At 54.4% G+C, this 115,343-nt stretch carries 96 protein-coding genes, 1 tRNA gene, 1 pseudogene and 1 riboswitch (1 of these 99 running past the window's edge); of the genes and pseudogenes, 58 read left to right on the top strand and 40 right to left on the bottom strand.

Translation table 11 applies throughout. From position 1 onward, the window contains the following. Together SQ11_RS04865 and SQ11_RS04860 are read left to right on the top strand one after the other, a co-directional pair. Positions 1 to 247: the 3' portion of a class I SAM-dependent methyltransferase gene (locus SQ11_RS04865; RefSeq protein ID WP_041513031.1), read on the top strand. It extends 962 nt beyond the left edge of the window; 247 of the gene's 1,209 nt are visible here — the last part of the coding sequence; its start codon lies beyond the left edge, outside the window; it ends in the stop codon at positions 245 to 247. A gap of 148 nt (positions 248 to 395) precedes the next feature. Then, on the top strand, positions 396 to 839 hold the full coding sequence (locus tag SQ11_RS04860) for a CBS domain-containing protein (RefSeq protein ID WP_041513030.1): 444 nt from the start codon (positions 396 to 398) through the stop codon (positions 837 to 839). Between the two features lie 49 nt (positions 840 to 888). On the opposite strand, the gene SQ11_RS04855 is transcribed toward SQ11_RS04860, so the two are convergent. Continuing rightward, entirely contained in the window at positions 889 to 1,455 is a 567-nt protein-coding gene (locus SQ11_RS04855; protein ID WP_232297902.1) for a TMEM165/GDT1 family protein, read from the bottom strand. Between the two features lie 273 nt (positions 1,456 to 1,728). Between SQ11_RS04855 and SQ11_RS04850 the strand changes: the two genes are divergently transcribed. Both SQ11_RS04850 and coq7 read left to right on the top strand, forming a co-directional pair. Beyond that, positions 1,729 to 3,102 carry a (Fe-S)-binding protein gene (locus tag SQ11_RS04850; protein WP_041513029.1) on the top strand — a complete coding sequence of 458 codons (1,374 nt, stop codon included), beginning with the start codon at positions 1,729 to 1,731 and terminating at the stop codon, positions 3,100 to 3,102. A gap of 20 nt (positions 3,103 to 3,122) precedes the next feature. After that, positions 3,123 to 3,749, top strand: a complete 627-nt coding sequence (gene coq7, locus SQ11_RS04845; RefSeq protein ID WP_041513028.1) for a 2-polyprenyl-3-methyl-6-methoxy-1,4-benzoquinone monooxygenase — start codon at positions 3,123 to 3,125, stop codon at positions 3,747 to 3,749. A gap of 8 nt (positions 3,750 to 3,757) precedes the next feature. Here the strand turns inward: coq7 and SQ11_RS04840 are convergent, their stop codons facing one another. From SQ11_RS04840 to ilvD, 5 genes are all read right to left on the bottom strand, one after another. After that, positions 3,758 to 4,174: an OsmC family protein gene (locus SQ11_RS04840; RefSeq protein WP_041513027.1), complete on the bottom strand. Its 417-nt coding sequence runs from the start codon at positions 4,172 to 4,174 to the stop codon at positions 3,758 to 3,760. A 122-nt stretch (positions 4,175 to 4,296) separates the two neighbouring features. After that, positions 4,297 to 4,932: a YdcF family protein gene (locus tag SQ11_RS04835; RefSeq protein WP_232297900.1), complete on the bottom strand. Its 636-nt coding sequence runs from the start codon at positions 4,930 to 4,932 to the stop codon at positions 4,297 to 4,299. A 279-nt stretch (positions 4,933 to 5,211) separates the two neighbouring features. Continuing rightward, on the bottom strand, positions 5,212 to 5,523 hold the full coding sequence (locus tag SQ11_RS04830; protein WP_041513025.1) for a c-type cytochrome: 312 nt from the start codon (positions 5,521 to 5,523) through the stop codon (positions 5,212 to 5,214). 21 nt (positions 5,524 to 5,544) lie between these two features. Beyond that, the gene (locus tag SQ11_RS04825; protein ID WP_041513024.1) at positions 5,545 to 7,635 is read right to left on the bottom strand and encodes a thioredoxin domain-containing protein; all 2,091 of its coding nucleotides are present in this window, start codon (positions 7,633 to 7,635) and stop codon (positions 5,545 to 5,547) included. A 48-nt stretch (positions 7,636 to 7,683) separates the two neighbouring features. Then, positions 7,684 to 9,357: a dihydroxy-acid dehydratase gene (gene ilvD, locus SQ11_RS04820; RefSeq protein ID WP_041513023.1), complete on the bottom strand. Its 1,674-nt coding sequence runs from the start codon at positions 9,355 to 9,357 to the stop codon at positions 7,684 to 7,686. 252 nt (positions 9,358 to 9,609) lie between these two features. Between ilvD and lgt the strand changes: the two genes are divergently transcribed. From lgt to SQ11_RS04785, 7 genes are all read left to right on the top strand, one after another. After that, positions 9,610 to 10,479, top strand: a complete 870-nt coding sequence (gene lgt, locus SQ11_RS04815; protein ID WP_084226732.1) for a prolipoprotein diacylglyceryl transferase — start codon at positions 9,610 to 9,612, stop codon at positions 10,477 to 10,479. A 9-nt stretch (positions 10,480 to 10,488) separates the two neighbouring features. Further along, the gene (locus tag SQ11_RS04810; RefSeq protein ID WP_041513022.1) at positions 10,489 to 11,085 is read left to right on the top strand and encodes a class I SAM-dependent methyltransferase; all 597 of its coding nucleotides are present in this window, start codon (positions 10,489 to 10,491) and stop codon (positions 11,083 to 11,085) included. Positions 11,086 to 11,167: 82 nt separating this feature from the next. After that, positions 11,168 to 11,809 carry an SRPBCC family protein gene (locus tag SQ11_RS04805; RefSeq protein WP_041513021.1) on the top strand — a complete coding sequence of 214 codons (642 nt, stop codon included), beginning with the start codon at positions 11,168 to 11,170 and terminating at the stop codon, positions 11,807 to 11,809. 68 nt (positions 11,810 to 11,877) lie between these two features. Beyond that, positions 11,878 to 12,189, top strand: a complete 312-nt coding sequence (locus SQ11_RS04800; RefSeq protein WP_041513020.1) for a putative quinol monooxygenase — start codon at positions 11,878 to 11,880, stop codon at positions 12,187 to 12,189. A gap of 8 nt (positions 12,190 to 12,197) precedes the next feature. Next, entirely contained in the window at positions 12,198 to 12,530 is a 333-nt protein-coding gene (locus tag SQ11_RS04795) for a YnfA family protein (protein WP_084226731.1), read from the top strand. 202 nt (positions 12,531 to 12,732) lie between these two features. Then, positions 12,733 to 13,074 (top strand): DUF4156 domain-containing protein, encoded by a 342-nt coding sequence (locus SQ11_RS04790; RefSeq protein ID WP_041513019.1) that lies wholly within the window; start codon positions 12,733 to 12,735, stop codon positions 13,072 to 13,074. Between the two features lie 69 nt (positions 13,075 to 13,143). Continuing rightward, a complete protein-coding gene (locus SQ11_RS04785) occupies positions 13,144 to 13,512 on the top strand; it encodes a DUF393 domain-containing protein (RefSeq protein WP_041513018.1) in 369 nt (122 codons plus the stop codon). Positions 13,513 to 13,611: 99 nt separating this feature from the next. Here the strand turns inward: SQ11_RS04785 and recQ are convergent, their stop codons facing one another. The 3 genes from recQ to SQ11_RS04770 all read right to left on the bottom strand — a co-directional run bounded on the left by recQ (position 13,612) and on the right by SQ11_RS04770 (position 17,852). Next, the gene (gene recQ / locus SQ11_RS04780; protein ID WP_041513017.1) at positions 13,612 to 15,417 is read right to left on the bottom strand and encodes a DNA helicase RecQ; all 1,806 of its coding nucleotides are present in this window, start codon (positions 15,415 to 15,417) and stop codon (positions 13,612 to 13,614) included. A 63-nt stretch (positions 15,418 to 15,480) separates the two neighbouring features. After that, complete coding sequence (gene pyrC / locus SQ11_RS04775; RefSeq protein ID WP_198140799.1) at positions 15,481 to 16,536, bottom strand: dihydroorotase; 1,056 nt, start codon at positions 16,534 to 16,536, stop codon at positions 15,481 to 15,483. A 137-nt stretch (positions 16,537 to 16,673) separates the two neighbouring features. Beyond that, positions 16,674 to 17,852: an NAD(P)/FAD-dependent oxidoreductase gene (locus SQ11_RS04770; protein WP_041513015.1), complete on the bottom strand. Its 1,179-nt coding sequence runs from the start codon at positions 17,850 to 17,852 to the stop codon at positions 16,674 to 16,676. 340 nt (positions 17,853 to 18,192) lie between these two features. Between SQ11_RS04770 and SQ11_RS04765 the strand changes: the two genes are divergently transcribed. The 9 genes from SQ11_RS04765 to rng all read left to right on the top strand — a co-directional run bounded on the left by SQ11_RS04765 (position 18,193) and on the right by rng (position 28,061). Then, on the top strand, positions 18,193 to 18,846 hold the full coding sequence (locus tag SQ11_RS04765; RefSeq protein ID WP_041513014.1) for a hypothetical protein: 654 nt from the start codon (positions 18,193 to 18,195) through the stop codon (positions 18,844 to 18,846). A 188-nt stretch (positions 18,847 to 19,034) separates the two neighbouring features. Beyond that, positions 19,035 to 19,901: a bifunctional methylenetetrahydrofolate dehydrogenase/methenyltetrahydrofolate cyclohydrolase FolD gene (folD, locus tag SQ11_RS04760; protein ID WP_041513013.1), complete on the top strand. Its 867-nt coding sequence runs from the start codon at positions 19,035 to 19,037 to the stop codon at positions 19,899 to 19,901. Positions 19,902 to 19,946: 45 nt separating this feature from the next. Beyond that, positions 19,947 to 22,616: a pyruvate dehydrogenase (acetyl-transferring), homodimeric type gene (aceE, locus tag SQ11_RS04755; RefSeq protein WP_041513012.1), complete on the top strand. Its 2,670-nt coding sequence runs from the start codon at positions 19,947 to 19,949 to the stop codon at positions 22,614 to 22,616. A 121-nt stretch (positions 22,617 to 22,737) separates the two neighbouring features. Further along, a complete protein-coding gene (aceF, locus tag SQ11_RS04750) occupies positions 22,738 to 24,123 on the top strand; it encodes a dihydrolipoyllysine-residue acetyltransferase (RefSeq protein ID WP_041513048.1) in 1,386 nt (461 codons plus the stop codon). Positions 24,124 to 24,156: 33 nt separating this feature from the next. After that, positions 24,157 to 24,828 (top strand): nicotinate-nucleotide adenylyltransferase, encoded by a 672-nt coding sequence (gene nadD / locus SQ11_RS04745; RefSeq protein WP_041513011.1) that lies wholly within the window; start codon positions 24,157 to 24,159, stop codon positions 24,826 to 24,828. Further along, complete coding sequence (gene rsfS, locus SQ11_RS04740) at positions 24,825 to 25,313, top strand: ribosome silencing factor (protein WP_041513010.1); 489 nt, start codon at positions 24,825 to 24,827, stop codon at positions 25,311 to 25,313. Before nadD ends, rsfS begins: the two co-directional genes overlap by 4 nt. A 6-nt stretch (positions 25,314 to 25,319) precedes the next feature. After that, positions 25,320 to 25,787 (top strand): 23S rRNA (pseudouridine(1915)-N(3))-methyltransferase RlmH, encoded by a 468-nt coding sequence (gene rlmH, locus SQ11_RS04735; protein WP_041513009.1) that lies wholly within the window; start codon positions 25,320 to 25,322, stop codon positions 25,785 to 25,787. 52 nt (positions 25,788 to 25,839) lie between these two features. Then, positions 25,840 to 26,469: a nucleoside triphosphate pyrophosphatase gene (locus SQ11_RS04730; RefSeq protein WP_041513008.1), complete on the top strand. Its 630-nt coding sequence runs from the start codon at positions 25,840 to 25,842 to the stop codon at positions 26,467 to 26,469. A 140-nt stretch (positions 26,470 to 26,609) separates the two neighbouring features. After that, entirely contained in the window at positions 26,610 to 28,061 is a 1,452-nt protein-coding gene (gene rng, locus SQ11_RS04725) for a ribonuclease G (protein WP_041513007.1), read from the top strand. Between the two features lie 88 nt (positions 28,062 to 28,149). Here the strand turns inward: rng and SQ11_RS04720 are convergent, their stop codons facing one another. Further along, on the bottom strand, positions 28,150 to 29,352 hold the full coding sequence (locus tag SQ11_RS04720) for an ammonium transporter (protein WP_041513006.1): 1,203 nt from the start codon (positions 29,350 to 29,352) through the stop codon (positions 28,150 to 28,152). A 272-nt stretch (positions 29,353 to 29,624) separates the two neighbouring features. Next, entirely contained in the window at positions 29,625 to 30,362 is a 738-nt protein-coding gene (locus SQ11_RS04715; RefSeq protein WP_041513005.1) for a PEP-CTERM/exosortase system-associated acyltransferase, read from the bottom strand. A gap of 400 nt (positions 30,363 to 30,762) precedes the next feature. On the opposite strand from SQ11_RS04715, the gene SQ11_RS04710 reads away from it, so the two are divergent. The 4 genes from SQ11_RS04710 (at position 30,763) to SQ11_RS04700 (ending at position 44,068) form a co-directional block, all read left to right on the top strand. Then, positions 30,763 to 32,181 carry a cytochrome P450 gene (locus SQ11_RS04710; protein ID WP_041513004.1) on the top strand — a complete coding sequence of 473 codons (1,419 nt, stop codon included), beginning with the start codon at positions 30,763 to 30,765 and terminating at the stop codon, positions 32,179 to 32,181. Positions 32,182 to 32,469: 288 nt separating this feature from the next. Continuing rightward, positions 32,470 to 33,615, top strand: a complete 1,146-nt coding sequence (locus SQ11_RS04705; RefSeq protein ID WP_232297899.1) for a ShlB/FhaC/HecB family hemolysin secretion/activation protein — start codon at positions 32,470 to 32,472, stop codon at positions 33,613 to 33,615. Positions 33,616 to 33,828: 213 nt separating this feature from the next. Next, positions 33,829 to 35,646, top strand: coding sequence for a filamentous hemagglutinin N-terminal domain-containing protein (locus SQ11_RS18145; protein WP_306463962.1), 1,818 nt, complete (start codon positions 33,829 to 33,831; stop codon positions 35,644 to 35,646). Then, the gene (locus SQ11_RS04700; protein WP_306463963.1) at positions 35,591 to 44,068 is read left to right on the top strand and encodes a filamentous haemagglutinin family protein; all 8,478 of its coding nucleotides are present in this window, start codon (positions 35,591 to 35,593) and stop codon (positions 44,066 to 44,068) included. Before SQ11_RS18145 ends, SQ11_RS04700 begins: the two co-directional genes overlap by 56 nt. Positions 44,069 to 44,240: 172 nt before the next feature. Here SQ11_RS04700 and SQ11_RS04695 read toward each other — a convergent pair whose 3' ends face one another. From SQ11_RS04695 to SQ11_RS17815, 4 genes are all read right to left on the bottom strand, one after another. Then, positions 44,241 to 44,876, bottom strand: coding sequence for a PEP-CTERM sorting domain-containing protein (locus SQ11_RS04695; RefSeq protein WP_052493991.1), 636 nt, complete (start codon positions 44,874 to 44,876; stop codon positions 44,241 to 44,243). A gap of 64 nt (positions 44,877 to 44,940) precedes the next feature. Continuing rightward, positions 44,941 to 47,034 (bottom strand): PhoX family phosphatase, encoded by a 2,094-nt coding sequence (locus tag SQ11_RS04690; protein ID WP_041513003.1) that lies wholly within the window; start codon positions 47,032 to 47,034, stop codon positions 44,941 to 44,943. A gap of 381 nt (positions 47,035 to 47,415) precedes the next feature. Then, entirely contained in the window at positions 47,416 to 48,015 is a 600-nt protein-coding gene (locus tag SQ11_RS17820) for a hypothetical protein (RefSeq protein ID WP_232297897.1), read from the bottom strand. After that, positions 47,972 to 48,733, bottom strand: a complete 762-nt coding sequence (locus SQ11_RS17815; protein ID WP_232297896.1) for a glycerophosphodiester phosphodiesterase family protein — start codon at positions 48,731 to 48,733, stop codon at positions 47,972 to 47,974. Before SQ11_RS17815 ends, SQ11_RS17820 begins: the two co-directional genes overlap by 44 nt. Positions 48,734 to 49,448: 715 nt before the next feature. On the opposite strand from SQ11_RS17815, the gene SQ11_RS04680 reads away from it, so the two are divergent. The 5 genes from SQ11_RS04680 to SQ11_RS04660 all read left to right on the top strand — a co-directional run bounded on the left by SQ11_RS04680 (position 49,449) and on the right by SQ11_RS04660 (position 54,740). Beyond that, positions 49,449 to 51,107, top strand: a complete 1,659-nt coding sequence (locus SQ11_RS04680) for a DUF2341 domain-containing protein (protein WP_041513002.1) — start codon at positions 49,449 to 49,451, stop codon at positions 51,105 to 51,107. An 11-nt stretch (positions 51,108 to 51,118) separates the two neighbouring features. After that, positions 51,119 to 51,523 carry a biopolymer transporter ExbD gene (locus SQ11_RS04675; RefSeq protein WP_041513001.1) on the top strand — a complete coding sequence of 135 codons (405 nt, stop codon included), beginning with the start codon at positions 51,119 to 51,121 and terminating at the stop codon, positions 51,521 to 51,523. Between the two features lie 4 nt (positions 51,524 to 51,527). Beyond that, a complete protein-coding gene (locus SQ11_RS04670) occupies positions 51,528 to 52,199 on the top strand; it encodes a TonB C-terminal domain-containing protein (RefSeq protein ID WP_052493990.1) in 672 nt (223 codons plus the stop codon). Positions 52,200 to 52,221: 22 nt separating this feature from the next. Next, positions 52,222 to 53,928, top strand: coding sequence for a putative porin (locus SQ11_RS04665; RefSeq protein WP_041513000.1), 1,707 nt, complete (start codon positions 52,222 to 52,224; stop codon positions 53,926 to 53,928). Between the two features lie 158 nt (positions 53,929 to 54,086). Beyond that, positions 54,087 to 54,740 (top strand): hypothetical protein, encoded by a 654-nt coding sequence (locus tag SQ11_RS04660; protein WP_041512999.1) that lies wholly within the window; start codon positions 54,087 to 54,089, stop codon positions 54,738 to 54,740. Positions 54,741 to 54,968: 228 nt separating this feature from the next. On the opposite strand, the gene SQ11_RS17170 is transcribed toward SQ11_RS04660, so the two are convergent. Continuing rightward, positions 54,969 to 55,232, bottom strand: a complete 264-nt coding sequence (locus SQ11_RS17170) for a hypothetical protein (RefSeq protein ID WP_156972410.1) — start codon at positions 55,230 to 55,232, stop codon at positions 54,969 to 54,971. A gap of 729 nt (positions 55,233 to 55,961) precedes the next feature. Between SQ11_RS17170 and SQ11_RS04655 the strand changes: the two genes are divergently transcribed. The 12 genes from SQ11_RS04655 to pnp all read left to right on the top strand — a co-directional run bounded on the left by SQ11_RS04655 (position 55,962) and on the right by pnp (position 71,758). Next, positions 55,962 to 56,525 carry an aminodeoxychorismate/anthranilate synthase component II gene (locus tag SQ11_RS04655; RefSeq protein WP_041512998.1) on the top strand — a complete coding sequence of 188 codons (564 nt, stop codon included), beginning with the start codon at positions 55,962 to 55,964 and terminating at the stop codon, positions 56,523 to 56,525. Positions 56,526 to 56,602: 77 nt separating this feature from the next. Beyond that, positions 56,603 to 57,634, top strand: a complete 1,032-nt coding sequence (trpD, locus tag SQ11_RS04650) for an anthranilate phosphoribosyltransferase (RefSeq protein WP_041512997.1) — start codon at positions 56,603 to 56,605, stop codon at positions 57,632 to 57,634. Between the two features lie 2 nt (positions 57,635 to 57,636). Continuing rightward, positions 57,637 to 58,470: an indole-3-glycerol phosphate synthase TrpC gene (gene trpC / locus SQ11_RS04645; protein ID WP_041512996.1), complete on the top strand. Its 834-nt coding sequence runs from the start codon at positions 57,637 to 57,639 to the stop codon at positions 58,468 to 58,470. A 253-nt stretch (positions 58,471 to 58,723) separates the two neighbouring features. Next, positions 58,724 to 59,974, top strand: a complete 1,251-nt coding sequence (locus SQ11_RS04640) for a porin (protein ID WP_041512995.1) — start codon at positions 58,724 to 58,726, stop codon at positions 59,972 to 59,974. Positions 59,975 to 60,306: 332 nt separating this feature from the next. Beyond that, positions 60,307 to 61,416: an adenosyl-hopene transferase HpnH gene (gene hpnH / locus SQ11_RS04635; protein ID WP_041512994.1), complete on the top strand. Its 1,110-nt coding sequence runs from the start codon at positions 60,307 to 60,309 to the stop codon at positions 61,414 to 61,416. Positions 61,417 to 61,458: 42 nt separating this feature from the next. Then, the gene (locus tag SQ11_RS04630) at positions 61,459 to 62,280 is read left to right on the top strand and encodes an HpnM family protein (protein ID WP_232297895.1); all 822 of its coding nucleotides are present in this window, start codon (positions 61,459 to 61,461) and stop codon (positions 62,278 to 62,280) included. Between the two features lie 48 nt (positions 62,281 to 62,328). After that, positions 62,329 to 64,986: an MMPL family transporter gene (locus SQ11_RS04625; RefSeq protein ID WP_041512993.1), complete on the top strand. Its 2,658-nt coding sequence runs from the start codon at positions 62,329 to 62,331 to the stop codon at positions 64,984 to 64,986. Positions 64,987 to 65,360: 374 nt separating this feature from the next. Further along, entirely contained in the window at positions 65,361 to 66,140 is a 780-nt protein-coding gene (locus tag SQ11_RS04620) for a VacJ family lipoprotein (protein WP_041512992.1), read from the top strand. Positions 66,141 to 66,361: 221 nt separating this feature from the next. Further along, a complete protein-coding gene (shc, locus tag SQ11_RS04615) occupies positions 66,362 to 68,299 on the top strand; it encodes a squalene--hopene cyclase (RefSeq protein ID WP_052493989.1) in 1,938 nt (645 codons plus the stop codon). 5 nt (positions 68,300 to 68,304) lie between these two features. Beyond that, positions 68,305 to 69,027 (top strand): phosphorylase, encoded by a 723-nt coding sequence (locus SQ11_RS04610; protein ID WP_232297894.1) that lies wholly within the window; start codon positions 68,305 to 68,307, stop codon positions 69,025 to 69,027. Positions 69,028 to 69,245: 218 nt separating this feature from the next. After that, positions 69,246 to 69,515, top strand: a complete 270-nt coding sequence (rpsO, locus tag SQ11_RS04605) for a 30S ribosomal protein S15 (protein ID WP_041512990.1) — start codon at positions 69,246 to 69,248, stop codon at positions 69,513 to 69,515. Between the two features lie 134 nt (positions 69,516 to 69,649). Further along, positions 69,650 to 71,758 (top strand): polyribonucleotide nucleotidyltransferase, encoded by a 2,109-nt coding sequence (gene pnp, locus SQ11_RS04600; protein ID WP_041512989.1) that lies wholly within the window; start codon positions 69,650 to 69,652, stop codon positions 71,756 to 71,758. A 160-nt stretch (positions 71,759 to 71,918) separates the two neighbouring features. Here pnp and dksA read toward each other — a convergent pair whose 3' ends face one another. Continuing rightward, positions 71,919 to 72,341, bottom strand: coding sequence for an RNA polymerase-binding protein DksA (gene dksA, locus SQ11_RS04595; RefSeq protein ID WP_041512988.1), 423 nt, complete (start codon positions 72,339 to 72,341; stop codon positions 71,919 to 71,921). 561 nt (positions 72,342 to 72,902) lie between these two features. Between dksA and SQ11_RS04590 the strand changes: the two genes are divergently transcribed. The 6 genes from SQ11_RS04590 (at position 72,903) to SQ11_RS04565 (ending at position 77,501) form a co-directional block, all read left to right on the top strand. After that, entirely contained in the window at positions 72,903 to 73,283 is a 381-nt protein-coding gene (locus SQ11_RS04590; protein WP_041512987.1) for a hypothetical protein, read from the top strand. 147 nt (positions 73,284 to 73,430) lie between these two features. Further along, entirely contained in the window at positions 73,431 to 73,847 is a 417-nt protein-coding gene (locus SQ11_RS04585) for an EF-hand domain-containing protein (RefSeq protein ID WP_041512986.1), read from the top strand. A gap of 10 nt (positions 73,848 to 73,857) precedes the next feature. After that, the gene (locus SQ11_RS04580) at positions 73,858 to 74,709 is read left to right on the top strand and encodes a DUF692 domain-containing protein (protein WP_041512985.1); all 852 of its coding nucleotides are present in this window, start codon (positions 73,858 to 73,860) and stop codon (positions 74,707 to 74,709) included. Further along, positions 74,690 to 75,445 carry a DUF2063 domain-containing protein gene (locus tag SQ11_RS04575; RefSeq protein WP_052493988.1) on the top strand — a complete coding sequence of 252 codons (756 nt, stop codon included), beginning with the start codon at positions 74,690 to 74,692 and terminating at the stop codon, positions 75,443 to 75,445. Before SQ11_RS04580 ends, SQ11_RS04575 begins: the two co-directional genes overlap by 20 nt. A 182-nt stretch (positions 75,446 to 75,627) precedes the next feature. Beyond that, complete coding sequence (locus SQ11_RS04570; RefSeq protein ID WP_052493987.1) at positions 75,628 to 76,293, top strand: class I SAM-dependent methyltransferase; 666 nt, start codon at positions 75,628 to 75,630, stop codon at positions 76,291 to 76,293. Between the two features lie 2 nt (positions 76,294 to 76,295). After that, positions 76,296 to 77,501, top strand: coding sequence for an NAD(P)/FAD-dependent oxidoreductase (locus SQ11_RS04565; RefSeq protein WP_198140798.1), 1,206 nt, complete (start codon positions 76,296 to 76,298; stop codon positions 77,499 to 77,501). Positions 77,502 to 77,601: 100 nt separating this feature from the next. On the opposite strand, the gene hslU is transcribed toward SQ11_RS04565, so the two are convergent. From hslU to dapF, 5 genes are all read right to left on the bottom strand, one after another. Continuing rightward, positions 77,602 to 78,933 carry an ATP-dependent protease ATPase subunit HslU gene (gene hslU / locus SQ11_RS04560; RefSeq protein WP_041512982.1) on the bottom strand — a complete coding sequence of 444 codons (1,332 nt, stop codon included), beginning with the start codon at positions 78,931 to 78,933 and terminating at the stop codon, positions 77,602 to 77,604. Positions 78,934 to 79,101: 168 nt separating this feature from the next. Further along, positions 79,102 to 79,638, bottom strand: a complete 537-nt coding sequence (hslV, locus tag SQ11_RS04555) for an ATP-dependent protease subunit HslV (RefSeq protein WP_041512981.1) — start codon at positions 79,636 to 79,638, stop codon at positions 79,102 to 79,104. A 119-nt stretch (positions 79,639 to 79,757) separates the two neighbouring features. Beyond that, entirely contained in the window at positions 79,758 to 80,666 is a 909-nt protein-coding gene (gene xerC / locus SQ11_RS04550) for a tyrosine recombinase XerC (protein WP_041512980.1), read from the bottom strand. Between the two features lie 138 nt (positions 80,667 to 80,804). Beyond that, entirely contained in the window at positions 80,805 to 81,467 is a 663-nt protein-coding gene (locus SQ11_RS04545) for a DUF484 family protein (protein ID WP_041512979.1), read from the bottom strand. A gap of 211 nt (positions 81,468 to 81,678) precedes the next feature. Then, a complete protein-coding gene (gene dapF / locus SQ11_RS04540) occupies positions 81,679 to 82,530 on the bottom strand; it encodes a diaminopimelate epimerase (protein ID WP_041512978.1) in 852 nt (283 codons plus the stop codon). Between the two features lie 347 nt (positions 82,531 to 82,877). On the opposite strand from dapF, the gene metK reads away from it, so the two are divergent. The 3 genes from metK to metF all read left to right on the top strand — a co-directional run bounded on the left by metK (position 82,878) and on the right by metF (position 86,648). Beyond that, positions 82,878 to 84,059, top strand: coding sequence for a methionine adenosyltransferase (gene metK, locus SQ11_RS04535; RefSeq protein ID WP_041512977.1), 1,182 nt, complete (start codon positions 82,878 to 82,880; stop codon positions 84,057 to 84,059). Between the two features lie 32 nt (positions 84,060 to 84,091). Beyond that, positions 84,092 to 84,169: riboswitch (S-adenosyl-L-homocysteine riboswitch) on the top strand. An 18-nt stretch (positions 84,170 to 84,187) separates the two neighbouring features. Then, positions 84,188 to 85,651, top strand: coding sequence for an adenosylhomocysteinase (gene ahcY / locus SQ11_RS04530; RefSeq protein ID WP_041512976.1), 1,464 nt, complete (start codon positions 84,188 to 84,190; stop codon positions 85,649 to 85,651). A 151-nt stretch (positions 85,652 to 85,802) separates the two neighbouring features. Further along, positions 85,803 to 86,648: a methylenetetrahydrofolate reductase [NAD(P)H] gene (gene metF, locus SQ11_RS04525; RefSeq protein ID WP_041512975.1), complete on the top strand. Its 846-nt coding sequence runs from the start codon at positions 85,803 to 85,805 to the stop codon at positions 86,646 to 86,648. Between the two features lie 75 nt (positions 86,649 to 86,723). Here the strand turns inward: metF and SQ11_RS04520 are convergent, their stop codons facing one another. Further along, a complete protein-coding gene (locus SQ11_RS04520) occupies positions 86,724 to 87,968 on the bottom strand; it encodes an alanine--glyoxylate aminotransferase family protein (RefSeq protein WP_041512974.1) in 1,245 nt (414 codons plus the stop codon). A gap of 352 nt (positions 87,969 to 88,320) precedes the next feature. On the opposite strand from SQ11_RS04520, the gene ydiK reads away from it, so the two are divergent. After that, on the top strand, positions 88,321 to 89,400 hold the full coding sequence (gene ydiK, locus SQ11_RS04515) for an AI-2E family transporter YdiK (RefSeq protein WP_041512973.1): 1,080 nt from the start codon (positions 88,321 to 88,323) through the stop codon (positions 89,398 to 89,400). 129 nt (positions 89,401 to 89,529) lie between these two features. Here ydiK and SQ11_RS04510 read toward each other — a convergent pair whose 3' ends face one another. The 7 genes from SQ11_RS04510 to SQ11_RS04480 all read right to left on the bottom strand — a co-directional run bounded on the left by SQ11_RS04510 (position 89,530) and on the right by SQ11_RS04480 (position 97,120). Then, positions 89,530 to 89,940 (bottom strand): hypothetical protein, encoded by a 411-nt coding sequence (locus SQ11_RS04510; RefSeq protein ID WP_052493986.1) that lies wholly within the window; start codon positions 89,938 to 89,940, stop codon positions 89,530 to 89,532. Between the two features lie 146 nt (positions 89,941 to 90,086). Then, on the bottom strand, positions 90,087 to 91,154 hold the full coding sequence (locus SQ11_RS04505) for a septal ring lytic transglycosylase RlpA family protein (protein ID WP_232297893.1): 1,068 nt from the start codon (positions 91,152 to 91,154) through the stop codon (positions 90,087 to 90,089). Further along, a complete protein-coding gene (rodA, locus tag SQ11_RS04500) occupies positions 91,151 to 92,251 on the bottom strand; it encodes a rod shape-determining protein RodA (protein ID WP_041512972.1) in 1,101 nt (366 codons plus the stop codon). Before rodA ends, SQ11_RS04505 begins: the two co-directional genes overlap by 4 nt. Beyond that, complete coding sequence (mrdA, locus tag SQ11_RS04495; protein ID WP_041512971.1) at positions 92,244 to 94,151, bottom strand: penicillin-binding protein 2; 1,908 nt, start codon at positions 94,149 to 94,151, stop codon at positions 92,244 to 92,246. Before mrdA ends, rodA begins: the two co-directional genes overlap by 8 nt. A gap of 355 nt (positions 94,152 to 94,506) precedes the next feature. Beyond that, on the bottom strand, positions 94,507 to 95,031 hold the full coding sequence (gene mreD / locus SQ11_RS04490; protein ID WP_041512970.1) for a rod shape-determining protein MreD: 525 nt from the start codon (positions 95,029 to 95,031) through the stop codon (positions 94,507 to 94,509). Next, positions 95,018 to 95,923, bottom strand: a complete 906-nt coding sequence (gene mreC / locus SQ11_RS04485) for a rod shape-determining protein MreC (protein ID WP_041512969.1) — start codon at positions 95,921 to 95,923, stop codon at positions 95,018 to 95,020. The genes mreD and mreC overlap by 14 nt, the downstream gene beginning before the upstream one ends. 138 nt (positions 95,924 to 96,061) lie before the next feature. Further along, the gene (locus SQ11_RS04480; protein ID WP_004176601.1) at positions 96,062 to 97,120 is read right to left on the bottom strand and encodes a rod shape-determining protein; all 1,059 of its coding nucleotides are present in this window, start codon (positions 97,118 to 97,120) and stop codon (positions 96,062 to 96,064) included. A gap of 111 nt (positions 97,121 to 97,231) precedes the next feature. Here SQ11_RS04480 and gatC point away from each other — a divergent pair, with 111 nt between their 5' ends. The 3 genes from gatC (at position 97,232) to gatB (ending at position 100,677) form a co-directional block, all read left to right on the top strand. Then, entirely contained in the window at positions 97,232 to 97,519 is a 288-nt protein-coding gene (gatC, locus tag SQ11_RS04475) for an Asp-tRNA(Asn)/Glu-tRNA(Gln) amidotransferase subunit GatC (protein ID WP_041512968.1), read from the top strand. A gap of 120 nt (positions 97,520 to 97,639) precedes the next feature. Beyond that, positions 97,640 to 99,100, top strand: coding sequence for an Asp-tRNA(Asn)/Glu-tRNA(Gln) amidotransferase subunit GatA (gatA, locus tag SQ11_RS04470; RefSeq protein ID WP_041512967.1), 1,461 nt, complete (start codon positions 97,640 to 97,642; stop codon positions 99,098 to 99,100). 95 nt (positions 99,101 to 99,195) lie between these two features. After that, positions 99,196 to 100,677, top strand: a complete 1,482-nt coding sequence (gene gatB, locus SQ11_RS04465; protein WP_041512966.1) for an Asp-tRNA(Asn)/Glu-tRNA(Gln) amidotransferase subunit GatB — start codon at positions 99,196 to 99,198, stop codon at positions 100,675 to 100,677. 61 nt (positions 100,678 to 100,738) lie between these two features. Here the strand turns inward: gatB and SQ11_RS04460 are convergent, their stop codons facing one another. The 5 genes from SQ11_RS04460 to SQ11_RS04445 all read right to left on the bottom strand — a co-directional run bounded on the left by SQ11_RS04460 (position 100,739) and on the right by SQ11_RS04445 (position 105,669). Next, positions 100,739 to 102,619 carry a serine hydrolase gene (locus tag SQ11_RS04460; protein ID WP_041512965.1) on the bottom strand — a complete coding sequence of 627 codons (1,881 nt, stop codon included), beginning with the start codon at positions 102,617 to 102,619 and terminating at the stop codon, positions 100,739 to 100,741. A 594-nt stretch (positions 102,620 to 103,213) separates the two neighbouring features. Next, complete coding sequence (locus tag SQ11_RS04455) at positions 103,214 to 104,098, bottom strand: MFS transporter (RefSeq protein WP_232297901.1); 885 nt, start codon at positions 104,096 to 104,098, stop codon at positions 103,214 to 103,216. Beyond that, positions 104,092 to 104,415: a hypothetical protein gene (locus tag SQ11_RS17485; RefSeq protein WP_198140795.1), complete on the bottom strand. Its 324-nt coding sequence runs from the start codon at positions 104,413 to 104,415 to the stop codon at positions 104,092 to 104,094. The genes SQ11_RS04455 and SQ11_RS17485 overlap by 7 nt, the downstream gene beginning before the upstream one ends. 181 nt (positions 104,416 to 104,596) lie before the next feature. Continuing rightward, positions 104,597 to 104,833, bottom strand: coding sequence for an aldehyde dehydrogenase family protein (locus SQ11_RS04450; RefSeq protein ID WP_041512964.1), 237 nt, complete (start codon positions 104,831 to 104,833; stop codon positions 104,597 to 104,599). A gap of 101 nt (positions 104,834 to 104,934) precedes the next feature. Continuing rightward, positions 104,935 to 105,669, bottom strand: coding sequence for an SDR family oxidoreductase (locus SQ11_RS04445; RefSeq protein WP_041512963.1), 735 nt, complete (start codon positions 105,667 to 105,669; stop codon positions 104,935 to 104,937). Positions 105,670 to 105,770: 101 nt separating this feature from the next. Here SQ11_RS04445 and SQ11_RS04440 point away from each other — a divergent pair, with 101 nt between their 5' ends. Next, positions 105,771 to 106,667, top strand: a complete 897-nt coding sequence (locus SQ11_RS04440) for an AraC family transcriptional regulator (protein WP_041512962.1) — start codon at positions 105,771 to 105,773, stop codon at positions 106,665 to 106,667. A gap of 1 nt (position 106,668) precedes the next feature. Here the strand turns inward: SQ11_RS04440 and SQ11_RS16690 are convergent. After that, positions 106,669 to 106,854 (bottom strand): annotated as a pseudogene (locus SQ11_RS16690) (DUF3363 domain-containing protein); the annotation flags it as partial. Positions 106,855 to 106,948: 94 nt separating this feature from the next. Continuing rightward, positions 106,949 to 107,024, bottom strand: a tRNA-Phe gene (locus SQ11_RS04435). A 501-nt stretch (positions 107,025 to 107,525) separates the two neighbouring features. Here SQ11_RS04435 and SQ11_RS04430 point away from each other — a divergent pair. The 3 genes from SQ11_RS04430 to lspA all read left to right on the top strand — a co-directional run bounded on the left by SQ11_RS04430 (position 107,526) and on the right by lspA (position 111,844). Then, positions 107,526 to 108,470: a bifunctional riboflavin kinase/FAD synthetase gene (locus SQ11_RS04430; protein ID WP_041512961.1), complete on the top strand. Its 945-nt coding sequence runs from the start codon at positions 107,526 to 107,528 to the stop codon at positions 108,468 to 108,470. 69 nt (positions 108,471 to 108,539) lie between these two features. Further along, complete coding sequence (gene ileS / locus SQ11_RS04425; RefSeq protein ID WP_041512960.1) at positions 108,540 to 111,365, top strand: isoleucine--tRNA ligase; 2,826 nt, start codon at positions 108,540 to 108,542, stop codon at positions 111,363 to 111,365. Between the two features lie 17 nt (positions 111,366 to 111,382). Continuing rightward, positions 111,383 to 111,844, top strand: a complete 462-nt coding sequence (gene lspA / locus SQ11_RS04420) for a signal peptidase II (protein ID WP_041512959.1) — start codon at positions 111,383 to 111,385, stop codon at positions 111,842 to 111,844. Positions 111,845 to 111,903: 59 nt separating this feature from the next. Here the strand turns inward: lspA and SQ11_RS04415 are convergent, their stop codons facing one another. From SQ11_RS04415 to SQ11_RS04405, 3 genes are all read right to left on the bottom strand, one after another. Then, positions 111,904 to 112,464: a cob(I)yrinic acid a,c-diamide adenosyltransferase gene (locus tag SQ11_RS04415; RefSeq protein WP_041512958.1), complete on the bottom strand. Its 561-nt coding sequence runs from the start codon at positions 112,462 to 112,464 to the stop codon at positions 111,904 to 111,906. A gap of 64 nt (positions 112,465 to 112,528) precedes the next feature. Then, a complete protein-coding gene (locus tag SQ11_RS04410) occupies positions 112,529 to 114,040 on the bottom strand; it encodes a DEAD/DEAH box helicase (protein WP_041512957.1) in 1,512 nt (503 codons plus the stop codon). 182 nt (positions 114,041 to 114,222) lie between these two features. After that, positions 114,223 to 115,008, bottom strand: coding sequence for a hypothetical protein (locus tag SQ11_RS04405; RefSeq protein ID WP_041512956.1), 786 nt, complete (start codon positions 115,006 to 115,008; stop codon positions 114,223 to 114,225). Between the last annotated feature and the right edge of the window lie 335 nt (positions 115,009 to 115,343).

Here is a 115,343-nt window from a genome sequence, read left to right as displayed (position 1 = left end):
AAACGCCGGATTGGAGTTGCTGGGTTACACCACCCAGGCGTATTTCCTTATCAACTGCGGGATCACCGAAAGTTTGGCGCGAACACCAGCGGAGAATGTAAAAGAGTATTTGCCGTTGGCAAATCAGCTGCAAAAGCTAGTGAGCCCCGCGGAAATGGGCGAGTTGTTCAAGGCCATCGCTTTCGGCAAGAATATTTCTCAACCACTTATCGGATTCACCGGTGGTGATAAAAGCCGCCTGCTGTAAAATGCAGCAAGTTTCGTGACGACACGAAGAATGCTTCTACAGGATCCAGCAGACAAGCTGCCCAAGTCCTATCTTTACCGTGTTATGATTGAATGAGCTTGATCAGCAAGTTTTAGGGTATGTTAAACCGAAGCGTGGGGAATGGCGCATGGCGACTGTAAGGCAATTACTGCAGGGCAAGGGATACGAGGTTGCGAGCGTCGAGCCGGATAAATCGGTGTACGACGCGATGCAATTGATGGCCGCCAAGAACATCGGCGCATTGCTGGTGCTGGAAAATCGAAAATTGGCCGGTATTTTCACGGAAAGAGATTATTCGCGTAAAGCATATCTGCTGGATAAATCCGCGAAAGACATTCGCGTAAAAGAACTGATGACCGCACAGGTGGCGTACGTAAATCCAGACTATACGGCCGAGGATTGCATGGCATTGGTCACGGAGATGCGGGTACGCCATTTGCCGGTGCTTGAAAACAACGAAGTAGTCGGCATTATTTCCATCGGCGATCTGGTCAAGGACGCGATTTCCGGGCAGGAATTCATCATCGACCAGCTCGAACGTTATATCCATGGCATCCGGGGACCGGAATAAGCAAGGGCATGGGCATTGGCAGCGTTTGCGATCTGCCTTTTGCCGGCAATCAATGAGAGGCATCACCAGCCAGCGACCAGATGCCCATCAGCAGGAATGAAGCCGCCGCGAACCATCGCACCCACTTCATATTGATACGATCGGCAAGTGCCTCGCCGATCCAGACGGCGGGCGCGTTGGCGAGCATCATGCCGAGTGTTGTTCCCAGCACTACCGCCGTCAGCGCATCGTAGCGCGCTGCCAGTGCCACCGTCGCAAACTGCGTCTTGTCTCCCATTTCCGCCATGAAGAAAGCCACCACCGTGGTAATGAACACGCCGGCACTGAAAATGCGCGGATTTTCGTCGAGCGTGTCGGGCTTTAATGCCCATAAGCCGAAACCAATGAACGATAGTCCGACTATCCAGTTGAGCGATCGTGGAGAGATCAGGCTTGCCAGCCAGGCGCCGACCGAAGCCGCCAACGCATGATTAAGCAAGGTGGCAACGAAAATACCCGCCATGATGGGATAGGGCCGCCGTAGTTTGGCAGCCAGAACAAACGAAAGAAGCTGAGTCTTGTCGCCGATTTCTGCGAGAGCAACCAATAGGGTGGAGGTGAAAAAGGCTTCCAAGATGTCAATGCGCGGCGGGAAGGATGGGAATTGTAGCGCGATTCCGCTGTCACATATCGTTCTTTGGCCCCAGTGATTCAAATGACCGATACTGTATTGCCTATAATTATCCGAGGGTGAATAGCGGATTCATTCTATAGGTTGAGCTCGTGGTGCTGGCGATATGTCAATACGCTCCTATCCTTTGCTTTTGCATGCTGAGGGGGTAGACTTTTCGAATGTGCTCCAATTCTAATAAAAGGTGGCTTGCGATCGTTCTGTTCAGAGGAAATGATCATGAAACCCTCTGATCTTCCGCCCGATTTTTCTGTCGATACGCTGATCGCCGAAGCCAATCGCTGCGTCGCATGCGGGCTTTGTCTGCCGCATTGTCCCACGTACCGAATAACGCTGTCCGAAGCTGATTCGCCTCGCGGGCGTATCGCTCTGATGAGCGGTGTCGCCAGCAACCGGATTCCGATGAATGCGCGCTTTGTTCAGCACATCGATCGCTGCCTTACCTGCCGCGCTTGCGAGGCGGTTTGCCCGAACCATGTCAGCTACGGGAAACTGGTGGACGGAACCCGCGCTATGATCTCCTCATCATCGCCGGATCTCCTGAGGGAGAAAACGACGATGCAGAAATCACGGTTCCGGCGATGGGTGGAGAATGAAATGCTCGCCAACTCCGGCCGCCTGGACGCATTGCGTCCGCTCCTGCGTTTTTATCAGGGCACAGGCTTGCAGAAGGCCGTTCGTAAATCCGGCATACTTGGAAAAACAAAGTTCGCTGTGTTGGAAGGGCAATTGCCGCCCATCGGCATACCCCGCTCTCTGTCCAGTAAAAGCGGCGTGGCCAATGCGTGGCAAACCGTTTATTCCGCGATCGGGAATCCGCGCGGCGAGGTCGGATTGTTTCTCGGCTGTATCGCGCGGTTGACGGATGTCGTAACGCTCAATTCGACCATATTCGTGCTTAACCATCTGGGTTACACGGTACATGTTCCTTCCGCGCAGACATGTTGCGGCGCCTTGCATCAGCATGGCGGAGACAGACAAGCGGCGATGCAGTTGGCGCGGCGGAATATAAGGGCTTTTGAGGAACTGGGACTGAATCTGCACGCAATCATCAGCACCGCCTCGGGTTGCGGCGCGCAAATGACGGAATATCCTCTCAGTAATGCATCGGAAACGCCGGAACAGTCTATCCTTCAAGCATTGCATGTGGAAGAAGCCGAAAAATTTTCCGCTAAAGTCATGGATATCAGTGCATTTCTGATAAAAGCGGAGGGATGGGACAATATCAAACCCCAGCCGTTGCCGCATAAAATCGCGGTGCATGAACCCTGCAGCCTGCGCAATGTTTTGCGCGGCTCGGCACATCCCTATGCGTTGCTGGCGCGCATTCCGGGCGCAAAGATTGTTCCGCTGGCGGGAAACGATCAGTGTTGCGGTGCGGCTGGGACATATTTTCTGGACCAGCCGGAGATGGCACAGAGGCTGCTGCATGATAAAATGACCACATTGGAGGCAAGCGACGCACGTTACCTTGCCACATCCAACGTTGGCTGCGCCATGCACATTGCCAGCGCATTGCGTGAAGCAGGTTCGCAGATCGAAGTGCTGCATCCGGTAACACTACTGGCGCGGCAGATGGGTATGCCAGCATAATTCAAGTTTAGTGGGACAGTATGCCAAATCTGGATAAATTCATCATCGGTTTCGATCATGCGCTACGTACATTGTTGACGCCGGCACAAACACTGCGTCCGGTTCCCGGAGCTGAATTGCCGGAAGTGGAGCTGAGCGACTCGGAGAAAAACGAATCCACCGCACTGATGCGCGTCAATCATGTCGGCGAAATTTGCGCACAGGCACTTTATCAGGGACAGGCGCTTACCGCGCGTAATGCAGAGGTGCAGCACACCCTGACGCAATCGGCGCTCGAAGAAACCGAGCATCTTGCCTGGACCGAGCGGCGCATCCTGGAGTTGAACGGGCGCAAGAGCCTGCTGAATCCTTTGTGGTATGGCGGGTCACTTGCCATTGGTGCGTTTGCAGGCATGCTGGGCGATAAATGGAATCTGGGTTTTCTCGCGGAAACCGAACGCCAAGTGGAGGTTCATCTAGCGGGACATTTGAAGCGGTTGCCGCATCACGACGGAAAAAGCCGTGCCATTGTCGCGCAGATGCAGGTTGATGAAGCCGGGCACGCGACAGCCGCCATGTCCCACGGCGGCGTGGAATTGCCGATGCCTGTAAAGCTGGCAATGAAGCTGGGATCGAAAGTCATGACAAAGACCGCATATTGGGTCTGACGGAAAGCTCATGCCTCCAGGATTTTGAAGTCGTGGGTTAGTTCAGCCGTTTTTCCCAGCATGATCGAAGCCGAACAGTATTTTTCCGCGGAGAGTTTGATCGCTCGTTCCACTTGATCGGGCTTCAGTTGTTTTCCGGTCAGAATAAAATGGAAATGAATGCGGGTGAATACCTTGGGTTCTTCCGGTGCCCGTTCCGCTTCAATTTCGACCATACAGTTCCTGATGTCCTGACGGCTTTTTTTCAGAATTAGCACAACGTCAAAAGCTGCACAACCGCCGGTTCCCATCAACAACATTTCCATCGGGCGCGGCCCCAGATTTTTGCCACCTGCTTCCGGCGGTCCATCCATCAATATGGTGTGTCCGCTGCCGGATTCACCCAGAAAGCTCATTCCATCCTTCCATTCAACGCGTGCTTTCATATATCCCTTTTCGAAGAATCCAAAACGCTATTTTAATCCTTTCATCTGATTTCCACCTAAGACAGGATAATAGGGCGACCGATGGATGAGATCATTACACTTTGATTTACGGGAGAGAAGCTTCATGCTGGATGAGGAGCAGGCATGAGCCGATACCATAATATGCCAATGATCTCATGGAGGAGCCAATTGCTTTTCTGCAATGCGTCAGCGGTGGGAATGAATGCGAAGACGTCTGTCTTATACCGTGTGGTGTATGCGGTGGCAGCGGGAATGACCTCAAATCCGGCGCGTTCGAATTCCCTGGACGCTCTCGGCATGTGCCAGGCGTGAGTGACTAGCGCGATACGGCTGATCCCGTCCTTTTTGAGCATGGCAAAACTTTTGTAGGCATTTTCACGGGTGTTGCGCGAGTTTTCTTCCACCCACTTGACCGGAACCTGAAATTCCTTTTCCAGCGCTGCCTTCATTTGCGCCGCCTCCGAAGAGTCGCCGCCGAGCGGAGAGCCGCCCGTCGCCAGCATTGGCTTGTTCGTGAGCCGATGTAGCCGCGCGGCATAGCGGATGCGCTCCAGGCCGAGGCGGTTTACGGTGTTACCGCCATATTCCGGTGCGTTAAAATAGGTGCCTGAAGCCAGTATTACGATGGCTTGCACAGTATCGAAGGAGTGGAGTGCGGGCGGCTTTTCCAGTTTTTGCAGTGCAGTTTCAGCGACATATGGGGTGGACAGCAGATAAAGCAGCATCAGTGCGGACATCGCCAGAAACCTGCCCATTTTCGGACAGCGCCCGAGAAGCAGAACCCCTATCATACCTAACAGGATAAGATTTAAGGGGGGAAGCAGAAATGGGCTTATCAGACTAGCCGTGAACCAGTCCATGGCTAATGGGTATATAAGAGTTCAATGTCAGTTTATTAATATGGCATAGATTCACGCAATATTTATATCACCCTTTTCCACTATACGGCTTTGTGATGGAGAAATAAAAAAGCCGGCGCATTGACGCGCCGGCTCTTTTATTAAACAAAATCCGGTTTACTTGAGGGATAGAATAAACGACACCAGGGTTTTGATGTTGGCGTCACTGACATTGGAATTCGGTGGCATCGCAATCGGTCCCCATACGCCCGTGCTGCCCTTCTTCACTTTCTCTTCCAGCTTGGCTTGGGCGCCGGCGTCGTCCTTATACTTGGCTGCGATATCCTTTAATGCGGGGCCAACCAGTTTTTTGTCAACTGTGTGACAGTTCAAGCAACCGCTGGCTTTCGCCAGGTCCGCATTCGCTTGCGCGGTACCTACCATCAGCAGGGCTGATGCCGCAACTACTCCCATCCAGACAGCTTTCATGCTTACTCCTTTATCCGTTAATTATAGAAGAGGACCAATCTTACCTCGAATTTCGCAGACGCGCAGTAATTCCTGCAAGTCGGAGATCTCCGGTAGGCATTTAACGCCTTGGCAAACCCAGGCGTTGACGGCGTTATCCCCTGCCGCCGGTTTATTCAGACCGGGTGGCAGCCCGGGAAGTTCCAATGGTACAGCAAATACGAGGGTATATGGAGAACCGCACCCCAATGCTTTTTTCCATTCCGTCAAAGCAAGCGCCTGGCCACGAAGTATAACAATTTGCGGGGGCGCGAGCGATTGTTCGAGCGTTAACAGCAAACTGCAGCAGGCACTGGCATAGCGGGACAAGGTGGAGTAGAACAACTCCAGGGTATGCTCGGCGGCCTGCAAATAGCGAAATTCCCCGAGCAGATGTCCCAGCCGTTGAAGCGCATAGGCGGCCACGCCATTACCCGAAGGCGTGGCGTTATCAAGACCCGGCTTGGGGCGATGGATCAGTCTTTCATGGTCGTGGCTGGTAAAGAAGAATCCCCCTGCCTGCTTGTCCTCGAATTGCTCCAACAACACATCGGCCAGTGCAATGGCAAAATCCAGATCGACTTGGCGAAACTCCGCCTGCATCAGTTCCAGCAAACCATCCAGCAGGAAGGCATAATCGTCGAGATAAGCGTTAAGATGCGCCTTGCCATCCTTATAGGTTGCCAACAGGCGGTTATCTCTCCATAGCGTGGAACGAATAAAATCCACCGCAAGGATCGCCGATTGAACCCAATCGCCACGTTCGAAGACCCGGCCAGCACGCGCCATTCCCTTGATCATGAGCCCGTTCCAGCTCGTAAGAATTTTCTCATCGCGGCCTGGACGCACGCGTAATTCGCGCTCAATAAGAAGTTTTTTGCGCGCTGATGCAAGCTTTCTCTGTGCTTCCTCATGTTTGATGCCGGCAGCCACAGCAGCTTCCGCCAGTGGCTGGGTGATCTCCAGATTCCAGTGTTTCTGCTCGAAGTTTGGGGCACGCAGGAGTCCATAATAGGGCGCAACCACGGCATGTTCCTCGGGCGACAGAATTTGCGCTATTTGGGCGCGATCCCATACATAGAACTTGCCCTCCTCATTCTCGGAATCGGCATCCAGTGTCGAGTAATAACCGCCCCCGCCTGGCATATCTGCGCCTATGCGCATAGATGGCTGCATTTCCCGCATCACCCATTCCGCTGTTTCCTCCACAACCCGTTTGAATAACGGGTCTTCCGTGGCAAGCCATGCGTCGGTATAGAGCCGCAGCAACGGCCCGTTGTCATAAAGCATTTTTTCGAAATGCGGAATACTCCAGTGCTGATCCGTGCTATAGCGGCAGAATCCCCCACCCAGTTGATCGTAGATGCCACCTTCCGCCATTTTTTTCAGGGTGTATACTGCCATTTGCATAGTCTCAGCATTCCCTGTAGCCACGTAGCGGCGCAAACAGAACTCCAGTTCCGTGGGATGAAGGAATTTCGGCACATCGCCAAAACCGCCATTTACGGAGTCGAATCGGTCCTTTAACTCAGCCAGTGCCTGATCAAGCGGTTGTTCCGAGAATGCCGGGATTGCCGGGCCTGCCGATGGCAGCATATTGGCAAATGATCGCAGCAACGAGGCGCTCTGCCGCTCGATTTCTTCGCTGCGGGCATAGTAAGTTTCGGCAACGCGTGGCAACAGATCGAGGAAACCCGGTAAACCGTGGCGTGGCGCTTTAGGAAAGTACGTGCCGCCAAAAAATGGTTTCTGGTCAGGTGTCAAAAACAGCGTCAGGGGCCAGCCGCCACGACGCTGGGTTAACATATAGAGCGCGGTCTGATAAATCTGGTCAAGGTCAGGGCGTTCTTCGCGATCCACCTTGATATTCACGAAGTGCTGGTTCATCGTCGCGGCAACTTCCGCATCTTCGAAGGATTCGTGGGCCATGACGTGGCACCAGTGACAGGCCGAGTAACCAATGGAAAGCAGTATCGGCTTATTTCCGGTGTGGGCCAGCGTCAGTGCCTCGCTTCCCCAGGGATACCAGTCCACAGGGTTTCCCGCGTGCTGAAGCAGGTATGGACTGGTTTCGCCGGAGAGATGGTTGCTCATGGGTTTCTAGGGCCTGTTAACACACAAGAAATGCGGAGGCAAGGCAGACTAATCCGTTACCGCTCCCCGGCTGGCCGTGGAAACCGATTTTGCATATTTTGCCAGCACGCCCCGCATATAGCGGGGTTGCGGCTGCTTCCATTCGGCACGGCGCCGCGCAAGCTCTTCATCTGAAACATTAAGTTGCAGCAGACGCTGTTCAGCATCTATGGTGATGGAATCCCCTTCATGCACCAGCGCGATAGTTCCTCCCACAAACGCTTCGGGTGCGACGTGGCCCACCACCATTCCGTAAGTGCCGCCCGAGAAGCGTCCGTCGGTGATAAGTCCCACCGAATCCCCAAGGCCTTCGCCAATGAGGGCGGAAGTGGGCGAAAGCATTTCACGCATGCCAGGCCCTCCCCTGGGTCCCTCATAGCGTATGACAACCACGTCGCCAGGCTGGATTTGACGCGCAAGTATCGCCGCCATGCAGGTTTCTTCCGACTCGAATACGCGTGCCGGGCCGGTGATTTTAGGCGTTTTCACGCCCGTAATCTTGGCGACGCAACCCTCGCTTGAGAGATTGCCTTTGAGTATGGCGAGGTGACCCTGCGCATACATGGGATTTTCCCATTGCCGGATTACATCCTGATCCTCGCGCGGCGTGGTGGGAATGTCCTGCAACACCTCCGCCACAGTCTGGCCGCTAATGGTGACGCAATCGCCATGCAACAGACCATGTTCAAGCAGCATCTTCATTACCTGGGGAATGCCTCCTGCCTTGTGCAGATCGGTAGCCACGTAGCGGCCTGAAGGCTTCAAATCACACAGCACCGGTACTTTGCCGCGCATCCGCTCAAAATCATCGATAGTGAGATCCACCTCCGCCGCGTGGGCGATGGCGAGGAAATGCAATACCGCATTGGTCGAACCGCCGACCGCCATGATCACGGCGATCGCATTCTCGATGGATTTTCGGGTGATGATGTCACGCGGACGGATCTGCGCTCTGATCGCATCAACCAGTACCTCCGCGGAGCGGGCGGCGCTCACACGCTTCTCGTCATCTTCCGCCGCCATGGTGGAAGAGTAAGGCAGGCTCATCCCTATCGCTTCAAATGCCGACGACATGGTATTGGCGGTAAACATGCCACCGCAGGAGCCGGCTCCCGGACAGGAATGGCGTTCCACTTCAAGTAATTCCTTCTCGTCGATCTTGTGCGCCGTATACTGACCGACCGCTTCGAAGGCGCTGACAATGGTCAGATCCCTTCCCTTGTAGCGGCCTGGTTTGATGGTGCCGCCGTAGACAAAAATGGCCGGGACATTCATTCGCGCCATCGCGATCATCGCACCCGGCATGTTCTTGTCACAGCCACCGATCGCAATGACACCGTCCATACTTTCCCCTTGCACTGCTGTTTCAATCGAGTCTGCAATGACCTCACGAGACACCAGCGAATACTTCATGCCTTCCGTACCCATGGAGATACCGTCGGATATGGTGATGGTGCCAAACATCTGTGGCATTGCACCTGCTTCCTTCAATGCGCCCTCGGCACTTATGGCCAGCTCATTCAATCCTTTATTGCAGGGCGTGATAGTGGAAAAACCATTGGCCACGCCGACGATGGGTTTGTCAAAATCCTGGTCACTGAAACCCACCGCCCGCAGCATGGCACGATTGGGGGAACGCTGCGCGCCTTGGGTAATGGCCTGGCTGCGTGTGTTGTCTGGCATGAAAACTCCTAGAGAAAGTTGAAAAACCGGGAAATCTTTAAAGCATGGGGTACACAGCGGCGCTTCGAGCCTGAAGCGCGATATCAGAAAAGAAAGACGAGATCAGTGCAAGTTGTCTTTGTTCGATTCTTCTCACCCTGCATCCATCTCCGCAATGAACGGCGTGAGGGAATCTCTCTGGGCGCGCGTGGAACTTATTCAGGGATTCCTTAACGTATAATCAATTATTTTACCGCAAAAAAGCCGAACCCTATGCTCATTCACCCGCAGTTCGACCCTGTCGCCATCTACCTTGGGCCCCTTGCCGTCCGGTGGTACGGGCTCATGTATCTCCTGGGATTCGCGCAATTCATACTGCTGGGGCGTTATCGCATCAAGCGCCACCCTGAGGGGGCATTCACCACCAGCATGCTTGACGATATGCTGTTTTTCGGTGTCCTGGGAGTCATACTGGGCGGCCGCCTGGGGTATGTACTATTTTATCAGCCCGCCCACTTCCTGGCGCATCCGCTGGAAATCTTCGCAGTGTGGCAGGGTGGAATGTCGTTTCACGGCGGTTTTCTTGGCGTGATTACCGCGATGGCGCTGCTGGCCCGAAAATATAAACTGCCGTGGCTGGCTGTCACCGATTTTATCGCGCCGCTGGTACCATTGGGGTTGGGGGCGGGCCGTCTCGGTAACTTCATCAATGCGGAATTATGGGGGCGTCCCACCGATGTGGCCTGGGGCATGATTTTCCCCCACGTGGATGATCTCCCCCGCCATCCTTCCCAGCTCTATGAGTTTGCGCTGGAGGGGCTGGCATTCTTTGCATTGATGTGGATTTATTCCGCCAAGCCGCGGCCGGTGGCCGCGGTCTCTGGCATGTTCCTGATCGGCTATGGCGTGTTCCGTTCGTTTGCGGAGTTTTATCGTGAACCGGATAACGGCTTTCTGGGTGTGCTGACGCTGGGTATCAGCATGGGGCAATGGTTGTCGCTGCCGATGATTGCGGCAGGTGCCGGTATGCTGGTTTGGGCTTACCGAGCGCAGCGAAGCATGCCGCCCGGTCTGGAGCCGGCGGATAAGCCAGGCAAGCCAAATAAGCCGGAACGAAAGAAGGGTGGACGAAACCTGAAGTAAAGTTCTCTCATGTCCCTGCGCCATTCTTATACGGTGATCGCTCCGCTTTACGACGCGCTGCTCGCGACGGCGGGCACGGGAGTCCGCGCGGCAAGCCTCGGCCAGATGCCGCAACAAGGCGATCTCAACGTCCTCATCAGTGGCATCGGTTCCGGACTGGATCTGCCTTATCTTCCTCCGTGCCACCATTATGTCGGCCTGGATCTTACCGCCGCCATGTTACGCAGGGCAAAATCCCGTACCGGAAGCCTGCGCCTGAATCTGATTCAGGGCAACAGTATGTTACTGCCATTTGCCGACGGAACCTTCGATCATGTGGTGCTACATCTGATTCTCGCGATCGTTCCCGATGCAACTGCCTGTTTGCGGGAAACCGCACGTGTATTAAAACCGGGCGGTAGCGTGCTGATACTCGACAAGTTTCTTAAGCCGGGTGAAAGCGCGTGGGGCAGGCGGATATTGAATCTTCTGTCGCAGCATATTGTTACCCGGCTGGATGTGGTATTTGAAGAGGTGTTGGCGGATGTTCCGGAATTGAAAGTGGAAGAGGATGTGCCGGTGCTGGCGGGAGGATGGTTTCGTCGTATTCGCCTGGTTAAACTCTGATCCGCAATGCGGAATAGAGGTAGAATTCTTAAATTCTTAATCCGGCGTCAGAATCACCAATCAGATATTTATCGGAAGTTCCATGCGCTTCCTCGCTGTTTCCGTTATCGTTATTGTCTTTGCTGCGTCATCCGTCCAGGCACTCGACATGAAAAGCCCTGGGGCAGATTGGACTGAAGCCTATCGCACGGGCGAGCTTGTCATCTTTACGAAGGATGTGGAGACGGGCCGTCGAATTGTGGCAACTGCGGAAGTGAGTGCTCCGCCGCAGGTTGTTTTCAACGTCGTCACCGACTTTGATCACTATCCGGATTTCATGCCTTACGTGAAGGAATCAAGGGTGCTCAGCCGCATGGGTGATAGCGAGGTTGTCACTTACGCACGCATTGCACCGCCGTTCGTGAGCGAGCGTGACTACCCCCTCAAGGTCAGGATGACGCGCGGCATTCCGATGAATGGTGGTGTGTTCAAAGTCGAATGGACTGCGAATCCCGAGGCCCAGCCAGAAATCGAGGGCGTCGTGCGCGTCAAACTGAACGAAGGTTCGTGGTTGATCGAACCGCTCCAAGGTGGCAGGCGCACGCGGCTCACCTACACGTTGCTCACGAATCCCGGGGGACTGATTCCGGTGTTTGTCGTGAATATGTCAAATACCATTGCAATCCCAGAACTCTTTAAGGCTGTGGCGCTACGCTCAGCCGAAAAAGCGGCTGCGGAGAAATAAATTGTGTCAGTTGGCGCTATGCGTTTTCCGCACTTCAGAAGGTCTGCAGTTCCCGTTTATGGTGATTCATGGCAAATAAAACAGTGCGAGTCGTGGCAAGGATAACCGCAAGGCCTGACAAGATCGAAGAAGTGAAATCCCTCCTGCTGGGTCTGGTTGGAGACACACGCAAGGAAAGTGGCTGTATCAGCTATCAGCTTCTCCAAAATAACGCTGACTCCGGCGATTTTACCTTCGTGGAGGAATGGGAAAGCGATTCCGCTATCGATACTCATTTTATAACACCTCATATGCAAGGTGCTTTTTTAAAGGCTGTGCCATTGCTCGCAAAAGAGCCCGATATACGCAGGTATCGCGTTATAAGCAACGCGGAAAACTGACAGGAAATGTGTTTGCGTTGAAAACCTTCTTTCTTTTCATGGCTACCGCGGTCGCCGAGATCGTCGGTTGCTATTTGCCTTATCTCTGGCTCAAGCAGGGCCAGAGCGCGTGGCTTCTCATACCCGCCGCCGCAAGTCTCGCATTGTTTGCATGGCTGCTCACTCTCCATCCCACAGCCGCGGGCCGCACCTACGCCGCGTATGGGGGCGTCTATATCTTCGTGGCGATGCTCTGGCTTTGGTCTGTCGAGGGCGTGAGGCCCACGGCTTGGGACGTGGCAGGTTCTCTGGTGGCCCTTGCAGGGATGGCTATTATCATGTTTGCTCCAAGACATGCGTAAACGGAAAAGCAAAGGTACTCAACCCATTTGCCATGCCATGGATATCACTGTCGTTCCAGCGCACCATCCATTTCTGTTCTTCAGGTATGCCTGTCCCATGACAACTGGTTGGCATTGGTTGACTTCGGCGCTCGAAATCGTAGAATCTCCATTTTTTAAACGAAGCATTACGGAATACAAGGTTTTCATAGGAGAAAAATAGATGGTTGCGAAAATGACTGCTGCGTTGTCGGTGCTTCTTCTCGTGGGCTGTTCAGCGATTTCAGTGACGCCGGAAGGAAAATCCGTTGAACTTGTGACTGTGAAACCCTCCGGTAACTGCAAGCCGCTTGGCGACGTCGTTGGCTCCCAGGGTAATTGGATTACAGGCGACTACACGTCCAATAAGAATCTGCTCATCGGAGCCAGAAACGACTTGCGCAACCAGGCGGCCGAAATGGGAGGAAACTTCGTCTGGGTACAAGATTCAAATAATACCAACGCATGGGGTAGTACAGGCACCACAAACACCACAGTCCTGGGGGTTGTCTATCGCTGTGAGTAATATCGGCCTAGGGCGTGCCGTTTAAACTATTCATGATTCCATCTGAATTGAATATGCGAGAACCGCAACATGTCCAGCAAGGTTTACTACAACAGCGCATGCCCGGTTTGCAATGCGGGAATCAAGGATCAGCGCCAACGCATGGAGGCGTGCGGCATCAAGGACATCGAGTGGGTCGATGTGCATGCACATCCAGAGGCCGTGTCGGAGGTAGGCGCCTCCTTGGAGCAGGTGCGGGAGCGGTTGTATGTCAAAGACGCCGATGGCGAGCTCAATATCGGGGCGGACGCGTTTACGCGACTATGGTCAGAAACGCCCAGCCAGCGCTGGCTTGCAAGCCTGTTGCGATTACCCGTACTCAAGCAGCTTACCCATCTGGCGTATAACGTCTTTGCTCGGTTGCTTTACCAGTGGAATCGCGCCAAGAGACACTGGTAATATTCAATCTGAGCAGGTGCTTCGCGAAGCGCCTGCCGTCAACGTGGCAGGATTCGTAGACGTAAATAACAAGACGGTGTGGGCCCCTGCCCATTTCGATCATATGCGAAGAATCTCGAGCAGATCGTCGCCATAACTTTCCAGCTTGCGCGCACCCATACCGGGTACCTGACTCAGTTCGTTTTCTGTCTGTGGACGAAGATGCACCAGTTCCGCCAGCGTTGCATCGTAAAATACGACATAAGCGGGAACGCCGTGCTTCTTTGCCATATCGATGCGCCATGCGCGCAAGCGCGCCCACAATGCGCGAGCCGCCGGATCGAGCGTAGCAAATTTGTCCTCACGCACGACCTTGGTTTTGGCTATATTCTTTTTGCGCTCCGGCTGCAGGCGTAGAGATACCGTTTGACTCCCGTTCAGTACCGCGCGGCTGACGGCGGTGAGACGCAGCGAACCATGGCCCTCGTTGTCCGCTGCGAGCAAGCCGAGTGCCGCCAATTGGCGAAATACCGCGCGCCATGCCTTATCATCCAATTCCTTGCCGATACCGAAGGTACTGACCTTGTCGTGACCCCACTGCCTCATGCGCTCGGTATCGTTGCCGCGCAGCACGTCAATCAGATGTCCGGCGCCAAAGCGTTGACCTGTGCGGAAGGCACAAGACAACGCCTTTTGTGCCGCCACCGTGCCGTCCCATACTTGTGGCGGATTGAGACAGACATCGCAGTTACCGCAAGCCATACCAGCCGCGGCTTCGCCAAAATATTCAAGCAGGCGCACGCGGCGGCAAGTAGTGGCCTCGCACAGCGCCAGCAGCGCATCGAGTTTGGTTGAAGCTATCCGTTTAAACTGCGCATCCGCCTCGGAACTTTCGATCATGCGCCGCTGCTGTACTACGTCACCCAAACCATAAGCCATCCATGCGTTGGCTGCATGGCCATCGCGGCCAGCTCGGCCGGTTTCCTGGTAATAGCCCTCCACACTTTTGGGCAGGTCGAGATGCGCGACGAAGCGCACGTCCGGCTTGTCTATGCCCATACCGAACGCAATAGTGGCGACCATTACGATGCCATCTTCGCGGAGGAATCTTTCCTGGTTGCGGGTGCGATCTTCCGTGCTCATGCCGGCGTGATAGGCAAGCGCGCGTATGCCTTTTTCAGCCAACCATGCCGTCGTTTCTTCGACTTTCTTACGCGACAGACAATAAACAATGCCGGCGTCGCCGTCATGTTCAGCATGGATAAAAGCAAGCAACTGCGCCTTGCCGTTCACCTTGTCCACAATCTGGTAACGAATATTGGGACGATCGAAACTGGAAATGAAAATCCGCGCGCCTTCGAGGCCAAGGCGCTCGATGATTTCCCTGCGTGTCACGCTATCCGCTGTCGCCGTGAGGGCGATACGCGGCACGTTGGGAAATCGCTCATGCAGAACCGAAAGCTGAATGTATTCCGGACGGAAGTCGTGTCCCCATTGCGACACACAATGCGCCTCATCGATGGCGAACAGCGAGAGCGGCGTGCGCGCCAGAAGACCGAGAAAGCGCGGTGTCAACAATCTCTCGGGTGCCACATACACCAGATCATAGGTCCCGGCCAGCATGCCGCGTTCGACTGCTGCGGTTTCCGCCTGTGACAAGGAAGAGTTGAGAAATGCCGCACGCACCCCGGCTTCATGCAATGCCGCGACCTGATTCTGCATGAGTGCGATCAGCGGAGAGACCACCACCGCAACACCGTCGCGTAATAACGCCGGAATCTGGTAACACAATGATTTGCCACCACCCGTCGGCATCAGCACCAGGCAGTCCCTGCCTCCGGCAATATGCGCGATCACTTCGGCCTGCCGCCCGCGAAAAGCAGGGTAGCCAAAGATATCCTTGAGAACTGCGAGGGCGCGCATCATACTCAAAGAACTTGAGAAATCGTCATGCGATCCAAACGAAGATATGGGAAACCTGCACTTTCCTTATTCGAGTCCAGAGGACTCGTCAATCAATTTCCAGGCCAGGTTTTCTCCCGCCCGTAGCGGAACCACCACATCATCCGCGAATTCCAGGTGTGACGGCACGCTCCAGTTTTCTTTTTTCAGTGTAATGCTTTGCTTGTTGCGCGGCAGTTGGTAGAAATCTGCGCCATGAAAGCTGGCAAAGGCTTCGAGTTTATCCAGCGCGCCTGCCTGCTCAAAGACTTCCGCATAAAGTTCAATGGCAGCATGAGCGGTGTAGATACCGGCGCAGCCGCAAGCTGTTTCCTTGGTGGATCGAGAGTGCGGCGCGCTGTCGGTGCCGAGAAAAAATTTAGGATTACCACTGGTGGCGGCTTCAATCAATGCGCGGCGATGCGCTTCGCGCTTCAGTACAGGAAGGCAAAAGTGGTGCGGCCGGATGCCCCCCTGGAACAGGGCATTGCGATTGAGCAGCATGTGATGGGCGGTGATGGTGGCGGCAACATTGCTTGAGGCGTTCCTGACGAATTCCACCGCCTCCCGCGTGGTGATGTGCTCGAATACGATCGGTAACCGTGGGAAGCGTTGCGTAACGGGGGTCAGCACTCGTTCCAGAAAAACTCTTTCCTTGTCGAACACATCCACTTCGGGATCGGTCACTTCACCATGCACCAGCAGTGGCATGCCTGTTTGTTCCATTGTTTCAAGTGTGGCGTAGCACCTGCGAATATCGGTAACGCCCGCCGCGGAATTTGTGGTGGCGCCGGCAGGATAATACTTTACGGCCTGGATCGCCCCGCTTTCCCGGGCTTCGATGATTTCCGCCGGCGCGGTGTTGTCGGTCAGATATAGCGTCATCAACGGCTCGAAGCGCATGCCCCGAGGCAGAGCAGCGAGAATACGCGCCCGGTACGCTAACGCCATGTCCGTTGTCACTACCGGTGGTTTGAGGTTAGGCATGACGATGGCACGGCCGAAGCATCGCGCGCTGTCCGGCAGCACCGCTCGCATCTGCTCACCGTCACGCAGGTGAAGATGCCAATCATCCGGACGAGTAAAGGTCAACGTTGTCAAGATAGGGCGCAATTATTTATATGGGTTGAAATCCTATTTTGCAGCGGGTGACCCATGTGGTTGCGCGCCCGCAACAAACGGGATAACAAGTCTGGCATGTGGTCCGATTCTTACGTGGGATAGGAAAACTGAAACAATGATTAGTCCGATATTCTTCCCTCCAGCGTCGCGCGGGAGTGAGTGGCTTTTTCCGCTATCAATTGAGTGGCGGCTTCAACCTGCCCCCACGTGTTCCAGAGCAGGATTCCGCGCACCTGTTCATCGCGTAAATAATAAATCACGCCTTTGCGGAAGGGCTCCTTCCAGTCTTCGATAATATCAAGACTGGCATCCAGCTCACCCACTGCTTCGTAACCCAGGTCAAACAAGTCGGAATAAAAGAAAGGCTGGTGACGATAGGTGTCCGACTGTCCGGCCATGTTTCGGCCCGCCATCTCTCCCATTACATTAGCATTATCCTCGTGTTCCACGCGTACGCGTTTATCCAAGATGGCGCTATGGAAATTCGCCACATCGCCCGCTGCATAGATGTCGGGATTGCTCGTGCGGAGCTGCTCGTCCACGATGATGCCATTGTCCACCGCGAGTCCGGCCTGAATGGCAAGGTCGGTGTTGGGCAGGATGCCCAGCCCGGCCACAACGCCATCCGCGGAAATTTCGGCGCCGTTTCCTGTCGTCACGATAGTCTTGTCACCCGCAATCCGCACAGATTTGATAGTTTCCGATGCCAGTACGGTGACTCCCTTTTCGCGGTAATAGGAATTTATGAACTCAACCAGGGGCCGCGGATAAACGCGCGCGCCGATACCGCTCTCCGGAAAAATCATCGTGACCCGTTTGTTGTTCATGGCAAGCGCCGCGCCGATTTCGGAACCGATGAAGCCCCCTCCGATCACTACAAAATCCGAACCCCGTTCACTCAACTCGCGCAACTTGCGATAATCGTCGGCGGTTCTGAAATAGATAATGTTTTCGCCGGAATCGGGAAAGCGCCGTACTGAACCCCCTGTCGCAAGTAAAAGCTTTTCATAGGTATAAACGTTACCGGCATCATCGGTCGCGGTTTTTTTCGATGGATCGAGGGCCACAATTTTTTTGCTCAGATGTACTGCGACATTGAGGCCATGGGCATTACGCCAAATGGATTCATACGGCGTGTCCTTCCACAGTGACTTGGAAAGGGGTGGGCGGTCATAAGGCAGATGACGCTCCTCGCAAATCATGGCAATGGCGCCTTCTTGGTCGATTTTGCGGATACCGTGAACAGCGGAATCGGCAGTCATGCCGCCGCCGACGATAAGGTATTTATGATGTTTCATGTGGGTTCCCTTTATGGACGCGCGCCGAGCGCATATTTAAAATTGACCAAATTATAATATTGCGAAGTTTTTCCTGTATCTGATCCATGAAAAAATTAAAGCATTTGTCGCGGGACATTTTTGGAGCGGACCGGCAAACAGTGCGGAGAAGAACCGTGAATTCATGCTGTTGCGAATATATGAGTATCTTCTGTGGCGAAGGAGCCGGGGCAGTCAGGCACTATCGTTGGACCAGAGAACTCAGTCTTTCTCAACGAGCCCTATAACAGTATAGCCAGTATATAATGGGTTCCTCCACAAATTCAAAGTTAGGGCTGGGCATAACCCCTCAATTACAACAATGAGTGACACGAAAACTGACGCGGAAACGGCCGGGATTGATAGTTGCGTACAATATGCGCGAGAGATGCTGGCTCCCCAGCTTGAAAAAATCAAGGACAAGGGATATGACTTTGCACCTCAGTTCAGGCAAATGACAATTCAGCTGTACCTGGCGGGTGTCATGTGGCGCCGGGCTGAGAGTCTCAGCTTATCAACCCATGCCCGCGATTATGCGTTTACCGCACTTCAATCGATGTTTATCAGCGATGGCATGAGTAAAAAGCAGGCTCAACAGCGGATTGCATTTCTGAACAATATGTCTCGAGTGGAAGACGGCAGCGATACACACGCCATCACGGCCGGTTATGAAGCGGTACCGGATGACGATAGCCTGGCCAAGATCTTTGATGAGTATCGGGATGAAGTGCGGGTTTCCGGGGCGTTCTGGCGCTTTTACGAGCGCGGTAAAAAGATCATGTTTATCGGTGGTGCGTCGGCAGCGTTTGTAACCATCTGGGCGGTTACCATTTTCCTTCCAAAAACCGAGGGCATTGATGTGCTGGCGGCGGGACTCCTGGCAGCTATCCTGGTTGTGCTTCCGACGTTCTTGATCGGGTTGTTGATTTACCGCATGAAGATCAAAAAAGCAAACACGCCTACACCTCCGGCATAAGCGTGGGGTGCGCCCTCCATCCGGAATTGCTTTTATTTTTTCGAGGCGGGCACTCGGCTCAGGCCGTTGCCCGCAAGCGTCTTCATGGACGCATTCTTACGATAAGTCTGCACGGAAGGTGAAAGCCACACCCGGACAAAGTATAATTGCCTGTCCACATCCCGCGATATTGTCGATTCGACCACATAATGAGTGCCACGATCATGGATGGCAATGCGTTAGCCAGAGAAGTGCGGGCCGAATGGAAAGTTCGCGCCGAGCGCTTGACGCAAAATGGCGTGCAGCCGGGGTTGGCTGTAGTCATTGTGGGTGACAATCCGGCTTCGAGCATATATGTGCGAAACAAGGCCAAGGCCTGCGGCGAGACCGGAATTTATTCGGAAATACATGCGTTCCCGGAAGGGGCGAGCCAGGATGAGGTAATACAGCGCATTCAGGAACTGAATGGGAACCCCCAAATTCACGGTATCCTGGTGCAACTGCCGCTACCCCGGCATTTTGAGAGCAGCAGGATCATTGCATCCATCGCGGTGGAAAAAGACGCGGACGGCTTCCATCTTTACAATGTCGGCGCACTGGTTACCGGTAATACGGTTTTTCCGCCCTGTACTCCCTACGGCGTCATGAAAATGCTGGAAAAATGCGGCGTTCCGGTTGAAGGCAGGCATGCGGTAGTGGTAGGCCGCAGCAACATCGTAGGTAAACCGATGGCACTCATGCTATTGCAACATGGTGCAACCGTCACCATCTGCACATCGAAGACGCTTGATCTGGCTGAACACACGAAGCGGGCAGATATTCTGGTGGTAGCCGTCGGAAAACCTCGCATGATCACCGCCGACATGGTGAAGCCCGGCGCGACGGTAATAGATGTTGGCATCAATCGCATGCCGGACGGTAAGCTTGCAGGTGATGTGGATTTCGAGACAGTCAAGGAGAAAGCGGGTTACATCACACCCGTGCCGGGCGGGGTAGGGCCAATGACCATCACCATGTTGTTGTGTAATACCATAGAGGCTGCGGAACGCGCGCAAATCACTCAGGCAAAGGTTTAGCCGCAGCGTAAGATCGGTAAAACCTCAATATATGCGAGACGAAACATGGAACCCATCCCAGACATAGATCCAACTGAAACGAAGGAATGGCTCGACGCCCTGGAATCCGTACTCACACACGAGGGGACGGAGCGGGCACATTATCTGCTGGAGAGACTGGTGGAAAAGGCCCGCCGTTCCGGCGCATATCTTCCTTATAGCGCCACCACCGCCTATATCAACACGATTCCCACCGGCAAGGAGGACCGCTCACCCGGTAATCATGCGCTGGAGCACCGTATCCGTTCCTACGTGCGGTGGAACTCCATGGCAATGGTGTTGCGCGCTAATAAGAATTCCAACGTTGGCGGCCATATTGCCAGCTTTGCATCCGCCGCGACACTCTATGACGTCGGTTACAATCACTTTTGGCATGCCCGTTCCACGGATCATGGTGGTGACCTGATATTCGCGCAGGGACATTCCTCGCCTGGTCTTTATGCCTATGCTTTTCTGCTGGAAGAGTTGTCGGAGGAACAGCTTGATAATTTCCGCCAGGAGGTTGACGGGAAGGGGATATCCTCTTATCCGCATCCTTGGCTGATGCCCGATTTCTGGCAGTTTCCGACGGTATCAATGGGACTGGGGCCATTGATGGCAATCTATCAGGCGCGTTTCATGAAATATCTGGATAGCCGTGGTCTGGTTCAGACCAAGGGGCGCAAGGTCTGGACTTTTCTGGGCGACGGTGAAATGGACGAACCGGAATCCCTCGGCGCGATTTCGCTCGCTTCGCGGGAGAATCTGGACAATCTGATTTTTGTCGTCAACTGCAATCTTCAACGCCTTGATGGCCCGGTGCGCGGCAATGGCAAGATTATCCAGGAGCTGGAGGCCGCTTTTCGCGGTGCCGGCTGGAACGTCATCAAGGTAATCTGGGGCTCCTACTGGGATTCTTTGTTAGCCAAGGATACCAAGGGCCTGCTGCAGCAACGCATGATGGAATGCGTGGATGGCGAATACCAGACTTTCAAGTCCAGAGATGGCGGTTACGTGCGTGAACACTTCTTCGGTAAATATCCGGAGCTACTGGAAATGGTCGCCAATATGTCGGACGACGATATCTGGCGCTTGAACCGTGGGGGTCATGATCCACATAAGGTCTATGCCGCTTATGCCGCCGCGGTCAGGCATACCGGCCAGCCGACCGTGATACTTGCCAAAACCATCAAAGGTTATGGCATGGGTGAAGCAGGCGAAGCGCAGAACATCACCCATCAGCAGAAAAAAATGGGCACGACGTCCCTGAAAGCATTTCGTGACCGTTTCGGTCTGCCAATTGCAGATGACAAGATAGACGATGTACCGTACCTGAAGTTTGACAAAGACTCCCCCGAGTTCGTCTATATGCGGCAGCGGCGGCAGGCGCTAGGCGGATTCATCCATCGCCGCCAGCGCAAGGCCGAGGCGCTGCCGGTACCACCCCTATCCGCATTCGAGACATTGCTCAAAGCAAGTGGCGAGGGGAGGGAATCCTCTACGACCATGGCGTTTGTGCGTATCCTTAACATTCTCGTGAAGGACAAAAGCATAGGCAAGCATGTGGTGCCGATCGTAGCGGATGAGTCACGCACTTTCGGCATGGAAGGCATGTTCCGGCAATTGGGCATCTGGTCGTCGACGGGACAGCTCTACACGCCGCAAGATGCCGACCAGCTGATGTATTACAAGGAAGACAAGAGCGGTCAGATTCTGCAGGAAGGCATCAATGAAGCGGGCGCCATGTCGTCATGGATGGCCGTCGCAAGCGCCTACAGCACTCACGGTGTGCAGATGATCCCGTTCTATATCTTTTATTCCATGTTTGGCTTTCAGCGCGTCGGCGACTTGGCCTGGGCGGCGGGAGATATGCGTTGCCGCGGATTTTTGCTGGGAGGCACGGCCGGACGCACGACGCTGAATGGAGAGGGATTGCAGCATGAAGACGGCCATAGCCATCTGTCCGCCTCGACCATTCCCAATTGTGTATCTTACGATCCCACGTTTGCGTATGAGCTCGCGGTTATTATCCAGGACGGGTTGCGCCGCATGTATGACGCGCAGGAGGACGTTTATTACTACATTACCGTAATGAACGAAAATTACCCGCATCCGGAAATGCCTGCGAATGCTGAACAGGGTATATTGAAAGGCATGTACCTGTTCCGGACGGGGAATCGAGCAGAGGGAGAGTATTCCGGGTTGCGGGTGCAATTGCTCGGTTCCGGCACCATTTTGCGCGAAGTTATTGCGGCAGCAGGAATACTGGAGAAAGAATATGGCATTGCCGCCGATATTTGGAGTGTCACCAGCTTTAACGAATTGAGGCGTGAAGCGTTGGACATAACGCGCTGGAATATGCTGCATCCCGGCGAACCTGCAAAATTATCCTACGTGGGGTCATGTTTCAAGGATCGTGAGGGACCCGTGGTGGCGGCCACCGACTACATGAAAATATTTGCCGACCAGATACGCGAGTTTGTGCCGGGGCGCTATAAAGTGTTGGGTACAGACGGGTTTGGTCGTTCCGATACACGTGAGAAACTGCGCCGGTTCTTCGAGGTGGATCGCTATTATGTCACCGTAGCTGCGCTTCAGGCATTAGCCGAGGAAGGCAAAATTCCTGCGGAAAAGGTGGCGCAAGCGATAAGCAAGTTCGGCATTGATCCGGACAAGCCAAATCCGGTGACGGTATGAGCGAACGGATGCGTGAAAGCACGCACATAGAGGTGCGTACCTCGGCCGTGATTTATTATTGGTGCGCGCCGCCAGTCCTTATTTCCAAATCGGGATTAATGTAAACACGAAGGAAAGAAGCGTGGCAGAGACTAAACAGGTATTGATTCCGGACATCGGCGACTTTAAAGACGTTCCCGTGATAGAAGTGCTGGTGAAAGCGGGTGACCCGATTAAGGTGGAAGACCCGCTGATCGTGCTGGAATCGGATAAAGCGACAATAGAAGTGCCTTCCCCTTTTGCGGGGGTAGCCGGGGAAGTATTTGTAAAAGTGGGTGATAAGGTCTCTGAGGGGACATCCATTTTAGCGATGCAAGTCGCTGAAACGGACAATTCGGTGAAGACCTCTCAGGCCGCGCCATCATCAGGCTTGGCTTCGCAGCAGGCTCCCGAGCCGCAGTCTCCTTCCGCCCCTGTCCGGCGCGACGATTCTTTGGCAAATTCAAAGGTGGAGTCCCCCCGGCCGGTCTCGGCACCGGTCTCTGCGCAACCTACCCGTCAATCTGTCCCTAATCTACCTTCACCGATAGACGAGGCGGCTTTCGCAAAAGCCCATGCGAGCCCCTCGATGCGGCGATTTGCACGCGAATTGGGCGTGAATCTGGGGTTGGTAAGCGGCAGCGGCCCGAAGCAGCGCATACTCAGGGAAGATGTCCAGGCCTACGTCAAGGCGGAATTATCAAAATCACGCGGTGGCAACGGCACAGAACTCAATCTGCTGCCTTGGCCGCAAGTGAATTTTGCAAAATTCGGCCCGGTGGAGCTGAAGCCCCTGTCGCGTATCAAAAAAATATCCGGAGCGAATCTGCACCGTAATTGGGTAATGATTCCGCATGTGACACAATTCGACGAAGCCGACATTACGGAACTGGAAGCTTTGCGCAAGGAGTCCAATGAAACGTCGGAAAAAGAAGGTGTGAAGGTCACGATACTCGCCTTCTTGATGCGTGCATCCATCGCGGCGTTGAAGAAGTTTCCTGAATTCAATGCTTCGCTTGATAGCGGTTCGCTTGATAGCGGCGGTGGGGAAATGAATCTTGTAATCAAGCACTATTACCACCTTGGTTTTGCGGCGGACACGCCAAATGGGCTGATGGTGCCGGTCATTCGCGATGTCGATCAGAAAGGCGTGATCGACATCGCCAGAGAAATGTCCAATCTCGCGATGCTGGCTCGCGAGGGTAAGCTGAAGCCTGCTGAAATGCAGGGTGCAAGTTTCACCATCTCCAGTCTAGGAGGCATTGGCGGCACCGCATTCACCCCCATCATCAACGCGCCGGAGGTGGCGATTCTCGGGGTATCCCGTGCCAGCATAAAACCTGTTTTCCGCGATGGCCAATTTGTTCCCCGCTTGATGCTGCCGTTATCGCTATCCTATGATCATCGCGTAATCGATGGTGCGACCGCCGCACGTTTCACCTCCCATCTGGTTGAGGTGTTGGCTGATATGCGCCGGGTATTGTTATGAGCGCACTTCCTCCGTTCGACCCCCGGGTTTAGGATGAAATCTGAATCTCCCCTTGTTGGTATTTTCGGAGGTACTTTCGATCCCATTCATTACGGTCACCTGCGTGTAGCTGAAGAAATTGCCGAGACGATCGGCCTGAGCGAACTGCGTTTTGTGCCCGCAGGTATTCCAAGTTTGCGCGATACTCCTGCTGTATCGCTTCGACACCGTGCGGCGATCGTGCGTATTGCGATCCGAGGCAATTCTAGATTCGTACTGGATGAGCGTGAAGTCCGCCGCCCTGGCGTGAGCTACAGCGTGGAGTCGTTACGCGAACTTAAGCAGGAAGTGGGGGGATGCGTCATCCTATGCTTCATCATAGGAGTGGACGCATTCATGAAACTCGCCGAATGGCATAGCTGGCGTGAACTGTTCGGGTTATGCCATTTCGTCATTGCCACTCGTCCGGGTTATGCGCTAGCATCCCGTCATTACAATCTCCCCCCAGAATTGAAAGAGGAGTGCGCGCAACGCTGGGTATCCAGCGCGGACAGCCTCAGGTATACCCCTAATGGGTTAATTTTTATTGCGCCGACCACTTTGCTCGATATTTCCGCAACTTCCATTCGTGCGCGTATAGCCGCAGGGAAAAGCATACGTTACCTGATGCCCGATGCGGTCCTCGATTATATCGCGGCGAATCACTTGTACTCAGGAGGAGGATGACACCCGCTAAACTGGTAAAAACGGTTGTTGCCGCGCTGGAAGAATTAAAAGCGCACGATATCGAAGTGCTGGACGTGACCAAGATAACCACTTTGTTCGACCGCATGATTATCGCGAGTGGGGATTCCACGCGTCACACCAAGGCTATCGCGAACAATGTCGCGGAGAAAGTCAAAGGCGGTGGCGGCATGGTTTATGGCGTGGAAGGCGAGCAAGCCGGGGAATGGGTACTGGTGGACCTGGGAGAGGTGCTGGTACATATCATGCAGACTACCGTACGTGCTCATTACAATCTGGAAGAACTGTGGGCAGAAGCGAAAAAGAAAAGAATAAACAAGGCAACTACTGGGGCGGGCGAGAACAAGGTCCTTCCTGAGCCTGTCGCTGTCAAGTCATCGACTGCAAAGCCCCGCAAAGCCGCAGCTAAATCGGCCTCGCCGATTAAAAAGAAATCCACCCGGTCCGGCCGCGCCAGCCAAGTCTGAGGTCGCATGAAATTTCTAGTTTGTGCGGTGGGTCACAAAATGCCGCGATGGATTGCGGCTGGTTTTGAAGAATACACCAGGCGCATGCCGCACGAGGCTACCGTTGAATTGCTGGAAATCAAGCCGGAAGAACGTAGTGGCAAGAAGGTGGAACAGCTGCTGGCCGCCGAGGCCGTCCGAATCCTGGCGGCACTACCGCCCAGGTGCCGAATGGTGGCGCTGGATGAGCATGGTAGGCAATTGACCACTGTCAAGCTGGCTGATTCCATTACGGAATGGATGAGAAACGGTAATGATATTGCCTTTATCGTGGGCGGAGCGGACGGGTTGGACGCCCGCATCAAGAATTCTGCGGATGACGTTTTGGCGTTATCCGCAATGACGTTGCCGCATGGTTTGGCGCGCGTATTGCTGGCGGAACAATTGTATCGCGCGGTCTCCTTTATCAAGGGGCATCCTTATCATCGAGTGTAGCAACGCTCAGATATTAAACGTTTAGTTTTGAATAGATATTTCACAGGAAAATATGGCTCTACCGGAGAATCGTATTTATCTGGCTTCCCGCAGCCCACGCCGGCGGGAACTGCTGAAACAGATTGGAGTAGATTTCGCAACGCTATTACTGCGAGAGGCAAAACCTCGCTTAGCGGATGTCGATGAAACTTCAAAGCCGGATGAAGCACCGGAAGTTTATACTTCCCGTATTGCGCGGACAAAAGCCGGGACGGGGTGGATGCAGCTTATGCAACGTAAGCTCCCACAATTCCCTGTGCTCGCTGCAGACACGATAGTGGTACTGAAGGAGCATGTTTTTGGCAAGCCGGAGAGTAATGCCCATGCCCAAGAAATGCTGCGCATTCTTTCTGGCCAGACACACCAGGTATTGACCACTGTCGCGGTGGCTGCGCAAAATGGAGTACATATACGTACTTCTGCTTCCACGGTGCGATTCCGCCATATCAGCGAGCGCGAAATCCAGCTCTACCTTGCCAGCGACGAAGCGCATGACAAAGCGGGCAGCTACGCGATTCAAGGAATAGCGGCAGTTTTTATAGCGGAAATCTCTGGCAGTTATAGTGGCGTAATGGGGCTGCCGCTGTTCGAGACAGCGCAACTGCTGGAAGAATCTGGAATAAAGATATTTCCCCGAGCCTGAAAAAGATCATAGAAAAATCTATTATCCTGAGTTTCGCCCTGTGGCGACCCAAGGATAAAGGTCGATAGCGAAAGAAGTCTCTTTATGCGACATGGCGCCGAGTGGAAAAAATGAGCGGTCAACGACCAGATTCGGGATTAATGACTAGCGAAATTCTTGTTAACGTTACGCCGCAGGAAACCCGTGTCGCCGTGATGGAGCAGGGTGCAGTGCAAGAGCTGCATATCGAGCGCACCAGCAGCCGCGGAATTGTCGGGAACATCTACAATGGGCGTGTTACCCGCGTGCTGCCGGGGATGCAGTCGGCTTTCGTGGATATTGGCCTGGAGCGTGCTGCCTTTCTCCACCTGGCCGATATTTGGAGGTTGCGCCAAAGCGAGGATGCCGATAAACCCATCGAAAGACTATTGTACGAGGGAAAAAATATACTCGTCCAGGTTATCAAGGACTCCATCAGCACCAAGGGGGCGCGACTATCCACTCAGGTGAGTATCGCCGGACGGATGCTGGTATATCTGCCGCAAGTATCTCATATCGGAATTTCCCAGCGTATCGAGGATGAAACCGAGCGCAAGTTGTTACGCGAAAAGTTAAAACATCTGCTGCCACCCGGTGAAAAGGGCGGCTTTATCATCCGCACCATGGCGGAAGCTGCCAGCGAGCAGGATTTGCAGACAGATATCGAATATTTGCATAGGCTGTGGCATGACATCGAGGAAAAATCCCTAACCGGCATGCCTGGGCTGCTCTATCAGGACTTGAATCTTAGCCACCGCGTGCTGCGTGATTTTGTGGATGACGGCACGGTGCGTATTCTGGTGGATTCGCGCGAAACCTTTCAGAAACTGATCGCTTTTGCGCAAGATTATATGGCCAATGTGACGGAACGAATTGACCATTATGCCGGAGAGCGTCCGTTGTTCGATTTGTACGGCGTAGAAGATGAAATTGAGAAATGCTTGGCACGACGGGTAAACCTTAAATCCGGTGGCTACCTGATCATCGATCAGACCGAAGCGCTTACCACCGTGGATGTCAATACCGGTGGGTTCGTCGGCGTGCGCAGCTTCGACGACACTATTTTCAAAACCAACCTGGAGGCGGCGCAAGTCATCGCACGCCAGCTGCGACTGCGAAATTTGGGTGGCATCATCATTATTGATTTTATCGACATGGAAAGCGCGGAGCATAAAAATGCCGTACTTACCGAATTCAAAAAATCCCTGATGAAAGACCGGACGCGCATGACTGTCAATGGTTTCACCGCACTCGGGTTGGTGGAAATGACGCGCAAACGCACTCGGGAAAGTCTTGCCCACATTCTGTGCGAGACGTGTCCGACCTGCCAGGGGCGCAGCGAAGTCAGAACGGCGCAGACGATGTGCTACGAAATCCTGCGTGAATTATTGCGCGAATCCCGCCAATTTGATGCCCGCGAGTTTCGCATTCTGGCCTCACAACAAGTCATCGACCTATTTCTCGACGAGGAGTCCCAAAGCCTGGCTCAACTTGGCGATTTTATCGCCAAGCCAATCAGCCTGCAGGTGGAAGCCACCTACACGCAGGAACAATATGATGTCATTCTGATGTAGCGATTGTCCCTGCGCTACCGAAAATTCAGCAGTCATCCGCTTCGCCCTGGCGGCGCTTGTTCAGGGTTGCCCGGGTTCGTGTCTTTATTTAATGCCCTCCTCCTCCCATAACCTTGATTTCGGGAGGAGCGACATGAGTGAATTCCTCGCTGTCTTCGTAGGCAAGATGCGTCGTCCCTGTGGCTTTGATCGCTGCACCGGCGATGAGCCCGCTAACGAAGGCGAACACTATGCTGAAGGTAATGCCGATGAGCTGAGATGCGGCGATACCCGGCACTACCATGATGGCAATCAATGCGCCCAATAATCCGGGCATTCCATGCAGATTATGGACGCCGCAGGTGTCAACAATTTTGAAGCGTCTTTCCAATGCTGGCTGAATAAATACGTACCCGATGACACTGACGGTACCCGCCAACAGACCGATTGCGAAAGCGCCTGAAGGAGATACGATATTACATGTCGATCCAATGGCTACTCCCCCGGCCAGTGCCGCATTCGCCATGTCGACCATCGATGTCTTGCCTTTGTGGAAATAGGTACTCAGGAAATAGGTGCTGAGGGTTGCTCCGCAAAGTGCCAGCACAGTATTGACGACCGTCTGCGGCATCTGCTCAAAAGGTACGATAGCAGTGGCGAAACTGGGCCAGAAAAGCCACAGTACCATTGAACCCACCATCGCGAAACGATCAGAAGTCTCGTCGGATTCAATCGGTTGACTACGTTGCCGGGGAGTGGTCAAAGCAAGCGATAATCCCAAGCCAAAATAGGCACCAAAGGCGTGAATAATGACCGACCCGGCAGTGTCCTGATAACCCTCCGTCAGGCCCATCCCGTTGTCCAGTACCAGGTATTCGTTCATCAGATAAGCGGGAACCAGGAAAAGCGCCAGTAAGGCATACTGGAAAACCCGTAAGCGACCCAGTACGGCCCCCATGGCAATCAAAGCGGTTGCTACTGCGAATTCAGCGAAAAGCAGAGCCTGGACAGTGTTTGGCGCGATTTCGTGTCCCAGGATTCCATTCGCGCGCAGGAGCATGTAAAGGGGGAGGCCCACTGCCACTACCAAATACGTTCCGGTCGTGGCGCCAAATCCGTATCTGCGCACGAACACCATGAGAAAACCGAAACCTACCAGCAACATCGCCAGGATATGAATGACGTAGTTATACTGAGCCACTTGCCGTGCCTCGCTGAGCTCGGAACCAACGCTCTCGCTCGCCCAGGCACTGAAACACAGAAGAAATAAACCAGCCGCACCGCATAGCGTCAAGCAGAAACTTTTTCTCATTTGACTCTCCCTGTTTTTATTGCAGTTTGTTGGGCCTACCCATGCATGAGTGTGAACCTCAATAGCCTTGAACACAATAGGGATATATGGAGTCTCATGGAGAAGAGTCACTTATTGCTGCAAAAGACATGCGATGAGCCGTGCCTGCTGCGGGAGCTTGCTGGAAAGCTGTAATGAAGCTTGATTGGGGGTGGGATTGATATGCGGGCCATGCAAGTCCCAATTTGCGACCTACTCTATAAGCTTTGCTTGAGCTCGTTCGCAAAGAATTGTTATGGCGTGCCGTCTTCTATATCTGTCGCGATGGTACGGTAAAGCGAACGAAACATGCGTCGCATATTAGTGATGATGCCGCTGATACTCATCATTGAGGGTATACGTTTACCGTGATGCTCAACCGGGCTTCCGATGGTTTGAATCTCGACACCCAGCTTACCAAAATGAGCCGCCTGGCGCTCCTCTGTCAGAACGAACAGCGTGTCAATTCCATTCAGGCGCGCCAACTCGATAGTGCCGATGTAAAGGCCGATCGGAATGTAGGGAAAGCGCGGGAGATCGGGTGTTCCGAAATCCTCATCCGAAATGCCGACGGTTTTAGTGGCCTCACCTTTCCGCCTGCGGTAGCGGGAGATGACTGCGAGCCGTGACACTTCGGCAACACTCTGACGCGGCAATTTCGCCGGATCGGTGATTGAAAGGTCCAGCGCATGGGTACAGGCTATCTCGAAAGGCAGAGGATGCTGTGGATTCTCCGGATTGGTGCGGACAATGCGGGTACAACCGATGGATTCATGTGTATTTACGTTGCGTATCAAAAGATGCAGCGAACGAGCATCATATTCATCGATTTCACGTCTATCCGGCCGCATCGGCTCAAATTTCAGATCTTCGCAATAAACCTGGTGCCGCACGCGATATACTTCATCTTTCAATGCCTCCGAGTAAGCCGGTACGATTTCAAAATATTGTTTGAAAGCATTGCCAAGATTAAAGATTTTAGGTAAAAACATGCCAGCGTACTCCTGAAATACCGTTATTCGGGCACTTCCAGCTTTTCCGAGTTCTTATTAATATTGCAATCCAGTTTGTGTTCTTTGGCGAAACCAGCTTGCCGATTGTCACACATTATTATGAGCATAGCCCGGCTTGAGCATATTTACAAACCCTACCGTTTGATAAGCGGGAGATCCAAGCGCGGCTAGGCATTTCGCTGAGCCCCAAAGACGGTTTTCCTTCTCGCCATTGGCCAGGCATTGAGGAAACCAATCCAAAATTGTGTTGGTGAGTGAGCTGCCCGCCGATTACGACCATAAAAATAAATAGTTAAGCTTTTTGCAGCCTGATGAAAGATGGGGGCCGGACTTCGCGGCGCATGTGGGCCGCATCCTTGTTTACTCTGGAGATATAGCAATGAAAACTCAATTCGAAACAGCCACGGATTTACAGAGCCTGCCGCTGCCTCCTGGAGTTCCCGTACTCGGAAACCTGCTGCAGCTTGAGGCAACGCGGCTTCATCTGATCCTTGAAGATTGGTCCCGGAAGTATGGTGATTTCTACCGCTTGAAGGTGGCGTCCCACACCGCTCTGGTGGTTTCAGACTGGCGGGCGGTTTCCGAGATTCTCCGGGCGCGACCGGAAACATTCCGCCGTTTCTCCTCAATTGAAACCGTCTTTGGAGATATGGGAATTTCAGGCGTGTTATCGGCGGAGGGGGAGCAATGGTATCGGCAGCGAAAACTGACAATGCGCGCGTTCGACCCCGCCCATCTGCGTAATTATTTTCCCAGCCTCGTTAAAATTACCGAACGGCTACGGCGGCGCTGGCTGCGAGCGGCGGAGCAGGGAGAATCCTTTGACATTCTGGCGGATCTCATGTGTTACTCCCTCGATGTTACCGCTGGTTTAGCATTTGGGAGCGAGATCAATACCATAGATGGGGAGGATGCCGCACTCCAAAGATCTCTGGATATGATCTTCCCGGCCATCAATCGTCGGCTCAATACGCCTTTTCCTTACTGGCGCTACTTCAAGTTACCGTCGGATCATGCGCTTGATAACAACCTTCGTACCTTGCGCGACAAAGTTGATGCTTTCATAGCACAAACAAGGGCTCGTATGAATGCCGACCCTTCGCTGTTCGATCAGCCGCGCAATCTGATTGAAGCATTTGTTGCCGTACGCGATCAGCCGGATTCAGAGTTCACGGATGAAGATGTTTATGGCAACGTCTTCACGACCCTGCTTGTTGGAGCGGATAGCACTGCGAATGTATTCGCGTGGATCAGTTACTTTCTTTGCGAGGATGATGATGTCCAGGCCGCGGTGCAGGCTGAGGCTGCCGCCGTGCTTGAGGATCAGACCGTGTTACAGGATTTTGGCCGTATCTCATCGCTCCGGTATATCGAGGCAGTAGCGCAGGAGGCGATGCGTTTGAAACCGTCGGGACCGGTTGTCTTTCTTGAGGCGAAATGCGACACAACGGTGGGTCGTGTGCGAGTGGCTAAAGGCACTCCGATCCTTGCTCTCATGCGACTTGGGGGGTTAGATTCACAAAACTTCCCGGAACCGCAACGATTCGATCCAAAGCGATGGGATGGGACAGGTAATCATGCCGAGATGGCGGCATCGGCCAAGCGCATCGTAATGCCGTTTGGGGCAGGACCCCGGTTATGCCCGGGCCGCTATCTGGCGTTGCTTCAGATTAAAATGCTGGCTTCGATGCTAGGTCGAAACTTTATTATGGAGCGGGCGGACCAGATATCAATCGAAGAAAGATTCAAATTCACGATGGAACCCGTGAACCTTAAGGTTAAATTGATAAAACGATAAACCGCGCACAGACCGAAACTCACTTCGCATCAATCCACGTTGACGCTGGATCTATCTTGAAATGAAGAAGGTTGCGATTTTAGTACACGCCGCCGGAAGAAGTCGCCATACCCGTGCAACACACTTTCTTTATGTACAAGCCCGGCTTCCATGTACATACGATGTACAAGAGGCAAAGTTGAGAACGAGAGGCCGGGATACATATGATGGTAATGGTGCAAGGTAAAATTCAGGTTGGGCAAGAGCGCACGCTCCCACCATGAAAGCTCAATCAGGTGTGTGGAGTCAATGCAGAAGCAGCTTGCAACCCTGAATCGCACGGCCGATCGCGGGGTCACGCCTGTTTTACGGGCAGGTAAAACACCCGGCACGGTGGAAGTCGATCTGAAGGTGAAGGATCAGTTGCCGCTACACGGCAGTATAGAACTGAACAGCCGCCAGATTCCGAATACGACACTGACACGGCTCAGCGCGAATATGAGCTGGGACAATCTGTGGCACAAGCAACATAGTCTCGGCGTGACCGCGCTGATCACGCCGGAGAATCCCGACCAGAGCAAGGTCATTTCAGGCAACTATACCATGCCCATGGCGCTCGGTGGCTTTCTCGCCTTGTATAGCGTCTATTCCGCGTCCGACGTGGCTTCGGTGGGCACGCTCAATGTACTGGGCAACGGCCTGATAGTCGGAGGGCGCTACATCCTGCCGCTGCCGGGAAGTCAAACATTTTTCCATACCGCAACGCTGGGAGTGGACTACAAGAATTTTGGCCAGTCAGTGAATCTTCTGGACGGTGGCAACTTCAATACACCCGTCAGCTATATGCCTTTCACCGTAGGGTGGGATGGCACCTGGCTGGGAGAAAAGCGCACCACCAAACTTGGATTATCGCTGAATTTCCATGTGCGCGGGCTGGTCGGGGACGACGCGGAGTTTGCCAACAAGCGTTTCAAGGCACACTCCAATTACGTGTTTCTGCGCGGCAATTTTTCCCATACCGAAACTTTTCGCCAGGGATGGGGCTTGCATGGGCGCGCCAGCTGGCAGATCGCGGACCAACCGCTGATCAATAACGAGCAATCCATCGTCGGCGGGATAAGTACCGTGCGAGGCTATTTCGAAGTCGCGGCATTGGGTGACGATAGTGCCACAGGGGGACTGGAAGCTTTCACGCCCAATTATGCCAAGCATCTGACCCCTGCGCTGGAAGAATTCCATCTGCTGGCTTTCATAGACGGGGGTTATGTGCGGGTGAAGCAGCCATTGCCCGGACAGATCGACCATTTCAATTTGCTCGGCACCGGAACGGGCTTGCGTCTCAAAGCCCGGCACGGTTTAACGGCGGAATTCAGCTGGGCGGTGGCGCTGGAAGAGGTGAATAGAACGAAAGTGGGCGATAAGCGCGTGCATTTTCTGGTGCGGCAGGCATGGTGATGGGGAATTGACTGAATCGAGGCGAGAGTACCGTGAGCCGTACGATTCAGGATAAACGCCATCATGCTGAAAGGCCGGGAGATTAAGGTGGTCGTGCAAGACAGGCACGGGATACGGCTTCATACGTTTTTTTTAGAAAGAAAATGATAACTAAAGCGCCATGCGCAGATATAGGGTTTACCCGGTGCAATATCTGAAGGAGCTGGAGACAATATGAATCGCAAACTATACAGACTCATTTTTAGCGCTGCCCTGGGCATGCGCGTTCCCGCGGCGGAAACCGCACGCAGCCGTGGCAAGGCGGCAAGCGGCGCGACACTGCTGCTGACCGGCCTGCTGCTGGGCGCATCTGCGCAGGCGGAGTTGCCGGTGCCTTGCGCGGGCGGCAGTTGCGGCGGCGGGGTACCGGATTTCGTCACGGCCGGGCAGGCGAATTATCACGTCCACGACCACCAGGCCATTGTCAACCAGGTGGGCGACAAGGCCATTCTCAATTGGGAAAGCTTTAACGTCAGCCCCGGCCACTCGGTGCAGTTCCAGCAGGTTGAGAGCCTCGCCGCGCAGAACCTGGTGCAAGGCGCGAACTTCACCACGCTCAACCGTGTCTGGGACAACGATCCCAGCGTGATCGCCGGCATCATCAGCCAGGCGGCGGGCCAGAATGCGAATATCATCCTGGTCAATACCAATGGCATCGCCTTCATGGGTTCCTCGCAGGTGAATCTCGGCAGCTTCACCGCCAGCAGCCTGGATATCGCCGACAGCTTCATCCTCAATTCCTTCCTGACTCCACAGAAGACGAGCCCGCAATTCGAGGGCACAGGCGGCTTCATCAAGGTGTTCGAGGGCGCGCGCATCACGGCGGGCAGCCAGGGCCGGGTGATGCTGATCGCGCCGACCGTGATCAACAAAGGCACGGTGGAATCGCCTGACGGACAGGTGATCGCGGCAGCGGGCACTAAGGTATTTTTGCGCTCGGCGTCGGCTCTGCCGATAGATTCCAATGTGCGCGGCCTGCTGGTGGAAGTGGATAGCCCGGTGGGCCTTGCTGATTTCGAAACCGCCAACAGCGGCGTCAAGGATGGCAAGCTGGACGGCCAGACCGTGGCGCTGAAAGAGTCTGCCCTGGACAAGCTCGGCCATGTCACCAATCTGGGCGAGCTGAGCACGCCGCGCGGCAACATCACCATGGTGGGGTATGCGGTCAACCAGCAGGGCATCGCGCGGGCGACGACTTCGGTGATTGCCAATGGCTCGGTATACCTGCTGGCGAAGGATGCGGCGACGGGTCAGGACAATTCCACGCGGGGTGGCCGCGCGGTACTCGGCGCTGGCAGCCTGACCGAGGTATTGCCGGACGTATCCGACAATACCGGCGTGCTGGATGGACTGACCGGCACCGGACTGGTGCTCCCCTCCCAGGTGAAAGTGGTGGGGCAGGATGTACGGATGGAAGGCAGCGCGGTGATCAATGCGCCGGCGGGTGAAGTGAATTTCATCGCCCTGGACAATCCAGGGTTGCTATTTACCAATGATCCGATCACGCAGATGTTCGGTGCGCCCGTCTCTGATGCCGCCCGCGTTCATATCGCCAGCGGTGCGCGTATCAATGTGGCCGGCTTGGAAAATGTGGCCGTTTCCACGGCGCGTAACGGCGTGGAAGTCGAACTGCGGGGGGATGAGCTGAAAGATTCCCCTGTCAATCGCGACGGCCCGCTGCGCAGCCAGAAGGTTTTTGTCGACATCAACCGCGCCCTGGCCAACGCCAACGCAGGCAAGCCCACGCTCATCGCCAAGGATAGCCTGCAATCCTACCAGGCGCGCCTGGAGCGGAACGTGGCCGAGCGCTCCACCGAGGGGGGGGACCGTGCGCGTGAACTCTCAGGGAGAGGTCATTATCGAATCCGGCGCGGTGATCGACCTGTCGGGCGGCAGCCTGAATTACACCCCGGCCAGCGTGCCTACCACGCTGCTCATGTCCCGCGGCGTATTGACCGACATCGCCAATGCCCGCGCCGACGTGCGTTATGACGGCATTGCCACCCGCTATGTGCAGGACTTCGGCCGCTGGAACATAAAAGAGATGATCGACCTGGGACAGAGTTTCAATTATGACCCCGGCTATACCGAGGGCAAGAACGCCGGCGCACTGGAAGTTATCGGTCTGCGCGCGAGCGTAATGCAGGCTGATATTCAAGGCCGCACTATTGTCGGCGAAGTGCAGCGCGACTTGGGCATTATGCCCGACGGTGCCCGCCTGACCATGGGTAACGACCCCGCGGTTAACCCCATTTCCGGCGGGCTCGACTACAAGCTGAACCAGTTGGTCGAGCTGAGCGGCAGCGGCGCCACCCTGCCGGCAGGATTCAAGTTTGGCGATGCGCTCTCGTCCGATCTCATCAACACCCTGAGCCTCAATCCCGCATTGCTGGGCAAGGATAAGGTCGCCAACCTGGGGATTTTCAGTAACCAGGCAGCAGCAGTGCGTGAAGCGCTACGTGTCCCACAAGGCGGCAGCGTGCACATTACCGCCCAAGGGATAACGGTCGGCGCCGATATCGAGGCCCCAGGCGGCTCGGTTGTGCTCGATGCGCATAGAAACGAGCTACCCGAGCTACCCGATCGCCCATCACATCCGCTAGATATCGTGGTGGCCGATGGGGTCACACTGTCGGCTCGCGGGACCTGGGTGAATGAATTGCGTGGCGTGCCAGCGGGTTCGGGCGAGGTCGCGCTGGTGCATGGCGGCAAAATCACGCTTACCGCAGGCGACAATATTGCGCTGGGACAAAACACGCTGCTGGATGTCACCGGCGGCGGCCGGCTCAGGGTCGATGGCCGCGGCAGCGTCATCGCCGGCAACGGCGGCGAGATCAGCCTGTCGGGCAACGCGGTATCAGGTGTCACCGAAGAGAATATGCATGGCTACGGCATCGGCAAAGGCGGTACGCTGAACGTTTCCAGCCATAAAATCCGGATCGGCGGCGCGCCGGACAGCACCGCCGGCACAGCCAATCTGGGCACCGGATTTTTTGAGCGTGGCGGGTTTGCCGATATCCATCTCGCGGGGATTGACAATGTGACCTTATCCGAGGGTGTCCGCATCAAGCCGGCCGTCCTCAGCCTGGAATTGCAGCCTGACTACACCCTGCGCCCCAGCGGCGGCCGGGTGGAGGATTTTACGCGTCAGGTAAAGCTGGATGACCTGGTGCGCCAACCCGCGAATTTGAGCCTGACAGCAAGAAATACCGCGGATGGGGTAGGTGATTTGGTGATCGGCGCGGGCGCGCGCATTGAAGCTGATCCGAGGGCAAACATCACGCTGTCGGCTGGACGCCTACTGGATATACAAGGAAGCATCAGCGCGCCCGGCGGCGATATTACGGCAACGCTCGACCATGACCAGAGCTTTGATTTCAATGCCACCAATAGCCTGTGGCTGGGCAAGCAGGCGGTGCTTGACGTATCCGGTACAGCGCTTACTTTTCTCGACAGTCAGCGGCTGACTCAAGGGGAAGTCCTGAATGGCGGTACCATCACTTTGAATGCGCAGTATGGTTATGTCGTGGTCGAGGCGGGTTCAAGCATCAAGGTCGCGGGGGCTGCGCCGGTGCGGCTGGACATTCTGAATGAGGCGGGGGGGCTGGGGCAATGGGTGGGCAGCGACGCAGGCTCGGTTAGTATTATCGCCCGCGAGGGGATTCTGCTAAACGGATCCATGCTGGCGCAAGCAGGCAGTGTATCCAACCGCGGTGGAACGTTCGATCTGATTCTGGGGTTTTTAGATATTACAGAGAAAGGCTATCCCGTTGGTGAACGACAGCTGAGTTTAGCACAAATCACCCAGTCACAGATGAGTGGCCTAACTCCCGGTACCGCCATTCCTGTTGGGTTCAACGGACAGGCCAAGCTTGGCGCCGCAGCGCTTGAATCAGCGGGTTTTGACCGCATTACGCTCAAAAGCCGCGACGCCATCCGACTGGAAGACAACCTGAATCTGGGTACCAACCGGGCGTTGCCGTTGAAAGAGGTGGTGTTCGACGCGCCACGCATCGAAACGGCGGGAGGAACCGCCGCGCTGAAGGCGCAAACCCTGCGGCTGGGCAATTATGACGTAGACCGCGTGGATGTAGTGAACACACCAGTTGCCGGCAGCGGCACGCTCAAGGCGGATGCGCAACTGCTGGAACTGGCGGGCAACCTGACGCTGACCGGCATGGCGCGCGCCGAACTGAACGGCACCCAGGAAGTCAGGCTGTCGGGGGTAAGCAGCAGCGGTTCGCCACGCCCGACAGGCACGCTTGCGAGCGCGGCCGATCTGCTTTTCAGTGGCGCGGTGATCGCCCCCGCCACCTATAGCCAAATCAACATCCAGGCACCGGGGCAGACGGTTACGTTCAGCCGCAACACCCTGCCGCCGTCGCTGCCACTCTCCGCCCTGGGCAGCCTTACAGTAACGGCCGCGAATATCGTGCAGGATGGCAATGTGTGGGCGCCGTTCGGCCAACTGGCTTTCAACGCCACCGATACCCTGACGTTCAGGGAAGGCAGCCTGACTTCGATCGCCGCCGCGCCCGGCAGCCTGATTCCGTTTGGCATGCTGGTAAATGGCCGCAGCTGGATTTACAAGCCCGATCAGGAAATTCCCCAGCCTGCGTTGGCCGAAAAATCCATACGCACCCAGGCGGCGAATATCGACATGCAGGCCGGCGCAACCCTGGATCTCACCGGCGGCGGCGATTTGCAGGCCTACGAGTTCAGCGTGGGGCCGGGGGGCTCGCGCGACATCCTGAACGATGCCCATACTTATGCCATCCTGCCGGGCTATGCGAGCGGATTCGCCCCCGGCGACAGGCAGGAGAATACCGGCTTCGACCGCGCGGCGGGAGACGCCGTGTATCTCTCCGGCATACCAGGCCTGCCGGCAGGCGTGTATACCCTGCTGCCCGCGCACTATGCGCTGCTGCCCGGCGCGTATGCGGTGAGGCTGGACACGGACGTGCATAATCTGTTGCCGGGCCAGGCTTACAGCAAGCAGGAGGGTACCCAGGTGGTGCCGGGCTATATCACCGACAGCCGGGCGCCCGCAGGCGGTCCGCGTGATGCCTTGTGGAGCGGGTTTGAAGTGCTGACCCGCGAACAGGTTTTGCAGCGATCGGAAATTACGCTTACCCGCGCGTCGGACTTTTTTGCCGCCAGCCCTATTCGCCCGCAGGACGGCGGGCTTCTCTCCATCGATACCGCCGGCGGGCTGAAGCTGGATGCCCTTTTCAAGCTGGGCGCAGCCGAGGGAGGCCGCGGGGCGGCGGTGGACATCAGTGCGCCTAGAATCGCCATCACCAACGGCACGCCATCCGTAGGCATCGATCCGCTGGCCACGCGTATCGCGGCCAGCACGCTCAATGCCATGGGCGCGGCCAGCCTGTTCCTGGGTGGCACGCGCAGCCTCGCCCCGGACGGGGTCAGCACGCTCCTCACGGTCAATGCCGAGGAAGTGACATTGGCCAACGACGCCAATCACACCCTGAAGGGCGATGAAATCATTCTGGCGGCGAAGGATACCCTGACTCTGAAAGCCGGCAGCGCCATCGAGACGCAAGACCCTAAGCCCGGTGCGGGGGGCGCAAATAACGCAAACCGCTACGAAACCGCCGGCAATGGCGCCCTGGTACGGGTCGCGTCAACGTCCGCCGGCTTTTCGCGCACTGGCAGCCCAGATCGCAGCGTGGGCACGCTGGCGGGCGAAGCCGGCAGCACCCTCCGCTCGGCAAATTCGATCACGCTGGATGCCACGCTGCAGAATGCGTTTACGGGCACCACCCTTTTTGCCGACGACAAGGGTAATCCGGTCGCCGGAAATTTGACGATAGGCGCAACCCGCGTCAATTTCGGCAATGCGCCGGCGGGCACCCAAGGCCTGATATTCAGTCAGGCCGAACTTGACGGCCTGAACAGCCTGAATTCGTTGACGCTGACAAGTTACACCACCTTTGACCTGTATGGCGATGTCAGCGTGGGCGGCGTGAATGCCGAGGGCAAGCCGACCCTGCAAGCCCTGAGTTTGCAGGGCGCCGGGCTGGCCGGACTGAACAACGGCGGTAAAACCGCAAATCTGCGCGCAACCAGCATCGTACTTTCCAACCCGGTGGCATCGGTATTCACTGCCGGCGGCACGCCCGGCAACGGCGTGTTGGCGATACAGGCGGACAAACTGGTGCTGGGCGAAAGCGCCAAAGCCATCCAGGGATTTTCCCAGATCGACATCCGTGCCAACGAGCTCATCGGGCGCGGCTCGGGCAGCACCGATATTGCTGCCGGAACGGCAAACCTGAGTGTCGCGCGCATCAGCGGCGAGCAGGGGGGCAGCCAAGCCCTCGCCGCAACCGGCTCGCTCAACCTGGCCGGTACGGCGCCGGACCGCGCGCTCGCTCCGGTGACTGCGCTGGGAGCGAAATGGGCGCTGTCCGGCACGGACGTGATGTTCGATACCGAGGCAACACTGCCTTCGGGGGAGCTAAAACTGACGGCAACATCCGGCAATCTTACGCTGGGTCCGAATGCGGTAGCGAATGTAGCCGGGCACTCTGTGGCCTTCTTCGATGTCGCGCGTGCCTCGCCCGGCGGCACCGTCGAACTGGCGAGCGATAGCGGCAACGTGGTGGTACAAACGGGCGCGCAGGTGAACGTCTCCGCAGCACCAGGCGGCGACGCCGGCAAGGTAATCGTGCGCGCGGCTAACGGTACGGCAGACATAGCGGCTGGCAGCCTGCAAGGCTCGGCGGCGGCGGATGCCGGCGGCGCCCGGGGCGAGGGCGGGCGCTTCGACCTGGATGTGGGCGCGCTGACGGACTTCTCCGCGCTCAACCAGGGTGTATTCGATGGCGCAAGAGCGCTGCGCGTGCGCAGCGGCGATGTCAGCCTGGCTGCCTCCGATACGATCAAGGCAAAAAACGTCCATATTGCGGTGGATGGCGGCAAGCTCGATGTCGCGGGACATGTCGATGCCTCGGGGACCGATGCGGGCAACATCCGTCTTTACGCAAAGAACGACGTGACGGTGCTGGCAAGCGCGAAGCTGGATGCCTATGCCACCGGCAATGGAAAAAATGGCGGTGATGTCGAAATCGGCACCACCGCGGGCAGGCTGAATCTCGCCGCGGACAGCACCCTGGACGTGCATGGAGGCGGCGGGGGCGGGGGCGCCCAGGCGGGCGAGGGAGGAGAAGTGGTGCTGCGCGCGCCCCGCACCGGCGGCGGCGCAGGCAGCGGTGTGGCCGTGGGCGGCATCGGCGGCATCGGCGGCGCTCGATCGGTAATAGTGGAAGCAGTCAAGATCTACGACAATATCACGACGCTCACCGGTAGCGGTGCGAGCAGCGGCACGACGCTGAGCCTGGACACGGTGAACGCCGACAACACCGATTTTGCGTCCCACGCCGGCGCGATAGCCTCGCGGCTGGGCAAGGCCGGCGATCCCGCCTTCCATGTGCGCGCCGGGGTTGAAGTGCGTTCGGCCGGCGATCTCACACTGAGCAATAATTGGAATCTCGGTACCAGCCGGACGGGGGAGGAGCCGGGCATGCTGACCCTGCGGGCGGCGGGCAACCTCAATCTCGACAGCAATCTGTCGGATGGATTCAATGTGGCGACGCCCTTCAGCAGCGGCACCACGCCGGCCACACTGTTGCCCGGAGATTCCTGGAGCTACCGGCTGGTTGCGGGCGCGGATGCCGATGCGGCCGATCCGCTGGCGGTCAATGCGGGCAGCGGCGATGTCACTTTGGCGGCGGGCAAACTGGTGCGCACCGGCACCGGCGACATCCGCATTGCGGCGGGGCGCGATATCCGGCTGGCTGACGAAAAAGCGGCGATTTATACCGCTGGCCGTGTTGCCGACTTGGCCAATGGGTTTGCCGTCCCCGCCAATGCCCAGTTCAGCCAGGGCGGCGGCGATGTGAGCCTGGCGGCGGCTGGCGATATCGTGGGCATACCCTCGAAACAACTCTATTCCAACTGGCTGTTCCGCCAGGGAAAGCTGAATGATGCCACGGGCGAATATACGCTCCAGCCCGCCTGGTGGGTGCGCTTCGACCAATTCCAGCAGGGGATTGGCGCGCTGGGCGGCGGCAATGTCACGCTCACCGCCGGCGGCAAGGTGGAAAACGTTTCCGCCAGCACACCCACCCAGGCGCGCATGACGGCGACCGCGCCGGATGCCGGCCAACTGGTGAAAACCGGCGGCGGCGATGTGCGGGTGGAGACCGGCGGCGATGTGCTGGGCGGCCAATATTATGCCGACCGTGGCGAACTGGTACTGAAGGCGGGCGGCAAGATAGACAGCGGACAGGACTTGAGCGGGAGTCCGCTTTACACCATCCTGGCCCTGGGCGACGCACAGGCACGGGTGCAGGCGCGGAGTGACGTCAATATTCATACCGTGCTGAATCCGCATCTGGTGGTTCAGTCTTCCGGCAATGTTGCGGCGGTATTTAACATCAGCAATGCAAACAGCCCTAGCTGGAGCCTGTTCTCGACTTACGGCGCGGACAGTGGCGTGGATATGCAAAGCCTGGAGGGCAAGGTGGTGCTCCATAACGGTGGAGGGGGAAGTGCGGACATGCGGGAAGCCTACGGAAAAACCCAAGGTCCCAATAGCCCAGGACTCAACTTCAACATCTCCAGCAGCAAATGGCGACCGACGCTGCTTTCCTTCCTGCCACCCAGTCTCTCAGCCACGGCGTTTCAGAATGACGTTGTCTTGAATGACGGAGTCACCGACATTGTGCTGAGTCCCTCGGCGCGCGCGCAATTGACGTTGCTGGCAGCTAACTCGATCGATATCCCCGGGAGTATAGTTATGAGCGATCGGGATCCTGCGCTGATACCGGACGCGATCAGGCCTGGCACAGAATACACTCAGTTTCCGAATACCCAACTGAGAGCCGAGGATCTCGTCCTTACTCATGCCGCTGTTCCCGTGCATACCGGCGATACCCAACCGGCACGGGTCTACGCGGTGGTGGGGGATATCCGGGGCAACCAGGAAGGGCCTCCCAACCTGGATTTGGCCAAGGCAGTTCGTGTACGTGCGGGCCAGGATGTGCGCGACTTGGGTATTCTGACACAGCATGCCAATGCCGGCGATCTCAGCCAGGTGGTGGCGGGCAGGGATGTGGTTTTTACCTCCGGAAACGCCCGGACAGATAACGCTAAAATCTGGGTGGGCGGCCTGGGACGGCTGGAAGTGACCGCGGGACGTAATATCGATCTGGGGACGTCGGCGGGCATCGTCAGCCGGGGCGACCTCGACAACGCCGAATTGCCCAGGGGCGGCGCCGATATTCATGTGGCGGCAGGGGTGGGTGCGCAGGGGATCGACTACGCCGGCACGATCGGCCGGCTGGCCGTCCAACTGGAAAAAGCGGGCGGTAACCCGGATGATATCTTGCTATGGGAAGCGCGCTGGCTGGTGGGCAACGACAATCTAAACGGCGCCGATGCACTGGCGGCGGTACAGGCGGTACAGGCGCTGGATACGGATACCCAGCGCGGCATGGTGCGCGAGATGCTCTATACCGCCTTGCTGGTCACCGGTCGCGACACGAATAATCCCGACAGCCCCTTCGCGGGAGACTATGAACGCGGCTATGCGGCGCTGGAGCTGGTGTTTCCGGGGATACGCGAGAAGAATGACGATGGCAGCTTCAAGAATTACCAGGGAGAGATCAACTTGTTTGCCAGCCGCATCAAGACCGAGCGCGGCGGCAATATCGAATTCATGGTGCCGGGCGGCGACCTGATCGTCGGTCTCAGCAATACGCCGGAGGTGCTGGTGAATACCGTCGGCAATGATGTCCTGGGCATGCTCACGGTGGCCGACGGGAACGTGCGCGGATTCACCCGCAACAATATCCTGGTCAATCAGTCGCGCATTCTTACCGTGGGCGGGGGTGATGTACTGCTGTGGTCGAGCGAGGGCGATATCGACGCCGGCAAAGGCAAGAAGACCGCGACCGCGGTGCCGCCGCCGATCATCAAGGTGAGTGCAAGTGGCCAGGTTGTTCAGGAATTGCAGGGCGCCGCTGCCGGCAGCGGGATCGGTGCGCTTTCCAGCGGCGGTGGCAAGGTCGCGGGCGATATCGATCTGATCGCGCCCAAAGGCACGGTGAATGCGGGCGATGCCGGCATCCGCGCGAACAACCTCAATATCGCCGCTCAGGTCGTGCTGGGTGCGGACAACATTGCCGTGGCCGGGACTTCCACCGGCACCCCGGTAGCGGATGCCAGCGCAGTCAGCGCCACCACCTCGGGTGCTACCTCGCAAGGAGATGATGTGTCCAAGGCGACGGCGGCTTTGTCGCAGAATCTGTCGGATGCCGCACGGACTGCCGACGCGATGAGAAAGCTTAAACCTACCTTTATTTCAGCCGAGGTGATCGGGCGCGGAGAATAGAAGGAATGAGAATGGGGTGATGCAACCGGCGGCGGCTTAGGGTTCTTTCGTCATTCCAGACCAGCTTGAACCTGCATCGGCTTCCAACGTAGTGCAACCCGCCCGGACGAATCCGCCAAGGGACAGAAAGTCCTAACTATGGAGAACAAGCGGTTAACCGGCGGATTCGGGCTTATTTGCCTATTGCTGTCGTCTTACGGCGGCGAGGGCGGCGAGCCATCCAACCTACAAGGGCCAATCCCGTCAGCAGCATGGCGTACGCTTCCGGTTCCGGGACGAGTGCCGCGAATGCCACGTCATCGGCCACCAGTCCTTGTCCGCTGAACGAAATCGAGCGAATGTCGGCGCTCGTCCGCGTGATGCCGAAGAAATTTCCTGAATTAAGGCCATCCGGTGTATCGATACTCACGGTATGAGACTCGATGATTTGTTGGTTATCGCCCAAAACGCTGATAAGAATGGGGCTGCCGTTATAACTGTTGAGAAAGGCTCCGGCGGCATGAGTGAGGCCATTGACGAAGGTAAAATTAAGGGTGCCGGTGATATCCGTGCCGGCAAAATGATTGCCTGCGCCCCACAAGCCGTTGCTTCCCAGGTCTGCAATGAAAGCGCCCAAGACAGAACCGGGGGTGCCGGTGAAGCTTACGCCGGATGCAACCATCTCGGGACCGGTGGTGATAAAGCCGTCAAAATTCTCGAAATCGATGATTTGCCGGTCAGGAATATCGGTGACATTCGAGGTAAGCGCGGCATGGGCCGGTAGAGCAAGGCTTATGGTGCAGGCTATAAACAAGGCTTTCAGCTTCATGAAGTTTCCCCTTTGCTTTGGGACGCGATAGCTTTAGCCATCACGAGGTTGAATTAATGGCTGTTCAAGTACCCATCACGCCGCCGTCGTCCTTGGTGATGACTACCACCGCGGAACGTGGCTTGAATGCGGATGGGAATCCGCTGGCCGTGGTCGGGCCGTTGATGCCGCTATCGGGCCAAGTCGAATTCTCGGTGTAATGGGTCTGCCAGTCCTCGCCAGGGTGCTGGATGCCGATGAACAGGGTCTTGCCATCGGGGCTATGGGTGACGCCGGTGACTTCGCAGTTCTTCGGCGCGGTGAGAAACCGGCGGGTTTCGCCCGTGGAGGGGTCGGCGCACAGCATGACGTTTCCGCCGATATTGGCCCAGTCGCCGGTTGCGTTGCCAATCTGGTCGGTCTGGATCCACAGGCGGCCGTCCTGGTCGAACCAGAGCCCATCCGGGGCGCCATAGTCGTCACCGATTATGTTGCCCCGGTGGATGGGCTGCGGGGCAAGCTTGTCGCCGCATTCGACGAAAATATCCCACTCGAAATCCGTGGCGTCCACCTTGCCCATGCTTTCGCGCCAGCGGATGATGTGGCCGTAGCGGTTGTCCGGTCTCGGATTCGCGGCATCCACCGGCGGCCGGGCGCTGCCGGCGCTGGTGGTGCCCTCCGGGTTATTGCTGGAGGGCGGATTGCTGCCGCGGCGGTTGTTGTTGGTGAGGGTCATGTAGACCTCGCGCGTCACGGGATGCGAGGCTATCCACTCCGGACGATCCATCATGGTGGCACCCAGGCGATCGGCGGCCTGGCGGGTCTTGATCAACACTTCGGCTTGGTCGGCGAAGCCGTTTTCCGGCACCAGGCCGTTCTGGCCCCAGGTAAGGGGCAGCCAGATGCCGCTGCCGCCGGCATCGAACCTGGCGACGAAAAGCGTGCCGGAATCCAGCAGATCACGGTTGGCGGCGCGGTTCCTGGGGTTGTATTTATTGGTGCAAACGAACTTGTAGAGATACTCATTGCGCTCGTCGTCACCCATATATATGGTTAGCGTATTGTCCGCGCCTACCACGCTCCAGGCGTTTTCGTGCTTGATGCGGCCCAGCGCGGTGCGCTTGATCGGGGTGCTCTTCGGGTTCCAGGGGTCGATTTCCACCACCCAGCCGAAACGATGCGGCTCATTCGGGTTGAGGTCGGCGCGGAAGCGCTGATCGGCCTCGTGCCAGCGATAGCCGGAACCTCCCTTGACCACGCCGTAGCGTGCCTGGCCGGCGAGAATCTCCTGCTTTTGCTGTGGATCTGATACGCCGATCGCATCCCCGGTCTCGTTGGAAAAATAGCCATTCCAGTTTTCCTCGCAGGTGAGGTAGGTGTCCCAGGGAGTATAGCCATTGGAGCAATTATTGAGCGTGCCGAGAACGTTCATGCCGCTGGGGTCGGCGGTCGTCTTCATCAAATCGTGACCGGCGGCCGGGCCGCTGAGCTTGCAGGGAGAGTTTCCGGTGATGCGCCGGTTGAAGGCGGATGGCCGCTTGACTTCCCAGTTGCCGTCTTTTTTCCATACCTCGACCACGCTTATGCCATGCGCGGCCTGCTGGGCACGCACCATGTCAGGGGTGATGGATGCGGCCGCGTAGCCGGATGCGGGGACGATATTATTGACCAGGGGAGGATCGACATATTCATGGTTGGTTACCAGCAGTCCGCGGATATTGGCGATGCCGGCTGTGCCGGCGGCAGGGAAAGGGAACAGGTGCATGCCGTCGATATGGGCGCCGAAAGTATGCAATTGCGTCGCTTCGGTCATTGCGCCCGAGGGGTCCCAGTGCGGCGCATTGGTGAGGGAATCGCCCCAGGCGGCTAGCACCCGGGCGGTGTAGCCGGCAGGCACGGTAACCTTGTCATCCCCCGCCGAAAGATATAAATTGGCGGGCACCGAGCTGAAGCCGATGCCGTTCAGGGGAGCAGGCGCCGCATAGGCATACTTGATCAGGCCATCGAACAAAGAACCCCCGAATGCAGCCACCGCCGTGATGCCCAGGGAACCTTGCAGGAAAGTCCGGCGGGATAGCTTGCGCGCTTCGATCAGATCATGGAGGGACGGATTGTTGGACTCGTTACTGCTGGTACGGCAGGGATTGGTTTTTCCATCGGGGTGCAGGGCGCTGCTCATCATGTCTCCTTGCGGGTGTCGGGATGCTCGGTCTAGTTTGTGTGCCAAATTGAACACACACTTGTTCTCCATGAACTTATTTTCATATTCTCATGTTACAAATGTTGTATTGCCATACCGGCCAACCTTGCTCTGGACAGATCACATCGCACGCGCCACAGCGGTAGCAGGCCGGATTAAGGCGGCGTAACCCCCGGTGAAAGGCCTCAGACGAGCCTGGCGCCTGCCAGATTGGAGTGTTCAGTCTTTTTGATCTTGCCAGGTCGCGCTACGCTAAGTAATCCAAGGCTGGCCTCCTCCGTAACCCTTCGCCCCGCGCAACGGCGCCATTTCGCGCCGCTGCGCCTTACTCAGTACCCTAGGAACCGCGGGATTCTGGGATTATCTGGGTCTCATGCAATTAGCATAATAGGTCACGGTGGCGGGCCAGTCGCTGAATATGCCGCGGATGCCGACATCCCTGGCCAGGACGTCCAGCACTTTCATCACGTCACCTTCGCGCCTGATGGCAGAACCAAAAGTCTGATAATAAAAGTCATTGTCGCCATCAGCCAGGATGCCGGAACGCTCCAGGGTCCAGGTGATAATGTCAAGTCCCGCAGCTTTGGCTTGGCGGGCATACCTGGAGGCCACGATGTTGCCGTTGCCATCGACATCCAGCAGCGCAAATATCGGCGGAGCGACGATATTGATGCCCTCCGCCTTGTAGGCGGCCAATTGCGCGGCGTTGGGCAATTCAGCTACGATATTGGCGTCGTCAAGGTAAACAGCCTGTTTGCCAAACTGCGGTTCGTTGGCGATCCAATAGCGCACGTCGCGAATGTCGAAGGACTGGGCATACACATTCTGGGGCTTGACGTTTGCCGCCTTGTATTCATCGATCATCTGCTGGGCATAATGTGCCTGCGTATAGTCGCCATCGCCATCACCGTCGCTGTCATAAGGCATCGTCACGCTGGCGCTCTTGAGTTCGGGCGTCATTTTTACGCCCAGCGTCTTGAATAAGCTGGATACTCTCCTTATGAGTCAGCAGGGTGCCGCTGGTAGGGCCCGCATACAAGTCCGTGCGCCAGTTTGGTGTGCCGCCCAGATACTCCGCAACGCTCGTCGCGGCGGGGTTGAAGGCATCCATTTTGCCTTTAAGACTCTTGAATTCCTCCACCGTGATGTCGCTGGTGCAACACTGTGCCGAAGCCGCCTGAATAATGTTTCCGGCGGCATCAACCTGTGCGGGCGTGAAAGGCCTGGTGCATTTCACAGCCAATGGTGTATCCAGAATATTGGTGGTGGTGTGCAAGTCGCACTGCGAATGGCGGCAAACCAGTTCCTTGTCCTTGGTGAAGGTCACGTCGCACTCCACGATCCCCGCCCCCATGCGAACGGCCGCCTCGTAAGACTCTTTCGTATGCTCCGGAAACTGCAAAGCGGCGCCGCGGTGGCCAATGGAGAAATCGGTTTTACGGAATGGGCCATCGCCGCAATGCTTGAGCCTGTTCCGGAGAGCACCCTCCCCCATGTCATTGACGAGGAAGAAGGGACGCGGGCCAAGCTGAATATTCATGCTGTTTCTCGACTCACCATGGTGACTATCGTCCCCATCGTCATCATGCCGGCTTGCGGAAGAGGCGGTGGCAATGATGGATAACACAGCCAATAGAGCAAAAGCCGCTAGTGTGGAAGTGAAATTTTTGGGAAACATGTCGGGGCTCCAGAGTACGTAAAAACTGCAGTGATATCCACGATCGATAAACCCTTCAATACCGCCCACACTACCCGCTTCCTTTTTCAGTTTAACGAGGATATTGGTAATCCGAACAGATCAAAGCGAGAAAATCGCATTTCAAGAAGCCTGTCAGTAACACTCGGAATCACCTGAGCAAACCCGGCTTTGGAGCCGGCCCACAAAGCCGGGGGAATAGAGATCGGAGCCTGACCCAGAAATATTCTTTGCGCCCCTCGCCGGGGCGAACCTTCGCGGCATATTTCGATTTTGACGGGATGATAATCGTCGGCTCAAGCTAAAATCCAGATCCGGCGGTCGGTCACTCATTTGTCAGTCTAGCACTAGGTTTCGTTGAGAACATTTATGACACTCGATTTTACCTTCTTGAGTGAGATTCGCCTGTCCAACCATCGGAATCCGGGATAAATTTTGTAGGCCGATATCATTGCTCTTTTGTTACAAAACCACATTGATATTGCAGGCTATGTCTGAGTCAAACAGACTAGGCGCCGTTAGTTCCATTCCTACCTGGAATGGCCGTGGATATTGCTTCTCCAACCTTTAGCATGTTCGATCGTCCAGGGAATAGTCTTGATGCGTTTGGATCATGATCGCTACTAATGTCTGTAATCTGGGACGTGCATAATTCCCGCTCATTTGTATCCTCTTTTATATCCAGGTTGATAGACCCATGCGTGCCGTTGCGTTCCTGCTTGCGTTTGCTTTATGTACCGTTTCTTTATCGAGTCATGCTTGGTGGAATGACGAATGGACAGGCCGCAAAAAAATCACACTGACCAATCCAGCGGGTGAGGTAGCAGATGCGCCGGTACTAATTCGCTTGCACACGGGAAACTTCGATTTTTTCTCGACCAATGATAACGGCAGCGACCTGCGCCTGATCGCCGGGGATGACAAGACTGAACTGAAATTCCATTTTGAAAAATGGGATGTCGGAAATGAGCTGGCACTGATATGGGTTAACGTACCCAAACTGTTGCCACAAACGGAAATATTCCTTTATTTCGGTAACGAGAACGCGACCTCCGCAGCAAATCCGAAGGCGACTTACGATGCCGCCAGTGTCATCTATCATTTTGCCGAGCCGGCAGGAAATCCCCAGGACAGCGGCGTAAACGGCCTGCATGCGGTGCAATCCTCCGCCCAGCGGGTGGTCGCTTCCTTCTCGAACGGCGGCGCCGGATTCAACGGATCGCAGAGCATCATGCTTCCCGCCGTGACTGCGAGCAGCGGATTCAGCTTCGCGGTATGGATCAAACCAGCCTCGCTGGACGGCGTCATCGTTCAATCCGAGGGTCTGCGCGTGTCGTTGGAACGCGGCATGATCAAAGTGCAATCGGGCGCGTCAAGTCTGGTGTCAAATACGGCGCTGAGCCTGGGCAAATGGCATCACCTTGGATTAACGATATCGGATGCACTGCGCGTGTATGTGGACGGCAAACCGGCGGGCGAAGCGCCGGGCGCCGCATTGCCAACCGGCGGCGCAACGCTGGGGGCTGGATTCCAGGGTGAAATGGATGAAGTGCAGGTGTCGGGCATGGCGCGCAACGCGGCCTGGATCGCGGTGCAGGCCGCGCAAGGGCAGGACGGCAAACTGGTCACGCTGGGCGAGGATGAGACGTCTGAGGGAGGCGGGGAATCCTCGCACCTGGGCATTATCCTGAAATCATTGACAGTGGATGGGTGGGTTGCGATTGGTTTCCTGGCGATCATGCTAATGATCGCCATATGGGTGATGTACAGCAAGGCTGTCTACATTAACCGGGTGGACAAGTCCAATCACCGCTTCATGAGCAAATTCCGCGAACTATCGACCGATCTGGCGGTGATAGACAAATCCCATGGGCTGGGGAAAGAGTTCGAACATTCCTCGCTGTACCGTATTTATCATATTGGCGCGGTTGAACTGTCGCATCGTTTTGACGATACCGATGCAACCCATATTGACAAGTCGCTGTCACCGCAATCGCTCGATGCGATTCGCGCCAGCCTGGATGCTGGGCTGGTGGAAGAAGTCCAGCGCATGAACAAATTCATGGTATTGCTCACCATCGCCATCTCCGGCGGACCCTTCATCGGTCTGCTGGGCACGGTGATGGGGGTCATGATCACGTTTGCGGCGATTGCAGCCGCCGGTGATGTCAATGTCAACGCCATTGCGCCCGGCATCGCGGCGGCCCTGGCGGCGACAGTGGCGGGGATGGGGGTAGCGATCCCCTCGCTGTTCGGCTACAACTACCTGGCTTCCCGCATCAAGGCCATCGTATCGAGAATGCATATTTTCGTCGATGAGTTCATCACCAAGCTCGCCGAAAATTACAGCCGCTGACAGGAAATGGCATGAAGGTTCAGGAAGACAACGAGCTTTACGACGAAATCAATGTGGTGCCTATGCTGGATCTCGCCTATGTGTTGCTGGTGATCTTCATTATCATGACGACAGCATCAGTACAGGGCATAAAAGTCAACTTGCCCAAGGCCAGCAATTCCCCCAGTCTGGCTAAACCGCAAACGAAAGCCATCACAATCAACGAGAGTGGGCAAATTTTTTTGGACGCTTATCCCGTGACGCTGGATGAGCTTCGAACCCGCCTGGGTCAATTGAAGGCGGCCAATCCCGAACTGCCGGTCGTGGTCAAGGGGGACACGGTGGTGCAGTACGGCAAGGTGATGGATGTGCTTGAATTACTGGGTCAACTGGATATCACGCAGTTAGGTTTGGTGACCCAGCGCCTGGTGAAATAATGCCATGGAAGATCCCACGGAAGAACAAAGGCCAGCCACCTGGAGGCGCTGGGCAGGGATGGCGGTTTGTGGAGTTGTCCTGGTCGGGGCGGGGCTGTGGTTGAAAGATTTTCTGGACGACGATACGCCGCAGAGAAAGCCGTCGCTTCAGCAGATCACCTTGATCAAACCGCCGCCGCCACCACCGCCGCCACCGGAAAAACCGCCGGAACCGGTGGTGAAGGAAGAAATAAAGCTGGCCGAACCTGAGCCCGAACCGATGGATCAGGCAGATGAGCCGCCGCCGGGGCCGGATCTGGGTATCGATGCCGAAGGAACCGGCAGTGGTGATGGATTCGGACTCGTGGGGAAGAAAGGCGGGGCCGATCTTATCGGCGGTTCCAGGGGAAATCCATGGGCCTGGTATGACGCCATAGTAAATGATGCGGTGAATTCCGCTTTTCAGGATGCGCTGGCGCGTGAGAACGAGCTCAAGGACAAGACTTACAAGGTGGTGGTGAAAGTGTGGATTGACGCTAACGGGAAGGTATCGCGAATAGCGGCGGTCGATAAGACAGGCGATCCAAAAGTCGATGAATTGATCCAGGATGTACTGAGGAACCTGCGCACCCTGCGGGAAAATCCACCCGCCGACATGCCGCAGCCGTTGAAGATACGCGTGACCTCACGTGCCTGATTATATAAGAAAAAAAACTATAATGAATATCCGTTTGATACTTACCCTTGTCGCCATGACAGCAATATTTGCCGGTGGCGCGCACGCAAAGACCGATGAGCGGGAGAAAGTCGAAGTTCTGTATGAAACCACGTTGAATCTGATCCGGTTACTGGTTGAGCAAGGCGTGATCAAGCAGGAAGTGGCCGATGAAATGATTAAAAAAGCGGAGCTGAAGGCCAAGGCTTCACGGCAGCAAGCACAGGAAAAGGCCACGCAGCCGGAAGCCGGTGAAGTGAAAAAAGGCGAAGTGCGGGTCCCTTACATACCCGAACATGTGAAGAAGGAAATTCGCGATCAATTGCGCCAGGAAGTGGTGGGGCAGGCCAAGCAGGAGCGCTGGGGCGATGTGAATGCCATTCCCGAGTGGACCAGCCGCTTTACGATGGAAGGAGATATGCGGCTGCGCGAACAAGCTGATTTTTACGCCGACACCAACGCTCCCGCGGCCAATTTCCGGGCGAACGGCCAGAATATCGACAATACCACCGAAGACAGCTATCACCGGGAACGGGCGCGCTTCCGCCTCGGCATCAACGCCAACGTCACCCGTGGGGTGGATCTTGGGTTGCGCTTGACTACCGGGAATATCAATGATCCGGTGCTTACCGGGAATTTGCTGGGCCCCCCACCGATATCCATAGGATCACCGACCTCCACCCTGCAGACATTTGGAACCTTTAACAGCAAATTCGCCCTGGTGCTGGATCAGGTTTATCTCAAACTTACACCCTTTAACTGGCTTACTGTCAGTGGCGGACGTTTTCCTAATCCTTTCTTCGTGGGCACTGTCGGGAATATCTACACAGGAACACTCAGGAGCGGGCCACATACCGTACCCACGGCCGGGGTCGTGCATACCGATCTATTATGGGACGTCGATCTGAACTTTGAAGGACTGGCGATCAATCTCCACCCCTGGTTGAAAGAAGAAGGCAGGACTGTCAAGCCGTTCCTCAATGCCGGGATATTTCCATTGCAGCAAATCAATCAAAGCGAGACCGTCAAGGCCAAGGACAAATGGTTCTTCGGGGCACAGGCCGGATTGGAGTGGGCACCCGAGAATACCGATACCAAGTTCAGGGTGGGAGCCGCTTATTATGACTATCGCAATATTGCCGGTGTCCGCAACCCGAACTTTGGCGATACCCTGTTCAATCAGAGTGCCCCGCTTTTCCGGCAAAAAGGCAACAGCCTTTTCAACATTGACAATGATGGGGATCCCACCACCAATCTATGGGCTTTGGCGGCGGATTACCGGATCGCCAACGTGACCATGGTGGCCGACTACTCCAAATTCAAGCCCATCCATGTTATCGCCACCATGGACTATGCGCGCAACGTGGGTTACGACGAGCATAAAATTTTCGCTCGCAGCGGTCAGGACATCAAGCCGCAAGTCGATGCTTATCAGTTGCGCCTGACTGTGGGTTACCCGGTGATCACCGAGCGGCACCAGTGGCAGGTTTTCGGGTTTTATCGCCGCTCCGAGCGGGATTCGATGCTGGATGCCTTCACTGATTCCAACTATCTGCTTGGCGGTACTAACCACAAAGGCTACACGCTCCATGCCCTGTATGGTGTGGCGCACAACACCTGGCTTGGTCTGCGCTACAACTCATACGATCAAGTCAGCGGCCTGCCCTTGTCCATCGATTCGGTCAATCTGGACCTGAATGCCCGCTTCTGATTTTGAGCGGAACTGCAGCTGCGGGTTTGCGGTTGACAAGAAAGCAGGAGAAACGAAAGGGATGCTTACTAGATATCGTGGTACCGGATCAACGCCCAAGCCGTTCGCTGTGGAAGTCATCAATTGGATAAAACTCCGTTGAAAATTGAAAGCTTTCTATGAATAGTCGTAAGAAAATGATTTTGCGATGGTTGTGCCAAGGGAGCGTCGCCATATTTCTGGCGGGCGCCTTGTCCCCCGGTTCCCTGGCCGCGAGCGCTGCCACCAACAAGGATCAAAAAAAAGAGCGGCAGGCGTTACGCCGCATGCAGCAGCAATTGGACGAGGTACAACAGCAGAAATCGGCGTTGGATCAGGAAAAAACCATGCTGGAAGAAACACTGAAAAAATCCAGTAACGAAACGGAATCCCACAAGCGATCCGCGGCAAGCGCTGCGGCCAAAGCATCCCGGCTTGAACAGGATATCGAAGCCGCGAGAAAAGAAGCAGTCGAATTGCGTACCCAGCTTGATGAAGCGGGCAAACGGAATGAAGAACTGTCCGGTCAACGCAAACAATTGGAACAGGATCTGAAGAATACGACAACTGCCCTTACAAAACAGAATGACCAAACGAAACTTTGCGAAACGCATAACGGCGAGCTTTATCGGATAAGCCGGGAACTGGCCGATTGGTATATCAACAAAGGGGCCATGAACGCCATCCTGGAGGCGGAGCCCTTTACGGCGATGAAGCGTGTCGAAATGGAAAACCTGCTGGAAACCTATCGGGACAAGATCGAGGGTCAGCGTCTCGAGCGTTCCATCAATTAAGGATGCCCCGGGTAATCCCGCGTGCCTTATCCATGGGGCGATCGATCATCATTTTCCTTGCTCGCACGATGTCGATGGCGGACTCACAGCCATAGAGATTCGCGCCTGGAATTTCCCTGCCACAATGGTCCGGCGCAATTGCGCCGCATACTATTTATTTTTGGGCTTGGCTACCGGCTGTAGCGTGCTGTTCGAAAGAAAGCAACGGAGATAGCGTGCCCTGGGTGGTCAGTTTGATGCTTTTAAATCATCAGATAAGAGGAGACGAATGGCGGCCACTGTGTTCTCTACACCAATGTCGAAATACTCTGAAATATTTGAGTCCAAACGTTCCACTCGAATAAGTTCTATTTCTTTCTCAAAATCATTTCGCAAGTTTTCCCGTTTATCGGTTGACAACGAATTTATAAAGCAAATCAGTAAACAAAGCATAGCGAAATTTTCGCCTTTTGCTTCACTCAGTTTTGCCGAGGTGTTCTTTAAGGTTTCCAAGTGGTCCCTCTCTACAATGAGCTCATCTAAAAGCTTAGCAACTATGCGATTAGTTTCTACAGGTCGAAGTGGTGGGTGCTATTGACTTCAAACCACAGTGTTTAAAAAGCCACCGTGGGAATTATAGAGGGTGAATTCTGACGTTAAGATGACAAAATTATTACGAATCTGTAATGTTCGGGGAAGGGCTGTACACCACCCATATGTGATGTGGAGAATGCTTCGCGAAGCCGAAGGGTAGAGCCTTGCTTGTCCGTCGGATAAAACTATGATCTACGGTTAGGGCGAAAAGAAAGGCCGCAGGCCGTGCCTTTGCCGATGACGCTCTGTATACGGTGATATTACCACTATGCAAGCTGATAATCGATTTGTAGGATCGGGATAAATACTCCCGTCTACTCAAGGTGAATTGCCCCCGATTCTTGCGGATTGAACGATAGAGAAAGTCGATCACTAGAAATGACAGAAATGCGTCATCCAAGACCGGTAACTGTCATTCATCCCATGGATAAACTGATTATGGAGATTGAGCGATAAGTATTTCTCGTATGCACAGCATCCAGCACAGAGGGCAATAGTGGGGGGTTGATACTTCTGGTATATTCTAAAATTAACTAGGAGATAATGACGTATTTAGGTTTGGTCAAAGTCAGTGGTGTCTGAAAAAGCGAGGTATCGAGACCCTGATATCAGCTTCTTGACTAGTAAAATCAAATAGATAACTGTGATATGCTGTTAATGATCGATAATTACGATTCCTTTACCTACAACCTGGTCCAATATTTTGGCGAGTTGGGTGAAGAGGTAGTGGTGTTTCGCAACGATGAGATTACGCCTGATGAAGTCGCGCGGTTGAAGCCCGCACGCATTGTCATTTCCCCCGGACCTTGCACGCCCAGTAAAGCGGGGATATCGGTACCGCTAATTGAACTCTACAATAGCCAGGTCCCCATATTAGGGGTTTGCCTTGGTCATCAAAGCATAGGTCAGGCTTTTGGCGGAAAAATTGTTCATGCCAAGAAACTCATGCATGGCAAAACTTCGCCCATTTTCCACAATAGCACAGGCATGTTCCGGAACCTGCCAAATCCGTTTACAGCCACGCGCTATCATTCTCTCGTCATTGAACGCGAGAGTCTTCCGGATTGCCTGGAAATTACCGCCTGGACGGAAGATGGCGAAATCATGGGCATACGCCATAGGACCCTGGCGGTCGAAGGCTTGCAATTTCACCCGGAATCCATTCTGACCGAGCACGGACACAAATTGCTTGAAAATTTTTTGAATCAGTGAATAGCCATGTCCCCGCGCCTTGCCGTGTCTCCCAAAAACAGACCAATCCACGCAGTCCAGCTGCTGGATTTGGGATCATGAGTCCTCAGGAAGCGCTGACGCGCATCATTGAGCATCGCGAAATCTTTCATGACGAGATGCTTTCGCTCATGCGTCAGATCATGCGCGGAGAGCTGTCGCCAGGGCTGATCGCCGCCATCCTTACCGGACTGCGGGTGAAGAAAGAAACCATCGGCGAGATTGCCGCCGCCGCGCAAGTGATGCGTGAATTCGCCACCCGGGTTGAGGTGGCGGATCGTCGGTACCTGGTGGATACCTGCGGAACTGGTGGAGATGCGGCGCATACTTTCAACATTTCCACCACCGCCGCTTTCGTTGCCGCGGCTGCCGGCGCACGGGTCGCGAAACATGGCGGGCGCTCGGTATCCAGCAAGTCGGGAAGTGCGGATGTACTTGAAGCCCTAGGCGTCAACCTTGATCAGACGCCGGAGCAAATAGCGGAAGACATTGGGGAAATCGGTCTCGGTTTCATGTTTGCTCCCAATTTTCACAGCGCCATGAAATATGCCGCGCCGGTGCGGCGCGAGCTGGGCGTACGTACCCTGTTCAACATCCTGGGCCCATTGACCAATCCAGCCGGGGCGAAGAATCAAGTCCTGGGTGTATTTCACCCAGATCTTGTCGGTATCCTCGCGCGGGTGCTGCAGCGCCTGGGTAGTGATCATGTGATGGTTGTCCATGGCGGGCATGGAGAAGGCGGGCTGGATGAAATCACGATAGCGGGAGAAACCCGGATTGGCGAACTCAGACACGGCAAAGTGACCGAATACAGCATCAAACCGGAGGATTTCGGTTTGAGGACTGCCGCGATCGAAACGATACAAGTGCAAGACAGTGCACAATCCAGGGAGATGTTGATATCGGTGCTGGATAATCAACCAGGCCCCGCGCTTGATATTGTGCTGCTCAATGCGGGGGCGGCGATTTATGTTGCGGATGTGGCGGAATCGCTGGCGCAAGGTTTGGAAAAAGCTCGCACCGCGATAGAAACCGGAGCGGCCAAAGCAAAGTTGCGGGAACTGGTCGAATTATCAAGTCGGGTAGCTTGACAATGCCTAATATCCTGCAAGAGATCCTGACTGTCAAAGCACGGGAAATTGTCGCGGCAAAGGCAGTCAAATCCTTATCCGCATTGCGTCAGGAAGCCGAGACGGCCTCCCCGCCGCGTAATTTCACGGCAGCGATTCGCGCCAGGATTGCTGCCGGCCGGCCCGCGGTCATTGCGGAAATCAAGAAGGCCAGTCCTAGCAGGGGCGTGCTGCGCGAGCATTTCGATCCTGCCGTGATCGCGGCCAGTTATGCGTTGCATGGCGCGGCCTGCCTGTCGGTGCTGACTGATGCGCAATTTTTTGGCGGGAACGCAGAATACCTCAAGCAGGCCCGGGCGGCATGCGATCTACCGGTATTGCGCAAGGATTTCATGCTGGAAGAATATCAGGTGGTTGAGGCGCGAGCCATGGGAGCGGACTGTATCCTGATCATCGTCGCGGCGTTCTGTATGCCATCCGCTTCGACCGGAGAATGCAGGACGAAGAAAGAAATTCTTGCGGAAATGCGCAAACTGGAATCACTTGCCCAAGCGCTGGGTATGGCGGTACTGATTGAAGTTCACGACGGGGAGGAACTGGAACTTGCGCTATGCTTGAATTCCCCGCTGATCGGCATCAACAATCGCAACCTGCGCACTTTCGAAACACGCCTGGATACTACGCTGCAATTGCTTGACCGTATCCCGCGGACGCATATCGTGGTCACCGAAAGCGGAATTCTCGCGCCGGCCGATGTTATGTTGATGCGCGCTCATCAAGTCGACGCTTTCCTGGTGGGTGAAGCCTTCATGCGCGCGGATAATCCGGGGGTTGAGCTGGCGCGATTATTCGGATAAAGTGTAGCGAACCAAGGCCTTCCTTTTTAAGGCAGGCGCTGGAATTGCGGCATAATCGATTTTGTTGCAAAAAAGCAACACAAGTTTCACGCGTATTCGGAAAGTTTCTTGATTTCCTTGCTACACGTTGTTGCTTTAGGCACAATCTCTCTCAACCTTCTCACTTTGAGAGGTCCAAGTAGCGGGACGCACTCCACCGAAATAGGGTCGGTGAGATGGCCCCACCGTTTCAACTTTAAAGGAGATTTTCCACATGAAAAAGAAACTGATTGCACTGGCTGTCGCTGGGGCACTCGCAGCCCCGGTGGTTGCATCCGCTCAGGGGACGAATGTTACGATATTTGGCCGGGTGCAAGCTGAATACAGTCTCGTTGACTTTGCGGGCCAGCCCAGCCAGGGAGCGCTGCAGGACAATTCCCGTTCGTCACGTTGGGGACTGCACATTACCGAGGATCTGGGCAATGGATTCAAAGCTAATGCCCGTATGGAAATGGGTCTGAACGCGGGAGCGGGTTCGGCCACTACTCCTCGCGAGCAGTGGGTGGGACTTTCCAGCAATCAATGGGGCGATGTCAAATTCGGCCGTGTCCAGTCTCCGTTCAAGGACTTCGCTGGCGGTATGACGATTGATCCGTTTGCCTACACTACCCTGCAAGCCAACGGCGCCGGTGGTACCATGTCCGGAGGCGCCAACGGCTTGGGTTCAGGCGCAAATGGTTTTGTTAACAGTGCTATCCGTTACGATTCCGCAAACATAGAAGGCTTCACCTTTGCAGCTTTGCTGATGCCCGGTGACGCAAATTCTCTCAATCCGCTTCAAACCGGCGGCATTGGAGCCAGTTTTCTTCCCGGCGGCTTGGGTAGCCAAGGCAACACCGGCGGCCAGAATGGTGAATTTGACGGTCAAGCCGCAGCCAAATACCATGTAGATTATATGGGTATGGGTTTTGACATATTCGGCGGTTACTCCAGAGACAATGCCAACAATCAGCAAAAAGGTCTGGGTCTCAGAACTGAAGAAGTATGGCGAGTCGGCGCTTCCTGGGCCTATGAAAACTTCAAGCTCAGCGGGCAGTATGAAAACATCAACAACGCCATTGGTTCCGCAACCTGTACCACCGCTGCTTCCCTAACAGCCAATCCCCTTGACACAGGTCTCGTTTCGGGACAGTGTAATTCCGCAATGAACTGGGGCGCGGACGGCAATATCTGGCACGCGGGCGCTCAATACAAATGGGGCAGCACCACCCTCGTGGCACAAGGCGGTATGACCAAAGCTCATGCAGGCGGCATCAATAATTCAGCGGCACGCAGTGCCGACAGCTTTACGGTGGGCGCTATCCACAATCTGAGCAAACGTACCAGTGTTTTTGGTGGCTATCAGCACGTATATGTGGATAATCCAAACACCGCGGCGGCAAATAACTTTGGCGGCATTAACGCGCCTAATTATGCGACCGGCAGCCGTGCTACCTATACGATTGGTGTTCGTCACAACTTTTAATCAAGTAAGGTCAGTTAAAATGGGGCGCTTCGGCGCCCCATTTTTTTGCTCGGATTTGCGATGGAAGAATCCTACATCTTCTGCGGGAATTTTTTCGAACCCAGTCTCAAACAACGCTTGGATATTAACCCTAAAGCGGCTGTGTGTTTAGTTTATGGACCATCCATGCTACTATACGGATGCAATAAAAATGTCACCAGGAAGAAGCAAAAACGATAGATGAGATTACCCACAGGGTAGTAAGAAATCTTTGCGGCTTCCAGAATAATAAAGAAAGATGGGTTCTGAGCGGATATCAGTCAGTTAATTGAAGTTTTTTGGAGGATTTACTCATGGGAGTTCCTTTACGTCAGCAGATAGCTGTGGGTAGTTATCTGCTCAAGCAAAAGTTGAAAGGAGTAAAAAAATATCCTTTGGTTCTGATGCTGGAACCTTTGTTTCGCTGTAACCTGGCCTGTGCGGGTTGCGGCAAAATCGATTACCCTGAAGATGTTCTTGATCAGCGTCTTTCATTTGAGCAATGCATGCAGGCCGTTGATGAATGCGGTGCGCCGATGGTATCAATTCCTGGCGGCGAACCCCTGATACACAAGGAAATGCCACAAATTATTGCAGGGATTATTGCCCGAAAGAAGTATGTTTATCTCTGCACGAATGCGCTTTTGTTGAAAAAAAGGATTGATGACTATACCCCATCCCCCTATCTGACTTTTTCCATTCATTTGGATGGCATGAAAGAGAGGCATGATGCCTCGGTCTGCCAGGATGGTGTTTTTGATCGGGCGGTTGAGGCAATCAAATTGTGTGTGGCAAGAGGATTTAGGGTCACCGTAAACTGTACCCTGTTTCAGGGTGAAACCCCGGATGATGTCGCCGAATTTCTGGATTACGCCATGGAATTGGGTATTGAGGGTGCAACCATTGCACCAGGGTTCAGCTATGAACGCGCGCCGAAGCAGGATATCTTTATCAAGGGACAGGATACCAAGAAGCTATTCCGGGGTATTTTTGAAATCGGCAAGAAGCGTAACTGGAAATTGAATCATTCCAAGCTTTATCTTGATTTTCTGGCCGGCAATCAGGATTATGCCTGCACCCCATGGGGTAATCCGACGCGCAACATATTCGGCTGGCAAAAACCCTGCTATTTATTACCGGACGAGGGATACGCGACCAGTTTTAAGGAACTGCTGGATGACACACCCTGGGAAAAATACGGTAACAGCAGCAATCCAAAATGCGCGCAATGCATGGCCCATTGCGGTTACGAAGCGACTGCCGTTGAAGATACCTTGCAGCATCCGCTCAAGGCATTGCTGGCCTCGCTCAGAGGTCCAAGAACGACAGGTCCGATGGTGGCCGAGCCCACGCCGAAATGGGTAACCGAGGAATTGAAAGCTCGCAAGACGATTGGTGGAATTCCTGTCAGGATGGAGCGGTAAAGATAGTCAAGCGGTCGAAGCGTATTGGCATGGAGCATTCGCATGAGCTTCGATGGTGCGCCGGCGCCATCGAAGCTCGCAAGTTATTGGGAGCCTGCAATCCAGGCATCCGATGACAGGGGCAGGTACGCGACGGTATCTGTCATGGGTCCACTAGCTATCGGCAATGACATGGACTTCGGCGCTACGTTACGGCGCGCGGTTAGCTCACTTGCGGTAAAGGTAGTCAATATGAAAGTCCTGCGTGTAATCAAATCTGTGTGGCAACTCCATGTAATAATGGTGGTCATGTTTGTATTTACGCCTCAATCCTGGGCTGAAACTGCAAACTCCAGTAGTCCGGAACAGATCGTAAGCCGCCTGCACGAAGCTCTTATCAAAGCAATGCACGAGGGTGCGAAACTGGGTTATCGAGGCCGCCTGGACCTTCTGGCCCCCGTCATCAATCAAACTCACGATCTCGATTTTATCGCACGTACCACCTTGGGACCCAACTGGACTCAGTTAGATGCCAGTCAGCAACATACCTTTACGGACGTTTTTCGGAAGCTTAGCATTGGTACTTATGCGGGATGGTTTAAAAGTCACGAAGGCGAGCGTTTTGAAATTGTGGAACAACAGGCCATGCCGCGGGATCAAGTAATGGTGCGCAGCAAGCTCGTTCCGTTGAAGGGCGAGTCTGTGCGCTTCGACTACATTCTGCGCCAGGGTAACGAGGGGTGGCGCATTGTCAATATCTTGGCCGACGGTGTCAGTGATCTGGCACTCAAGCGCGTAGAGTATCGTGCCATTCTTCAGCGTGATGGTTTCCAGACCCTCATTGACATGCTCAAGAAAAAGATCGCCCTGACTGAAGAAGAATAAAAAATCAGGCAACACCAAGGGCAGATCGCTCCAAATTCTTCCTGAAGGATGACTATTCCCGCCAAAGCTTCTAACAGCCGCATCTACGATATTTTCGCGCGCTGGTCCACTATCTCCTACCGTTACGGTGCCTGGATTCTTGTGGGAGCATTGTTGACTGCCATGGCATGCAGCGTCTATGTTTCGCGCAATCTTGGCATGAATACCGATACCACAGATATGCTCTCCGAGCACCTGCCGTTTCGTGTCAACATAAAGCACTACAATAAAACTTTTCCGCAGGACATGGAAACACTGTTGGTGGTGTTGGATGCGCCCACACCTGAGCAGGCCTACATAGCGGCAGACCGTCTCGCAGCACGTTTAAAAGAGGACACCACGAATTTTCATGATGTCTATCCTCCAAGCGTGAATGATTTCTTCGCGCGTAATGGCTTGCTCTATCAAAGTCTCGCAGAGCTGGAACAGATTACTGACAGCTTGGCCGCGGCGCAGCCGCTGATTGCCCATATTGCCGGCGACCCCACCCTGCCTGCCTTTCTCTCTGTACTCACCGGCGCCGTGGACGAACTGCGCAAGGGACGCAGCATGGATCTTCAGCCTGTGCTCAGTGGGTTGAGTACCACTCTGGATGCACGGCTCGCGGGTTCACCCAGGGTATTGTCATGGCAGTCCCTGTTCCATGGGGAACCCCAGAAAAGCAAATACCAAGAGCTGATCGTAGTAAAACCGAGGCTGGATTACACCCTGATGTTTCCGGCCGAACAATCCATCGCGGCGCTGCACGCCGCCGCGAAAGATACCGGCGTAACGGAGAATGGGCCAGTGCGGTTGCGTATTACCGGCGAGGTAGCGCTAGCCGAAGAAGAGCTCAACAGTTCGCTTCGCGGAATGGAATACGCCGGGATGATTACATTTATCCTGGTGGCGGTCGTACTTTATTTCGCGATGCGTACCGCCGGATTGATACTCAACGTACTGCTTTGTCTGACAATGGGCCTGATTCTCACCGCGGCCTTCGCCACTGCGATAGTCGGCCACCTAAACCTGATTTCCATTGCTTTTGCGGTGTTATACATTGGTTTAGGAGCAGATTTTGCAATCCACTTTCTGCTGCGATATCGCGAGGTTCTGGAAGGTGGCCTTCCGTCGATAGAGGCCGCACATATATCTGGCGGGGATGCCGGCGCCGCATTGACTGCGTGTACCATCACCAATGCCATAGGGTTCTACGCGTTCATGCCTACCGATTATAGCGGAGTAGCGGAGCTGGGAATCATCTCCGGTACCGGCATGATTATCAGTCTGCTGGTTACCCTTACCTTGGGCCCTGCCCTGCTACGTTGCCTGCCAAAACGGCTGCAAACACCGTCCCTTAAGAAGGGTTCTGTCGGGAAAGTACTCGAATTTTCCTTAAAATGGCACAAATTGACCTATGCTGCTACGGCAGTGGCAGCCATTGGGGCTATTGCCCTGCTGCCTCAGGTAAGATTCGACTACAATTTACTGAATATGCAAGATCAAACCGGAGAAGCGGTGCGCACTTTCCGGGAGCTTCTTGTGGATGCCGACCATTCACCCTGGCATGCGGTTGTGCTGGCTAACGATCAGAAGGAAACGGAACGCTTGGCCCAGCGACTGGCCGAGCTTCCTGAAGTGAACAAGGTGGCCACGATCCTCGATTTTGTGCCGACGGAGCAGGAGGAAAAACTCCAGCTTATCGAGGAAATGGCACTTACGATTGGCCCGATCTCGGTTTCAAACAAGGCGCGAGCTATCGGGGAAGACGCCTCACTGCGGCAGCGAAAAGCGCTTGATGAACTGGCCGTTGCATTAGATCGATTCATGGCGGAGCGACCTGGTCATCCTGCGTCCGGAACCATACGCATCCTCAAAGCGTCTCTGGACTCGCTGTTTGCTAAACTCGATGCGGCCAGCGCAGACGAAAAACGTAAACTGCTACATGCCGTCGAGGAAGATCTGCTTACGACGCTGCCCGCTGCCTTGCGGAGTCTGCACACTGCCACGGAAGCCGTTCCATTTAAAGAACAAGATCTCCCCGAATCACTGGGTGGACGCTGGCATAGCCAGTCGGGCGAATACCGGCTGGCAGTGTACCCCACGGAAGATCTCAATGACAATGAGGCATTGCGGCGTTTTGTACGCGCGGTCCAGGAAGTGGCGCCAAATGCAACTGGGGCGCCCATGGTAAGTCTTGAGGCAGGCGAAGCCGTTGTGCAGGCATTCGTTCAGGCGTTCTTGCTGGCGCTACTTGGAATTATCGTCGCGCTGCTGATAATATTGCGCAGTATGAAGTACATGTTGTTAGTGCTGACCCCGCTTTTGTTGTCCAGTTTATTCACTGCCGCATTCACTATTCTATTGGATGTCCCATTCAACTTCGCCAATATTATCGCCCTGCCATTATTGCTGGGTCTTGGTATCGACAGCAGCTTACATATGGTGCACCGAAGCCTGAACAATGAAATGGTGAGCGAAGTTTTGATTCACACCAGCACCGCACGGGCCATTTTTTATAGCGCTCTGACTGCCCTGGTGGATTTCGCGAGTCTTATGCTTTCATCGCACCAGGGTACCGCCAGTATCGGAATAATGCTGACTGTGGGACTGACTTTTACTTTGATCTGTACGCTCGTTATACTCCCTGCGATACTGCGCACTCCCGTCCGGAGTACCAAATTCTAATCTGCCACATAGGCGACAGGAAATATGCCTGCCTTGTATATGAGCCTCTTCAGCGTGTCGCATACACGAGGCATGACCCGAACGTGTCATAAGTTGCCGCCCGCCCTCGCGGGTCTTGTTTGTATGGAAGTTTTTGTTCAATCAGACGTATGCGAATATGAATAACTACGTCGTCTCTTTTTCAAAACTTTCATACAAAACAAAATTCTGCGTTATTATCATACGAATTTAAGAAACATCCGGGACAGAAAGTTATACGCCAATTTGACAATTATTGTTTATACTTCGCACCTTGAAATATTTTGCCGTCGTCGCAAATATTACAGCCCGGGGAGATTAACGATTAACAAGGTTGGTTTACACCTTCTCTGATTATGACGCATACACCGGCAACCATTCTATTGTTAGTATGTGTGGTGCTGTTTACCGGTTGCGCCACCGTGCGTCCGAATGATACGGGTGTGGACCCGATCGATCCCAACGAAAAAACCAATCGCAAGTTTTATGACTTCACCGATATGGTTGACCGGAACGTTCTGGCGCCGGTTGCCGATGTTTACATCAAGTATATTCCCAACCCAATGCAACGCTCGATCGGCAATTTCTATGACAATCTCGCGTACCCAAATGTTATTTTGAATGCATTTTTGCAGGGCAAGGTTCGTCAAGGATTCCAGGACAGTCTGCGTTTCGTGGTTAATTCGACCATCGGGCTGGGAGGGCTTTTTGATATGGCGTCGCCCATGGGGCTGGTACAACATGACGAAGACTTTGGGCAGACGCTTGGCGTGTGGGGGGTTAATACAGGATCCTATCTGTTTGTTCCCTTGATTGGCCCCAGCAGCTATCGGGATGCGCCGGGAATTCCCGTAAGCGCTTTCAGCAATCTTTTGTTTTATGCGGGCACCGTTGCCAGTACAGCCATTGTGGGGCCCGTCACTGTTCTGGGCATTATCGACAAACGAGCGAGGCTATCCGGCCCCATGCGGGTTCGCGACCAGGCGGCGCTCGACCCCTATCTATTTGTGCGCGAGGGGTTTTTACAACAGCGCAAGCATTTGATTTATGACGGTGACCCGCCGCCAGAAGTTTACGATGATCCGCTTGACGATGATACCGTGCAGAATAAGCCCGTTGCCAAACCAATACGCTGAGAATTAATTTCAAGGGCGTATAATATGACGTACTTAAGCCGATCCCCTATTTTTTACTGCGGAGTCATAAGGTTTTCAGAATGATGATCGTCAGCTGCCGGACTCTTACGACTCATCGCAAAGGAATCCTGGCCGTTTGCATTGTCAAGGTTCCCATCGGAACTGGATGATAATACGCAAATGGATTTACAGTATACAGTATATATGTAAGGTAAAAACGAATGAAAAGATTGGAGCGTACCGCCAGATTGTCTCCGCAAGACAGATTCCTCAGTGCAACGGCGCTGGAAGATGGATTGACCGCAGCGCGCAAGGCAATGCTTTCCCAGCAGAAGGAGGACGGCCACTGGTGTTTTCCGTTGGAGGCGGACTGCACGATTCCGGCCGAATATGTGCTAATGATGCATTTCATGGATGACGTGGATAGAGATCTGGAAGTCAGGATTGCCCGATTCATCCGTGAAAAGCAGGACCCGGTGCATGGCGGCTGGCCGTTATACCATGGCGGGGATTTCGATCAAAGCTGTACGGTCAAAGCCTACTATGCCCTAAAGCTCGTGGGTGATTCACCCGATGCGCCGCATATGGTCCGCGCACGCACCGCCATTCTGGAACATGGCGGCGCCGCACGGGCTAATGTATTCACGCGGATATTGCTTGCCATGTATGGCCAGATTCCCTGGCGTGGCGTTCCGTTCGTGCCGGTCGAGATCATATTATTGCCTCGCTGGTTTCCGTTCCATTTAAGTAAAATCGCATACTGGTCACGTACCGTTACGATACCGCTATCCATTCTTTGCAGCTTGAAAGCGCGTGCCGCGAATCCGCGCAACATGCATATTCCCGAGCTGTTTACAGTGTCTCCGGAAAACGAGCGGGGTTATTTTCCGGTACGCACCCGGCTGAATCGGCTATTCTTGCTGATTGAGCGTATTGCCTCGCCATTCGAGCAATTTATTCCGCCATTTCTACGCCGCATCGCATTCAAGCGCGCGGAGCGGTGGATAGTGGAACGGCTTAATGGCGAGTGCGGACTGGGAGCGATTTTCCCGGCGATGGTAAATGCCAGCGAGGCTCTGGCGTTGCTTGGCTATCCCTACGAACATCCCTATCGAGAGCAGTGCCGCAAGGCGCTCAAGGGGTTGCTGGTGGATGAAGGCGAGCGCGTATGGTGTCAGCCATGTACATCGCCTGTATGGGACACCGTATTGACAAGTCTTGCACTACAAGAGGGCGCAGGTGTCGACGAGAAACCCATCCGCAAGGCCCTTGACTGGCTGGTTCCCAATCAGATCCTCGACGCACCCGCCGACTGGCAGGAGGAGCATCCTGGCTTGGCGGGCGGTGGCTGGGCTTTCCAATACGCCAATCCCCATTATCCCGATCTGGATGACACCGCCGCGGTTGGATGGGCATTGCATCAGGCGGATCCCCAGGTTTATCGAGAAAGCATTGTTCGCGCAGCGGACTGGCTCGCCGGCATGCAGTCCGCAAATGGCGGCTTTGCGGCTTTCGATAGCGACAACACCTATTACTATCTGAACGAAATTCCGTTTGCCGACCACGGAGCCTTGCTTGATCCCCCCACCAGCGACGTCACCGCCCGCTGTACCGGTTTCCTGGCGCTGCATGGCGAATCCAGACATAAGGATGCGGTGGAACGAGGTTTGACCTACCTGTTCCGCGAACAGGAGCCTAGCGGAGCCTGGTTCGGACGCTGGGGCAGCAACTATATTTACGGTACATGGTCGGTATTGGAGGCGCTCAGGTTGGCGCATGTGGATACCGGTCACCTTGCCATTCGCCGCGCGGTACAATGGCTTAGATCTGTGCAACGTGACGACGGCGGCTGGGGTGAAGGTAACGATTCTTATGCCGATCCCCAAAAAGCGGGGCGTTTTGAGACGAGCACATCTTTCCAGACTGCGTGGGCGTTGCTCGGTCTGATGGCGGCAGGTGAGGGGCATAGTCATGAAGTCTCCCGTGGCATAGCGTACCTGTTGCATGAACAGGATAGCGGCGGTTTGTGGCATGAACCCTGGTTTACCGCACCAGGCTTCCCGCGAGTTTTCTATCTGAAATATCATGGATACACGAGTTATTTTCCGCTGTGGGCTTTGGCTAGATTTCATGCGCTGACCCGGAAGACTTCTGCGTGAGGAGGGTGGGTATCGTCACTGCAATGCGAGTGGAAGCTCGCTGCGTTACCCCACTCCGTTTGCCTTTCAACAAAAGAATCAGCCTAGGAGAGAGCGCGGCGATATGGCTCTGCGGGATCGGCGCAGAGGCCGCTCGCGAAGCGGCGGAAGGTCTGAAAGCAGACGGGGCTACCGCCTTGATGAGTTTCGGGCTTGCCGGAGCCTTGGATTCCAGCTTGCGGCCGGGCGATCTGGTGTTGCCGGAGTCGATTTACAGCGACTGCTTATTACCCATTGATTTGGGCTGGCGTACCCGCCTGCGGCAGCTTTTGCCGGCACGCTTACGGGTGGCGGGCGGCATGCTGGCGGCTAGTACGCAGGTACTGACCTCAGCAACCGCAAAGCAGGAGTTGGCGCAGGCTACCGGAGCTTGCGCAGTGGATATGGAGAGCGGCGCGGTGGCGGAAGCGGCCGCCCGTGCCGGATTGCCATTTCTGACGGTACGCGCCATCTCGGACCCGGTGGAGTTTTCCCCCCCTTCGATTCTGCTCGGCGCGGTACGCCGCGACGGTAGTCCCGACCTGAGGCGCCTGTTGCCGTTATTGCTACGACGATCCGTGACATTCGGCACGCTACTGCGTCTTGGAGTAGACTCCCGTGCCGCGTGCTCCACATTGTCCACCGTGGTACGTCACGCGGATACGCAAATGGGACTCGCTCCGATCCATTCCGCGCATACGGTGGGTTAGCACATAGATAGAAAGACATAAGGAATTCCGAACTACGTCGTGGTCACACGAGCAGGTTGCATTGATGCCAAGGAAGGATTTACATCAGGAAAAATCCACCTACGCTGGTTATTCAAGTTACATCAGCGATAAATAAAGTCATCATATTACTTGAGAATTCACGCTGTTAAAGAGTAAAATACCGGCCTTTCGCATCAGGCATTTAATGGAGAGTACGCATGCCAATCACAACCGATCAAAAAGCGCAGGTGGTGCGCGAATATCAGCGGGCCGCTGGAGATACGGGTTCTCCCGAAGTGCAGGTGGCATTATTGACCACTCGTATCAATGATCTGGCAAATCATTTCAAGGCACATGTCAAGGATCATCACTCCCGCCGCGGATTGTTGCGCATGGTTAGTCGCCGCCGCAAGCTGCTTGATTATCTCAAGCGCAGCAGCGCTGATAGCTATCGGACGTTGATCGAGCGGCTTGGTTTACGCAAATAGGGTATCAACCCTGATTACGAGAACCTGCGGAGTACATGAAATTCTCGTCTCATGATAGACAATAGTGTACATCTCGTGCTGGAACTGGTGAGCCGCAAGTAAACGGGAATGATTTTTTGAAAAAGGGTAGTTAATTGAAATCAATCAAGAAAAGTATTACCTACGGGCGTCATCAACTAACACTGGAAACCGGGGAGATAGCAAGACAAGCGCATGGGGCGGTGACGGTTACCATGGACGATACCGTAGTTCTGGTTACCGTGGTAGGTGCAAAAAATGCCAAGCAGGGCCAGGATTTTTTTCCCTTGACGGTGGATTATCAGGAAAGAAGCTATGCCGCCGGCAGGATACCCGGCAGCTTCTTTAAGCGTGAAGGCCGTCCCTCCGAAAAAGAAATTCTTACCTCACGTCTGATTGATCGTCCCATCCGTCCGCTATTTCCCGAACGTTTTTATAATGAAGTACAGATCGTGGCCACCGTTCTGTCGTCCGATAACGAGGTAGACGCCGATATACCCGCACTTGTGGGCGCTTCCGCCGCGCTGGTGCTTTCCGGCATCCCCTTCGATGGTCCTGTTGGTGCCGCCCGGGTCGGCTACATCAACGGCGAGTATGTCTTGAATCCTACCACGACCGAACTGAAACAAACCCAGTTGAATCTGGTGGTGGCGGGCACGCAGCAAGCGGTGCTGATGGTGGAATCTGAAGCATTGGAATTGTCCGAAGATATCATGCTGGGCGCGGTCATGTACGGCCATCAGCAAATGCAAGCGGCGATCAACGCCATCAATGAACTGGCCGACGAGGCGGGGGTCACCGCATGGGACTGGACGCCGACGGAAACGGATATGGCGCTAGCCGAAAAAATTGCCGGCCTGGCGGAAACAGATTTGCGTGGTGCATTCCAATTGAGGCAGAAACAGGCGCGATCCGAGGCCATCGATAACATCTGGAGAAGAGTTTTTACTGAAGTCGGCGTCGACACGGAAGACGGCCCGGATGGGCAAGTTGTGAAAGAGGCCTGCTTTGCTCTCGAGTCAAAAATCGTGCGCTCCCAAATTCTCGATGGCGAGCCTCGCATAGACGGACGCGATACGCGCACCGTTCGTCCCATTACTATCCGCAACGGCCTGTTACCGCGTACCCATGGCTCGGCCTTGTTTACTCGCGGGGAAACCCAGGCGCTGGTGATTGCAACTCTCGGCACAGGTCGAGACGAACAAAAAATTGATGCCCTGCAAGGGGATTATTCCGAGCGTTTCATGCTCCATTACAACATGCCGCCCTATGCCACCGGCGAGACTGGCCGGGTAGGCACGCCCAAACGCCGCGAAATCGGGCATGGGCGCCTGGCCAAAAGAGCATTGGTTGCAGTGCTGCCTTCCGCCGAGGAGTTCGGTTATTCGCTGCGTGTGGTATCGGAGATTACCGAGTCGAATGGTTCCAGCTCCATGGCGTCGGTCTGCGGTGGCTGTCTTGCGTTAATGGACGCAGGCGTGCCATTGAAAGCGCATGTGGCAGGTATTGCCATGGGACTTATTAAGGAGGGCAACCGGTTTGCAGTGCTGACCGATATTCTCGGGGATGAAGATCACTTGGGCGATATGGATTTCAAAGTAGCGGGGACCGAGAAGGGCATCACCGCGCTGCAAATGGATATCAAAATTCAGGGCATCACCAAAGATATTCTGCATGCCGCGCTGATACAAGCCAAGGAAGGACGCATGCATATCCTTCAAATCATGAAGCAGGCGCTGCCTTCAACGCGTGAGGATATTTCCGAACATGCGCCGCGTATCATTAAAATTAAAATCAATCCTGAAAAAATCCGTGATGTAATTGGCAAGGGTGGTGCTGTAATCCGTGCATTGACTGAAGAAACCGGAACCACCATCGATATCACCGACGATGGCACCGTTATGATAGCTTGTATCAACGCCGAAGGCGGCGAAGTGGCAAAGAAACGTATTGAAGATATTACCGCCGAAGTGGAGGTGGGGAGAATATATGACGGGACCGTATTGAAACTTCTGGATTTCGGCGCAATCGTTAGCGTTCTTCCAGGCAAGGATGGTTTGTTGCATATCTCGCAAATCGCCAACGAGCGCGTCAACAGCGTTGCCGATCATCTCAAGGAAGGCCAAGCTGTGCGGGTCAAGGTTCTGGAAGCCGACGACAAAGGACGGTTACGTCTCAGTATGAAGGCCGTCACTACCGAGGGCGCCGACAACGCCGTTTCATAAGCTTTTGTTGCAGGTCGTGATATCAAACATCCGACCTGGATCGTAATTCCTTTTACGATAAGCAAAAAAAAGCCCCTATCTTGTGGTAGGGGCTTTTTTTTAACCGGCAAAATTTTTTGAAAGGTAGAGGTCAATAAACCCGCAGAGAATTGACAACAATTTACTTGGCTACCTGCTTTTCCCTTATCTCGTCGAGAGTCTTGCAGTCTATACAGAGGGTGGCAGTAGGACGGGCTTCGAGGCGTTTCAGGCCGATTTCAATGCCGCAACTATCGCAATAACCATAATCGCCCGTATCAATTTTTGCAATGGTCTCATCGATTTTCTTGATCAACTTTCGTTCGCGGTCCCGATTGCGTAATTCCAGCGCCATGTCTGATTCCTGACTGGCACGATCGTTAGGATCGGCGAAAATCGTCGCTTCATCCTGCATGGTATGCACTGTACGATCTATATCCTGGCCTAATTCAATTTTAATCCCTTCCAGTATATTGCGAAAATGCATAAGTTGCCTGGAACTCATGTAGCTTTCCCCCTTCTTCGGTTTGTAAGGAGTCGCTGGTTTACGCAGTTCTTGCGGCATTTTTAATATTCCTTTTATATTTCTGGTGACGTATAAAAATACTTTTACAGAAAAAAAATATTATACAGCAATAAGTTTGCTATTCGTCCGCCGTGGCAAGCGGCAAAAATCAATTCTATCCCATATAGAGCTTGGAGATAACTTCGGGCAGTCAGTTTGCATGAAACCCACTCGCACGAAAGCACGAATTTTTACAGAATTCCTATTCCTTGGATACCCCTGAAAGAAAATAAATGCCACATTTCTCAAAATCATCCTCAACGACAACCGTCGCTATGAATATTCCCCAGGGTACCGCTTGGTTGATCAGGCAGATGCGACAATTTGTCGCACCCGGCCGGAAATTGTGCTATGTTGCTTGTAGCCATTATTTGCTCTGCCGATCAAGCAATTGAGCTTGCTGCTTCAATGATGGCTGAGATTGTTTAGAGTATCCGCACGCGTCAGAAACTGGTCACAGAAGAAAGAGGGCAAGTCTAGTGGATTGCTACGACAAGTGCGGTTTCCTATCAGGGATTGCAATGCAACACCTCTTATATCTTTATACAGGAGAAGAAGATCATGTCTAATAGAAAATCCATTATTTCCATCGCTGCGGGTTCCTTCTTAGCTGCAAGCGTTGGTAGCGTACCGGTCGTTTCCGCAGCTGATAACCCTTTTGCCATGCAGTCTCTCGAAAGGGGCTACATGATAGCTGACTCACACAATTATGGTGAGAAAAAAGGCAGTGAAGGTAAATGCGGTGGTGAAGGGGCGTGCGGCGAAGGAAGGTGTGGTGCGGCTATGGCGGATGCAAACAAGGATGGCAAGATCACCAAGGAAGAATGGACCGCGCATCACAACGCCATGTTCGAACATATGGATGCCAACAAGGATGGCTTTATCGGCAAAGATGAGATAAAAGGGAAAACAAAAGACGGCAAGTGCGGAGGTAGCAAGTAAGTATGCGATGGATGGTTTTCCGGGCTGGGGGCGGCTTCTTTGAGCGGATCTCCACACGAAAAAAGTCGACCCCGCCCAGCTAACCACAGCCTCCCATCTCTCTCGAATTGTGACATAATATTCGTCCAAAATTTAGGAGAAGATATCATGCGCAATAAGAAAACCATGATTTCCCTAGCTGTGGGTTCCGCTTTTGCCGCTACGCTCGGTACGGTACCGTTCGCCTCCGCGACCGACAATCCTTTCAACGTGCAATCCCTGGAAAAGGGTATCGTGCTTGCGTATGCTGATAAGGTAGACCCTAACAAATATGGGGGTGGAGCGAAATCCGGCGAAGGCCGATGCGGCATGTCGATGGTGGACACCAATAAAGATGGCAAAGTCACAAAGCAGGAATTCCTGAAGCATCATGAAGCCATATTTGACAGGATGGATACCAACAAGGATGGTGCTGTCGACCAGCCTGAGGCTGACAGTTATGGCGGTGCCAGACCCAGCTCGCCTCACGCGCCGGGTGGACCCGGTGCCCCTAACGCAGCGCCGCATGGTGGGATGAAGAAGTAATTTCTGATCGGTGGGGGAATTGTTAAGCCGTGCCAGCGTGGGACTGGGCTTTCGGCGGGAACTCATTCCCGAATTAAAAACGCATGTCCCCGCCGCTATTGATTTCTTCGAGATTGCCCCGGAAAACTGGATTGATTTCGGCGGTGTGGCGGGACGGGATTTGCGTAGCTTCACGGAGCGCTACCCCTTCGTCTGCCATGGACTCTCGCTCTCCATTGGCAGCCCCGCACCGCTGGATGAGGTGCTTCTGCATAAGATCCGGCAGTTCCTGGACCAGCATCGAATTCCGCTTTATACCGAACATCTCTCCTACTGTTCCGACGATGGTCATCTCTATGATCTGCTTCCAATACCTTTTACCGAAGAAGCAGTCAAATATGTGGCCGCACGCATTCACCGCGCTCAAGATATTCTGGAACGCCGCATCGCTTTGGAAAATGCCTCGTTTTATGTGCGCGCCCCCATTACCGAAATGAGTGAAGCAGACTTTATCCGTGCTGTATTGACCGAAGCGGACTGCGACCTGCATCTTGACGTTAACAACGTCTACGTCAACAGCGTCAACCATGCCTACGACCCCATCGAATTCATTCGTGCCATGCCCACCGAACGCATTGTCTATATGCATATGGCCGGGCATTACAATGAAGCGGAGAACCTGATTATCGACACCCATGGCGCGGACATAATCGATCCGGTATGGTCATTGCTGGATCAAACTTACCGCATCCATGGCGTGGCTCCCACCTTGCTTGAGCGCGACTTCAATATTCCCCCTTTGCATGAACTGATGCGAGAGGTCGACCGCATCGGTCTTATTCAGAGTCGGCATGATACGAGCCATGTCCGGGCAGCTTCCTGAATTTCAGCGCTTCCAGTACGCGTTCACCGCGCATATCCGCGACTCCACTGCAAACCCTTGCCCGCGTGGCATCGAAGCAAGACGTATGCGGATATATAAAAGGCTGGTTTACAACAACGCTGAGAGTTTCCTGTTGAGCTGCTTTCCCGTACTTAGAAAAGTATTGGGAACGCGTCGATGGGGACGGCTCATGCGGGCGTTTCTTGCCATACATCGTAGCCGCTCACCTTTTTTTCGGGAAATACCCGATGAGTTTATTCAGTTCCTGCAAACGGAATGGACGCCAACCGCAGATTATCCCGAATTCATGCTGGAGCTGGCACACTATGAATGGATAGAACTGGTGCTTTCCGTTTCAATGGATTTGCCGGATTGGGACCGCATCGATCCCGGCGGCAGCCTACTGGAACAGCACCCCATTCTAAACCCGGTGCTCGCCAATCTGTGTTATCGGTGGCCCGTGCATCGTATCGGTCCGCGCACTCGAATTATGCCGGCAGCAACTTATTTACTGGTATTCCGCGATATGAGCGATCAAATTCGATTCACCGAGATCAATGCGTTTACTTCGCGCCTGATAAATCTGTTGGAAACCCCCGGGCATACAGGCCAAGCAGCACTCGAAATTATTGCTGCGGAAAGCCACCATCCCTCGCCCGAAATCGTGATCCAGGGGGGGCTGGCAATTATGCGCGATTTACAGGCGCGGAGTGCGTTACTGGGTGTCCTGCGTTAGGGGAACTCCTGTAACGTGCCGGATTGCTCCGTGACTTCCTGGACGGTATAACGCCTCCAATGCGGGAATCTGAGATCTGTTGCCCACTGGATATTACATTCCGGGCATCGCCTTACTCCCTTCGCCGCGAATTGGACATGACGAAGACTTGATCATTATTCCGTACCTCACATAAGCATCGCATGAAACTCACCTCGCTGGATCTGAAGAAAATTTCTTCTCTTACGCTCGCCCACTACAACAAGCGCGCCGACCATTTCTGGGAAGGAACGAAAGATCATGACGTCAGCCAGAATATCTCAGCATTGCTGAAGTATATCGAGAGCACCCCCCCTTGCACCATATTGGATTTTGGCTGCGGGCCGGGGCGTGATCTCAAGGTTTTTAACGACCTCGGGCATATCGCGATCGGACTTGACGGTGCCCGGCAATTCGTTGAAATGGCCCACAGCTATAGCGGCTGCGAAGTATGGTGCCAGGATTTTCTTGGACTCGATCTGCCGCGTGAATACTTCGACGGCATATTTGCGAATGCTTCGCTGTTTCATGTTCCCAGCTGTGAGCTGCCCCGTGTGCTGACGGAGTTGTGCAACGCGCTGAAACCGGGCGGCGTGCTGTTCAGTTCCAATCCGCGCGGAAATAATGACGAGGGCTGGACCCACGGGCGTTATGGCGCATATCATGATATTGAAAAATGGCAGGACTATATGGCCGCGGCCGGATTTGTCGAGATTACTCACTATTACCGTCCTGCCGGGCGGCCGCGCGAACAGCAACCGTGGTTAGCCAGCGTGTGGCGGAAACGATGGGGTAACGCCAGCCAGATGCGGATTCAGCCCATCGAATGAAAATAAAAAAAGATGTAATAGTGATAGGCGCTGGCGCGGCCGGGATGATGTGCGCGATCGAAGCCGGCAAGCGCGGACGCTCGGTCATGCTGTTGGATCATGCCTCGAAGCTTGCAGAAAAAATTCGTATTTCCGGCGGAGGACGGTGTAATTTCACCAATCGCCATACCAGACCGGAAAATTTCCTGTCGCACAATCCTCATTTCTGCCGATCCGCGTTGGCACGATTTACCCCGCAAAACTTTATCATGCTGGTGGAAAAACATGGCATCCACTATCATGAAAAAAAACTGGGGCAATTGTTTTGCGATGGCAGTTCGCAGCAGATCATCGATCTGTTGCGGCATGAGTGCGACGCGGCGGGCGTTGAATGGCAAATGCCATGTCGAGTGACCCATACAAGCCGTATTCATACCGGCGCAACCGGTAACGATTCCAGTAGTGGATTCGTGCTGGAAACCGACCGTGACACCTGGGTGGCCGACTCATTAGTGATCGCAACGGGAGGCCTGTCCATCCCACAAATCGGTGCAAGCTCCTTTGGATATTGTATCGCCGAGCAATTTGGCATCACCGTTACGCCCCTGCGGCCGGCGCTTGTTCCGCTCACTTTCGCAGCTGATCAACTGACATTTTTCTCCGGGCTTTCAGGCATCGCAATTGACGCAACGGTAAGCTGTAATGAGGCATGCTTTCGCGAGAATCTTTTATTCACGCATCGTGGTTTGAGCGGCCCCGCCATATTGCAAATTTCTTCCTATTGGCAGCCTGGAATTCCTGTTCAACTCAACTTGTTGCCGGACCTCGACGCGGCGGCATGGCTGCTCGATCACAGGCACAGCACTGCGCTGCTGCCCAATTTATTAGCGCAATATCTACCCAGACGCTTTGCCCAGGCTTGGTGTGAAGCCATTATGCCAGGTCATTCCGTCCGTCAGCTAAACCGGTATAGTGAAACTGAATTGAAGCAGATTGCCGCGCAATTGCGTAGCTGGCAAATCACGCCCAGCGGTACTGCAGGATACAAAAAAGCGGAAGTGACGCTGGGAGGGGTGGATACCCGGGAGTTGTCATCCAAGACGATGGAAGCGAAAAAAGTACCTGGCCTATATTTTATCGGTGAAGTCGTGGACGTGACCGGACATCTGGGCGGATTCAATTTCCAGTGGGCTTGGGCGTCCGGTTATGCAGCGGGTCAGTTTGCGTAATTCACCCGCATTTTCATCAGCTTTTTCCCGTATCGAAGCTGAGGACTGGAGGCCCACCGGATAGATCCCGAAACGAGCACTTCACGGAGAACTTGTTGAGTTAAAGCACGTAGCGGGCTAAATCCTCGCTTTGGGATAAGCTGTTGAGCCGTACATCCACGTATGCGGCATCAATGACGACGGTATTGCCACTGTGTTTCTCGGCGTCGAAGGAAACATCTTCCAGAAGTTTTTCCATTACGGTATAAAGGCGTCTTGCGCCGATATTCTCGGTTTTTTCGTTAACCGCGAAAGCAATCTCCGCCAGGCGTTTAACCGCATCGGGTGTAAATTCCAGCTTGATCCTTTCAGTTTCCAGGAGCGCCTCATATTGACGTGTCAAGCAGGCATCTGTATTCGTGAGGATTTGTACAAAATCGTGGGCACTAAGGCTGGCCAGTTCGACCCGAATAGGAAAACGGCCCTGCAATTCTGGAATCAGATCGGAAGGCTTGGCGAGATGGAATGCGCCGCTGGCGATGAACAGGATATGATCAGTTTTGATCATGCCGTATTTCGTGGAAACCGTGGTACCTTCCACCAGCGGCAGCAAGTCCCGTTGTACGCCCTGGCGCGATACGTCCGCCCCGGAAGTTTCGGACCGGCTGGTGATTTTGTCGATTTCGTCAAGAAACACGATACCATTCTGCTCGACATTCTGCACTGAGCGAAGCTTCAACTCCTCATCATTGACGAGTTTGGATGCCTCTTCATCGGTAATCAGCTTCATTGCCTCACGGATTCTCAGCTTGCGAGTCTTTTTTCTTTCTCCTCCCAGATTCTGAAACATACCTTGAATTTGCGTGGTCAGCTCCTCCATTCCCGGTGGCGCAAAGATTTCCATGTGAGGATGCGCCGCTGAAACTTCGATTTCAATTTCTTTATCGTCGAGCTCGCCCTCGCGCAATTTCTTGCGAAATTTTTGCCGGGTCACATTGTCGCCCTCTCCCACTTCCATTGGCGAGCCCATCTCTCTTGCGGCTGGCAGCAACACGTCGAGGATACGCTCCTCGGCATGGTCTTCCGCGCGAGCCCTCATTTTCTGGGTTTCCTGTTCACGGGACTGCTTGATGGCGGATTCCACCAGATCGCGGATGATGGAATCCACATCGCGGCCGACATAACCCACTTCAGTAAATTTGGTCGCTTCCACCTTGATGAACGGCGCATCGGCGAGTTTTGCCAGACGGCGTGCGATTTCGGTCTTGCCGACGCCCGTGGGTCCGATCATCAAGATATTTTTTGGCGTGATTTCCTGCCGCAGGGGATCCATTACCTGCTGCCTGCGCCAGCGATTCCTGAGCGCAATGGCCACGGAGCGCTTGGCGGCATCTTGACCAATAATGTGTTTGTCGAGTTCGTGGACGATTTCCTGAGGGGTCAGTTGGGACATGGTTCAAGGCATCAATGATAAAGTGGCGGGATATGGAGACCTAACGCGAGAAGCAGGCTGAAGCCGATATGCCGGAGTGGAGTGCGCTTCGCGGGATGGTACCCGTAAAAAAACCGCATCTCCTTTTGTGTTTCACTTGCGTCTCACTATTTACGTTTAGCTTGCACGCTATTCCAGAACTTCGATGATATGGTTCTGATTGGTATAGATACACAAATCGCCTGCGATGGTAAGCGACTTCTTGACAATCTCCACCGGCGTCAGACTGGTGTTTTCCAGGAGTGCGCGCGCCGCGGAATGGGCATAAGAACCTCCACTACCGATCGCGGCGAGTCCCAACTCAGGTTCAATCACGTCACCCGAGCCCGTAATGATAAGCGTGGTTTCGGGGTCGGCTACCACCAGCATCGCTTCCAACCGGCGTAAAATGCGGTCAGTTCGCCAATCCTTCGCCAGCTCAACCGCCGAACGCATGAGGTGCCCCTGATGCTTCTCAAGTTTACCTTCAAAACGCTCGAACAAGGTAAAAGCGTCGGCTGTGCCGCCCGCAAATCCTGCGAGAATTTTGTCATGATAAAGCCTACGCACCTTGCGAGCGCTGGCCTTCGCTACGATGGCGCCCAAGGTTACCTGGCCATCACCTCCAAGCGCCACTTGCGTGCCGCGTCGCGCTGAAAGTATGGTAGTGCCGTGATATTCTTGCATGTATTAGCACAAGATGAGTAAGAGCGCAGATTATACCTAAATCCGGCGGTTGACCGCTCATTTTTAAGTAAGCGCCATGACTGACAGACTATCCAGGGTCCGTATGCGCTACCCCAAGTTCAGGGCTTCTCCTTCTTCCTGGCACGTGGATGTGCCGCATCGTAAACTTTCGCCAAATGTTGAAAATCAAGATGAGTATAAACTTGCGTAGTGCTGATACTGGCATGTCCCAGCATTTCCTGCACCGCGCGCAAGTCGCCACTCGACTGCAGGAGGTGGGAGGCAAATGAATGACGCAGGACGTGGGGATGAATATTGGCGCCGATTCCCTGCCGTGCCGCCTGAATTTTTAACCGGTGACTGATGGATCGCGGACTGATGTTTCTCCCATACCGCGATACGAATAACGCGGTTGCGCCCGGTTTGACCAGCACTTCGCGCAGTTTCATCCATTCACTCAAGACGCGCGCCGCCTGACTGCCTATGGGGACTATGCGAGTCTTGCCGCCTTTGCCGGTAACACGCACTGTACCATCTGAAAAATTCAGGTCCCCGGGCCGTAGACCGATGAGTTCAGCCAGCCGGAGTCCTGAGGAATAACACAGCTCGAACATAGCTTTGTCTCGTAACGCCATTGGATCATCGTCAACAGGGAAGTCCAGCAGATTCGCGGCTTCGTCGGGTGAAAGAGTATGAGGCAGGGTTCGGGGCGATTTCGGCGCGCGCACCCCGGTACACGGATTGCAGGTATAGCCGTGATCACGCGCCAGGTATTGGTAAAAACCACGCCATGCTGAGAGCATTCTGGCCAGACTTTTTCCGGAAAATCCCTTCCCATGACGTTGGGCAACAAAGCGGCGGATATGATGAATTCGCAATTGATCGAGCGATGTTTCATCCGCGAAGTGGAGCAAAACGGCAATATCACGCGCGTAACTTTCGCACGTAAGCGGTGACAAGCGCCGTTCATTGACAAGATGGGAAAGATAGGCGGTAGCGAGTGCGTCCCGGCTATTTCCGGACATCATTGTAATCCTGCTGACATTATCTTGACCATTTTGAAGACATCGTTCTATTGGACGAAAACGGCGAAATATAGACCGGCTCGATGTTTTTAAGCCTGGTTTGTTGTAGCCAACCGCTTTAAGTTCAGCAGGCTGCCAGAACTACCCCGCCGGTCTGTACCGTGCCAATGCGGCACTTACCAGTTCGCCAAGCTGCGCCAGATACAGAGTTCCCATTTCCGGATAAAAGCGCTGCGGGTCTTCGCTTCCCATTACCAGCAGACCGATGGTCTGCTCCACGCGCAGTGGCGCCATCGCAAATGAGCGCAAGCGAACGGCGCTTTCCCCGAACCAATTCTTGATTTCCTCCAATACATGGGGGCCACAATAGGGACGCAGCAGGCTTTCCGCCACAATATGAATATCTGCGCTGGTTTGAGTGAATTCGGGAAGTGCCGGATCTTCGGCAACTGTATTCCATAATCGTAGGGCAAAATGAGGTATCGAGAAATCCTCACGCAGATTGAAATGCAGCCCATGCAGTAAATCACTCAGACGCGTGGAGGTTAGCAGCATGACGGTAAGGCGGTGCATTTTTTGATTGAGGACGCCGTTTTCCTCGCCAAATCTGACCAATTCACCCAACTTGTTCTGCAGGATGTGGTTTTTATCCCGAAGCGCGATAATTTGCCGCTCGCTGATGGGAATGGTTCTGCCGTCATGCGGATAAGAAATCTGAATATCCGCCAGCATGCCTGCATATTCATCAAAAAATTGAGGATGTTCCCGTAGATATTGGGCGACTTGTTCTGAACTGAGCTTCATGTTTCTCCTCGGTTACACTTTAAGAAATTTCCAAATAAATTCCGTGTTCCGCGAACTTACTCAGTAACTTCCTGGCCCGGATGTTTCATAAATTGAGCGCGTCCTCGCTGGTCTTTTGTTTCGCATGAAAATTTTATTCAGTTGGACGTATGAATAACTACACCACTCTCTTTCACAAAATCTACCTACAAAACAAAATACTGCGTAATCATCACGCGAACTTATGAAACATCCGGGCGAGATCAATCTCTCCATCAAACACGGTAATAGCGGGCCCCGTCATCCAGACCGGTTGATTCTCGCCTTCCCAGTGGATGAATAAATCGCCGCTGCGAAAACTGACTTTAACCCTTGACTCCAGCAACCCGCGTTCAATACCGGTCACCACTGCGGCGCAAGCGCCGGTGCCGCAAGCAAGCGTTTCACCGGCGCCCCGCTCATACACCCGCAACCGGATATGACCACGATCCATCACCTGCATATATCCGGCATTGACCCGCTTGGGAAAACGTGGATGACGCTCAATCAGCACACCTTCAGTCAATACCGGAGCATGATTCACATCCGCCACCCATTGCACTGCGTGAGGATTCCCCATGGAAACGGCGCTGATCTGTACCTGGTTGCCATCGATATCGAGAGGATAAACCAGTGCACGCTTTTCGGCGATAAAGGGAATTTCCTCCGGTTCAAATCTCGGTGCACCCATATTGACGGTAACGTCGCCGTTGGTTTCCAATCGGGGAATGATCAGTCCGCTCTTTGTTTCCACGCGAATCTCATTTTTATCTGTCATTCCCCGATCGTGCACGTAGCGAACGAAGCAGCGCGCGCCATTACCGCATTGCTCCACCTCGCCACCGTCGGCGTTGAAAATGCGATAGCGAAAATCAGCGTCGCCCTCGGCGGCTTCTATCAATAGAATCTGATCACAGCCAACGCCAAAATGACGATCGGCGAGCAGGCGCAATTGTTCAGGACTCAGAAACAAGGATTGATTTATCCCGTCAATCACGACGAAATCATTGCCCAGCCCATGCATTTTAGTAAATTTGAGTTTCATTATGAGTCCGTCGTTTTCATTCGGACGATTCGTCAGTCGCAACCGAGAAATCAACGAATATATTGCCTGTTGCCTGGTGTGAGTTTGTTACAGGAAGGTACCCCTGTCAATCGGCTACTATGCCGGCACCAGCGAATCCATCGCTACAAAAGCCGAGCCAAGGGTGGAGCGCGATCAACGGGTATGCCGTGTCATGGAGGATGCATAAAGTTCGATACTGCGCGGATATATGGGAAGAGCGGATGTTTGCTTGCAGACATGGATTGTACTATTGTCAGTCTTCTTAATACGCGCGTAATTTGGTATCCTACAATCCCTTCTTAAAACTATATGCGGCTGGACAACATATGAGTGAATACCTTTTTACTTCCGAATCCGTGTCTGAAGGTCACCCCGACAAGGTCGCCGATCAGATTTCCGATGCAATCCTCGATGCCATCCTGACCCAGGATGCCAATGCCCGGGTTGCTTGCGAAACCCTATGCAGTACCGGTCTGATCGTTATGTCGGGTGAGATCACGACCGAGGCCAACGTCGATTACATGCAAGTGGCACGCTCGTCAGTCAAGCGTATCGGTTACAACAGCTCCGATATCGGGTTTGACTATCATACCTGCGCGGTGTTGACAGCCTTCAACAAACAGTCCGCTGATATCGCGCAAGGCGTAAATCGCACCAAAGAAGAAGAAATGGATCAGGGTGCGGGCGACCAAGGGCTGATGTTTGGCTATGCATGCGACGAAACGCCGCAACTGATGCCGATGCCGATTTACTATGCCCATCGCCTGATGGAGCGGCAAGCAGAATTGAGAAAAGATGGACGCCTGCCGTGGCTGCGTCCGGACGCTAAGTCGCAGGTGTCGGTGCGCTATCTGAACGGGAAACCGCAACGCATCGAAACCGTAGTGATATCCACCCAGCACAATCCGGATGTTTCCCATACGGAACTGAGTGAAGCAGTCATCGAGGAAATCATTAAACCGGTACTTCCGAAAAATATGCTGAACAGGGAGACTCGTTACCTGGTCAATCCCACCGGGCGCTTCGTGGTGGGCGGACCGATGGGCGACTGCGGATTGACGGGCCGCAAAATCATCGTGGACAGCTATGGCGGTACCGCACATCATGGCGGAGGCGCTTTCTCCGGCAAGGATCCCTCCAAGGTCGATCGTTCCGCAGCCTATGCCGGACGTTATGTTGCCAAGAATATCGTTGCCGCGGGTATCGCCAGCAAATGCGAAGTGCAGATAGCTTATGCTATTGGTGTGGCACGCCCGGTTTCACTCATGGTTGACACTTATGGAACTGGAAAAATTTCCGACGACAAAATCGTCAAGCTGATCGAGCAGCATTTCGATTTGCGTCCGCGTGCTATTATTCATACTCTTAATCTGCTGCGCCCGATTTACCAGAAAACCGCCGCTTATGGGCACTTTGGGCGGGATGAACCCGAATTCACCTGGGAAGTCACCGACAAAGCCGCGCGGCTTCGCATCGATGCGGGAATCGAGGTTGCGGTAGAGGCATAAGCAATAAATTCACCTTAGTTTCAACTTCTCCCCCGCCTGAGGAGCGCTGCAACGGGCAAAGTCCCGCGAGGCTCGGCAGGGGGAAATCGCAATAACGGCGCTCGTTCATTTCTTAGGAGATCTGTTCCATGAACGCTGTGCTCAGTTCCACTTCTACACCTGCCTCCACACTTACGAATAGCCAATTTACCGATTATAAAGTCGCCGATATGTCCTTGGCGGCATGGGGGCGCAAGGAAATAGCCATCGCCGAAACCGAGATGCCCGGGCTGATGGCGCTGCGGGAAGAATATGCTGAGGGGAAACCTTTGGCAGGCGCGCGTATAGCCGGTTCCCTTCATATGACCATTCAGACGGCGGTTTTGATCGAAACCCTGATCAAGCTGGGTGCGGAAGTACGCTGGGCGTCGTGCAATATTTTTTCCACCCAGGATCATGCGGCAGCGGCTATCGCAGCGGAAGGCATCCCGGTATTCGCCTACAAGGGAGAGTCGCTGGATGATTATTGGGAATATACCCACCGTATTTTTGAATGGTCCGGCGACAAATCGAATGTGAACGGTACGCCCAATATGATTCTGGATGATGGTGGCGACGCAACGCTGCTGATCATTCTTGGCAGCAGGGCGGAAAAAGACCCGTCGGTCATCGCCAGTCCCGCCAACGAAGAAGAGCATGCATTATTCGCGGCGATCAAGAAAAGATTGAATGCCGAGCCTGGCTGGTATTCCAGCAAACTTGCGAATATTCGTGGCGTGACGGAGGAAACCACTACCGGCGTTCACCGTTTGTATGAAATGCAGAAGAAGGGCGAGCTGCCATTCCCGGCATTCAATGTCAACGACTCAGTCACCAAGTCCAAGTTCGATAACCTCTACGGTTGCCGTGAGTCACTGGTGGACGGTATCAAGCGTGCTACCGATGTGATGATTGCCGGCAAGATTGCGCTGGTGTGCGGCTATGGCGACGTGGGCAAAGGCTGTGCCCAATCCTTGCGTGGTCTGGGAGCGACCGTGTGGATTACCGAGATCGATCCGATTTGCGCACTGCAAGCCGCAATGGAAGGTTACCGTGTCGTCGCCATGGATGAGGTCTGCGACCAGGCCGACATTTTTGTCACCGCTACCGGCAATCTGCGCGTCATTACCCATGATCACATGCTGAGAATGAAAGACCAGGCCATCGTCTGCAACATCGGCCATTTCGACTCTGAAATAGACATTGCTTCCGTCCAGAAATATCAATGGGAAAACATCAAGCCGCAGGTGGATCACGTCATTTTTCCAACAGGCCGGCGCATTATCGTGCTGGCACAGGGACGCCTGGTGAATCTGGGTTGCGCCACCGGCCATCCTTCATTTGTCATGTCCAGTTCATTCACCAATCAAGTGCTCGCACAAATGGAGCTTTGGCAAAATGGCGCCAACTACCAAAAGAATGTCTATGTACTGCCCAAGCATTTGGATGAGAAAGTGGCGCGGTTGCACATCAAGAAACTGGGCGTCAAACTTACCGAACTGACTGACGAACAGGCAAAATACTTGAATATGGATAAAAACGGACCCTACAAGCCAGCAATGTACCGGTACTGATTCGAGGGCAAACCGCACTCGTGCCCCTGCCGACAAAGCAGGGGCTTATCCTATTCCAAGGCTACGGAGCAATCCGAAGCTGGTAAAAGTCCGACATCTTCATTCACCTTTTATCATCTCCGTATCTGCACATCGCCGCAATTGGCAAACAATGGAATCACAAAAAAAGTTCGCTCGCACTTTCAGTTTCGAGTTTTTCCCACCGCAAACACGGGAGGGGATAGAGAAGTTGCGTGCTACTCGCGCGCAATTGGCACAACTTAACCCAAAATTCTTTTCGGTAACATTTGGCGCAGGCGGGTCAACCCGCGACCGCACCCTTGAGACGGTGCTGGAAATTCAGGCGGAAGGGTATGCGGCCGCACCCCATCTTTCCTGTATCGGCTCGACCAGCGAGAATATTCGTGCCATGTTGCAGAAATACCAAGATGGGGGTATCCGCCATATTGTCGCCTTGCGCGGCGATCTGCCTTCAGGCATGGCGCAGTGGGGAGAATTTCGCTACGCAGATGAACTGGTAAGGTTCATCCGCAAGGAATTTGGTAATGCGTTCCATATCGAAGTGGCTTCATACCCGGAATATCACCCGCAGGCGGACTCGGCGCAGGATGACCTGGTGAACTTCAAGCGCAAGGTGGAAGCAGGAGCGGATTCCGTTATCACCCAGTATTTCTACAATGCGGATGCCTACTTTAATTTCATTGAAGCGTGCGAGGCGATGGGCGTCAATGTTCCTATTGTGCCTGGCATTATGCCCATCAATAAATTCTCGCAGCTGGCAAGATTTTCGGATTCTTGCGGTGCGGAAATTCCGCGCTGGATCAAGAAAAAACTGGAAGGCTATGGAGATGACAGCGCATCAATACGTGCGTTTGGCCTGGACGTCGTGACCGATTTATGCGACCGGCTGCTCAGTGCTGGCGCACCGGGATTACATTTCTATACACTGAACTCAGCGGGATTGACGACGACCATCTGGCAAAGGTTGGGATTGTAATGCCAGATTGGGGTGTACAACCTTTCTCCCTTGTTGCACAGGGAGAAAGGGAGCTTGCCTAGCATGGTTCAGTATTTAAGCCACAGCTTTCACCGGAGCGGCCTGCTGAGGCAGGGGATTAGCCGCATAAGCATAATGAGCCGCCGATTCAGCCGTACCATATTCGATTTTCCTGCCCATATCTGAGAATACCGTCTCCAGCGCGTTCAGGCATAGCATTACGTTTTCCATTTTGCTCGAATAACCCATCAGGCCGAAACGCCAGATCTTGCCCGCGAGGTCGCCCAGTCCCGCACCGATCTCCAGGCTATAGTCTGCGAGCAACCTGCGGCGCACTTCCTTCTCATCTATGCCTTCCGGCACATAGACCGAGTTAAGCTGGGGCAAACGGGATTTCTCTTCCACCAGATACTCGATGCCAAGCGTCTCCAGCCCCGCTTTGAGCGCGGTATGGTTACGCTGATGACGCGCCCAGGAATGCTCCAATCCTTCCTCGTACAGCATGACCAAAGCCTCATGCAACGCATAGAGCGCGTTGGTGGGAGCGGTGTGATGATAAGTGCGGGTGGTGCCCCAGTAGCCGAGCAGCAGATTCAAATCCATAAACCAGCTTTGTACTTTTCCCTTGCGATTCTTGACCAATTCCACCACGCGCTCCGAAAAGCTTACGGGTGATAAACCCGGCGGACACGACAAACACTTCTGGCTGCCGGAATAAATCGCGTCAATCTTCCACTCGTCAACTTTGAGGGGAGAGCCGCCCAGCGAGGTCACGGTATCCACAATGGAAAGGCAATTATGGCGATGCGCGATTTCACATAATAGTTTTGCATCCGACAGCGCACCGGTGGATGTTTCAGCATGGACAAAGGCAACGACCTTCGCATCCGGATTCTGTTTCAACGCGTCTTCCACTTTTTGCGGATCAACGGGTGCTCCCCACTTGTCTTCCACCACCACTGCGATACCGCCGCAGCGCTGCACGTTTTCGATCATGCGTCCACCAAATACGCCGTTGCGGCATACGATCACCTTGTCGCCCGGGTTGACCATGTTGACGAAACACATTTCCATCCCGACCGAGCCCGGACCGGAAACCGGAAAGGTCAATAAATTGGAAGTCTGAAAGGTATAACGCAACAGGCTCTTCAATTCTTCCATCATATCCGTGAACACCGGATCGAGGTGACCCAGCGTCGGGCGGGCCATGGCGGATAATACGCGCGGATGGGTATCCGAGGGACCCGGTCCCATCAAAACACGTTGCGGAGGATAAAACGTGCTAATTTTTTTGGTGGGATAAAAATGTTTAGTGGTCATGAGGATCCTGAATGTAGTGATGCACTGAATTGATTGAAAGAGAACTCTGATTTTATCAAGTGATGGGAGATTTTGCTATTGGCAAATGAAGCATCGGCATGAAACCATACCGGCCCCTGATTTCATGCCTCGGTCCCGTCGGGTATGGATAAGGATCGCTGTAGAGTCACTCGTTATTGTCCGCCAGACCGGTATCGCAACCATACCAAGCTGTCTTGTTTATATAGAGGTCTCGAGATAAGCGCTACACTCAAAAAGTGTATGACATAAAATGGAAAGGTGGCGTATTCTTGATGATCGGTCAAATCAACACGCGGCATTGCTGTAGCCATTGTAAAGAAGAGAGTGCTGTTTGATTAAGAGATCCGACCTTACCAGCAATTTGCTCAGTGTGCTTGTTATCAGCCTGCTAATCGCAGGTAGCTTGTGGGTGATCGAGCCCTTTTTGCCCGCGGCGATCTGGGCGACCATGATAGTCGTGGCGACGTGGCCGATCATGCTCCTGGTACAGCGGCATCTGGGCGGACGGCGGGGTCCGGCGGTAGCGATAATGGTATTGGCTATGACGGTGATCATTGGGCTGCCTCTAGCCATGGTGATCAGCACCATCATTGATAACGCAGTCAACATGTCAAGTCTGGCAAGAAACTTGCCGAACTATCAATTGCCGGTTCCCCCGGAATGGTTGCGCGGTATTCCGCTAGTAGGCGACCGGCTCTGGAATGAATGGCAAGCCATCTCGAAAGCGGGTGCTGCCAGCCTTACCGACAAAATCCAGCCTTATGCCAGCAGAATTGCCAATTGGGCGCTAAGCCAGATGAACAATTTAGCCGTGCTGTTTATTCACCTGCTGCTCACTTTAATAATCTCCGCTATTTTTTATGCCCGGGGTGAAATAGCGGTTGCCGGCGTCAGCCGCTTTGCCAGACGTTTGGCCGGCCCCCGCGGCGAGGATGCGGTTCAACTCGCCGGTCAATCAATTCGCGCGGTCGCACTGGGTATTGTTTTCACCGCCATCGCCCAGTCGGCGCTGGGTGGTTTCGGTCTATGGGTTGCAGGAGTGCCGTTTGCCGGGGTACTGACCGCGATTATGCTGTTCTTTTGCATTATCCAGGTTGGCCCGGGCATACCATTATTGGGTGGGGTTATCTGGTTGTTTTATCAAGGCGATCAAACGTGGGGTTTCGTACTGCTGGTATGGGCCATTCTTGTCGGCTTGATGGATAATGTCTTGCGCCCCGTGTTGATCAGGCGCGGAGCCAATTTGCCGATACTTCTGATTCTGGTGGGCGTGCTGGGTGGCATACTGACCTTCGGCATTATTGGTCTGTTTATTGGTCCGGTCATTCTTGCGGTGACTTATACGCTGACGAATGCCTGGATTGCGGATGGAGAAGCAAAAGAGGCAGCGCTTCCGCCGGGTAGCCTATGATCACTGATCAACAATGCCGAGGCGAATCAGAGAGAGTGAATCATGACAAGGTCAATAGGCATTACATTTCTTTCAAGGAACTCCTGAGCACGGAATGGCATATCACCGATCAACCGACGAGAACCACAGTTAATCCTCCTTTGTCTTTTCATTCTCCAGTGCCTGGGCCGTAATTTCATGGTACATGTGTATCACTTGAGAAACGAAGGGTTCATATTCCGGGTGTTTGTCGACAAGCGTCCTGATATGGGCGAAATCTCTAAAAATTGTTTCAAGGAAGGTAATATCGAACTCACCAAGCACTCCACCTTGATCAATTCTCTCTTTGATTGCAAGCGCTCGTGGAAGCCTTTGCGTTTGGAATCTCTCCAGGAGAGCCAGTACGACCCCTTTCTCTTCCGCAGATTCATGCATGATCTCCCTCCTTTCGGCTGAATTATCCTGGATCTTCAGCTTCTTAAAACCGTCCTTAATTTTTGACTGGTGTCGCGTGCTTGGATGCCTGTCGGCCTCGGCTACCCATCCACCGCCAAATACCATATAGAGATTGATGAGTGAACCGAATACGGTGCAAAACGATACGGCTCGGGATTACGTGCAGATTAAACGATACGAAGAATGTGGGATGGTGGATAAATATATGCTTCACGGTATTTCATGAAACAGATGAGCCACACATGGAAAATTTATCGTACGAGCAGCATCGGTTTGATGGACAGCGTCTGCGCGATTTTATCGGCTGCCTGCCTGGCTAGCAGTCGATCGGCATAAGGGCCGGCATGGACCTTGAACAAGCCGTCTTTCGCGATGATACCCAGGATATCGGTCAAAGAAGGAAGCTCTGCACGCATGTGCGTGAGGAAATTATCCGCATTATCGTAGGCGCTGAATGCGCCCAATTGCAGGTAGATTCCACCAGTATCGCCAGCAGCCGCGGCGGTGGAGGTATCAGCAAGAGATGCAGCCGCAGAGGCGGGCACGGGGTCTGCTACCAATAGATCTGACTGGGCTTCGCTGTTTTGCTTCTCTTCAACAGGAAAAAGTTGGGGACCTGCTTTCTCACGAACAGTGATCGGCGCACCGGAGGACGCTGGCGTAACCCGCGCAACGGCGTCCGTACCGGGAAGGATGCTTTCCACTTCCACCCAGGCGCTACCGCCATCCAGGACGCCAAGTTTGTGGGCCGCAGTATAGGAAAGATCGATTAGCCGGTCAGAATGAAACGGTCCGCGGTCGTTGACGCGCACGACCACGGATTTTCCGTTCCGGATATTGGTGACGCGGGCATAGCTGGGTAATGGCAGCGTGGTGTGGGCGGCGGTCATGGTGTACATATCGTAGACTTCGCCGGAAGCTGTTTTCTGCCCATGGTAACGGCGGCCATACCAGGAAGCTATCCCGCGTTCCCGGTAAGACCCCAGAGTGGTCAATGGCGTATAGGATTTTCCCAGCGCAATATAAGGCCGCATGTTGGCCTGGCGCAGAGGTTCATACCGCGGCACGGCATCGGGAATGGAAGCGAGGTCGGCTGGCGGGTTGTCCCCGGGGCCGTCATCCAGATAATAGCCGCCCTTTTTTGCTGAAATACCCGATTTTCCCGGTGTGGAGGAAGATGTCTTTCCCGGCGTATCGCGTTTCAGGACACTGCCGCAGCCGGCAATAAAGACTATCATGGCTACCGCGATGATCCGGGTGACCGGTATTAGAACATTGAATGATGATACGTTTCTTGATCCCGAGTCGATGTTGCTCACGTCTTCACCAGTTTAGGATGCGTCTGTATGCTCATCAAAATACCAAATCCCAGCAGCATTGTCACCATTGATGTGCCGCCGTAGCTGATTAGCGGCAGCGGTACGCCCACTACCGGCAAGATGCCGATAACCATGCCAATATTGACGAAAATATAAGTGAAGAAAGTCAGCGTGATCGAGCCGGCGATTAGGCGGGTAAATTGGGTCGAGGCATTGGCGGCGATAATCATGCCACGGCCAATTACCACCAGATAAAGCAGCAACAGCAATGAATTACCCACCAGACCGAATTCCTCGGAAAATACCGCGAAAATAAAATCGGTACTTTTTTCCGGGAGGAAATCGAGATGGGTCTGGGTCCCGTTCTGCCAGCCTTTACCGAGGACACCCCCGGATCCTATGGCAATGGTGGACTGGATGGTATGGTAGCCGGCTCCCAGGGCATCCTGCGTCGGATCGAGCAGCGTCATAACGCGCCGCCGCTGGTAATCGTGCATCATTGACCAAAGAATCGGCAGACTGCCGGCTCCGGCAATCAATAGTGTGGCCATAATCCGCCACGATAGCCCGGTAAGAAACAGCACGTAGAAACCGCTGGAGGCAATCAACAAGGCGGTACCCAAATCCGGCTGACGCATGATCATCACTACCGGAATCAGTAGCAGGAACGTAGCGACTGCGTAATCCCTCAGCCGCAGGGTGGCTTCATGTTTATCGAAATACCACGCCATCATCAGCGGCACGGCTATTTTCATCAATTCGGAAGGTTGGATACGCGTTACCCCGATGTTCAGCCAGCGCCGCGCACCATTGTTGATTTCACCGAATAGTGCCACGCCAAGCAGCAGGAAGAGGCCGGCTACGTATATCGGCAGGGCGATACGCATGATATGCTGCAATGGAATATTCGCGATCAACCACATGATGCCAAGCGCCACCAGCATGTTGATCGCCTGATTAGTGACGCGGCTCAGGTTTGCGTCGGTGGCGCTATATAGTGTGGCCAGGCCAGTCAACATCAGGAGCAGAATTCCGCATAGCAGAAAACCATCCACATAACGCGTGAGATAGTGCCATAAGCGCAATGGCCTAATCATGCGCACCCTCCTCGTCTTCGGGAACAGTCTTTGCCGCGGCCTCTTCAGGCAGCTTGCCGAGCAGATGGTAGTCCATTACCAGCCTCGCAACCGGTGCGGCAGCGGCGCCGCCGTGGCCGCCATTTTCCACCAGCACCGCCAGCGCTATTTTGGGGTTTTCCGCAGGCGCGTAGGCAACGAACAGCGCGTGGTCACGATGACGTTCCTGCACTTTGCTTTCCACATATTTTTCCCCTTGCTTCATACCAACCACTTGCGACGTGCCGGTCTTCCCCGCGAAGTTATAGGCAGCGCCCGCACCGGCGAGTGCCGCGGTGCCGCCAGGCCGGGTTACGGCTATCAGTGCATTCTGAACGTGCGTCAGATTATCGGCATTGAGATTGAGGGTATATAGCGGTTGCGTGACGATTTCGCGCACTTCCCCATTTCTGTTGTTGTGCACCTGCTTTACCAGATGCGGGCGAAAGGCGGTACCCTTGCCGGCGAGGATAGCGGTGGCGAAAGCCAGTTGCAGGGGCGTGGTCAAATTGTAGCCTTGGCCGATACCGACGGAAATCGTATCACCCGCATACCATTTCTGCTTGTACCGCTTCATTTTCCATTCTTGCGAGGGCAATAGGCCATTGGCCTCGCCTTCAATATCGATTCCAGTTTTCTTCCCCAGCCCGAACTGACCGGTGAAATTGAATATATTGTCTATCCCGAGATCATTGGCAAGTCCGTAATAATAAGTGTCACAAGATACAACCAGAGATTTGTGCAGATCCACATAGCCATGGCCACCCGCCTTCCAGTCGCGGAAGCGGTGAGTGCTGCCGGGCAGGCTGAAATAACCCGGATCGCTGATTCCCTGCTGAGGCGTGCGTTTCTTAAGCTCCAGGCCGGCCAGCGCCATGAATGGCTTGAATGTGGAACCTGGCGGATACAACCCGCGCAAAGCCCGGTTGTTCAGCGGCCGGTCGATGGAGTTGTTCAGCAGGTCCCAATTTTCGGAGTCGATTCCATCGACAAACAGATTGGGATCGAAGCCGGGCTTACTGACGAACGCCAGCACATCGCCGGTGCCGGGATCAATCGCCACCAGCGCGCCGCGCCGGTCTCCAAATGCTTTTTCCGCAACCTCCTGCAACTTGATGTCGAGCGATAATGTCAGATTGTTACCGGAGATCGGCGGAGTACGGGATATTACCCTGATTACCCGGCCGGCCGCATCGGTTTCCATTTCCTCGAAGCCCGTGATACCGTGCAGTTCCTTCTCATAGCTTTGTTCGAGGCCGATTTTACCCATGTACAGCGAACCACGATAGTTGGCCAGGTTGTCATTAGCCTCCAAATATTCCAGATCCTTGTCGTTGATACGACCAATATAACCTACCACATGTGATGCAACCTCCCCTTTGGGGTATTGGCGAAACAAACGCGCTTTGATTTCCACCCCCGGGAAACGATAACGGTTGGCGGCGAAGCGCGCCACTTCCACATCCGATAAACGGGTACGAATAGGCAGGCTTTCAAACCGCTTGCTCTCATCCATCAGCTTCTTGAAACGCTTGCGGTCTCTCGCCGCTATCTCGATCACGGTGGACAATTCGTTGATGAGAGCTTCCAGATTGGTAACCTTGCTTGGTACGATTTCGAGCGTATAGGCCGAGTAGTTATGCGCCAATACCTCGCCATTACGGTCGAAAATCAGGCCGCGGTTGGGTACGATAGGGGAAATGGATATCCGGTTGGCTTCCGCCAGCGTGTGGTAGTGGTCGCGTTGCGACACCTGCAGGTAAAAGAAGCGGGTAAATAACAAGAGGAACAACAGCAGCACGAATATTGCACCGACTGCAAGCCGGAATCGAAAATTATGCAGCTCCCGCGGGTGATTTCGAAGCTCTACTCTGCGCTTCATAATCCGGGATTCCACAACTGTAGCAAACCCACCATGGAGGTGAAAGGCAAGTAGCGCAAAAAGTCTTTGCGGATCATGATGCTAAGCCAACGAATGAGCGTTCAACTGCCGGATTTAGGATAATCCTAAATTCGGCAGTTGGACGGGGTGAAGTGTGCGGTTTTTGGGGTGCAGGGCAAGGCGCAACGACGCGGAATGGCCGCCCCATTCCAAGAAGTTGCAACGCAGCCATGTGCTGCAAAAACTGTGCAATTCACTCCGTAGCGGCCTCACCCAAAGAGTGAGAGCCAAGTAATACAAGATATTGTTATTTATCATAACATTGATCTATTAAATGAGCGTTCAACTGCCGGATTTAGGATAATGCATTCGAATCAGACCTGGGCCTCTGGGGTATTTTCAATAACGAGGAAAGCAGCGGCCACAATACTGTACCGGTAGCACTCGCAAGAAAAAAATTCCAGCCGGGAAAATCCGCCCCATCCAGCAGCCAGGTAAGAAGCATGACCGATTGTCCCATGAGCAATATCAGTCCCATCTGAGGGGCCTGCTTCAGCGGGCCAAAATTATACAGGCGCCGATGGAATAGCAATGCGCCAAATGCCATGATGCTATATGCGAGGGCATGCTGGCCGAACGTGCTGGCGTTGCCGATATCCATCAGCAGGCCCATGCCAAAGGCGGTACTCATACCGACCCGCTGCGGTTGGTTGATGCACCAGTAAAGTATCGTCAGTGCGGTGAAATCAGGCCAGAATGTCAGCAGCGCGCCCCTTAGCGGTAGCAGGTTCAGCAGCAGTGCCATCACCAGGCTAAGAACGATGAATGAGCTTTTGACAGGCCGTAGAATTTCCTGTCGGGGATGATCAGCGAACGCCAACTTTTTCTCTCTTCTTGTCCTCGGGTTTGGACTTCTCGAATGTATCCGCCGGATTTTCCGTAACAGGTGTCATCGCCGACAATATCAGCAACTGCCGATGGCTGCCCACTCCAGCGGCGGGGGTACAAGTGACGCGGGCAAAGATATAAGTGGGATTGCGCTCGATTTTTGACACCAGTGCCACAGGAAGACCGGGTGGATAAACCCCGTCTATTCCTGAAGTCACCAGCATGTCGCCCTCTTCGATATCGGTATTGACCGCCACATAACGCAACTCCAGCGTTCCATCCTTACCTGTGCCGGATACCACCGAGCGTAGACCATTGCGGACCACCTGCACCGGAACTGAGTGATCCCTGTCGGTAATAAGCGTGACTTCGGACAGCCAGGGAGAGTTGCGAGTGATCTGCCCCACTACGCCTGCATCATCCACTACTACCTGGCCTGGCTGAATACCGCTCTGGCTGCCTTTATCAAGCATGACCTTATGGTTGAATGGATCGCGCGGGACGTGCAGAATCTCGGCCATGACAGCTTTACTTTCCATACGCTGTGTGGCTTCCAGCAGTTTACGCAACTGGATGTTCTCAGCTTCCAGTGCCTGCAGCTGTTGGAGTTGCCCACGGTCGGCAAGGTACCGCTGCTTGAGATATTCATTTTCATCTGTCAAATGTTGACTGACGAAAAGCTCGCTCGCCGTGTCATATATCTGTGCGGGGACATTGGCCAGTTTTTGTAATGGATAAATCACCACGCTTAAAGCCTGGCGTATTTCGGAGAGATATTTAAACCGGCTATCGGCCGCCATCAGCAGTAAGGACAATAATACAAAAAAAACCAGCCGAGCCAGCAAACTGGGACCCTGCCTGAAAAACTGTGGAGCCGTTTCCATTACGTTTTAGTTCAGGGGTTCTCGATACAGAGGGTGCTCCGCCTGGGGCTGACGTGAATACACCAACCCATTTAATAACCTAGATCCGGTAGTCGGACGGAGTGAACTGACAGACAGGCAATCAGCACCGGATCAAGGTTAATCACTGGCAAATATACCGACCAAATGATCCATATTTTCCAGTGCGACACCCGACCCGCGTACAACGCAAGTAAGCGGGTCTTCCGCAATGATTACCGACAAGCCGGTTTCTTCCATCAACAAGCGATCGATGTCGCGCAGCAGTGCGCCGCCACCGGTCAGAACCATGCCTTTTTCGGCGATATCCGCCCCCAGCTCGGGCAGCGTATGTTCCAGGGCGGATTTGACTGCGCTGACGATACTGTTTAGGGGGTCGGTCAGCGCTTCAAGGATTTCGTTACTGGAAATGGCAAAGCTGCGTGGAATCCCTTCCGCCAGATTGCGTCCCTTGACTTCCATTTCACGTACTTCCGATCCCGGAAAGGCGGATCCGATCTCTTTCTTGATCAATTCGGCGGTGACTTCACCGATCAGCATGCCATAGTTGCGGCGAATGTAATTGATAATGGCCTCGTCGAACTTGTCCCCGCCCACGCGTACCGAGTTCGAGTAAACGATGCCGCCCAGCGATATCACGCCCACTTCGGTAGTGCCGCCGCCAATATCGACCACCATCGAGCCGGTAGCCTCCTCGACCGGCAGATTGGCGCCGATGGCGGCCGCCATCGGTTCTTCAATTAATTCCACCTTGCGCGCACCGGCGCCGTAAGCCGCCTCGCGGATGGCACGGCGCTCCACTTGGGTGGAACCGAAAGGAACACAAATGACAATGCGCGGATTGGCGGAAAACAGCCGCGGCGGATTCACTTTCTTGATAAAGTGTTTCAGCATCTGTTCGGTAACGGTGAAGTCGGCAATTACGCCGTCCTTCATGGGGCGGATCGCAGTGATATTGCCGGGCGTACGTCCCAGCATCTGCTTGGCCGCCAGCCCTACCTGCTGAATTATTTTCTTGCCGTTGGGGCCGCCATCCTGACGTATTGCCACCACCGAGGGCTCGTTGAGCACGATACCCTGACCGCGAACGTAAATCAGGGTATTGGCGGTACCCAGATCAATCGCCATGTCAGTAGAAAAATAACCCTTCAGTATGTTGTTGTTTATAAAATTGAGCATGTAAACGAAATCCGTGGAGATGACAGTAATAAAAAGCGCGCGAAAAGAATGCGTGGGTCAGGCCGGCTATGATACTCTATTAGCTATTTGAATATAAGGGTTTTGGCGGGAATGTCACTGTCTCTGGATGATGTAAAACGTGTCTCAAACCTGGCCCGCATCGAAATCAGCGAAGATGAGGTGCGAACGGCGCTGGCGCAATTATCGGACATCTTCGGCCTGATCCAGGAGATGCAGGCAGTGAACACGTCAGTGATAAAACCGATGTCTCACGCTCAGGATGTTATGCAGCGGCTCCGAGCGGATGTGGTGACCGAGATCGATCAGCGCGAATCGTTCCAGTCGATAGCACCCAAGGTAGAGTCAGGGCTTTATCTGGTGCCGAAAGTCATCGAGTGATTCTGAACAAATCTCCGGGCTTGTCCGCAATATTTCACGGAGAACTTACCCAGAACACCTTCAGGCATACCCCGGTATATTTTCCTGTCATCTTTTGATCTGCTTCGCTCCAAAAATACCATGTTGAATTTCGGCCTCACGCAACTCTCCGCCTTGCTCGCGGCGAAAAAAATTTCCAGCGCTGAACTGACCGGCGAGTTTCTTGAGCGCTCAAAATCACTGAACCCGGACTACAACGCTTTCATTACACTCAATGAAGAGACCAGCCTTGCCCAGGCACGAGCTGCCGATGCGATGATCGCAGCCGGGCAGGCGCATGCCCTGACCGGTATTCCTATTGCCCAGAAGGATATTTTCTGTACCAAGGGATGGCTTACCACCTGTGGGTCGCGAATGCTGTCGAACTTCATTTCGCCGTACGATGCCCATGTGATCGAGCGTTTCAATGCCGCGGGGGCGGTGAATATTGGCAAAACCAATATGGATGAGTTCGCCATGGGATCGAGCAACGAAACCTCTTTTTACGGGCCGGTGAGAAATCCGTGGGATAGTACTGCCGTACCCGGCGGCAGTTCGGGCGGCTCCGCCTGCGCGGTCGCCGCACGCATGGCTCCCGCCGCAACCGGTACCGATACAGGCGGCTCAATCCGTCAGCCGGCGGCATTATGCGGTATTTCAGGGCTCAAGCCCACTTACGGACTGGTGTCGCGCTATGGCATGATCGCGTTTGCTTCCAGCCTCGACCAGGCCGGGCCAATGGCGAAATCAGCGGAAGATCTGGCACTGATGCTGAATGTCATGACGGGATTCGATGCGCGTGATTCAACCAGTCTGGAGCGTGAGCCGGAAGATTACACGCGCGATCTGGAAAAACCGCTGGAGGGCCTGCGCATCGGTTTGCCAAAGGAATATTTCGTCAAGGAAATAAACGATGACGTGGCGCGGGCCGTGGAAGCGGCTATCGCGGAATATCGCAAGCTGGGCGCCAGAACGGTGGAGGTATCGCTGCCTTCCACGAAACTTTCCGTGCCGGTTTACTATGTACTGGCCCCGGCGGAAGCCTCGAGCAACCTCTCACGTTTCGACGGCGTGCGTTATGGCTACCGCGCTCCGGAATATACCGACCTCAACGACATGTACCGCAAAAGCCGCGCCCAGGGTTTCGGTGCGGAAGTGAAACGCCGCATTCTAATTGGCACTTACGTGCTATCGCATGGGTACTACGATGCGTACTACATCCAGGCCCAGAAACTGCGCCGTTTGATCGCGCAGGATTTTATCGAGGCATTCAAACAGTGCGACATCATCATGGGGCCGACTTCGCCCACAGTCGCATTCAATCTGGGGGAGAAAAGCAGCGATCCTGTGCAGATGTATTTGTCCGATGCCTACACCATCGCAGTCAACCTCGCCGGATTGCCAGCCATGTCCATTCCCGCGGGTTTTGGCAACCAGAACAGGCCGGTGGGATTGCACATTATCGGCAATTATTTTGCGGAAGCGCAAATGCTGAATGTGGCTCATCAGTACCAGCGGGCAACCGACTGGCATGTGCGGATGCCCATTCCCCTAGAGACGTGAACTACCACATATAGATCTCGCAGATAGTCCCCTGATTGCTCCAATTTCTCCGGGCGTCGGGGTTAGCGTCGTCAGATAAGAAAAGGATACTCGCAATGCAATGGGAAATCGTTGTCGGTCTGGAAGTGCATACCCAGCTCTCGACCCAATCAAAAATATTCTCCGGCGCCTCGACCGCATTTGGCGCGGCCCCCAACACCGAGGCTTGCGCGGTCGATCTTGCGTTGCCGGGTGTGCTGCCGGTATTGAATCGTGGTGCGGTGGAGCGGGCGATCAAACTGGGTCTGGCGGTGGGTGGCAAAATCAATTCACCCTCAATTTTTGCGCGGAAGAATTATTTCTATCCCGATTTGCCCAAAGGTTACCAGATCAGCCAGTACGAATTACCGGTGGTTGAAGGCGGCAGTATCAAGATTCAATCTGGCGAGGTTGAAAGAGTCGTTCGCCTCACCCGTGCGCATCTGGAAGAGGATGCGGGCAAGTCACTCCATGAGGACTTTCATGGCATGACCGGCATCGATCTGAATCGTGCCGGCACGCCCCTGCTGGAGATCGTTTCCGAGCCGGATATGCGCAGCAGCGCGGAAGCGGTTGCCTATGCCAAGACACTGCATTCGCTGGTGCGCTGGATCGGCATCTGCGACGGCAACATGCAGGAAGGGTCGTTCCGCTGCGATGCCAATGTGTCCGTTCGTCCAAAGGGATCAGACAAACTCGGCACCCGCTGCGAGATAAAAAACCTCAACTCGTTCCGCTTTCTTGAAAAAGCGATTGATTACGAGGCCAGACGGCAGATAGAAGTCCTTGAGGATGGCGGAACCATACAACAGCAAACCCGGCTCTACGATTCGGATAAGGATGAAACCCGCGCCATGCGCAGCAAGGAAGATGCGCAGGATTACCGCTACTTCCCTGATCCGGATTTATTGCCGCTGGAAATCGGGGAAGACTGGATCGCGCAGGTGCGGCGTGGGCTGCCCGAATTGCCGCAGCAAATGCGGGCCCGCCTTGAGCGCGACTATGGGCTTTCCACCTATGACGCGGCGGCTCTGACCGGCGATCGAGAAATTGTGGAATACTACGAAGCGGTAGTTGAAAAACTTCCATCCGATCCGAAACTTTGTGCAAACTGGGTAATGGGCGACATCTCCGGTTATCTGAATGAGGAAGGAAAGTTTTTTGATAGTTGTCCGTTATTCCCGGCGCAACTGGCGCAGCTTCTGACGCGCATCAAGGATGGCACCATCTCCGGCAAGATCGCCAAAGAAGTATTCAAACAAATGTGGGTCAAGGCAAGCGCTCAGCCCGTAGCATGGAAGCACAGCGATCCGGGGCCGGATATAAATCTTGCCGACCAGATCATCGAATCGCAAGGATTGAAACAGATCTCCGATTCGGGTGAGCTGGAAAAATTGGTCGGCGAGGTGATCGCCGCGAATGCGAAATCCGTGGAAGAATTCAAGGCAGGCAGGGAAAAAGCCTTCAATGCCCTCGTCGGGCAGGTGATGAAGGCCGCCAAAGGCAAGGCCAATCCGGCGCAGGTGAATGAGATATTGAAGAAAAAGCTGACGGAATGAGCTTGAGGGGTGAGATATATTCAATGTCAGCCTACCTGTCTGCACATCATAACAAGTGCTTCTACGCCCATGTGCGCAGGCCGATAACGCCCCAATAGGCAAGGTATGCGGTCGAAACCAGCATCGCCGAGATAGCTGATATTGAATACCAGCGGACAGCCTTGCGAATTCCCTGTTTTGGCACACGCCACAAGACAAGACCGCTTGTGAGGGAAGCGATGGCAAATACAACAGTTGCCAGGAAAAAACCGCCAGACCAGACAGTCAGATTTCCTAAAAGCAATGTGGCGTTAGCGTCGCTTCTGACGAGAAGGGCCATGGCAACGGCTATTACGACACTCAACACGGCAAGCAACGGAAAGCCAAGAATAACGCGCTCTGCCGGTCGAAAAAAGTTCTTTCGGATGCTTCCCAGCAACCAGAAAGGCGCATAGATGATCACCGAAATCCAGGCCCATGCAATCCATACTGCAAGTACGATTTCGGTGATGGCAATCCAGGTAGGGATGCGCTTCATCGTCATCGTTCCCCCGTATAACTGAATGAATTCTCCTTCTCCATTCGGCGTTAGTAATTTGGCGGTGGCAATCGGGTCCGAGAGCTGGCGAAATTGCATGCCGGCAACGGGGACCAAGACCCGATTGGGTCCTGTCAGCGAAGTCAGAAGTAGCCTGCCATTCTCAACGCCGACATGAGTCATACCCATCAGACGCTCGGTAAAGTAGCCCATCTGTTCGCTTGGCGAGTCGGGCATGTACCAGCCTACATACGAACTGGCATTCGCAGGAAGAGAGGCAACTGCGGGCAAAGGTGGTTTCTGCAAATCCCGCGTGATATAGGCCTGAATAGCTTTACCGATCCTCATGGCAGCGTCAGCATTGCCCGTGTTGATACTGTAGAAATAGCCTACGCCAGAATTTCGTAAATAGGCCAATTCTGTTAAGCCGCCATCGACACCGCCGTTGTGCCCGTGATAAACGAATCCGTCCTGGATGCTGGAGTAGCTGCCGAGTCCGTATCCGTTTTTGAGCCCCTCCCGGGCTGCCCAGGTGCGCGTTGGAATCTCCATACGATCAATGGAAGTGGCCGGCATCACCTGCATGCCATTTACGGTACCTCGGTGAAGGTAAAACGAGAGGTAAGCCGCCATGTCGTTGGCGGAAGCATTTATCGCGCCGGATGGACGGTAGAGAATGTTCCAGTAGGGATAGGGCGTTTTGCCATCGAGATGATAGAGCGCCGTGAGTATCGCTGCTGCGGGTGGAAAATATGTCGCTGTTTTCATGCCGATAGGGCTGAAGAAGTTTTGCGCGACAAAATCTTCGAATCGCTGTCCCGTGAGTTTCTCGACAATGTAAGCGGCAACAGCGGGCCCTGAGTTGTTATATGCCATGCGGGTGCCCGGTGGCCAACGGGAGACTCGTGAGCGGCGGCCATAATCAAGCGCTTCGCGCAAACCAAGCTTTGAGGCGTCTTTCGCATATTCGCGCAAATGCATATTGTCCCAACCGGTAGTATGCTCCAGCAAATCGACGACACGTACCGGGTGGGCCGCTTCCCATTGATTCTCGAACCACACTTCGGGAACCAACTTATGCACGGAGTCCGTCAGGGAAAGTTTTTTCTCATTGACTAACTTGAGAATCGATAGCGAGACAAATGCTTTGGAAACGGAACCAATACGAAACAGCGTTTCCGCCGTTGCTGGCCGGTTGTTGGACACATCAGCTTTGCCAAGGCCTGCAATCCACTCCGGACCGTCGCCACGTACGATCGCGACCGACAGCCCTGGCGTGCGTGTCTCTTCAAGGATCTTTTCGAGTTCCTGTCGGAGTTCATTGATGGATCGAGCTACCTTCGAAGGATCTGCTTCTTTGCTTTGCGCAACATGGGGTATAGCGAACAGCAGGCAGAGAAAAAAAATATGGATGAGGAATCTCATCGTCTGGGTAGCTGGCAACTAGCGATGACGAAAGAATTGTGGCGATCGATTTTCATTATTCGCCGTTACGTTTCCGCTCTGAGCCTGCGGCCAATCGTCTACATCCATGTCAAATGTCAGGCAGGCTGCGCATCTTGCGCAGTGGGCCATATAATTGGATTAATAATCATTTCGTATCATCCTTTTTCTTGAAGAAAGCTTCAACACTTCAGGTTTGGATGTGGCAAGTCAGATGGCAATCCCTCCGTTGGGGGCTGATGATCTGGCCTACCATGAAGCTAGCCTCAGGCCCTGCGGAAATTCAATCACTGCCGCGATCCCATCAGACTGGCCGAAACGTTTCAATGGAATCTTCACATGTCTCATCGTCGAACTCAATCGTGTCATGAATCAACATCTTGGTTTCGCGTACGTATTCTGCTTCACTTCACAGTTCTGACCTCGGACCAGACCAGTTTCTGGCCGCTTCGGGCCCGTACATGACTTCGCCGCGGCGGCTTAACGTGCTTTAAAGCGCGAACCGTGTTTTTACAGGGGCCAAATCCCATAGCTCGCGTGGCAATATCACGCCAGCCGAATTAACAAGATCTTCTCTCAGGATACTGCTTCCGCATACTGACGGCGGCGCGCGTGACTCCACCCCGAAAGCGAGGAGAAAAGTAATCCAGTAATGCATGCACCAGTCCAGCCGAATGCATGCCACGCACCTGCACCTGCCGCTGACCCTGCGGCTCCACCAATGAAGTAACACACCATATACACCGTATTCACGCGGCTGCGCGCTTCCGGTTTGAGTGCAAAAATGCGCGACTGATTCGAAACCTGTGCAGCCTGTAAGCCGATATCCAGCATAATTACCCCGATTACGAGGCCTGCAATACTCGCGCCGGAGAAGCCAAACACGATGAATGACATGGCGATGAGACCAATTGACAGTGAGATGACCGAACGCGGTCCTCGTCTGTCTGCAAACTTATCGGCCCACGGTGCGGCGAGCGCACCTGTTACGCCGATGACGCCGAACAGTCCCGCCACCTGGGGTCCGAGATGAAATGGTGCCCCAGCCAGAAGCAGCGAAAGTACGGTCCAGAAAACGCTGAAGGCCGCGAATAGCGCGGCACCTGTGAGCGCTGCTTCGCGCAGTTCGCGTAGTTCGACGGCGAGGTGCCACAAGGAGCCCAGAAGCTTGCCGTATGGAAGCGTCGAAGTCGGCTTGCTGTGCGGCAGGCGCGTGGCAATCAAAACAGCCAAAGCGACCATCGTGACGACGGATACAGCGAATACCATGCGCCAGCCGAAATACTCGGCGACGAGACCTGCCGCCGTGCGCGCTAGCAGGATGCCAAGTACTAGGCCGCTCATTACGGTGCCAATCGCATGACCGCGTTGCGCGGGTGGCGTAAGTTCGGCGGCGAACGGACCGGCTTGTTGCGCCATGGTGGCAAGTACTCCGATTGCGAGGCTCGCGCCGATCAGCATAGACAATGTAGGCGCAGTGGCGGCTGCGAGCAACGCGACGCAAATGCCCCGATCTGTAACAAGATCAGACGGCGCCGATCGATACGATCGCCGAGCGGAGAAAGCAGCAGCATGCCGCCAGCGAAGCCGAACTGGGTTACGGCTGGTACCGCACCGATCCATGACGCATTTTGTGGAAACGATTGACGGAAGCTGTCGAGAAGCGGCTGGTTGTAATAGATATTGGCGATTGCGAAGCCTGCGACGGTTGCAAGGAGCAGCAGCAGACCGCGTAGGGGTCGGTCGGGGATGGATGAGATGGAGCTGGAAATGGGCATGAAAGTGTTTCGTTTGTTATAAATGTTTCGGAAACAGCCGGCAAAATGTCAACTGGCTAATTCTTTTTCCGCCGTAAACTCTATTTCCAAGTAATATCGGAGCGGACGAAATGCGACGTGGCTACTCATAGGCACCTTCGATCAGCCGTGTTCCATATAGTCCATGCGTCCGCATCCACCGTCAATCCTTGCCCAGTAATTCAGCGTCATCGTCGAACGGAATGACGACAAGCACCGGACGGAAAATCTGTTCCTGCGCAATCGTCATCCTGTTATCGACATCGGCTAAGAGAGTCGGTTCGATGCAGTAGCCCTTCACGAAGCGCTGCGACTTGCCGCCGCCAACCACGAGACGTGCGCCTTCGGCCTTGCCTTTTTCGATATAAACGAGCGAACACGCGCATGCGGTGGTTCTCACTAGTCGAAGTTTCTGAGGCAAGCCCTTCGACTTGACGGCTGGAGACGCTCACTGCGCCGTGATGCATCAGAGAAAGGCGATTTGGCTTCTGATTGCGCCGGTTACGCAAGCGCCAGAGCGTCGGCACCCGCAGGGAAGCGGAGTTGACTGGAAACGTCACTCGCTGCCTTCAACACGGTTTCGGCCACATCGGTTTCCTTGGTCACCGCAGTGACTTTGGCATACCCGGCAAAGACGCTGTGGGCGAATGGTTCGTAGGCTTGGGGAATCAGGCCCTGCATGCGCTGCTGGCCATTGGAGGTGAAGCTGGTCGTGGGGCCGTAACCGGGCTCCACCAGTTTGACTCGCACTTCAAAGTCCTTGAGTTCGAGTTCCAGTGAAGCAGTGAACCCTTCGATAGCCGTCTTGCTGGCCGTATAGCAGGCTACCAAGGGGAACGGGGCCAGCGTGGCACTTGAAGTCACATTCACGATGGTGCCTGCCCGGCGCGCCCGGAACTGCGGAATGATCGCTTGACACATGGCCATGACACCGAACGTGTTGGTCTCGAAGATGTCGCGCACGGTGGACATGGGCGTGGCCTCAAACGCGCCGAGCAGTCCGATCCCGGCGTTGTTCACCAGCACGTCGATGAGGCCGGCGGCGTCCAAGGCGCGCACGATACTGTCAGGTTGGGTCACATCCAGCGCCAAGACACGCAGATTGTTGGATGCGGGGAACAGTTCGTTCCGCGGTGTGCGCATCGTTGCAATGACTTTCCAGCCTTGCGCGAGGAAGTAGCGAGCGGTCTCCAGGCCATAGCCGGAAGAGCAGCCGGTGATCAGTACAGTCTTCATTTCTATCTCCAAGGTATGAGTTGACACGGAGAGAACAATAGATGAACATTTCAGGATGATCAATGATATAAAATCCTAATTTATTTAGTGGGAGTCCAGAAATGAGCGATCCGCTTTCTGAGGTAGTTCGCCTACTCCGTCCACGCGCGGCCTTTGCCAACATCATCAGTGGCAAAGGAAACTGGGCTGTGCGCTATTCCGAGTATGGCCTGCCCAGTTTCTGCATCGTGCTGGATGGAAGCTGCCTGCTGACGGTTGACGGGCATGAGCCCATCACCATCAGCGCAGGTGATTTCATCCTGCTGCCCACAACACCAGCCTTCACCATATCCAGCTTCGTGCCGGCACCCCTGGTCTATTTGGACCCCAACAAAGTTGCGAACGTCCACAGTGAGCTACGCTACGGCGAGCCAGAAGACCCCCCGGACATGCGCTCACTGGGAGGCTCTTTCCTTTTCGATTGCTCCGATCCGGGGCTGCTGGTTTCCCTGCTGCCCAAGGTGGTTCATGTCCGTGATTCGGTTCGCTTGTCGCAGCTCGTGCAAATGGTGGGCGAAGAATCTGCGGATCAAAAGCCGGGCAGCGAGTTCGTGCTGTCACGACTGGTAGAACTGCTGCTCGTGGAAGCAATGCGCTCGGCAGCGGCCGAGAATGCTCCTCCCGGCTTGTTGCGAGGCTTGGGGGATGAGCGACTTGCGCGTGCGTTGAAGCAGATGCATGCGCGTATCGATCATTCCTGGACCGTTGATCAGTTGGCGAGGATCGCAGCCCTTTCCCGTTCCGCATTCTTTGAGCGCTTCACACGCAGGGTAGGGGTGGCGCCGATGGAGTACCTGCTTGCATGGCGAATGGAGATCGCCAAGGAGCTACTTGGCAACAACGAGCTGGCGGTTTCCGAGGTCGCTGAACGTGTGGGCTACGGATCGACAAGCACATTCAGCGTTGCGTTCAGCAGGCATGTCGGGCAACCGCCGAGCCAGTACGCACGGTCAGAGTAGTCTAGTCAACGGTTCTAGACCGATGTCGCCCGACGATCCAAGAAGCACTGCTACCGTTCACGCTCACGCTTGCGGTAAGCACCTTCCCAAGCCATTCTTCTACAATCGGCTTCCACGGCACCCAGCTGAACCCCATGCCGTCATCAAACATGGCATAGCGTCCGCTGGCGAGCATGATACGGCCCCACGGACAAAGGACGTGGCAACAGCTGCACAAAGGACGCACAGGCCAGCGCAGAAAGGCCGCAGTGCAACAGCGAGGACGGGGGGGAATTATCTTTTGGTGGCCAAGGGCGGAATCGAACCACCGACACAAGGATTTTCAGTCCTCTGCTCTACCGACTGAGCTACTTGGCCACTTGAAACATATTTACTACTTTCCAGTACAAGGATTTTAGCTCCGGCCGTCCGGTACACCGGACTTAACGTGCCCAAGGTCACGTTAGCCTTCACTACAACAGACCTCGCCATGATACATGCCGAGGCATGTTGCCAGTCCTCTGTTCTACCGACTGGGCACCCCGACCACTTGAAGCCCATTCATCCTGTGGCATAAGGACCTCGTCTTCAGAAGCTACTCATCCTGAATACGCAGTATGAAATTTACCTACTCCTGCAGCGGATACGATCATGCTTTGGAAGTGCGCAATTCTAGCACAGCGCAAAACTCATGGGAACACAAGCACACACCACGGAACGGCCTAACGAAGGAAGCGAAGGCTCCCCCTATATGAGCTCCAGTACCGGGTATTGAGGCTCGTCCATATCGGAACACATGATTCGTTATTTATAATAAGCGCCATATAGACCCGCTTGCCCGCGACAGGCTACAATTCAGGCTTTTAGTAGCATCTTGTCATGCGTGTTTCCCGAGGCATTCCCGTTCAGGCAGAAGGGCCCATTGCGCTGACCATAGGCAATTTCGATGGGGTGCATCTGGGTCATCAGGCGATGCTTATCCGTTTGAAAGAGGCGGCTAGCCGGCTCGATCTTACCACTTGTGTGATGATTTTCGAACCGCATCCGCGCGAATTCTTCGCGCCGGATCAAGCGCCCACGCGGCTTACCAGCCTGCGGGAGAAGTTGGAATTGCTGGCGGCGGCGGGTGTGGATCGGGTGCAGGTATGCCGCTTCAATTTTGATTTCGCCCGGATCAGCGCGGAAGATTTCATTGTCCGCATCCTGCAGCGCGGGCTTGCCGTCAGGTGGATTCTGGTAGGTGACGATTTTCGTTTTGGTGCACGCCGGGCCGGTGATTTCGCCATGCTGAAAGCGTTTTCCGCCGAATGCGGTTTCGAGGTGGAAGAAATGCCCGCCTACGTCGTGGATGGTTTGCGAGTTTCGAGCACGGCGGTTCGAGAAGCATTGGCGGATGGCGATCTGGATCTTGTCAGGCGTCTGCTGGGGCGGCCCTACGGTATCAGCGGACGGGTGGTGAGTGGAGACAAGCTTGGCAAGAAACTGGGGTTCCCCACCGCCAACATTCAATTGAAACACAATCGGCCTCCGCTCTCGGGTATCTTCGTGGTAGAAGTCGAAGTAGGAGTCCATGACGCCCCGGCTTCATCTTTGCCGGAAGCGATCAGGGGTGTAGCCAGCCTGGGCGTACGCCCGACCGTGCATGAGAACGGCAAACCAGTGCTAGAAGTCCATTTGTTCGATTTCGATCAGGAAATTTACGGCCGTCATATGCATGTATATTTTCTGAACAAACTGCGGGATGAGGAAAAATTTCCCGATCTGGAAACGCTTACCCGGCGGATTGCGCAAGACGTGGAGCAGGCAAAGCGCTACTTTGCATAGTGCGCGCGTGCGTTTTCTGCGGGAATTAAAAAACTTTTACATAGATCGAACTGATATTGTCTATATTCCATGACCGATTATAAAAAGACACTCAACCTGCCCGATACGCCTTTTCCCATGCGCGGCGATCTCGCCAAGCGCGAACCCGCCATGCTCAAAGCCTGGCAGGAGAAGAAGCTTTATCAGAGAATCCGCGATGTTTGCCGGGGACGGCCCAAATTCGTGCTGCATGACGGCCCGCCTTATGCCAACGGCGACATACATATCGGCCATGCGGTCAATAAAATCCTCAAGGATATTATCGTCAAAGCCAAGACGCTGGCGGGCTTCGATGCCCCTTATGTGCCGGGCTGGGATTGTCACGGGTTGCCGATCGAGCACCAGATTGAGAAAAAACATGGCAAAAATCTGCCTGCGGATAAGGTACGCGCGCTATGCCGCGCTTTCGCACAAGAACAGGTGGCACGGCAGAAAGCGGATTTTATCCGCCTTGGCATATTAGGCGATTGGGATAATCCTTATCTCACCATGAATTACCGCACCGAGGCGGGCATTATCCGCGCGCTTGGAAAAGTTCAAAAGAGCGGACATCTGTATCAAGGGCAGAAGCCCGTCAATTGGTGCATCGATTGCGGCTCCGCACTGGCGGAGGCGGAGGTCGAATATGAAGACAAGACATCGCCGGCAATAGACGTCGGCTTTGAGGTCATGGGTCCCCGCACGAAGGATACCGGGGATGTTCCCCAAGTTCCGTTAGCGGCGGCTTTTGACATATCCCTGCCGGAGAGCGCCAAGGTATATGCGGTGATATGGACTACCACGCCATGGACGCTACCGGCCAATCAGGCCGTATCGGTGCATCCCGATTTTGATTATGCGCTGGTGGAAACACCTCGCGGGTTGCTCATATTGGCCGCCGATCTGGCGCAAGCGTGTCTTGAGCGCTATGGGCTGCGCGGCAAAACGCTCGCGACGTGTAAGGGTACCGCGCTGGAAAACATCCTATTGAATCATCCCTTCAACGGGCAGAAGGTACCCATTATCTGTGGCGGGCACGTAACCCTGGAAGCTGGGACGGGCCTGGTGCATACGGCGCCCGCGCATGGGCTGGACGATTATTTTATCGGTCAAAAATATGGCCTTTCCAATGATAGTCCGGTGGATGACGATGGAAAATTCATCGCCGCCACACCGGTTGTCGGCGGATTGTTTGTATGGAAAGCCAACGATGTGGTGATCGACACGCTGCGAGCCAGCGAGCACCTGCTGCACATGGAAAAGATCCAGCATAGCTATCCGCACTGCTGGCGGCACAAAACGCCGATCATTTTTCGGTCCACGCCACAGTGGTTCATCGGTATGAGTCAGGATAATTCGGCGGGGAATTTTAATCGGGAAAAAACGTTGCGGGAACTTGCCCTGAATGCCGTGGAGGCTACGCAGTTTTATCCCGCATGGGGCAGGGCTCGCCTGGAAGCGATGATCAGGAACCGGCCCGACTGGTGCGTGTCGCGGCAACGGTACTGGGGCGTGCCGATGGCATTTTTCGTGCATAAGGAAACAGGGGTTTTGCATCCCCGCACCGAAGAATTACTGGAGCAGGTGGCACAGCGCGTTGAACAGCATGGGATAGAGGCATGGTTCAGCCTGGATGCGGCGGAGTTGCTGGGTGAAGAAGCGCACGACTACAAGAAGCTTCCGGATACGCTGGATGTGTGGTTTGATTCCGGGACCACGCATGATACGGTTCTGAAGCCAGACGCCCAGCTCAAATATCCGGCCGATCTTTATCTAGAGGGCTCCGACCAGCATCGCGGATGGTTCCAGTCCTCGCTTCTGACAGGTTGCGTGATTGATAGACGCGCACCTTATGACGCACTGCTCACCCACGGTTTCGTGGTGGATGGCCATGGTCACAAGATGAGCAAATCCAAAGGCAATGTCATTGCTCCGCAAAAGGTAATGGATACCTCCGGGGCGGATATCCTGCGGCTATGGGTAGCATCCACCGACTATTCCGGAGAACTTTCCATTTCGGACGAAATCCTGAAGCGGGTGGTGGAGAGTTATCGGCGCATCCGCAATACACTGCGTTTTCTTCTCGCGAATCTGGCGGATTTCGATCCGGCTACGGATGCGGTGGAAGTGGAACAATGGCTGGAGATAGACCGCTATATGCTGGCTTTTACGCGGACGCTTCAGGAGGAGTTGATCCAGTGTTATCAGCGTTACGAATTCCACTTGGCGGTGCACCGGCTGCATAACTTCTGTTCGGAGGATTTGGGCGGCTTCTATCTGGATATTCTCAAGGACCGGCTATATACCGCTGCCGCCAAGGGTATCCCGCGCCGTTCGGCGCAAAGTGCCCTGTATCATATCGCCCACAGCTTGGTGCGCCTGTTTGCGCCCATTCTCAGCTTTACCGCTGAAGAGGTGTGGGAGCATTTGACAGGCAACACTGCCGACAGTGTTCTGCTGCACACGTGGCACGAATTCCCGTCGCAACCGGAAGAAACGGCATTGATACGGCGCTGGGCCCGGCTGCGCGAACTGCGCTCGCTCGTGCAAAGACAATTGGAGGACTCGCGCGGCCGGGGTGAAATCGGCTCGTCGCTCGCCGCCGCAGTCGAGATTCAGATCGGCGGAGAAGATTTTCTGCTGCTGGATTCGTTGGGTGACGATCTTCGACTCGTAATCGTCACCTCCGAAGCACGGGTGATCAGATCGGAGACGAATCAGAAAGCGGAAGTTTCTGTCATCCCATGCATTCATCCGAAATGCGAACGGTGCTGGCATTATCGCCAGGATGTGGGGGTCGATTCCGTCCACCCCACGATCTGCGGCCGCTGCGTGTCCAACCTTTTTGGTGTGGGCGAAGCGCGCCGATATGCCTGAATGGTCCTAAAGCCAAGATGAAACTTCAAGTCGGTCTTATCCTGGCGGCAGTCGTGCTGGTGCTGGATTTTGCCACCAAACGCTGGGTGGAATCCGCTTTGCTCTACGGCGAACACATTCCGCTGACCCGTTTTTTCAACCTGGTGCTGGCCTATAACGCAGGCGCCGCATTCAGCTTCTTGAGCGATGCCGCCGGTTGGCAGCGCTGGTTTTTCAGCGCGATAGCGGCGGGGGCTTCGGTGCTGATTGTTTATCTGCTGCGCAAGCACGCGGCAGAAAAGCTATTTTGTATTGCGCTGAGTCTGGTGCTGGGCGGGGCGCTGGGTAATCTATGGGATCGCATCATGCTGGGCCACGTGGTGGATTTTCTGGATTTCCACGTTGGCGGCTATCACTGGCCCGCGTTCAATGTGGCGGATTCCGCGATTTTTATCGGGGCGATGCTGCTGATAGTCGATAGTTTCCGACGCAAGGAATAACGCACGCAGACGATATCAAGCCGGCGAGGGAACGCGCACCCATCGATGAAACGTCCTGGCTAGGCCGGATCGAGATTCTTTCCAGGCTGCCATAGCACGTCTTCCACCTCGTGCTGACGGTTCAGGACACGGCTTAATACGAACAAAAAATCCGACAGGCGGTTGAGATACTGGACGTGAAACGGGATCATCGCCTCGCCTCGAGCTATCCTGACCACATCTCTCTCCGCGCGGCGGCAGACGGCACGCGCGACGTGACAGAGGGCGGCTGCGCGAGCGCCGCCGGGAAGTATGAATTCCTTCAGCGCGGGCAGCGTGAGATTATATTCATCGAGTTGTTTTTCCAGTCGCCTGACATGCGCTTCGTTCATACTGACGCGCCCGGGAATGCTTAAATCGCCTCCCAGGTCGAATAGGTCGTGCTGGATATTTTCCAGCTTGAGGCGCATTCCCTCCTCGAGACTTTCCGCAAGCAGTACGCCGATACAACTGTTAAGCTCATCCACGGTGCCAATAGCCTCGATACGTAAGCTTTCCTTGGCGGATCGCGTGCCATCGCCCAGGCCCGTGGTGCCGTCGTCGCCCGTGCGAGTGTAGATTTTTGTTAGCCTGTTACCCATTCGTAAGTTCTATTGCGGAATCATAGGTCGCGGCAGATAGATCCAGCTCCTTCATCCACTTCCACTATTCATCCTGCTTGGGTTTGGAAACTCGCGGCATGAATAGCGCAGGCAGGGGTTTATTTTGTTGCCCCCGGCGGGGGGAAGAGGATGCCGTCGCATTGGGGGATGCAGAGGGTGTATCCGAGGATTTTACCGATGGTATATAGGGCTGCGTGAATAAGGGATCTTCTGGCGGTTTAGCTCGCCCTCCCTGTACGCGTCTGTACTCCCCCTGTCCTTCATATTTCTTGGGATCCTTGGAGCGAGAAGTCGGATATCCTTCGTTAAGACGCCGATGGGATTCGAACGATGCCTTATGCTCTGGCTTCGCGAGTTCGTTCCGTTTGAGCCGGTGACGGGCATCCACCGACCCTTTTGGGTGGTGCGGCGCTTCCGCCTCGAATCCTGCCACCACCTCTGCATTAAGCTTGATTTTTAGAAGTTTCTGAATACCTTCGAGCAATTCATTCTCATCCTCGCATACCAGTGAAATTGCGTCGCCCTTGGCGCCGGCCCGGCCGGTGCGGCCGATTCGATGGACATAATCTTCCGGCGTCGTGGGCAATTCAAAATTGACGACATGCGGCAGGTCTTCAATGTCCAGTCCCCGTGCGGCGACGTCAGTCGCCACCAGAACCCGTACTACTCCCTGTTTGAATTCCGCCAGCGCTTGCGTGCGTTGAGGCTGACTCTTGTCGCCATGAATCGCGGTTGCGGTGATGCCATCGCGTTCCAGTTGCTGAGCCAGGCGGCTGGCGCCATGCTTGGTACGCACAAATACCAGCACCTGTTTCAGATCTTGCGACTTGATGAGATGTGTGAGCAGTTCGCGTTTACGCTCGCGATCAACTGGGTGCACGACGTGCGTCACTAATTCGGCAATGGAGTTGCGCCGTGCCACTTCGATTAATACCGGTTGTTTTAATAGCTTATCCGCCAGTTTTTTGATTTCGTCGGAAAAAGTGGCAGAAAACATCAGACTCTGGCGCTGCGGTGGTATCAGTGCAAGGATGCGCTTTATGTCAGGCATGAAACCCATGTCCAGCATGCGGTCAGCTTCATCCAGTATCAAAATCTCGATCTTGGAAAGACTCGCTGTTTTCTGCTCAATATGATCCAGCAGCCGTCCAGGGGTCGCCACCAGGATCTCGACACCCGCGCGCAGCTCTTTTACCTGGGGATCAATATTCACGCCTCCGTAAACTACCGCGCATTTGAGCGGCAGGTATTTTCCGTAGGTTTTGACACTTTCATGCACCTGCGCCGCCAATTCCCGCGTGGGAACCAGGATCAACGCACGAATCGGGTGTTTGGCGGGTGACACACTGGTATTGGCATGGTGCTGCAATCGATTCAGCATCGGGAGCGTAAAGCCGGCGGTTTTGCCGGTGCCGGTTTGCGCCCCTCCCATGATGTCCTTGCCCTCGAGGATCGGCGGAATTGCCTGTGCCTGAATGGGAGTGGGTTCTGTGTAGCCTTGATCCGCAATAGCGCGCAGGATCTCGGTAGATAGGTTGAGTTGATCAAATGACATAATTACTCCAAACCGTCTGCCAACACCTGTTGGGACCGGTCCAGACAAAATTAATAAGGAGGGATTGTGTAAGACAAAGAACACCGCTGCAGGTTGCAGCTGGGACCGGAAGAATATGCCGCGACCTATGGGCGGGCATCATATGAAAATATCGCCATAACAACAACTTGTATCAAGCCAGCCTAATCATTTCTTACGCCCTGATGGATATTTTTCTCTGGCTTTTCAGTTCTAAACCACTCCCCACCTTTTTTCAGAGCCCTTAATAATGGGGGCGCCCCGCCAATAGCCACCGCATCGACCAGGCAATACCACGCTGCAACACCGCTGGGCGGATTTCCCTGGGACAATGCAAAAATGGGTTCTATGGTTGCCCACTGCCATGTTCCGGCTGCTGTACCAATTAGTTCCAGCCAAGTGGTAATGAAGAAGGCGGCGAGATAAACCATTGGCGAGCGGCCTTTAAACAGGTAGATAAGAAAAACACAGAATAAAATCGCACCCACCTGATCGCCCTGAGCGGGATAGCCGCTAATCCCCCAGAGCGACCAGGTGCCGCACACCAGTACGACAAACGCAGCTATTTTTCGGGCATATTTCAGAAAAAATCCGGAACGCGCAAGCGCAACAGCCGTTAAATAAACCATTCCGTGGCCTGGCGGTACATAGGCCGGGACGTTCCCGAACCGATAGGTATATCCGCCCATGTAGATCGAAGCGAAATGCTCGCCCAACGTGGCAAATGCCACCGCTATGATCACCTGCATCCGTACTTCTTTATTTTCTCCAAAGAGCAGTCCCAGTAGAAATGTCCAGGCGATAACACCCATGAAATTCTGTTGCTCCATGCTTCCGCTGGCATCCATTACCAGACTGATCGCTACGCAGAAAAAGGTCAGGCCTGCTATGAAATAGTCGCGCACCCTATGGGAACAAGTGACATCGGCAGGAGGGAAATTGCGTAACATTTTATGTGAATTGTATTTGGGATGAGAATTCAGAATTGCGCCTGTCAGCGCGAAAAATCAAGAGATCCTGCCTGCTGCGCGCACGTGGAATTGATAGCGGCCGTCCTGCGTGATCTGCTGTTAGCATTGGAATTATAAACGATCAAAGCCGCTGTGCCCAACTATTAGCTGGGCACAGCGGCGCATGTGGGTGATCACTAATTGAAAAGCCGAAATCAGGGGAAATGTACCGCAACTCACCCCTCGTCTTCATCCTCCTCGTCGTCCTCATCTTTCTTTTGGGGCTTGAGGACCATTTTGCCTTCCTTGCGGCTGGCATTGAGGTCGGTCTCGGC

The sequence above is a fragment of the Nitrosospira sp. NpAV genome, from assembly GCF_000832065.1.
GTDB lineage: Bacteria > Pseudomonadota > Gammaproteobacteria > Burkholderiales > Nitrosomonadaceae > Nitrosospira.
This window is presented reverse-complemented; position numbering and strand designations above follow the sequence as displayed.

Excerpts from the sequence above, each read along its gene's own strand:
- SQ11_RS04695 (WP_052493991.1), bottom strand. The coding sequence starts at position 44,876 with ATGAAGCTGAAAGCCTTGTTTATAGCCTGCACCATAAGCCTTGCTCTA.
- gatB (WP_041512966.1), top strand. The coding sequence starts at position 99,196 with ATGCAATGGGAAATCGTTGTCGGTCTGGAAGTGCATACCCAGCTCTCG.
- shc (WP_052493989.1), top strand. The coding sequence starts at position 66,362 with ATGAAAAGATTGGAGCGTACCGCCAGATTGTCTCCGCAAGACAGATTC.
- mreC (WP_041512969.1), bottom strand. The coding sequence starts at position 95,923 with ATGGAAACGGCTCCACAGTTTTTCAGGCAGGGTCCCAGTTTGCTGGCT.
- xerC (WP_041512980.1), bottom strand. The coding sequence starts at position 80,666 with ATGATGTCCGGAAATAGCCGGGACGCACTCGCTACCGCCTATCTTTCC.
- SQ11_RS04700 (WP_306463963.1), top strand. The coding sequence starts at position 35,591 with ATGTCCCGCGGCGTATTGACCGACATCGCCAATGCCCGCGCCGACGTG.
- SQ11_RS04705 (WP_232297899.1), top strand. The coding sequence starts at position 32,470 with ATGCAGAAGCAGCTTGCAACCCTGAATCGCACGGCCGATCGCGGGGTC.
- SQ11_RS04660 (WP_041512999.1), top strand. The coding sequence starts at position 54,087 with ATGAATAGTCGTAAGAAAATGATTTTGCGATGGTTGTGCCAAGGGAGC.
- metF (WP_041512975.1), top strand. The coding sequence starts at position 85,803 with ATGGAATCACAAAAAAAGTTCGCTCGCACTTTCAGTTTCGAGTTTTTC.
- SQ11_RS04520 (WP_041512974.1), bottom strand. The coding sequence starts at position 87,968 with ATGACCACTAAACATTTTTATCCCACCAAAAAAATTAGCACGTTTTAT.
- trpC (WP_041512996.1), top strand. The coding sequence starts at position 57,637 with ATGCCTAATATCCTGCAAGAGATCCTGACTGTCAAAGCACGGGAAATT.
- SQ11_RS04480 (WP_004176601.1), bottom strand. The coding sequence starts at position 97,120 with ATGCTCAATTTTATAAACAACAACATACTGAAGGGTTATTTTTCTACT.
- SQ11_RS04445 (WP_041512963.1), bottom strand. The coding sequence starts at position 105,669 with ATGAAGACTGTACTGATCACCGGCTGCTCTTCCGGCTATGGCCTGGAG.
- coq7 (WP_041513028.1), top strand. The coding sequence starts at position 3,123 with ATGCCAAATCTGGATAAATTCATCATCGGTTTCGATCATGCGCTACGT.
- SQ11_RS04590 (WP_041512987.1), top strand. The coding sequence starts at position 72,903 with ATGTCTAATAGAAAATCCATTATTTCCATCGCTGCGGGTTCCTTCTTA.
- SQ11_RS04785 (WP_041513018.1), top strand. The coding sequence starts at position 13,144 with ATGTCCAGCAAGGTTTACTACAACAGCGCATGCCCGGTTTGCAATGCG.
- SQ11_RS04825 (WP_041513024.1), bottom strand. The coding sequence starts at position 7,635 with ATGAGCAACCATCTCTCCGGCGAAACCAGTCCATACCTGCTTCAGCAC.
- rsfS (WP_041513010.1), top strand. The coding sequence starts at position 24,825 with ATGACACCCGCTAAACTGGTAAAAACGGTTGTTGCCGCGCTGGAAGAA.
- SQ11_RS04860 (WP_041513030.1), top strand. The coding sequence starts at position 396 with ATGGCGACTGTAAGGCAATTACTGCAGGGCAAGGGATACGAGGTTGCG.
- SQ11_RS04680 (WP_041513002.1), top strand. The coding sequence starts at position 49,449 with ATGCGTGCCGTTGCGTTCCTGCTTGCGTTTGCTTTATGTACCGTTTCT.
- SQ11_RS04455 (WP_232297901.1), bottom strand. The coding sequence starts at position 104,098 with ATGCTGATCGGCGCGAGCCTCGCAATCGGAGTACTTGCCACCATGGCG.
- SQ11_RS04790 (WP_041513019.1), top strand. The coding sequence starts at position 12,733 with ATGGTTGCGAAAATGACTGCTGCGTTGTCGGTGCTTCTTCTCGTGGGC.
- SQ11_RS04620 (WP_041512992.1), top strand. The coding sequence starts at position 65,361 with ATGACGCATACACCGGCAACCATTCTATTGTTAGTATGTGTGGTGCTG.
- SQ11_RS04415 (WP_041512958.1), bottom strand. The coding sequence starts at position 112,464 with ATGGGTAACAGGCTAACAAAAATCTACACTCGCACGGGCGACGACGGC.
- SQ11_RS04640 (WP_041512995.1), top strand. The coding sequence starts at position 58,724 with ATGAAAAAGAAACTGATTGCACTGGCTGTCGCTGGGGCACTCGCAGCC.
- SQ11_RS17485 (WP_198140795.1), bottom strand. The coding sequence starts at position 104,415 with ATGCCCATTTCCAGCTCCATCTCATCCATCCCCGACCGACCCCTACGC.
- SQ11_RS04830 (WP_041513025.1), bottom strand. The coding sequence starts at position 5,523 with ATGAAAGCTGTCTGGATGGGAGTAGTTGCGGCATCAGCCCTGCTGATG.
- SQ11_RS04655 (WP_041512998.1), top strand. The coding sequence starts at position 55,962 with ATGCTGTTAATGATCGATAATTACGATTCCTTTACCTACAACCTGGTC.
- aceE (WP_041513012.1), top strand. The coding sequence starts at position 19,947 with ATGGAACCCATCCCAGACATAGATCCAACTGAAACGAAGGAATGGCTC.
- gatC (WP_041512968.1), top strand. The coding sequence starts at position 97,232 with ATGTCACTGTCTCTGGATGATGTAAAACGTGTCTCAAACCTGGCCCGC.
- SQ11_RS04665 (WP_041513000.1), top strand. The coding sequence starts at position 52,222 with ATGAATATCCGTTTGATACTTACCCTTGTCGCCATGACAGCAATATTT.
- SQ11_RS04510 (WP_052493986.1), bottom strand. The coding sequence starts at position 89,940 with ATGGTATTTGGCGGTGGATGGGTAGCCGAGGCCGACAGGCATCCAAGC.
- SQ11_RS04850 (WP_041513029.1), top strand. The coding sequence starts at position 1,729 with ATGAAACCCTCTGATCTTCCGCCCGATTTTTCTGTCGATACGCTGATC.
- hslU (WP_041512982.1), bottom strand. The coding sequence starts at position 78,933 with ATGTCCCAACTGACCCCTCAGGAAATCGTCCACGAACTCGACAAACAC.
- SQ11_RS04715 (WP_041513005.1), bottom strand. The coding sequence starts at position 30,362 with ATGTTTTTACCTAAAATCTTTAATCTTGGCAATGCTTTCAAACAATAT.
- SQ11_RS04835 (WP_232297900.1), bottom strand. The coding sequence starts at position 4,932 with ATGTCCGCACTGATGCTGCTTTATCTGCTGTCCACCCCATATGTCGCT.
- SQ11_RS04810 (WP_041513022.1), top strand. The coding sequence starts at position 10,489 with ATGTCCCTGCGCCATTCTTATACGGTGATCGCTCCGCTTTACGACGCG.
- SQ11_RS04570 (WP_052493987.1), top strand. The coding sequence starts at position 75,628 with ATGAAACTCACCTCGCTGGATCTGAAGAAAATTTCTTCTCTTACGCTC.
- lgt (WP_084226732.1), top strand. The coding sequence starts at position 9,610 with ATGCTCATTCACCCGCAGTTCGACCCTGTCGCCATCTACCTTGGGCCC.
- SQ11_RS04630 (WP_232297895.1), top strand. The coding sequence starts at position 61,459 with ATGAGCTTCGATGGTGCGCCGGCGCCATCGAAGCTCGCAAGTTATTGG.
- SQ11_RS04765 (WP_041513014.1), top strand. The coding sequence starts at position 18,193 with ATGAGTGACACGAAAACTGACGCGGAAACGGCCGGGATTGATAGTTGC.
- folD (WP_041513013.1), top strand. The coding sequence starts at position 19,035 with ATGAGTGCCACGATCATGGATGGCAATGCGTTAGCCAGAGAAGTGCGG.
- SQ11_RS18145 (WP_306463962.1), top strand. The coding sequence starts at position 33,829 with ATGAATCGCAAACTATACAGACTCATTTTTAGCGCTGCCCTGGGCATG.
- SQ11_RS04675 (WP_041513001.1), top strand. The coding sequence starts at position 51,119 with ATGAAGGTTCAGGAAGACAACGAGCTTTACGACGAAATCAATGTGGTG.
- SQ11_RS17815 (WP_232297896.1), bottom strand. The coding sequence starts at position 48,733 with ATGTTTCCCAAAAATTTCACTTCCACACTAGCGGCTTTTGCTCTATTG.
- dapF (WP_041512978.1), bottom strand. The coding sequence starts at position 82,530 with ATGAAACTCAAATTTACTAAAATGCATGGGCTGGGCAATGATTTCGTC.
- nadD (WP_041513011.1), top strand. The coding sequence starts at position 24,157 with ATGAAATCTGAATCTCCCCTTGTTGGTATTTTCGGAGGTACTTTCGAT.
- SQ11_RS04405 (WP_041512956.1), bottom strand. The coding sequence starts at position 115,008 with ATGTTACGCAATTTCCCTCCTGCCGATGTCACTTGTTCCCATAGGGTG.
- SQ11_RS04720 (WP_041513006.1), bottom strand. The coding sequence starts at position 29,352 with ATGAGAAAAAGTTTCTGCTTGACGCTATGCGGTGCGGCTGGTTTATTT.
- SQ11_RS04840 (WP_041513027.1), bottom strand. The coding sequence starts at position 4,174 with ATGAAAGCACGCGTTGAATGGAAGGATGGAATGAGCTTTCTGGGTGAA.
- rpsO (WP_041512990.1), top strand. The coding sequence starts at position 69,246 with ATGCCAATCACAACCGATCAAAAAGCGCAGGTGGTGCGCGAATATCAG.
- SQ11_RS04625 (WP_041512993.1), top strand. The coding sequence starts at position 62,329 with ATGACTATTCCCGCCAAAGCTTCTAACAGCCGCATCTACGATATTTTC.
- mrdA (WP_041512971.1), bottom strand. The coding sequence starts at position 94,151 with ATGAAGCGCAGAGTAGAGCTTCGAAATCACCCGCGGGAGCTGCATAAT.
- trpD (WP_041512997.1), top strand. The coding sequence starts at position 56,603 with ATGAGTCCTCAGGAAGCGCTGACGCGCATCATTGAGCATCGCGAAATC.
- rlmH (WP_041513009.1), top strand. The coding sequence starts at position 25,320 with ATGAAATTTCTAGTTTGTGCGGTGGGTCACAAAATGCCGCGATGGATT.
- recQ (WP_041513017.1), bottom strand. The coding sequence starts at position 15,417 with ATGATGCGCGCCCTCGCAGTTCTCAAGGATATCTTTGGCTACCCTGCT.
- SQ11_RS04690 (WP_041513003.1), bottom strand. The coding sequence starts at position 47,034 with ATGAGCAGCGCCCTGCACCCCGATGGAAAAACCAATCCCTGCCGTACC.
- SQ11_RS04585 (WP_041512986.1), top strand. The coding sequence starts at position 73,431 with ATGCGCAATAAGAAAACCATGATTTCCCTAGCTGTGGGTTCCGCTTTT.
- hslV (WP_041512981.1), bottom strand. The coding sequence starts at position 79,638 with ATGCAAGAATATCACGGCACTACCATACTTTCAGCGCGACGCGGCACG.
- SQ11_RS17820 (WP_232297897.1), bottom strand. The coding sequence starts at position 48,015 with ATGACGCCCGAACTCAAGAGCGCCAGCGTGACGATGCCTTATGACAGC.
- SQ11_RS04545 (WP_041512979.1), bottom strand. The coding sequence starts at position 81,467 with ATGAAGCTCAGTTCAGAACAAGTCGCCCAATATCTACGGGAACATCCT.
- SQ11_RS04800 (WP_041513020.1), top strand. The coding sequence starts at position 11,878 with ATGGCAAATAAAACAGTGCGAGTCGTGGCAAGGATAACCGCAAGGCCT.
- SQ11_RS04440 (WP_041512962.1), top strand. The coding sequence starts at position 105,771 with ATGAGCGATCCGCTTTCTGAGGTAGTTCGCCTACTCCGTCCACGCGCG.
- hpnH (WP_041512994.1), top strand. The coding sequence starts at position 60,307 with ATGGGAGTTCCTTTACGTCAGCAGATAGCTGTGGGTAGTTATCTGCTC.
- SQ11_RS04430 (WP_041512961.1), top strand. The coding sequence starts at position 107,526 with ATGCGTGTTTCCCGAGGCATTCCCGTTCAGGCAGAAGGGCCCATTGCG.
- SQ11_RS04670 (WP_052493990.1), top strand. The coding sequence starts at position 51,528 with ATGGAAGATCCCACGGAAGAACAAAGGCCAGCCACCTGGAGGCGCTGG.
- ilvD (WP_041513023.1), bottom strand. The coding sequence starts at position 9,357 with ATGCCAGACAACACACGCAGCCAGGCCATTACCCAAGGCGCGCAGCGT.
- SQ11_RS04710 (WP_041513004.1), top strand. The coding sequence starts at position 30,763 with ATGAAAACTCAATTCGAAACAGCCACGGATTTACAGAGCCTGCCGCTG.
- rng (WP_041513007.1), top strand. The coding sequence starts at position 26,610 with ATGACTAGCGAAATTCTTGTTAACGTTACGCCGCAGGAAACCCGTGTC.
- SQ11_RS04410 (WP_041512957.1), bottom strand. The coding sequence starts at position 114,040 with ATGTCATTTGATCAACTCAACCTATCTACCGAGATCCTGCGCGCTATT.
- SQ11_RS04460 (WP_041512965.1), bottom strand. The coding sequence starts at position 102,619 with ATGAGATTCCTCATCCATATTTTTTTTCTCTGCCTGCTGTTCGCTATA.
- SQ11_RS04730 (WP_041513008.1), top strand. The coding sequence starts at position 25,840 with ATGGCTCTACCGGAGAATCGTATTTATCTGGCTTCCCGCAGCCCACGC.
- dksA (WP_041512988.1), bottom strand. The coding sequence starts at position 72,341 with ATGCCGCAAGAACTGCGTAAACCAGCGACTCCTTACAAACCGAAGAAG.
- rodA (WP_041512972.1), bottom strand. The coding sequence starts at position 92,251 with ATGATTAGGCCATTGCGCTTATGGCACTATCTCACGCGTTATGTGGAT.
- ileS (WP_041512960.1), top strand. The coding sequence starts at position 108,540 with ATGACCGATTATAAAAAGACACTCAACCTGCCCGATACGCCTTTTCCC.
- SQ11_RS04770 (WP_041513015.1), bottom strand. The coding sequence starts at position 17,852 with ATGAAACATCATAAATACCTTATCGTCGGCGGCGGCATGACTGCCGAT.
- SQ11_RS04575 (WP_052493988.1), top strand. The coding sequence starts at position 74,690 with ATGTCCGGGCAGCTTCCTGAATTTCAGCGCTTCCAGTACGCGTTCACC.
- SQ11_RS04805 (WP_041513021.1), top strand. The coding sequence starts at position 11,168 with ATGCGCTTCCTCGCTGTTTCCGTTATCGTTATTGTCTTTGCTGCGTCA.
- metK (WP_041512977.1), top strand. The coding sequence starts at position 82,878 with ATGAGTGAATACCTTTTTACTTCCGAATCCGTGTCTGAAGGTCACCCC.
- lspA (WP_041512959.1), top strand. The coding sequence starts at position 111,383 with ATGAAACTTCAAGTCGGTCTTATCCTGGCGGCAGTCGTGCTGGTGCTG.
- gatA (WP_041512967.1), top strand. The coding sequence starts at position 97,640 with ATGTTGAATTTCGGCCTCACGCAACTCTCCGCCTTGCTCGCGGCGAAA.
- ahcY (WP_041512976.1), top strand. The coding sequence starts at position 84,188 with ATGAACGCTGTGCTCAGTTCCACTTCTACACCTGCCTCCACACTTACG.